Origin of the sequence: Acetobacter farinalis (assembly GCF_011516935.1) — a bacterium.
GTDB lineage: Bacteria > Pseudomonadota > Alphaproteobacteria > Acetobacterales > Acetobacteraceae > Acetobacter > Acetobacter farinalis.
Genome location: NZ_WOTF01000002.1, coordinates 115344 through 229433 on the forward strand (window position 1 = coordinate 115344; position 114090 = coordinate 229433).

A 114090-nucleotide genomic window follows, 5' to 3' on the forward strand; every position below is an offset into this window, starting at 1 on the left:
GTGCGGGCCACCGCAGCAGCCGCGCCTGCCCCCGGTGGGAGGCGGCCTGGTGCGGGCGGCCCGTGCAGCAGGCTGGCCGGTCGATACGGCATGGATTGACCAGCTTGCCCATGCTCTGGAAACACACCCCCAGCCCGGAGCCCCCTAGCCTCTCCCTGCACGGAGACCTGCCCCGGCCTCTGGCTTTTCCTCCCTTGCGTGAACAGGACCCCCTCCCATGACAGACCTTGACGGTCACCTTGTTCTCCCGGACCGGATCATGCCCGGCCGCCTTTCCTTTTCCGACAGGATTCACGCCGCGGAACCCCGCAGCGCGGTGCCGGAGCGCTATATTCTGCCCGGCTTTATCGACGGCCATGTGCACGGTGGAAACGGTGCGGACACCATGGATGGCGTGCAGGCCATTCACACGCTCTCCCGCTTCCATGCCCGGCATGGCACCACAACCCTTCTGCCCACCACCATCACGCGCCCATGGGCGGACGTGATGGAGGCCCTCCACGCCGTGGCCGAAGTTGTCCGCACACAGGTGCCGGAGGGGCCGATGATACCGGGCGCGCATCTGGAAGGCCCCTTTGTCAGCCCGCACAAGCTGGGCGCACAGCCGCCCTTTGCCATTCCCCCCACGGCAGACCGCGTTGCCGAAGCGCTGGAGACAGGCTGCGTGCGCGTTGTGACCCTCGCGCCGGAACTTCCCCACGCACAGACAGCCATCAAACAGTTTGCCGAGGCCGGGGTTCGCATCAGTCTGGGCCACACGGTTGCGGACTATGACACATCCTATGCCGCCATCTGCCAGATCTGCGCCGTTGGGGGTGTTGCGGGGGGTACGCATCTGTTCAACGCCATGCCGCCCATTACCGGCCGCAACCCCGGCCCCGTCACCGCCCTGATGTGCAGTGATGCCTATGCGGAAATGATTTTTGACACCCACCATGTTCACCCGGCCACCTTCCGGCTGGCGCACCGGATGATGGGCGGCAGGCTGGTGTTTGTAACCGATGCCATGCGCGCCACCGGCCTGCCGGAGGGCCTCAGCCAACTGGGCGGGCAGGATGTGATGGTGAAAGACGGCACGGCCCGCCTGCCTGATGGCACTCTGGCAGGCAGTGTGCTCACGCTGGATCAGGCCCTGCGCAACGCCCTGAACGCCGGAACGCCCCTGCTGGAGGCCGCAGCCCTGCTCAGCACCAATCCGGCCCGCTATCTGGGCCTCACGGACCGCGGCACTCTCGAGGCCGGCAAACGGGCTGACTGCGTGGTGCTGGATTCCGCCTTCATGGTTCAGGAAGTCTGGGTGGGTGGCACCCGCATTCATTAACGCATAAAAAAAGGAAGAGCGCCGGGACGGCCCGACGCTCTTCCTTTTTAAAAATTCATACCCTTCAAGCAGGTTTTAAAACCCTGCTGACCCTGTCAGGCTGGCAGGCGGGTGATGGCCGCAAGCCCTTCCGCACAGCCCAGAACAGCCGCTTTTTCTTTCGCGGTCAGTTGGCTTTCCAGCACAGTAATGCTGGACGCTTCCGCCACTTTCAGTAACCCGACCAGTTGATCCGCATTGATCGGGTCTCCCGGCTTGCGCGCGGGCGGGAGCATGGCAGCATGCGCCTGCAAGAGCCCGGCATCCGCCCGCAGGGCGCGCAGGGCGTCATGCGGAAGGGACGGTGTTTCATCCTCTTCCAGCGCACGCTCTGTTTTCAGCAGCACCTCTGGCGGGTTCGTTTCTTCCGGCACCAGAAGCAGACCGGCTTTTTTAAAAGCCTGCCCCCAGTCCCGGCTGCTGGTCAGCAGGACCAGCGGAATGGAAAACACCAGCCCCAGCAGAACAGGCGCCATCCAGAAAAACAGCGAGGACGAAACAACCCACGCGCCAGTCCCCAGAAGCAGCCCGAAAATGGTGAATCTGGCATATTGCTGCACCACGACGGAGAAGGGTACGCCCCCATCATCCCGCCGCTGCGTGTTCCAGCCGGAATCGTGCCCGGACAAAATGGAGAGCACACCGGAGGTTTGAATCAGCATGGCGATCGGGGCAATCAGCCCGCCGATCAATGTTTCCATCAGCACGGATGCCGCAGCGCGAAGCGCCCCACCGCACCCCTGCCGGACACTCTTGTCAAACAGCAATGCGATATAGGCCAGCAGCTTGGGGGCAAGCAGAATGGCCATGGTGCCGATAAACACATATTTCGCCTGCACCGGGTCCACATGCGGCCAGTGCGGGTAAAGAATTTTGGTATCCCCAAAATATTCGGGCCGCTCAAAATGCGCCTGAAGAGAAATCAGGATACCCGTCAGCAGAAACACCAGCCAGAGCGGGGAGGTGACATACGCACCAATCCCCACCACCATATGCATGCGGCTGATCCAGTGCAGTTTTTTGGTGGGCAGCACTTTCACATGCTGAAGGTTGCCCTGGCACCAGCGCCTGTCACGAATGGCCACATCCGTCAGAGAGGGGGGGCTTTCCTCATAGGAGCCAGCCAGCCCCGGCACCATGTGAATGGCCCAGCCGCCACGGCGCATCAATGCGGCTTCCACAAAGTCATGGCTCAGGATATGGCCGCCAAACGGTTTGCGCCCCGGTACATGCGGCAGGCCCGCCTGCCCGGCAAAGGCCTTTGTCCGGATAATGGCGTTATGCCCCCAGTAATTGCCTTCAGACCCGTGCCACCAGGCTATACCGTGAGCAATCACCGGCCCGTAAACCCGGCCAGCAAACTGCTGCATCCGGGCGAACAGGGTGGTGCCGCCCACAATCACCGGCAGGGTCTGGATCAGCCCCACACCGGGGTTGCGCTCCATGGCCCCCGCCATGCGGACCAGCGTATCCCCAGACATGATGGAGTCCGCATCCAGCGTGACCATCTGGTCATAGGCCGCGCCAAACCGGCGCACCCATTCCCCGACATTCCCGGCCTTGCGTTCCACATTGTTGTGCCTGCGGCGGTAGAAAATCCGGTTTTCTCCGCCTGTCTGCTCACGCAGGGCGAGAAAGGCCGCTTCCTCTTCCACCCACACATCCGGGTTGGTTGTGTCGGAGAGGATGAAAATATCGAAGGCGTCCACCTGCCCCGTTTCACACAGGCTGGTATAAATGGCTTTCAGGCCCGCCATCACCCTGTGGGGAGATTCGTTATAGGTCGGCAGCAGCAGGGCCGTGCGGGTGCGCAGGACAGGCAGCGGGCCGGTGCGCGTGATGCCCAGCCCCAGCCCCCCGCGCGTGACCAGCGAGACAAACCCCGCCAGCGCTGAGGTAAACGCCAGCGCAATCCAGAGAAACAGCGCCACAAACAGAACCAGCATGATCACCCCGAGGGTGGTCGTGCCGTTGGCATCCAGCACCTTATGCGTGCGCCATGCGCCAAACGCTGTCAGCGCCAGTGCCGAACCAATAACCAGAAAGCGCCGCAGGCCGATCGTGGCCGGAGATGTGGCGGGAATTCTGCCGCGCCCTTCCATATCCGGCAGGCCGTGCAGGTCCTGCACAGGCATGGCCAGAGGCGCTTCGGGGGGGAGGGCCTGAAACGGCAGGGACTGCTGGGCAGACTGCGTCATCATGGCGTCCAACGGTACACCCATTCTTCTGAAACCGGTCCGGTTTCCGTCGCCAGAACGCAGCGCAGCTCCACAACCTTTTCATCCCCGGGGACAAACTCGAAGGTTGTGCGCCAGCCATTGATGTTGGGGTTCGGCTCCACAACCACATTGCGGATCTTGCCCGCGGAGGCCTGCGGTTCCAGATGGAAGCGCGTATCCTTGGGCAGGCGCTCGAACGGCACACCCATGAAATCTATGGCGAAGAAGCGGGCTGTCTTGTCATCCACCACCGCGCCGACACGCGTTGCGCCAATGCGCGCCAGTGGCGTGGGGAAGGGGGCATCCCACCCCCAGTACATCCGGTAGGTGAAGCTGTATTCCTTTCCGGCAACCAGAGGGGCCTTGGGCCGCCAGAAGGAAACGATGTTGTCATTCACCTCATTCGGGGTCGGGATTTCAACCAGATCAACCCAGCCCTGCCCCCAGTCCCCAATCGGCTCGATCCAGAGGGACGGGCGCTTCTCGTAATTCAGAGAGAGGTCTTCAAAATCATGGAAGTTCCGGCGGCGCTGCATCAGGCCGAAGCCGCGCGGAGAATCATCTGAAAACGCCGAGAACTGCAAATCAAGCGGGTTACGCAGCGGGCGGAACAGTTCCTGCCCGGACCCGGCCCACATCTGCAGGGCTTCACTGTCATGCGCGGCGGGGCGCCAGTCATCAACATGGTTGCGGTCGTTGGCATCGAAATAGAACATGCCTGTCAGCGGAGCGATGCCGGACTGCTCGATTTTGGTGCGCGGGTAGAGGGTCGACTCGACGTCGAACACCGTTGCGTCCCCCGGCCGGATGGTGAAGCGGAACGCCCCGGCCACCGAGGGGCTATCCAGCAGCGCATGTACCACCACGGCCTGCACGCCCGGCTGTGGCTTTTCCAGCCAGAAGGCGCGGAACAGGGCGAATTCTTCTCCCTTCGGGTCACCCGTGCCATCGGCAAAGCCGCGCGCGGAGAGGCCATAATTCTGGCCCTTGGCAACCGCCCGGAAATAGGACGCCCCCAGAAACACGCAGAATTCCTCCATCACACCGGGAGTGTTGATGGGGGTGCGCAGGCGCAGGCCCGCAAAACCGAGATTATCCTCCACCTTCAGGGAAGGATCTCCATACGAGAACAGATCGGGAGAATAGGGAACGGGGGCGGATTTACCGTCCTTGACTTCAAAAATATCGATCCGGGGGCGGTAGAGGAACCCGCGCGGGAAAAAGGCGACATCAAAAGCCAGATTGTCTTCATGCCACAATGTCCGGTCATCCCGGTAGGCAATGCTGCGAAACTGGTCGAAATTCAGATTGTCCAGCACCTTGGGCAGGCTCTGGTCCGGCCCATGATACGGGGCATTGGCCAGACGCCGGGCGATCTGCCGGACCGTCATCTCATCAAACGTGCCGGTCGCACCGTCCAGCCCTTCAGCTCTGGCCTGGTGCGCAGCACCCCCTGCAAGAGAGGCCAGTGTAACCCCCGCGCCAATCCGAATTAAGTCTCGTCGCTGTACAGATGAAGACACTCCAGACTCCTGAATTCCCTGTCGATGGAAGGGATAAAAAATTCTTTAATGACAAAATTGTCTGTTGATGAGGCTTTTTAAGGGCGTTCCGCCTCGCGCGGTGTCAAGAGTTTTTCAAGCTCCGCAAGACTGGCGGCAGACGCTTCAGCCGCCTGCTTCTCAATATCACGATAGCACCGCACCACGGCAGCCCCCTCTGCAGTCAGAAACGCACCACCCCCACCGCCGGGCCGTGTGACCACCAGAGGCTCACGGAACAGGTGATTCAGGCTATCCACCAGCAGCCATGTGCGCCGGTAGGACATGCCCATGGCCCGCCCCGCCGCAGAAATGGACCCTGTTTCCGCCAGTTGCTCAAGCAGACGAATTTTCCCGTGCCCGAGTGCCGGCGCGGCATCCGCATCCACCCGCAAGGTCAGTCTCAGCCGCCCTGTTGTCATTTCCCTGCCCGCATTCGCCTTGCAGTCCTGCCCATGATACCACAAATTACCGTGTTTTGCTCACCAGAGGTCAGACCCCGGTAATGCTCTCATGACACATCTCGGCGCAGATATCATCTGGCGTGCCATGATGCCAGACGATCTTGCGGCAACCATCACGCTGGCCGCGCGCATCCACCCTGATTATCCGGAAGATGACGATGTCTTCAGGGAACGCCTGGCGCTGGCGCCCGAAGGCTGCTTTGTGCTGACCGATGGCCATAGGGTGCTGGGATATCTGATCAGCCACCCATGGGCCGGGCTGCTTTCCCCACCGCTGAACAGCCTTCTGGGCGCACTGCCCCCGCAGCCGGACCGGTGGTATCTGCATGATCTGGCGCTGGATGATGCTGTCCGGGGGATGGGGAAGGCAAAGGGTGCCATTGCTCTGGTGGAACAGGCCGCCCGCACGGCGCGCATGCCTGTCCTCAGCCTGACAGCCACAGGCCCGGCCAGATCGTTCTGGCTCGGGCAGGGCTTCACACCAGAGACTGTTTCACCGGCCGAACAGGCCGTGCTGGCTTCGTATGACCCCGAAGCCAGTCTTCTCTCCCGGCCTGTCATGGCCGGAGAGTAGGATTACTCTTCCTCGTCGTGTTCGGGTGCCACCATCATGGCATCCGCCACAACGCCGGAATGCTCACGCACCTTGCGTTCAATTTCCGCCGCCATCTCCGGGTGCTCACGCAGGAACTGCTTGGAGTTTTCACGCCCCTGACCAATCCGCTGGCTGTCGTAGGAGAACCATGCGCCGGATTTCTCCACCACACCGGCCTTCACGCCCAGATCAATCAGTTCGCCTACCTTGCTGATCCCTTCACCATACATGATGTCGAACTCAACCTGGCGGAACGGCGGGGCCATCTTGTTCTTCACCACCTTCACGCGGGTCTGGTTGCCCACCACTTCATCCTTGTCCTTGATGGACCCGATGCGGCGGATATCCATACGGACGGACGCATAGAACTTCAGCGCATTGCCGCCGGTGGTGGTTTCCGGGTTTCCGAACATCACCCCGATCTTCAGGCGGATCTGGTTGAGGAAGATCATCATGGTGTTGGAGCGTGCAACTGAGCCGGTCAGCTTGCGCAGCGCCTGGCTCATCAGACGGGCATGCAGGCCAACATGGCTGTCGCCCATATCCCCTTCCAGCTCCGCGCGCGGCACCAGAGCCGCCACACTATCCACCACCAGCACGTCAATCGCGCCGGAACGCACCAGTGTGTCAGCAATCTCCAGCGCCTGTTCCCCTGCATCAGGCTGGCTGATCAGCAGGTTATCCACATCCACGCCCAGCTTCTTGGCGTAGCCGGGGTCCAGCGCATGCTCGGCGTCAATAAACGCGCAGGTCCCGCCCCGCTTCTGGGCTTCCGCAATGGCGTGCAGCGCCAGTGTGGTTTTGCCCGAGCTTTCCGGCCCGTAAATTTCAATCACACGGCCACGTGGCAGCCCGCCAATGCCCAGAGCGATATCCAGCCCGAGGGAACCGCTGGAAATGACATCCGCCTGCTCCCGCGGGCGCTGCCCCAGCCGCATGACAGAACCTTTCCCAAAAGCCCGTTCAATCTGCCCGAGCGCGCCTTCAAGAGCTTTTGCCTTATCCATCATTCACCTTTCCTGTGGCCCGCAGTTGAGGCCGGGAGTGCCGTAATTTTCAAGACGTGCCACAAAAGCCGCGAGCCGGGCAATGACTGGCATCATGCCAGCCAACACGCCAATGTGCGTTAAGAAATCGATCTCTGTTTGTTCTTTTAGGAACAAAAGAAGAACAATGCAAGCCGGAAACAGGCGGCCCGAAGCCGCCTTGCCTCCCGCCATGCCGAGAGCGGAATTTTATTTGGTGTGGCTGGAAGAAACCGCAAGGCCGGACCCGCGCGGGTCTGTCCAGCCGAAGCACTGCCCGGAATCCCCCGGCAGCCCTGCCAGGCAGGACACGAAATTGGCGCGCCCCGCACCGTCCGTAACCTCCGGCCGCTGCCCGGCCACAGCCGCGCGCAGGGCCACTGCCGCCGTATCCGCCGCCACATTCTGCCCGGATGCCGTGGCAGCGGCACGGAACCGCGCCGCGCCCTGATGCGCAATAGCTGCCGTCAGCAGGGGCAGAGGGCGGCGCACCGGAGAAGCCCCCAGCATAATGCCGGTAGAGCCAGCCACACGCCCGGTTCCAAACAGGTTGTTCATGGTCAGCCCGCAGCTGACTGTCTCACCCTCCCGGTCGGTCACCACAAAGGAGGTGGAGGCAGGCAGAGGAGGCAGAGCGGAGCCGGATGGCATATGGCCGGACTCCAGCAGGGCTTGAGCGTCCGCACCGCTCATGGCGGCGTTCTTACCTGTCTGGCGGGCGCGCCAGCCGGCAACAACACTTTCGCCCCGCACGCTGGCATGCCCGTGGCCATCCATGGAGAGATACGCCGCCGCCGTGCCCAGACCGCCATCAGCCGGCGGGGGCAGGAAGCTGATATCCACCCCATCGGACCGGAGGGTGAGCGGCTGTTCCGCTGAAGCCAGGCTGCCGCGCATGTCTGCCGTTGTCAGCCCGCCGCCTGCCGCCTGAGCCGCCTGCGTGAAGCTTTGCGCCAGCGCACCCGTATACAGATCCCCCACACCGGCAATGCGCATCCGCTCCAGCGCACCGGCCAGACGGGTCTGCACCATCAGATCGTTCGCGGCCAGCACACGGCCGCTGCCGTTGCTGAAAATGCTGCGTGTTTTCTCATCCGCCAGAAGCGGGGCCTGCACAGCCGCCAGATCGGACGCCAGAAGGCCGCCCACCGGCACGCCATCCATCGCCAGATTACGGGCGGGGACAATCACATCGGCAAAATCAACGCTGCCGTAGCGCAGCTGCATCATATAGAGGCCACGCGCCAGCATGGGGACAGCCGCCGGGCGGTCCGCCTGCGCATCGGCCTGCCCCGCATGCGGCAGGAAGAGAAAGGCCTGACCCTGCGCATCGCCGGGCCGCCATGCCAGACAGGCCCCGCCAGCCCCGAGGGACGCGCGGGAAGGAAGGGTTACGGAAAGGGCCATCCCCAGCGCGGCTGCGGCATCCGCCGCGTTCCCGCCCTGAGCCAGCACATCCCGCGCCACCAGAGCGGCCTGCGGTTCATCCGCCACAACCTCACCCACAAAGCCTGTAACAACGGGGTGAACAGGCTGCTCCGGCCCCTTGCCACCGCAGGCGGCAAGAGAACAGGTCATAAGCAGACCCGCCATCCGGGCAGGACCAGAAAACAACGGCGCAAGCCGGGCTGAACGGGTCTTCGTGAAACGCTCGGGCACGCCTGGATGTCTCCACTTCTCTGCTCTGCCCGCGAACCGGGCATCTGATCTTCCTGAATTACCGCCGTTCCGGGCAGGCAGCAACACGCACACGCCATTTCCATCACAACAGTTCTGCTTTAGACATAAAGGCACCATGAAAAAGCTGATAACCTTTTCTTTCAGGCGCGCCGCTCTGACTGGAGCCGCCAGCCTCTTCCTGCTCTGTGGCGGGGCGGTTTCCGCTCATGCGGCGGAGGGGAGCTTCACCCCCGCGCAACGGGCTGAAATTGTGGAAATCATGCGCAATGCGCTGAAGACAGACCCCACCATCCTGTCCGACGCCGTGGCCTCCCTTCAGGCTCAGGCCTCCGCCAGAAAAGCCTCCTCCGCTCTGGAAACCGTGCGCCGCAACCGGGCACAGTTCGGCGGAAGCACGACCGACATCGTGCTGGGCAACAAGAACGGTACGCTGGACGTGGTGGAGTTTTATGACCCCCGATGCCAGTATTGCCGCAAGGTGCTGGGCGATGTGGAGCACCTGATCAGTTCTGAACCGAACCTGAGGCTGGTTGAAAAAGTGATCCCGGTGCTGGGGCCAAACAGCCTGATTGATGCGCAGGCTATTATGGCGGCAGGGCTTCAGGACGGCTATTTCCGCTTTCAGAAAGCCCTGATGACCGATTCCGCCACCCCTTCTCTGGACCGGATTCGCCGCATTGCCCAGAGTGTCGGGCTGGATGCGGACCGCCTACTGAAAGACATGAAAAGCCCGACTGTAACCGCTGCCCTGAGCAAGAATATTGAGTTGGCCAAGTCCATTGATCTGGAAGGCACGCCAACCTTCATTATCGGAGACCGGGAAATTATCCCCGGTGCCGCGTCTGAAGCTGACCTGAAAGCCGCTCTCGACCGGCTCCGCAAGGCCCGCTAAGGGCTTTGGCCTTCCCCGGGAAACCGGGAGGAAGGCCGGACGCCGTTTTCAGGCGGCGTTCTCGGTCTGGCGGGCAGGAGGCATCACGCCTTCCTGCCGCAGCAGGTGCGCCAGCGCCTGCACCATCTCATCCATCATCTCATCCGTATGGAACGGCCCCGGTGTCAACCGCAGGCGCTCCGTGCCCTGCGGCACGGTCGGGTAATTGATGGGGGTGGCATACTGCCCGTATTCCACCAGCAAACGGCGGCAGATACGCTTGCACAGTTCCGCATCGCCAATCGGAACCGGCACGATATGGCTGGGCGTCATGGTGAACGGAACGCCTGCCGCCCGCAACCGTGCGCGGAAGGCGTTCACACGCTCGAACATTTTCTCCCGCCGCCAGCCTTCCGCGCGCACCTTGCGCACACTGACCAGCGCCGCGCCGACCACGGACGGGGGCAGAGACGTGGTGAAAATGAAGCCGGACGCAGTAGAGCGCAGGAAATCCACAATCCCGGCGGACGCCGTGATGTAGCCCCCATGCACACCAAAGCCCTTGGCCAGCGTGCCTTCAATAATATCCACCTCATCGGCCACGCCATCGCGCTGGGCAATCCCGCCGCCTTCCTCTCCGTACAGGCCAACAGCATGCACTTCATCCAGATAGGTCAGGGCATTGTATTTGCGGGCCAGTGCGCAAATCCCGGCGATGTCGGACACATCGCCATCCATGGAATACACGCTTTCAAACGCGATCAGCTTGGGTGCCTCCGCCGGGGCCGCGGCCAGCTTCGCTTCAAGGTCCGCCAGATCATTATGGGCGAAAATAACCGTCTGCGCGCCGCGTGCGCCCTTGATGCCCGCAATCATGGAGGCATGGTTCAACTGGTCTGAAAAGCAGATCCAGCCGGGCATGGAGGTCAGGATGGCCTGAAGGCTGGCCTGATTGGACACATAGCCGGACACAAACAGAAGCCCGGCCTCTTTACCATGCAGGGCGGCAAGTTCCGCCTCCAGCGCCGTATGCAGCGGGCTGGTGCCGGCAATGTTGCGCGTGCCCCCGGCACCCACTCCGTGTTCACGGATCGCCGCAATGGCGGCCTCCTGCACTTCGGGCACCACGCCCATGCCCAGATAATCATTTGTGGACCAGACGACGACTTCCCGCCCTTCCGGCAGGGCCGGACCCTCTTCCTCATAAAGGGGAAAGCGGTCTGCAAGGCGGGCCAGTGGGGTGAATGTCCGGTAGCGCCCCTGCTGCCTGATCTCATTCAGGGCCGTATGACAGTGTTCATAAAACGGATGCCGGGCGTTTTTGATCGATGCCACGCTTGTACCTCTCCTCGCGTCGTCAGAAACGGTCGGGGCTCGGCACGGGGCCCGTCGGCCGTCTGGCCGGTCTTTACAGTAACCTGTCAGAATTATTTCACATACACCCGGACAACAGACTTCGTCACGGTCGAATCCGGCATAGCGGCCATTTCCACCTGCGCGGGAGAAGCCCCGGCCTTGATGATGGCCTGTGTCACAGCCTGACCATCCCCCTGCACAAGCTGCACAAGCGCCTGCTGGTCTGTCGCGGGGTCGGCACCCGGCGGCACCAGACACTTCACGACAAACAGAATATCCGGCTTGCGGGCCAGCGCCTTGTGCACCACCTGGCCCACCGGCGCGGTCCACTCGGCGGAGGGGGTGCCTGCCACCAGTTCAACCAGCGGCGGCACGGGCGGCGGTCCCGGCGGGGCCGGGGGAATATAGGGCACAGGGGGCTTGCCCGCCTGTGCGTTGAATGTCTTCTGGTCCACCAGCTTGCATCCGCTCAGGCACACGCTCAGGCACAGGGCAAAACCCGCCACGGGCATGGCCCGAAAGAACGGCCCCCTTTCTGTAAAACGGGAAACAGACAGCATGACGGGCAGATCTCCGGTGCAGACAGGATGACACAACTCTTCCCGTTCTCTTTCGCGCTCCTTGGCGGCAGACGCAAGGTAAAGCCATACGCGCTGGCCATAAAACCACAGTTTCCGCCCCCTGAAACCGCCCACGCCTGCGGCCTGCCTCCTCCGGACACCCCCTTGCTCCGGCCCACGCCCGCCTTTATTGAGCAGAAGCACGATGATGAAGACCTGTCGTGAGGACTGGGCCGTCACGTAAGGCACGCGAATGGCAGAAGCCCCTTCGGAAACACTTCTCTCCGCCCAGCAGAGTGCCGTGGCCAGAATGAGCCGCGCCGCACGGCTGCTGCTCAATGCCGAATCTCTTCCTCCGCACGCCCGCACGCTGCTGAACAGGATGTGCCTGCCGGTTACAGCCCTGTGGTGCCGTGTCCTGCGGTTTGACCCCAGCACGCCCAACTGGCCGGACCGGGACCGGTTTGTCGTGCCCTCCACCACCATGCAGCCCCTGCTGCGCGCCATGCTGCGCCTGACCGGCTCCGGCGCGGATGCCGACCTGCCGCTGGAATATGGCCTCCACCCCGCGGTGGAAGTGGCCCCGGGCCCAGCCGGGCAGGGGGTGGCCGCCGCCGTTGGCATGGCTTTTGCGGAACAGACTCTGGCGCGCCGCTTTGGCCGCTCTCTGGTCAATCACCGCACGTGGGTGCTGGCACAGGACACGGATCTGGCAACCGGCGTGGCGCTAGAAGCCGCCCAACTGGCCGGGCGCTTCGGGCTGGACCGGCTGGCCGTTCTCGTTACCCCTCCGGCAGAGCCGGATGCGGGAGATTTCGCCGATTCGCTCGCCCGCTTCGGTGCCTCCGGCTGGACCGTGCGCAAGGTGGATGCAGGCAGTGCCACGGCCATCAGCTCGGCTCTGGCCGCAACCCTCCGCGCCCGCAAACCCACGCTGATTGCCTGCCTGCCCGCCAGCACGGATGAAGACGTGCTGCCCGGCCCCTCTCTGCCGCCGGAAGAAGAACTGACCGGCCCATGGAGCCCCACCGCACGGCGTGGTGCGGCCACACGGCGCTCCTGGCTCCGCAGGTTTGCCCGCCACCGCCTGCGCGCCACCTTCGAGCGGGAAGTTCTGGCCGAGCGCCCCGCCCTGTTTGAGGAAGACTGGAACCGGGCCTGGCGTGGGCATCTGCGGGCTTCGGCCACCCGGTCCACACAGGATGCAGGTCTTGCGGGGCTACGCGCTCTTTCGGAAATCCTGCCGGAACTGGTGTGTCTCACGGCTTCTTCCGCCTACAGGCTTGACCGCTCCACTCCGGCTGCGCTGCCGGATGCGGCAGACTCCGCCCCCGCTGGTCCCGCGGTTGCGCCTGCCGGTATTCTTTCCGGGGTTCTCTCTGGCGAGCAGTCCTGCGGCATACAGGATCATGGCATGGCAGGCATGCTGAATGGTATTGCCTTGCATGGAGGCCTGCTGCCCTGCTGTGCAGCCAGCGTGATGACAGTGGACCGCATGCGCTCCGCCCTGCGCATGTCCGCCCTGATGCGCCGCAAGGTGCTCTATCTGCTGACAGGAGATGGGCTGGCGCTGGGGGATGGCGGCGGCGGCTGGCAGCCTGTGGAGCAGCTTGCCAGCCTGCGCGCCATGCCGCATCTGGCTGTTTTCCGCCCGTGTGACACGCATGAAACCCTCGCCTGCTGGGAGGCCGCCCTGGCCTGGCAGGGTGGCCCGGCCATGCTGCTTCTGTGCCCCTATGAAAACCAGCACGGCGCACTGCCCCCACCAGCCTTCGGTTCCCCCGCCCGGGGGGGATATCTCGTGAAGCAGGAAGAGGCCCCGCAGGTCACCCTGATTGCCTCCGGGCCGGAGGTTGCCATTGCGCTGAAAGCGTCGCACCATCTGGCCCGACAGAATATTCGGGCCGCCGTTGTTTCCATCCCCTGCTGGGAGCTGTTTGCCGAACAGCCCGCACGGTACAGGAAGACAGTGCTGGGCGTATCCGGCCTGCGCGTTGGGATTGAAGCCGCGTCCGGCTTTGGCTGGGAACGCTGGCTTGGCGAAGAAGGAGTTTTTGTTGGCATGGATGATTTCGGTACGTCCGCCCCGGCCAACGCTTTGTATGAACGCTTCGGCATTACTGCCGAGGCGATCTGTGAGACGGTGCATACGCATCTTCTTGCCTCAGGCGCAGCACGGGAGGTATCCCTGTCCGCGCCGGACCAGCCCCGAACCCGCGTTCGGGGACCGTGAACGACAAGACCATAGAAAATAATAAAATAACCGGAGTTTAAAAAACATGGCAGTCAAGATTGCAATCAACGGGTTCGGACGTATTGGCCGGCTTGTCCTGCGCGGTATTATTGAAAGCGGGCGGACGGACGTTGTTCCTGTCGCCATTAACGATCTGGGCAGCGTTGCGGCCAACGCCCACCTGCTGAGCTATGACAGTGTCCACGGTCGCCTCCCGGCTGAAGTGAAGGTGGATGGCAACAAGCTCATCATCACCGCGCATGGCCGCACATGGGACCCGATTATCGTTTCCGCGGAGCGTGACCCCTCCAAGGTGCCTTTCCAGGGCGTGGATGTGGCCATGGAATGCACGGGCCTGTTCACCTCCAAGGAAAAAGCCGCCCCGCTGCTGGCTGCCGGCGCACGCAAGGTCATTATCTCCGCACCGGCCACGGATGTGGATGCCACCATCGTTTATGGCGTGAACCAGAACGTGCTGACACCGGACATGACGGTGATCTCCAACGCCTCCTGCACCACCAACTGTCTGGCTCCGGTCGCTCAGGTGCTGGAAAACACGTTCGGCATTGAATGCGGTTACATGGTAACTATCCATTCCTACACGGGTGACCAGCGCACGGTGGATACCCTGCATTCAGACCTGCGCCGCGCTCGCGCCGCCGCTCTGAACATGATCCCGACCTCCACGGGTGCCGCCCGCGCTGTGGGTCTGGTTCTGCCGCAGCTTAAAGGCAAGCTGGATGGCACCGCCATTCGCGTGCCGACAGCCAACGTCTCCCTCGTCTCGCTCGATTTCATCCCGAAAAAAGTCCCTGCTTCCGTGGAAGACGTGAACAATGCCCTCAAGGCCGCGGCCTCCGCAGGCCCACTGAAAGGCATTCTGGACTATTCCGACGCGCCGCTGGTCAGCTCTGACTTCAACCACGCGCTGGCCTCTTCCACCTTTGATGCAACCCAGACCACTCTGGTCGATGGTGGCAAGCTGGTGCGCATCTGCGCCTGGTATGACAATGAATGGGGCTTCTCCAACCGCATGTCTGACACAGCGGCTCTGTTCGGAGCACTCTGATGGCCATTCTTCCCTTCAACACGCTGGATAAGCTTGACCCGAAGGGCAAGCGTATCCTGCTCCGGGCGGATCTCAATGTTCCCATGCAGGATGGGAAGATTACGGATCTGACGCGTATCGAGCGTATTGTGCCCACCATCCGGGAACTGGCGGACAAGGGCGGGCGCGTGATCGTGCTCAGCCATTTTGACCGGCCCAAGGGCAAGGTTGTGCCCGGCATGTCCCTGGAGCCCATGGCGCAGGCTCTTGCCATGGCGCTGGGGCAGCCTGTCAGCTTCGCGCATGACTGCATTGGCCCGCAGGCGGAAGCCGCCGCAGTCGCCCTGAAAGACGGGGAAGTGCTGCTGCTGGAAAACACCCGCTTCTACCCCGGTGAGGAAACCAACGCACCGGATCTGGCTGCCGATCTTGCAAAACTGGGCGATGTATACGTGAACGATGCGTTCTCCGCAGCGCACCGGGCCCATGCCTCCACCGCCGGTGTGGCGCAGCATCTGCCGTCCTATGCCGGCCGGCTGATGGAAGCGGAACTCTCCGCGCTGGATGCAGCACTTGAAAACCCCACCCACCCTGTAGGCGCGATTGTTGGGGGAGCCAAAGTCTCCACCAAACTCGCCCTTCTGGAAAACATGCTGGAACGCGTTGATGTTCTGATTGTGGGCGGGGCCATGGCCAACACCTTCCTGGCTGCCAAAGGGCTGAATGTTGGCAAGTCGCTCAAGGAAGAGGACATGCTGGACACCGCCCGGCAGATCATGGCCAAGGCACAGGAAAAAAACTGTGATCTGGTTCTGCCGGTTGATGTTGTGCTTGCAGAAGATTTCATGGCCGGAGCGCCCACGCTGGTCGCACCCGTAACTGAAATTCCCGATGGCTGGATGGCGCTGGATGTCGGGCCGGAAACCGTCAAGTTGCTGAAAGGCAAGCTGGCGGGGCTGAAAACGCTGGTCTGGAACGGCCCTCTGGGTGTGTTCGAGCTGCCGCCGTTTGATGAAGGCACCAATGCCGTCGCGCAGGAAGCCGCCCGCCTGACAAAGGCCGGTGCCCTGAAAACCATTGCCGGAGGGGGGGACACCGTTGCCGCCCTGCGTCACGCCGGTGTGCTGCACGACATGACCTATGTCTCCACAGCAGGCGGTGCGTTTCTGGAATGGCTGGAAGGCAAGGTCCTGCCGGGCCTGACAGCCATCAGCACCACACTGGAGCGGACAATTCCGGTCTGAAAACCCCTGCGGGTTTCAGGACATTTGTCTGATTGCAAAATTGCGCCGGGGCCCTCAGGCCTCCGGCGTTTTTTGTATCACCACACTATCTCTGCCTGACACGCCCGCGTGTGTTCATCAGCCCCACACCTGCGATAATAATCGCACCCCCCACCAGAGTCAGCAGGCTGGGAATTTCCGCTGTGATCAGAAACGCCAGAAGCAAGGTCGTGGGGGAGAGCAGGTAGAGAAGGCCGGAAGACCGGGCAACGCCAATCCTGCCCACAACATAGGCCCACGCCCCATACCCCAGAATGGCTGGAAACACCGCCAGTTGCGCCACCAGACCCCATCCTGAAACCGGACCGGCCCGCAAATCCTGCACGGCCTGCCCGAGCCAGGGTGTAAGCAAAACAGCCCCGACCATCAGAACATAAGCCGTTGTTGTCAAAGCCCCATATACAACAACAAGTTTTTTCTGAACGGAGTTATAGACAGCCGCCGCAAACGCCGCAGCCAGAACATCCGCAGCGCCTGAACCGAATGTCAGCCCGCCCGGCTGCCCCTGCGCCACCAGCACAACGCCACAGAAACTGACCAGTGAGCCAACCCAGCCCCACACGGACAAGCGCTCTCCCATGGCCACAACCGCAATAATGGCTGCAATCAATGGTGAAAAGCTGATGAGCAGCCCCGCCGCTCCGGCAGAGACCGTCTGCTCACCCACATTGAACAGGATATTATAAAGGGCAATCCCGACAGCCCCGCACACGATAAAACGCGGCAGATCCCGCATACGTGGCAGCATGGGCCGGGTGTAGACACACCACACCAGCACAATGATCGCCGCCAGCGCGTACCGGGCCGCGGCAAGCGGTATGGGGGGAAGCACATGCAGGGCCATTTTCACAACTGGGTAGGCACTGGCCCAGGACAGGATTGCCAAAACCGCTGCAAAAACCGGCAGATGAGGGGCGGATGCGGTGGAAGAACAAACCGGCGGGGCCGGAGCAGGCCGTGCATCCATTACGTTACTCTCTTCGCAAAACCTGATCAGTCATGAAAGAAGCAAGTTTGCCTGCTACAAAGTCGCGCTTGAGGGCGGCTTCATCATACTCATCGCGCACCCAGTCCAGAAAAGGAAGGCGCCCTTCGGCATCGGCCTGAAACCGCAGGAAAAACGCATCCAGAATGCCTGTGCGGGACTGCCGGAAATGCCCGTAACGCCAGGATAGTTCCTTCAGGGCCTGCTCCGCAGTGCCCCCCTCAAACAGGATTACCAGACCAGACGCCAGCCCTGCCCGGTCCGCCCCGGATTTGCAATGCATGAGCATGGGAAACGCAATCTGCTGATACAGCCCGGCAAAACGCAAAATCCGGTCACGGTGCGGAGCCCCCCGGCTTTCAAACGCCATATCAACATGCGCAAGCCCGAGCCGCGCCGCCGCATTGCGGGAGAGCGCGTCCGACCCGCATTGGCGATGCCCGCGCAGATTGACAAGGGTTTTGAGCCCGAACCGCCGCATGGCCCATTTCAGGCGCGCAGGTGTGGGGTGGTTGCAGCGGTACACCTTGCCCGGCACCACCGCATGAAAATTTGTCCAGACCAGCCGGAAAATAGCGTGGTCCACAAACAAACTGTCTGTCCATGCCCGCGTACGACCGGCAAGGGAGGAAAGATGGCCGTCAAACACGAACTACACTGCTCCGTTCTTCATGAAGAACTGGTGTCTCATTCTTGGGCCACCAGCGTCAATCTTTTCAACCGCCGCTTTTCAGCCGCAGCGCGCCTGAGAGCGTCTGCAGGAGCATCAGCCTGCGCGTCGGGCCGAGGGGCTCAGGGCAGGGGTACTGGCAAATCAGGAGACCAATCAGGATATTACTCAGCATCCCTGTCAGGCGTGGGCCGCGTATCAAGTGTGAGGCAGAAAAACACCAGATCCAGCCACTGGCCAAATTTGGTGCCCACCTCTTTCATCGCCCCGGTTTCTTCAAAGCCGAGCTGCCTGTGCAGGGCGGCGGACGCTGTATTGCCGGCATCAATTCCAGCAACCATCACATGCTTACCCTCCGCCCGCGCCCGCGCAATCAGAGCCCGCATCAGCGCCAGACCAATGCCCTGCCGGTGCGCCTCCGGGTGCACATACACGCAATGTTCCACCGTATGCCGGTATCCATCCCATACACGCCACGGGCCGAACGAGGCGTAACCGGCAACGTCTCCTGCTGCCGTAACCGCCACCAGAACCGGATTCCCGGCCTGCTGACGCTCCCGCACCCATGCGAGACGATTGGCCTCATCCACCACGGTCTCGTTCCAGATGGCTGTTGTGTGCTCTACGGCATGATTATAAATCGCCGTAATGCGGGGAATATCAGCGGGGCAGGCATCGCGCAGGTGAAGCATCCGCCTTTTATGCAGGAGGAGCGACCTGAAAAGCAAACAGGCCACGCTCTCCATTCCGACCTTACATCCCGGGGGGAGACACCTGTACCCCCGTTTCTGTTGGTTCCCGAAGTTTATAGAGAGCCAGAGAAAACTTGTTTGGTTTGTTCCTGTGTCTGTGCCGGACATTGGCGGCATAAACCAGGGTATAGTGCTCCTGCAGCCACTGGCAGACCGGAGCTTCCACCTGATGCGTCTCACAGCCCACATAGGGTGTCACCACATACGGCGGGTTCTGCTGAAGGTCCTGCATATACCGCTTCCAGGCATTCTCCCTGAAGAGGATATCGATATGGTTTGCAAACAGGTAGACGTCAAAAGGCTTTAGATCAGACAGGTAAAAGACAGCGTGATAGGTTCTGATATCCAGAACACGCGCACGCCCTACCATCCGGGCTATCCCTGCATAGTCCACACGCCGCGTATAGGACGCGACATTGATGTTGTCGTGCAGCCTCACGCCTATGAAAAACAGGGTGGTCACACATAACGGCAACATGGCCAGACAAGAAGGCGAGGCGCCGTCACGCAGCAAAATAGCCAGCATGATCACCGCTGGCGCAAAGCACAGTATGAAATAATGCTCATACGGATGCCCGGATATCAAAGTGGCCGGAAAGGACGAGACACACCATGCAGGCAGAATCAGATTTCTGCGCCCGTCACGCTGCCGCAAACGAACAGGAAACCGTCTGACCCACCCGACAAGAACAGGCACCATCAGCAGCAGGTAAAACACCATCCAGAACGCGCAGAGCAAACGCTGTGAGAGCGTTCCGCTATACTGGTGCAAAAAGCTTCTCTGCATGGAGAAATAGGCCTGCAAGGCCCCATGCCCGGCAATCAGATAAGGGGAGAACAAAACCCCAAGCCCGCTGCACAGCCCAAGAAAGGCCAGCAGAACCCGGGAAACCCTGAACCAGCCGGGGGAGAAAAGCAGCAAAGCCGCAGGGGCCAGCAGGCAGACCACCGCCAGATAATTCACATTGATAACCAGGGCGGCGCAAAACCCCGCGAGAAAAAACAGAAGGGTTTTTCCTGTTTCCACACCCCTGAGCATCAGTGCCAGAATCAAGGCCTCGCCGGTGACGAGAACAAGCTCGGTATTCCCGGCCAGAACATTGAAAACGGCCCCAAAGACCACCAGACCTGCAAAGGCATGAACGCGGTTGAAGCGGCCGAAGGCACGGCAGAGCATGCAGAACGCCCCGCACAGCAGAAGAGACAGAACCGTGAATTTTCCCGGATAAACGGGAAAAAGTCGGTCCCATACCCCGTAGAACAGGTAAACCCCAAAGGGCTTGTGATCAAAGGCATAGCTGTAGGGCAGACTATGCTCCCGGAGCAGCCCGCGCCCCAGAATCACGTAATAGGCCGGATCTCCATCCGAAAACGGAATCACGCAATAGCTGAGGACATAAAGAAGTATGAGCCCTATAAAGCCATAGTGTACAAAGCGCGAGGATAAGAAAGAACGCGTCCACGGCAGGCACATTGAAAAAAACTTTTCCGCCTTATTCTCCTGCACAGGCACTCCTGAATTCTCTATACAATACGTGAATTCATATCAAGAAAGAAATAATACTCTCTCCGGCATGAAAGCATTTGTATAGTCTCTATACCATCCCGCCTTTACCAGTCACCATTCTTATTCTCTTGACCCGCATGAGAGCGCATAAAAAAACCTGATGCGTCTGTCACAACGCATCAGGTTTCCCAGTTTTTTCAGGACTGGCCGTAAAAACCCCGGCCAGCCTTAATACCTCATCCCTCAGAAGCCCTGCGGTTCCTCAGGCTTTGCGCTCAATCTGCAGCTCTTTGATGCGGCCAATCGCCTTGGCCGGATTCAGCCCTTTCGGGCAGGTCTGCGTGCAGTTCATGATGGTACGGCAGGCATAGAGCTTGAAGGTATCCTCCAACTCATCCAGCCGGTCCCCTGTATGCTCATCACGACTGTCGGCAATCCAGCGATATGCGGCCAGAAGGACGGCAGGGCCGAGATACCGGTCCCCATTCCACCAGTAAGACGGGCAGGATGTTGTGCAGCAGAAGCACAGGATACATTCCCACATGCCATCAAGCTTGGCGCGTTCTTCAATGCTCTGCCTGCGTTCGGCATCCGGCGGCGGTGCGGTGTCTGCCTGCATCCACGGGCTGATGGAGCGCAACTGCGCATAGGCCCCTTCAAGATTGGGCACCAGATCCTTGACAACCGGCATGTGCGGCAGCGGATAGATGCGCACATCCCCCTTGATGTCCTTGATGGGCTTTAAGCACGCAAGCGTGTTTTCCCCATCAATATTCATGGCGCAGGAACCGCAGATCCCTTCACGGCAGGACCTGCGGAATGTCAGGGTGGGATCTACCTCGTTCTTGATATGGATAATGGCGTCCAGCACCATCGGCCCGATGGTATCCAGATCCAGTTCATAGGAATCCACCACCGGATTTTTATCATCATCCGGCGTCCAGCGATAAATCCGGAATGTCTTGACATTTTTGGCCCCGGCTGGCGCGGGGTAGGTTTTTCCTACCCCGATCTCGCTGTTGCGCGGCAGTCTGAGTTCGACCATGTTCGCCTCCCTTCTTCGCCCGTTCTTCCCGTCGGCTCAGTAAACGCGCTCTTTGGGTGGGAAGACCTGAACATCATCTGTCAGGGTCTTCATATGTACCGGACGGTAGGTCAGCTTCACGCCGCCTTTCTCATCCAACCAGGAAACGGAGTGCTTCATCCACTCCTTGTCATCACGCTTGGTGAAGTCATCCCGCGCATGTGCGCCACGGCTTTCATGCCGGGCCAGACCGCTTTCCAGAGTAACCGTTGCATTCGCCAGAAGATTTTCAAATTCCAGCGCTTCCATCAGGTCACTGTTCCAGACCAGAGAGGTATCGGACACGGAAATATCTCCAAGCCCGGCCCAGATCTGGCGGATTTTATCAACACCTTCCTGAAGGCTTTCCTCTGTGCGGAACACAGCGGCATGGGCCTGCATGTCACGCTGGAGGCGATCCCGCATGACGGAAACCTTCGTGTTGCCCTTGGCGTAACGCAGCCTGTCCAGACGGTCGAGCGCGGCCTCTCCCGCACCAACGGGAAGCGGCTTGATGAAATCGGTCGGTTTGACAATTTCCGCTGCACGACGCGCCGCAGCGCGGCCAAACACAATCAGATCCAGCAGGGAGTTCGTGCCAAGGCGGTTTGCCCCATGCACGGACACACAGGCCGCTTCACCCACAGCCATCAGGCCGGGCACCACGGCGTCCGGATTATCGGAGGTCGGGCGAATGACTTCCCCATGAATATTGGTGGGGATGCCACCCATATTGTAATGAACTGTCGGCAGAACCGGCACGGGTTCCTTCGTTACATCCACACCGGCAAAAATCCGCGCCGTTTCCAGAATGCCCGGCAGGCGCTGGTGCAGAAGGTCCGCACCCAGATGCTCCAGATGCATCATGATGTGGTCTTTTTTCGGCCCGCAGCCCCGGCCTTCCTTGATCTCGATTGTCATGGCGCGGGACACCACATCACGCGAGGCAAGATCTTTCGCCGTGGGAGCATAACGCTCCATGAAGCGCTCACCTTCGGAGTTGGTCAGATACCCTCCTTCACCACGGCAGCCTTCCGTAAGCAGGCAGCCAGCCGGATAAATTCCTGTCGGGTGGAACTGCACGAATTCCATATCCTGCGTGGGCAGGCCGGCGCGCATGGCCATGCCGTTTCCATCCCCTGTGCAGGTATGGGCCGAGGTGCAGGACTGGTAGGCACGGCCATAACCGCCCGTGGCCAGCACCACCATTTTGGCATTGAAGCGATGAATGGTGCCGTCATCCAGACACCAGGCCATCACGCCACGGCACACTCCGTCTTCATCCATGATCAGGTCGATGGCGAAGTATTCAATAAAGAATTCAACGTTATGCTTCAGGCACTGCTGATACAGCGTATGCAGGATGGCATGCCCGGTCCGGTCCGCGGCGGCGCAGGCGCGCGGCACCGGGGCCTTGCCATAATCACTCATATGGCCGCCAAAGGGGCGCTGGTAGATCTTGCCATCTTCCGTGCGGGAGAAGGGCACGCCAAAATGTTCCAGTTCCTGCACGGCGGGCACAGCCTCGCGGCACATGAATTCAATGGCGTCCTGATCGCCCAGCCAGTCTGACCCCTTTACGGTGTCATACATATGCCAGCGCCAGTTATCCTCAGCCATGTTGCCCAAGGAGGCCCCGATGCCACCCTGAGCGGCCACCGTGTGGCTTCTGGTCGGGAAAACCTTGGTCACGCAGGCAGTCTTGAGGCCCGCGGCCCCCATGCCCAGCGTTGCGCGCAGGCCGGAACCGCCTGCTCCTACAACCACGACATCATAAGCGTGATCGACAATCCGGTAAGCTCCCCGGGACGGAGAGGTATTGGCATTCATCGTGACGGCGCTCCCATGTGCGTTCGGCCTGTCATGTCTTCAGGTTTCGTGCCGCCCCGACATGTGGCGCAAACAGGCGGCACAGGATTCAGATCTGGTCTGCTCAGGACCGCCGGCTGCCGGCGACCACAAGCTTCACCACGGCAAACACGCCAAGAAGCCCGAGCAGCGAGGTGACGAATTTGACCAGAATGCGGGTCGGCAGGTGCGCCTTGCCGTGCACATAGTCATCCACAATCACCTGCAGACCGAGCTGGGCGTGATAAAAGGTGGCAATGATCAGGGCGGTCAGCATGGTGGCATTCACCGGCTTGCCGCCCCATTTCACAACATCCGCATGGTCAGCCCCGCCAAGGCGGAACATCTGGACAACAAACCATGTTGAAAGCGGCAGGAGAGACGCCGCCGTCACACGCTCGGCCCACCAGTGCTCCGTGCCGGACCCACCGGCTCCCAGCCCGCGTGCGCGGCCAAGCTGTGAGCGCATGACCTCAATGTGAGGAACAGAAGCATTCATGTCAGGAAGCCTTCCCTGCTTTGGCAAGGGCACGCGCCCGTTTGGCCGCAACGCCCAGAAGGCCCACAGCCAGCACCGCGCTGACACCCGCTGTCACGCCGACAGCCACCGGACCATCCTTGTTCAGCTCTTCTTTGTCGTACCGCTTGCCGGAATCCCAGATAAGGTGCCGGATGCCGCCCACCGTGTGATACACAACGGATGCAAGCCACCCCACCAGCAGGAGCTGGCCCGCGGGGTTGCCTGTCACTTTGCGGGCTGTGGCAAACGCTTTTGGCCCTTTGGCCGCGGCCGCAAGCCAGAACACGCCCAGAGCCGCGCCGCCGGTTGCGACAACACCCGTCAGGCGGTTCGAAATTGAAAGAACCATGGACAGGCGATAGCGATAAATTTGCAGATGCGGCGACATCGGCCGCTGAATGAGTCTGCCGTCACTTCGGGTCCCTACATAGAGGGCCTTGCGGATATCCTGCATTGTCAGCCTCGTATCCTGTCCGTCTATTCCTTACACCGGCTCAGACCGGCGTTTCTGCATCGGAATTTTTCCTACGCCCCCCCCGCAGACCGGTCAATTCAGCCAGCCAACACGAGGCCGCGAGGCGGGGCGACCTCACTCAGCCGTGTCTGGGCAGGAGGTCCAGGGCAACCATGGTTTCAGCAATCTGTACGGCGTTCAAAGCCGCGCCTTTCCGCAGATTATCGGACACGCACCAGAAAGCGAGACCGTTTGGAACAGTCGGGTCGACACGAAGACGTGAGACATAGCTCGCATCTTCACCAACGCACTCGATTGGAGTCACATACCCGCCATCTTCACGCTCATCACGCAGGATCACGCCCTCGGCCTCACGCAGGGCTTCACGCGCACGGTTCAGGTCAACCGGTTCCGCAAACTCCGCCACAACCGCTTCAGAATGACCGATAAACACCGGCACACGGACGCAGGTTGCAATCACGGAAACGTCAGGGTCGAGAATTTTTCTCGTCTCCACCGCCATTTTCCATTCTTCCTTGGTCGCGCCATCGTCCATGAAGCGGTCAATCTGGGGAATGCAGTTGAACGCTATCTGCTTCTGAAACTGTTCGATTTTCGGCGGGTCGTTCACAAAGCTGCCGCGTGACTGGGAGAAGAGTTCATCCATCCCGTCTTTCCCCGCGCCGGATACCGCCTGATAGGTCGACACCACAACACGCTTGAGCGTGAACAGGTCATGCAGGGGTTTGAGGGCCACCACCATCTGGATGGTTGAGCAGTTCGGGTTTGCAATAATATTGCGCTTCATGCGCTTGAGCGCATTCGGGTTGACTTCCGGCACCACCAGCGGCACGTCCGGGTCCATACGGAAATGTGATGTGTTATCAATCACCACGCAGCCCGCTTTGGCGGCAATCGGTGCATATTTAGCCGAAACCTCACCACCGGGAGAGAACAGGCCAATATCCCAGCCCGTGAAATCAAAAGTTTCCAGATTCTGGACTTTCAGAACCCGGTTCCCGAACGAAACCTCGCGCCCGGCAGAGCGCGGTGACGCCAGTGCAACAATATCGTCAACGGGGAACTCCCGCTCCGCCAGTGTCTTTAAAATTTCGCGCCCCACAGCCCCGGTGGCGCCTGCAACTGCAACCCGATACCCCATAACTCTTCCCTTACCATTCCTGCCAAAGCCTGACCGGGCAGGGAATTTAGACCAAATCGGGCAAAAATGGAATTGCGGCATACGTTTTCCAGCCACGTCAAAAGGACACCAATCATGACATCTGCCCCCGTTATCGCACCGGCAGCCACCCACCCGGCACCGGCTGGAACACTGGTTATTCTTGGTGCCGCGGGAGACCTGACACACCGGCTGCTGGTGCCTGCCCTCTATGATCTGGCATGCAACGGATTTCTGCCTGATGATTTTCGCATCATCGGCGTCAGTCTTGAAAAGAACACCACCGAAGGCTGGATACGCTCCCTGCGTGAGAGGCTGGAAAGCTTCACGAAAGACCAGCATGCGGAATTCTATACTGTCAGCCTTAACGAGCAGGTCTGGAACTGGCTGGCCGAGCGGATGACGTACCGCTCACTCGACTTCACATCTGTCGAGGCCCTGCGCACCCTGAAGCCCGATGTCGGCACCGGCAATGCGGTGTTCTACCTTGCCTGCCCCCCGCGCTTTTTCGGGCCTGCGGCGGAAAGCCTGAGCCGCGCCGGCCTGATGGAAGAAGCACCGGGCAGCTTCCGGCGGCTGGTTATAGAAAAACCTTTCGGGACAGACCTTCTCTCCGCTCAGGCGCTCAATGCGCATCTGCTCTCCTTCCTGCGGGAAAGCCAGATTTACCGGGTGGACCACTTCCTCGGCAAAGAGACCGTGCAGAATCTGCTGGCGCTCCGCTTCAGCAACCTGCTGTTCGACCCGCTCTGGCGGCGTGACTATATTGACCATATCCAGATCACCGCAGCCGAAACTCTTTCTGTTGAAGGGCGCGGCGTGTTCTATGATGCCACGGGGGCGCTGCGGGATATGGTGCCCAACCACCTGTTCCAGTTACTGGCGCTGGTCGCCATGGAACCGCCTTCCTCCCTGAATGCCGAAGCCATCCGCAATGCCAAACAGCAGGTGTTTGATGCCATTCGCGCCATCTCGCCGGAAAATGCCGTGCGCGGCCAGTATACCGCCGGTGCCGTGGCCGGGCGCACAGTTGCCGCCTATCACGACAGCCCCGGCGTAAACCCGCAGAGCATGACGGAAACCTATGCCGCCCTGAAAATAGAAATTGATACCTGGCGCTGGGCCGGCGTGCCGTTTTACCTGCGCACCGGAAAAGCCCTGAATTCCAACGTGACCGAAATTGTGGTGCAGTTCAAGGAAACACCATACCCCTTGTTCCACATGGCGGATGGCCGCCCACAGATGCCTAACCGGTTTGTCTATAATATCCGCCCTGAAAAGGGGATGGACCTGCATTTCAATGCCAAACACCCCGGACCGGAAACCGTTGTGGATGAAGTTGTCTCCCAGTTTCGCTATCAGGACGCCTTTGGGGCCATTCCCAATGTGGGATATGAAACCCTGCTGTATGATTGCCTTCAGGGCAACGCCACCCTCTTCCAGCGCGCGGATAATATTGAAGCCGCATGGCGGGTGGTAGACCCTGTGCTGAAAGCCTGGAGCAGCGCCGTCACCCCCCCGGACTTCTATGAAGCTGGCAGCACCGGCCCCGCCGCGGCCGATGCCCTTCTGGCCCGTGACGGGCGGAGCTGGGCTCCCTTCGGCCAGCTTAAGAAAGATGCCTGAAAATCCTGGCTGAAATAGCTGCTTTGCGGACTATGTCGTGGCGGACCCCAACTCTGTGGCCCGCCTGCCCAAAGGGGTGGGCCGGAGGGCGGTGCATTATGGTGTCGCCATGGGCTGAATATCGTCGCGGTTGATAGTGATGATGAAAAACTTGTCCTCGCCCGGAAACTCGGCGCGGCCCGTGCCGTTAACACAAGCAGAAAGTAACCCGGCGACTTTTATATAGAACGACATTGGTGGCGTTCATGGCGGCCTGATTACTACAGTCTCCACCAAAGCTTTTGCACAGGCCATGGGCTATGTCCGGTCTGGAGGGATGCTTGCTCTGAATGGTCTGCCGCCGGGTGGTGTCCCTGTTTCGCTCTTCGGTATGGTGATGAAGGGTACGACCATTCGCAGTATTTTTGAACGCCTCGAAGACGGCAAGGTGGAAGACGTAGTGTGATCGACTTCCGGGCCTGAGTTTTCCGAGGGAATTGGAAAGGCTCTTGAAATGGCATACAAACCTGAAAAAAACCACCATGAAACTGGGCTGCCGTGAACAGGACGCCATTGATCTGGTCAATGACTCTCCTTACGGTCTGGGCGGTTCCGTCCTCACGCAGGATACGAAACGCGGTTTTGAGGTCGCAAAGCAGATTTCTCACAGACAAGAAAATTCCTCTTTAAATCATCTTATTTCCTTGAAACTATCCTTTTCTGAAACTCCGGCCCGGCAGATAATCTTGAGGTTTTAACGAGCCTCTTTACCCGCTCACAAAACATCCTGTGAATGGTATTTCCATTGGAATGCGTTCTGCGCTTTCTGACAATTTTTGAGTATTCAGATATCCATACCGTAAAAATTACATCAAAAAATTATATAATGCTCTCTAAAGACAGAAATTCTATTGTAATTCCCGCAAGACTTCCCCACTTCATTAAGAATTATTTATTTTAGAAAGGATCTGTCATGCCCAGCCTGTTTGAGCCGATTGAAATGGGAAGCATTTACGCCAAAAACAGAGTTTTCATGTCCCCGATGACGCGTGCCAAAGCCACCCCTGAGCATGTTCCGACCCCCATCATGGTCGAGTATTATACGCAACGTGCCACAGCAGGTCTGATTATCTCTGAAGCAACCGGCATCAGCCGGGAAGGTCTTGGGTGCCCCTATGCGCCGGGCCTGTGGACACAGGAGCAGGTGGAAGCCTGGAAGCCGGTTACTGCGGCAGTGCACGCAAAAGGCGGAAAGATCGTGGCCCAGCTCTGGCACATGGGCCGCGTGATGCATTCCAGTGTGACGGGCATGCAGCCGGTATCCTCCTCGGCAACAAAAGCGCCGGAGCCGCTTCATACGTACAACGGCAAGCAGGACCCCGAAGTCGCCCGCCCCCTGACCAAGGAGGACATCGCCCGTATCGTGAACGATTACGGAAACGCTGCCCGCAACGCCCTGGAAGCCGGCTTTGACGGAGTCCAGATTCATGCCGCCAACGGATATCTGATCGATCAATTCCTGCGGGACAGCGCCAACCATCGTTCCGATGACTATGGTGGCTCTCCTGAAAACCGCATCCGCATCCTGCGTGAAGTCACGGAAGCGGTGATTGCCGCGATTGGCGCGGACAAGACATCCGTACGGCTTTCCCCCAACGGCGATTCACAAGGGTGCATCGACAGCCACCCCGAGCAGGTTTTCATACCCGCAGCAAAGCTTCTGAACGATCTCAAGATTGCTTTTCTCGAACTGCGCGAGCTTGGTCCCGACGGCACATTTGGCAAGAGCGACCAGCCGAAACTGCATGGGCCGATCCGCAAAGTCTTCACGAAACCACTGGTTCTGAATCAGGATTACACGCGGGAAGAAGCGATTGAAACAGTCGCGACCGGTGTGGCGGACGCCATTGCTTTCGGGCGGCCTTTCATTGCCAACCCCGATCTGGTGCATCGTCTGGAAGACAATCTTCCCCTGAATAAGGATAATATCCAGACCTGGTATTCGCGGGGACCAGAAGGCTATATCGATTATCCATTTGCTCGGTAAAACCAATCTATTTTCAGAAAGCTCTTTCCCTCGGGAAGGAGCTTTCGTTTTTCTTCAAAGCCCTTTTTAGGCCAAGCCGGGGGCCGATCCATCAGGCACGAACGCCCATGTGCCAGAATGGAAAGAAACTGCTCTAGCAGCCTGTCGGGTTGGGCATTTTACGGCTGATAACGCCAAGGCTGACACGGCTTATACTGCCTGAAGCCGGGCCATTCTTTTGCAGTTATATGCGAGTGCGACGAGTGTCCATTCGGTCGTGACTTTTGCAAGGCCGCGCAGACTGAATCTTCTGAAACCCATGACGCTTTTGATAATGCCAAAGACCGGCTCCACGGTCTGTTTTCTCAGTCTGTAAAGATCTCCCGCTTCTGTGGTTTCCAGCCTCTCCTTCATGGCGAGCCGCCAGGGTTCGGTTATCCGGCGCGGCTCCCTGTCTTCAGGAGGAGGCCGGAAGTCGTAAGGCCTGCGGGCGCAGGGCCGTCCGATGGCGACCAGAGGATCAATGCCTTTTTTCCGCAGATCCCGGACCGCCTGTCCACTGGCGTAACCGGTGTCGGCGAGAACGGTTTTCGGGAGCCCGATCATGTCTTCCATCGACAGCACGGTGCTGGCAAAGGACGGCGCGTCCGCTGACGTGGCGACAACGTCAGTTGTCACGATCAGCTGACTGCCTTCGGCGCAGACCACGGCCTGCGCATTGTAAGCCTGCCGGAACTCGTGGGCGTCCGAACGCCGCATGAGGCGGCTGTCGGGATCGGTCAGGCTGATCTGCCTCTCCGGTGGTGGTTCATCATCCGGCGGTTTCGGCGCCCGGCCGCGACGTCCTGTCTTCGCATCACAGGCGGCTTTTTTCTGCTCGTATGCGGGGCGTGCCGCCTCGGCCTGCGCCTTCGCGTCCGCTTCCAGCCGGGCACAGGCTTCATCCAGCTTCGCTTTCAGCGTCTCCCGCCGGGCGAGTTCTTCGGGCAATGCCTGCGGATCACTGTCTGTGGCGTCCGCGTGCTCCGCCTGTTCCATCAGTTGTACGATATCCACCGCCAGTTGTTCGCGCAGGGCCTTGATCCGGTCGTAGCGAACCGAACGGTATTTCGAGGCATCGGCATCGATTTTCGTGCCATCAATCGACACCACACCCAGACGCAGCAGGCCCATCTCGCGCGCCAGAAGCAGGACCTGCGCAAAGGCAGCTTCGATGGCCGTCCGGTTTGTCCGGCGGAAAGTGGCAATCGTGTCGTGATCCGGATGCAGGTTCGCCGCAACGAAGCGCACCCCGATGTCGCGATATGTCGCCCGTTCGATCCGGCGTGAGGAAAACAGCCCGTTCGCGTAACTGAAGATCAGAAGGGACAGCATCAGGCGCGGATGATACTGCGCCTTGCCCCCCGTGCGTACCGGCACGCAAAATGCAGTCATCGGAACCCGCTCAACAGCGGCGACAATGAAATGCGCCATATCGTCAGCCGGAAGCCACGCCTTCAGGTCAGGCGGCAGAAGATATGGCTGGGATCGGTCAAACGGGATGAAACGGCTCATCCCATCACCCTACAGCCTCGCCACTTCAAAGGGTACCCCAACCCGACAGGCTGCTAGGGCGTTTTCTTTTCAGTCTGGTTCATATCCAGCTGCGGTGAAGAAGTTTGCGCATTCTGTGGGAGTGATCTGATCGATCAGTGCGCCGATCCTGTCCCACAGGGCATCGCGTGTCCGTTCCGCGGCCTTGCGGAGATGGGCCTTGAGTTTGGAGAAAGCCTTTTCGATGGGATTGAAGTCGGGACTGTAGGGAGGCAGATAACGCACGGTCGCGCCTGCCGCTTCGATCGCAGCCTGAACGCCGGGGCCTTTGTGCGAACCGAGATTGTCCATGATGACGATGTCGCCAGGCCGCAGATCAGGCACCAGCACGCGATCGATATAGGTTTGGAAGCTGCGACCATTGATCGGACCATCCAGCACCATGGGCGCCACGATACCGCTCACTCGCAACCCGGCGACGAATGTCGTTGTTTTCCAATGACCATGCGGCACGGCGGAACGCAGCCTCTGGCCGCGCAGACACCGCCCGTAGCGGCGCGCCATATTGGTGGAGGCCCAGGTCTCATCAATGAAGACCAGCCGCCCCGGATCGAGATCGGGCTGGGTATCGAACCACTCCTGTCGTCGCGTCAGGATGTCGGGGCGATCCTGCTCCGCCGCGTGAGCGGTCTTTTTTTCCATGTGATCCTGTGGCGCGCGAAGAAGCGCCATAGCGTGCCGATCGCAAAATGATGCCCGTCATCAGCCAGCCGGGCCCGGATTTCAGCCAATGTAAGATCGTCCTTCCCGGCGATCAGGGCATGGATGCGCTCTGCCTGTGCTTCAATCCTGTGGGACAGGCGGTCCCCGCCACGTGGCCTGGCAGCAGCACTGCCGGTCGCAGCGGCAAGGGCGCACCAGCGGATCGCACTCGCCGGACTGACGCCAAACCGTTCAGCCGCCTGACGACGCGATAGACCATTCGAAACGGCCGCAACAACACGTTCGCGGAGATCCAGAGACAGCGTGCGTGATGACATCCAGAGCCGGCCTCCATTCCGGCTGTCATCTTGAATCAGATCACGCCATATTTGGGAATCCCTCATGATTCAATCAGTGCGGAAAATGCTCTAGCGCTCACCGTGTTTCAGAACATGTTCGACAAGTTTCAGCCCGGTTTCAACCAGCTTTTCGGTCAGGGCGGCTCCGGTTTTGGCAGAACACAGGCGCGGATCACCACGCCCGATGCCGCGGGAAGCCGTTGCATCCCCTTCCAGAGGCACTGAAATCTGGGCGCCATCCAGATCAAGCGTGCCGAAATCAGAAACGTTCAAACCCCAGGCTGTTTTTTCTTCATGCACTGTCGGGAGAAGATCCTCCCTGACCAGATCAGGCAGAAGATGCATGCCAATGCTTGTCAACGGGTTTGCCCCATGCCCGCCGGACTGTGCGGCCTGTTCCGCCCCCACAACACCCGGCAGAAAGCCCGCAGCAACTCGCCATAAATAAAAGCTCGGGATCATGATGCCGTCCCGCAGCCAGATGGTGCGGGTGACATCATGAATCATGGTGCAGTTTCCACCATGACCATTCAGAATAATCAGGCGGGTTATGCCGTGCCGCAGCAGGCTTTCCAGCATATCCCGCAAGACCGCCTGAAGTGTGGTTTGAGAAAGTGCAATGCCACCCGGCATATATCCAAAATAATCCGCACCCCCAAACGGCAGGACAGGGGCAACATAAACCTCATGCCCCGCAGCCGCGGCCTTTCTGGCAATCTGCCCGGCCACGACATCCGCCAGAAGATAGTCCCCCATGGGCATATGCGGCCCCTGATCTTCAAAACTACCCAAAGGCAGAAGAACAACGGGAGACCGCGCGACAGCATCCCGCATTTCAGATGCTGTGAGATGCGCCATATGGAATTTGGTTTGCGTCATGCTGCCTCCCTTATCCTGCTGCCATTAGCCCTACCGCCGTAAAACGCCTTACTGTTTCACAACAGGCAGCAGGACAGACGTGGCCTCCGCACCGCCAAAATGAATGCTCTGCGTGGCTGACGTATAATCTGCCGGTTTCGCATCAAAAATATTTGGCACAAACTTCTGGGGGTTCCGGTCATAAAGCGGGAACCAGGAAGACTGGATCTGCACCATAATCCGGTGCCCTTTTGCAAACACATGGTTCACGGCAGGCAGCGTGAAATGATAATGCAGGGTGGCATTCGGCTGAAGCGCTTCGGGCTTGGCAAAATCCTTCCGGTACCGGCCCCGGAAAATATCCATGGAAACCGCCAGTTCATACCCGCCCATAGCCGGGTTATCCGGTGTCATGCCGGGCTGCACATCTATCAGCTTTACAACCCAGTCTGAATCAGACCCGGTGGTGGCGGCAAACAGATCCGCCACCGGCACGCCGCTCACCCGCACAGGTTCATCCAGAACCTCCGTTTCATAGGTCAGCACATCCGGGCGGGATTCCGCCTCCCGCTGGTCCTGCACCAGCCAGGGCTTCCACCGGTATCCCTGCGCAAAGGCAAAGGGGCGGGAGATGAAGGGAACAGGGTGGGCCGGGTCAGACAGATAGCTGTCCGCGCCATCCGTTGCCGGATGTGTAAAGCTCAGCCCATGGCCGCCTGTGAGATACAGCGGTGTCAGGCTACCGGTGCAGTTGTTTTCACAAACAGAGGGCCAGGAGCGGTAATAATCCCATTTCTGGTCTCCGGTATTGTAAATCACCGCGTCCGGCAGATGCACGGAAGGGCTGCCCGGCTTCAGATACTGGTCAAAGAACGGCCGGAACACATCACGCCGGTACTGGTGCGCGGTGTCTCCCTCAAAATCCAGCGGGCCGAGAGAGGAGCCATTATAGTTCACACCACTATGCCGCCATGGCCCCATGACAAGCGTATTCGGTGCCTTGACGTCCGCATCCTTCAGCGCGTGCCAGGCATGAATGGCGCCCCACATGTCTTCCTGATCCCACAGCCCCTGTTCCCACAGCATGGGAACAGTCGGTTTGCGCTGAGCCAGCAGTTTATCCAGCGCCTGCCCCCGCCAGAACGCATCATACGCCGGGTGCGCATGCATCCGCTGCCAGAAGGGATACTGGTCCAGACCCGCCTGCGTGGCAAAGCTTCCGGCGGAACCGGCTTTCAGAAAATTCGTGTAATCATCAGCATCCTTCCTCGGAATACTGTCACCCGAACCACGAACGGTCATCTGATCGGTAAAATAGTCAAATGAGCCCTGACGGAAGGCACCGTAATGGAACCAGTCATCCCCCATCCAGCCATCCACCATCGGGCTTTCCGGTGCGGCCACTTTCAGGGCCGGATGCGGCTCAAGCAGAGCCATCACAACGGTAAACCCTTCATAGGAAGAGCCCGTCATGCCAACGCGACCGTTGGACTCCGGCACATTGTGCACCAGCCAGTCCACCGTATCCCATGCATCGGTTGTTTCATCCGTTTTTGTCGGATTCAGGGGACCACGGGGCGGACGTGTCATGACGTAATCCCCCTGTGAACCATATTTCCCGCGGATATCCTGAAAAACGCGGATGTAGCCGCCCTCCACAAACACATCATCCCCTTGCGGCAGAATTTCCCGCATGGTCAGGCCATTGGGCACACGGTCAACGCGCTTTTTGGCGTTGTAGGGGGTACGTGTCAGAAGTATGGGGGCATTCCGTGCGTTTTTCGGAATGACAATCACGGTATACAGCTTTACGCCGTCCCGCATGGGCACCATGACTTCACGTTTTACATAATCCCGCAGTTGGTCTGTGGGCAGATGCACGCTGGCAGGAATATCGTTTCCGGTCTGCACGCTCAGCGGGTCATGTGCAGAGGCCGCCTCAGCCGGGGATGACGCCGCCTGAGCCGCCAGCGGCGTGGTTGCCAGAAGCAGGCCGGAGAGCGCCCCTCCGGCCCACAGCCCCCTTTTTTTCAGAGAGGTTTTCTGTTGTGCGATGGTAATTTTTTTCACCATGATCCTGCGCTTTTATCTGGTCCGTGCTTTTCAAGCTGGTGACCAGACGATGCGTTGGATCGGGCGGTTCGTCCACCTGTTTTTCGGCGTATCCTGCTCAGGCCGGGCAGGATACCGGTGTGATCTGTGCGAAGGCCCAGTCCAGCCAGGGGAGAAGGGCGCGCACGTCAGACGCTTCCACCGTCGCCCCACCCCAGATGCGCAGGCCCAGCGGGGCATCCCGATAGCTGGCGATATCAAACGCAATGCCTTCCCTGTCCAGCAGGGAGGTCATCTGTTTGACAGCCTTTTCCTGTTCGGCCCGTTCCAGCGCCAGAAACCACGGGGCCACAATACGCAGGCAGATGGATGTAGAGGACCGTTCTTCCTCATTCCGCGCAAGAAACTCCACCCAGTCGGACTGTGCTTCCCATGCCGTGATTTCTGCCAGATTGGCCTGACTGCGAGCCTTAAGCCCGGCCAGCCCCCCCACGGATTCAGCCCATTTCAGGCTGTCCAGCGCATCTTCCACACACAGCATGGAGGGCGTGTTGATGGTATCCCCCCGGAAAATGCCTTCTATCAGCTTGCCTTTTCCCACCAGACGGAAAATCTTGGGGAGTGCCCGTGGCGCTTCAAAACTTTCCAGCCGGGCCACCGCACGCGGAGAGAGTGCGAGCATCCCGTGCGCAGCCTCACCCCCCAGCGCTTTCTGCCAGGACCATGTCACCACATCCAGCCGGTCCCACGGCAGATCCATGGCAAAGGCCGCAGAGGTTGCATCACAGATCACCAGCCCCTCATGAGTGGCCGGAATAGACTCTACGGAAGGCAGGCGCACACCGGAGGTGGTGCCGTTCCACGCCAGCACGACATCATGCGCCCAGTTGACCTGCGAAAGATCGGGGAGCTGACCATACTCCGCTTTCAGAACGCGGGCCTGCTCCAGCTTGAGCTGAGAGACGATATCCTGCGCCCAGAGGGAGGAGAAACTCTCAAACGCCAGCACATCCACAGGCCGCGCCCCCAGAAGGGACCACAGGGCCATTTCCACCGCACCTGTATCCGAGGCGGGCACAATGCCCACGCGCCAGCCTTCGGGCACACCCAGTATGGCGGCGGAACGGTCAATCACGTCCGCCAGTCTGGCGCGGCCTTCCGCGGAGCGATGGGAGCGGCCCGTCAGTGCGCCTGCAAGAGCGGAAACGCTCCATCCCGGGCGCTTGGCGCAAGGGCCGGACGAAAAGCACGGATTGACGGGACGGCAAGCCGGACGGGAAGAATGTGTGGAATATGAAGAGGTCATCACCCTGTCCGGTCAAAGGAAGTGAGACAAATTATGGTGCGAGAGAGGGGACTCGAACCCCTATGCCTTGCGGCGGTCGATTTTGAGCCGACTACGTCTACCGATTCCGTCACTCTCGCGGCGCACCCCTCCTACCAGCAAAAAGGCCGGTAGAAAAGGCAGGGCATGCAGGCCGCCGGTAGATTACCGGCAGACGCGGGGCGTGCCATCTGCGGCGATATAGGTTCCCGTCTGCGGATTGAAGCAGGCATTCTGGACACAGCTGTTCCCGCTGGAGAGCGGCTGTGGGTAATTCTGCACCGCCATGGCCTGACTTTCCCGCGCCGCCATGCCGCACAGGGGGGTGTCAGCCGGAGCGGAGGGATCATTCGTCAGCTGGCTTTCATCCGCCGGAGCGCCTTGCTGGATGGCCATATTCGGCGGAAAGCCCTGCACCGGGCGTCTGGCCTGCACAGCAGGCTGAGGCTGGGCGGCACACCCCGCCAGCAGCGCCAGAGCAAGGCAGCACCCGAGCGGACGGAAAAAACCAGTGGACATGCGGACATTCCCCTAAAAGCAGGATGGGCCTCACAGCCCCTGTTGATTTGTGTGCGATCTGCACTGGCTGACACAATAGACAGGATCAGAATTCAAGCTCAACCGGCCTTATAAATCCAAAGCGGTCTGTTCCGCCTTTACGGCCTTTTTCCGGGCGATAACGGCGTCACGCTGGCCATCACCAAATGTCAGCACCACATCCTCCCCCACTTTCAGCGCGCGGGCTGACGTCACGGGCTGCCCGCCTGCGGTCACCAGCGCATAGCCTCGCGCCAGCACCGCCTGTGGAGAGACAGCATCCAGTTGGCCGCCCATACCGGCCAGCGCCGTCCGCCGTTCCCGCACCAGAGCCGCCAGCGGGGCCGGGGACATCCGCAGCCGCCCCAGCCGGGCCTCACGCCGCTGCACATCCTGCCGTATGCCCGCCTGCAAGGCGCTGCCCAGCAGGGCCACACGGGTGCGGCGGGCTGAGAGAAGTGTCTCCACCGCAGGCATATGCCGCTCCACCGCCACCAGCGCCACGCGCCGCCCCTGCACAAAGCCGGGCAGGGCGACATCCAGCCTGTGGCCACGGTCATCCAGCTGCATGCGGGCTGTGCCCAGCAGGCCGGGCAGGTCCGGCAGGGCCGCCGCCGCACGGTCCAGCCGCAGGCGTGCTGTCTGCATCATGCGGGAGAGAGCCCCCAGCGCCCGCGCCCCCCGATGCTCCAGCTCCGCCAGAAGTTCCGTCCGCACCGGCACGGCCAGTTCCGCCGCGGCTGTTGGCGTGGGGGCGCGGCGGTCCGAGGCAAAATCGATCAGCGTGGTATCCGTCTCGTGCCCCACGGCGGAAATCAGCGGGATACTGCACGCGGCGGCGGCGCGCACAACGCCTTCATCATTAAAGGCCATCAGGTCTTCCAGAGACCCGCCACCACGCGCCACAATCACCACATCCGGCCGGGGCACGCCGCCGCTACCATCCAGCGCGGAAAAACCGTTGATGGCGGCGGTAATCTGCGCTGCGGCACCTTCCCCCTGCACCGCCACCGGCCACACCAGCACGGGGCGAGGGAAACGGCGGCTGAGCGTTGTGCAGATATCATGCAGCACGGCCCCCTGGGCGGACGTCACCACACCAATCACACGCGGCAGCAGGGGCAGGGGGCGTTTGCGCACCGCATCAAACAGGCCTTCTTCCGCCAGCTTCAGCCGCAGGCGCTCGATACGGGCCAGCAGGGCGCCTTCCCCCGCATACTCCATCCGCTCCACGACAAGCTGATAGCCCGAACGCTCGCCGTAGGCGGAAACCTTGCCGGTTGCGACAATTTCCAGCCCGTTTTCCGGCACCAGCCCAAGGCGGGAGACAGAGCCGCGCCAGACCACGCCGGAAATCTTGCCACGCTCATCTTTCAGTGAAAAATAAAGATGGCCGGAAGGATAGCGCTTGAATTCGGTAATCTCTCCGCGCACCCGTACACGGCCAAAGGTGCTCTCAAGCGTCTGCCTGATAGCGCCTGATATTTCCGAGACACTGTATTCCGGCACATTCCCGCCGGGGGGTGCCCCTGTCGCAAGCCCTTCGATCATTTGCCTAACCTATGCTACAGACGCTCGCCCTGAAAGAGCAGAGCTTACAGATTGAGAGAGAAAAGAATGCGGGTACTTCTGGTTGGATCAGGCGGTCGTGAACATGCACTGGCCGCAACACTTGCACGTTCCCCCAAACTGACAGCCCTGTTCATTGCCCCCGGAAACCCCGGCACGGCTGGGCTGGGCACCAATGTGGCCATTGGCGCGAGCGATATTCCCGCCCTGATCACGTTCGCAAAAGAACAGCAGATTGATCTGGTTGTACCCGGCCCTGAAGCCCCGCTGGTGGTGGGCCTGGCGGATGCCTGCGCCGCCGCAGGGCTGGCATGTGCCGGCCCCACGCAGGCCGCCGCACGCCTTGAAGGCAGCAAGAGCTTCAGCAAGGATGTCTGCTACGCTGCGGGTGTTCCCACCGCCAGAGGCGAACGCTTCACGGATGTTGAGGCCGCCATCACCTATATTGCGGAACGTGGTGCCCCCATTGTGGTGAAAGCCGATGGTCTGGCGGCAGGCAAGGGCGTGGTGGTTGCCCAGACGGTGGCAGAAGCGCAGGACGCCGTGCGGGAGATGATGACGCACGGCACAATGGGCGATGCAGGCCGCAGTGTGGTGATTGAAGATTGTCTGGTGGGGGAGGAAGTCTCTCTCTTCGCGTTCTGCTCGGGTGAAACCGCCATGCTGATCGGGGCGGCGCAGGACCACAAACGCATTGGTGATAACGATACCGGCCCCAACACCGGCGGCATGGGCGCGGTCTCCCCCCCGCGCGGGTTTGACCGGGCCGCGCAGGAGGCGGCGCTGGACGTACTTGTACGCCCGATGCTGAAGGAAATGGTCCGCCGGGGCACGCCGTTCCGTGGTGTGATTTTCGCAGGGCTGATGCTGACAGAAACCGGGCCGCAACTGATTGAATACAATGTCCGCTTCGGAGACCCGGAAGCCCAGGCTCTGCTGCTGCGCCTGACCTCCGACCTTCTGCCCGCACTGGCAGCCCTTGCCGAAGGGACACTGGATACCACTCCTGTCACCTTCTCTGATCAGGCCGCCATCAGCATTGTCATGGCCGCACGCGGCTATCCGGCAGCGCCGGAGATGGGTGCCGTGATTTCCGGAATTGCCGATGCGGAAGCGCTTGAGGGCGTTTGCGTCTTTCAGGCTGGCACCAAGGAAAACGCGGCACGGGAACTGGTGGTGGCCGGGGGGCGTGTTTTGTCCGTCTGCGCGCTGGGGGATACCGTGCAGCAGGCACGGGACCGTGCCTATGCCGGTGTCAGAGCCATTTCATGGGATGGCGCGGCCTGGCGCACGGACATCGGAGCACGCGCGCTCTGAAGAGCCACACGCCCTGACGCACCATCAGGCGCGTATCCTGATAGCCCGCCCGGCTTTTTTACAAGCGGGGCGGGCTACCCGCTGCATCTTTCCTGCCGCGCGTGAACCTTCCGGTTCCGCTCACACATCCCACGAGCGCATCAGCACCAGAGCGTCCGAACCATCGGGGTAATAGGCGCGGCGTTTTCCGGCCTGCACAAATCCGGCCCCCGCATACAGCGCCTGTGCGACCTTGTTTCGGACAGACACCTCAAGAAACATATGGTCCGCGTCACGCTCCTGCGCTTCCATGAGGCTCCAGGCCAGAAGCTGTCTGGCAATGCCCCGCTGCCGAAAAGCCTGCGCCACACACACGGTCAGAATTTCCGCTTCATCCGCCACGCACCGCAGCATGAGGAACCCTGCGGGCTCCTCCCCCTGAAGGGCAAGCCCGGTTACAACACCGGCCATGGGTAAAAGCTGGGTTAAAGCGGCTTCATCCCACACATCCGCCGCAGAGAAGCTCTGGGCATGCAGCGCGGCCAGAACGGCACCATGCGCCTGTCCTGCTTCAATAATCCGCACCGCTGGCAAAAATGTCTGGCTCAAGCGTCTCTGGCTCAAACCGGGGCCGACCGTAACCCAGACATCGGCAGCTTTGCCTCTGGTGGGTCAACATACAGGGGCAGGGCATCACGCGGGGCAAGCTCCCCGTTCAGCCGCGCCACAGCGGCAGCGGCAATCTGGCAGGGCGTGGGTTGTGCAAGATCAGAAAAAACCGCCTCCGCCACAGGCAGCAGCGCTGCGGCCTCACCCGCCACCAGCCAGCGGCCCGGCAGGGGGGACCAGTCAGCAAGGGCCACAGCCTGCACACCTCCGGCGCGCTCCACAAACACCCGGCCCCGCCGGGCCGCCGTGACCAGAAGCCAGCCCTCCAGCCCTTCATGCCGGGCACAGTCTTCCTCAAGCGGCGGGCGCAGGGCCTCGCCGCGCGTAACGCCCACCAGAGGGCAGCCAGCCCCCAGCGCATATCCCGCCGCCATGGCGCAGGAGGCACGCAGGCCGGTAAAGGAGCCGGGGCCAGTCACCACCGCCACCAGATCCGGCTGTACAGGCTGACCAGCCCCCCAGCCCGCCTGATGCAGGGCCTGAGCCGCCAGAAGGCCGATCCCTTCCGCGGCCTGCTTCCCCTCGGCCCGGACATGGGCCAGAACCCTGTACTCGCCCCCTTCTGAGGGGATGAGACAGGCCGCCATGCCGGAGGCGGCCTCTCCAGCCGCGCTGCCATCCAGCACCAGAAGACGTTCAGGATTTCTCACAGCAGACGACACGCCTCATCAAAACCAAGGCGCGGGGCGCGGGGGGGCAACTGCTCAATATCCCCATAGCCCAGACACAGCAGGAAATTCGCCCGCCAGCCCTCTTCGGACAAAAAGGCCTCTTCCACCAGTGTCTGATCAAACCCGGAAATCGGCAGGGCATCCAGCCCCAGAGCGCGGGCCGCCATGATCATGTATGCCCCTTCCAGCGTGCCATTCCGGAAGGCGGTCTCTTCAGCCAGCCCGACATCCGCCGCAAACCACGAACGCAGTTCCTCATTGGGGGCCAGACGGGGCAATTCATCAAAAAACAGGGGGTCATGCGCCACAATGGCAATAACAGGCGCGCCCATAACCCGGTTCACATTCCCTGCGGAAAGAGCCGGACGCAAGCGCTCCCGCCCTTCAGACGCGGTGATAAACACAAACCGGGCAGGGCTACAGTTGCCCGAGGTCGGACCGAGGCTTGCCAGAGCATACAGGCGGCGCAGAACAGAAGGCTCAACCGGGCGCGCCATCCAGCGCCGTGGCGTGCGTGCCTTTTGGAAAAGAAGATCCAGCCCGCTATCATCCAGCATTTCTGTTCAGCCTCCGCTCCCCCGCCACTGCGGGGCATTCCTGTGTCTGCTCCCTCCTTTTAGGTCACAGACCCGGAGACGGAAAGATGCCGAAGCGGCACCTTACCCTTCAACCTGCTCCACAGAAACAACTTCCGGCACATAATGGCGGAGCATGTTTTCCACACCGTGCTTCAGCGTCGCGCGGGAGGACGGGCAACCGGAGCACGCACCCTGCATGGTCAGGCGCACAATGCCATCCCTGTAGCCACGGAACACGATATCCCCGCCATCACCCGCCACGGCGGGGCGCACGCGGGTATCCAGCAGTTCCTTGATCTGGGCCACAATTTCCTGATCTTCCGGGGCGATGGGCTCTTCCGTAACGCCAACGCCTTCGGCCACCACGGGCGTTCCGGCCACAAAATGATCCATCAGGGCCGTGAGCACCAGCGGGCGGAGTTCGGCCCAGTCTGCCTGATCCGCCTTGGTGACAGACACAAAATCATGCCCCATGAACACACGGGAGACACCCGGCAGCGCAAACAGCGCCTCTGCCAGCGGAGAACGGCCCGAAACGGCATCGGCATCAATAAAGTCAACCGTTCCGGCATCTCCCATCACGGCACGGCCGGGAAGAAATTTGAGCGTGGCGGGATTGGGGGTATCTTCAGTTTCAATAAACATGGCACTCGGTCCTGATCATCTGCGACATCTCTGTGTCACCAGTTGGCATCACAATGCGGACAGGACAAGTCCTGTATCGCAAGAAAACAGTCTTTCTCAGGGAAAGCCGGTACACTTTCCCGCCAAGGCCGCCCGCAGCAGCCTGTTCCGCAAGGCAGGATCACTCGCATAGAGGAACAGGCCACGCACGGCCCGTGTCATCAGAACCGAAATGGCGTTGAGCATGATGCGCTCCTTTGTGGCTTCAGGGTCTGAAAGCCCGTCGCGCCCGGTAAAGGCCGCGCCATCTTCATACCGGCTGGTTTCAAGGCAGATCCCGTCCGTTACCGGATCATACCGCACGGAGGGGCCTAAAATCAGCCCGACATAATTGAGGTCAAACCCTTGCACGGTATAGACCGACCCCACTTCATCAATCGTATCGGGTCTTTCCGCCCAGGGCAGTTTTTCATCCGGTCTGGAACGGTCCCACCGCAGGGTGAAGCGTCCTTCATGAATAAAATGATCCTCCCCATCCAGCCTGTAGGGGTAGTCATAGGTCGCGACCATGCGGGACAGCCCATATCGGGCGTTCTTCTTTTGAATGGCCTCGTAAAGCTCCTGCGCATCTTCAAAAAAGCGGAAATCAAACGCCTGCTTTTTCGGCATTGGCAGAATTTTTCTGGTGCAAAACCCCTCAATCCAGTCAAGCACGTCCTGACCGGCCTGCATACGGAACTGCTTGTGGAGGGTATATCTCTGGCACGGGAATTTTTTCACCAACGCGTCCAGAAGCTCCCTGCTCCAGCAGCTCTTGAACTTCAGAACCTGTTTTTCATCAAACACCAGCACCGTAATCCGGGCCAGTGCAATCAGTTCCTCAAGATGGTTATTCTGTTCAAATCTGTTGTATTTATCACTTCTTGTCAGAAGAAGATGCCCTTCATCCACAAAAAGAATATCCGCTTTCTCCCCCGCCTTGCGCATCCGGTTGACGAATGTTGTTGGCCGTTCAAAATCTTTCTTTTTCAGATTAGGATAGTGTTCGGAAATATTCCTGTAGAGCTTCATCATCTCGGGATGGTTCACGACAAGATAATTTCTTGTGCCCCAAAAAGGGCCTGCCGTGCCGGAAGAGCGTGAGAGAGACTGTATCTCGTTAAAAATGGAATTGAGAACAAGACTCTTCCCAACTCCCGCTTCTCCTTCAATCAGGAACACGGCATGCTCATCATGCCGGTGCGCAAGGCAGAAGGTCTTGATGGCGTCTTTCAGGTCTTTCTGTTCGGCGGAAAGCTGCCTTTCCGGAGATAGTCTCTCCGCCGCCGTATTATCATACGCGCTCTGCACAACAGCTTTCATGAGGACGCCATTCCCTTCTCATGCCGGCAGAGTGCCCTTAAGACACTCTGCCGGTTGTTCGGGACCAGTTTATTTTTTGGCGGCATCCCCTTTCGCACCCGCCTGATCCCCCAGCGGAGCAAGAAGTGTATCCAGAAGCTGCGTATCCCCCTCCAGATGCGGATAACGCAGCCCGCCATGATACGTGACAGACACCGTATGAAACCGGTCCCCATCTTTTAACAGCAACGCAATCGGGGCGGCATCCTTGTTTTTTGCAAGGGTGATCACATCCTGAAGGCCCTCGGCATCATAGGCTTCACCATTCACGGCCAGAAGTTCCTGATCCCGTGTGACACCTGCCTGCCAGGCCGGGCCGCCCCACAGCACTTCACTCACAGTCCCCTTCTTGCTCACACTCAGCCCCAGAGAGAACAGGAAGTCTGAAACATGCCGCAGATTGGAATAGGATTTCACATAGTCAGACGGTTTTTCCGTATAGACAACATGCGCGCCACCCCGTGTAATGCCATCCAGCGGTGCATGTGTGCTGGTGTGGTACAGGCGGTCACGCAGGAACGTCTCCCAGTCATAGGGTTGCACCGCGTTCAGTGTCTTCACAACATCCTCAAACGTATACGTGCTTGTGATGATGCTGCCGTTATTGGTGCCGAAAAATGCCTTGGCAAAATCGTTAAGGCTTTTCTTGTTATCAGACATTTTCCGGATCAGCGTATCCGCGTCCAGCCAGATGAGCTGCCCTTCTGAATAATAATCCTCACTCCGCTGCCAGCTTCTCCAGGACTGGGGGGAGCGCTGCGCGATAATCGGGTCATTGGTGGTGTCAATCAGCGGCCGCCACTGGCGCCCCTGCCGGTTATCATACACCGCGGCAACCTCTGCCAGGGCGTCCTTCACCTGTGCAGCGGTCATCAAGCCTGCACGGGCTGCCAGCACATAGCCCCAGTATTGAGTCTGCCCTTCATACACCCACAGGCCTGTGCCACGCTGGGGTGTGTTGAAATCCGGCGCCCACAGCCCATCCGGGCGACGATATTTGCCATCCCATGAATGTGTGAACTCATGAGCAAGCAGGTCACGCATACCGAAGGTTTTATCCCACTGCGTAAAATAGCCTCTGGGCCCACTGTTTTCACTGGATTGATGGTGCTCCAGCCCGATGCCACCCAGCTTGGTCGTCAGCGCCAGCAGGAAGTCATAATGGGCGTAATGGTGAGACCCGAAAAGCAGATTGGCCTGCTTTACCAGATTCCGGTGCGCCTCTATCTGCGCTTCAGTGGCCGCCAGATCTTCCGGGTGATCCGCCATGACATTCAGGGTGACTGAAACCTTGTCCGGCTGGGTCAAGTCAAACTTGCGGAAATACTTCCCTGCAAAAATGGGAGAATCCACCAGCGTATTAAAGGAAACCGGCTGGAAAGAGACCATGCTGCCCGCCCCCTTGCCATCAGAGCGCAAGGCTGTTCCGTAGGACCAGCCCGCAGGGAACTGCACGCTCGGATGCACCATGATCTGCCGGGTGAAATAGCCCGCAGGATAAAGCGATACGGCAGACCACTGCACGTTCACCATGGTATCTGTCATGACCACCCGGCCCACCTTGGGGGAAACGGGGGTAAGCAGCTGATAGGAGACATCCAGCTGCCGTGTGCCCTGCGGCACCTGAATATGAAATGCGCTGACTGTTACGGTATCCCGCAGCCATGGAATGATCTTGCCATCCGCCTTGACCGTAAGCCCGCCCAACTGGTCAATGGTGCCGCTTGGAGAGTGGTTCCCGGGGAGCCACATCGGATAGAGCAGAACAAAATCTCCCCCCTTTTCCGTATAACGGGCGGGGAGAGGAATGCTCTCCTTCATGGACAGCACATGTCGGGGGAGATCGGTGGCATCCACCGAGAGGGAAAGTGTGCCGCCAAACGGCACATCCTGCGGGGCAGGCACCGCAGGGGGGAGCGGCAGCGGCTCGGGCTGCGGCTGGGCTTCAGAGTGGCCATCAGATTGAGCGGCATGCCCTACCTGCGGCGCGCAGGCCAGCATCATTCCCAGAAGGGCAAGGCTGGGGGCTGTCAAACCTGCGCTGGACAAAAAACGGTTCCGTAACGACATAAGCAGATCTCCCGACACATGCCACACGGCCTGAAAGCCTTCCGGCATCAGGCCGCGCGCATTATTTCATTACGCTTATGAAGCACTCTGTCTGGCCCGTGTCGAGATCGTATCCGCATCAGGCCCCCTTCATATCCGCCGGGCCGGTTCCTCCCTCTGCACGGGCAACCGCCAGAAATTTCTCAATCACCGGATTTTTCGCGTGCTTTCGCCATACAAAATAAACATCGGTCGGGCCAACGCCTTCCAGCCTGAATGTCTTCAGCGCCTGCCCCCGCGCCCGAAGCTGCCGGATAACGCTTTCCGGCATGCAGGCGAGACCCTTTCTGGTGTTCAGGCACTGCGTGATCAGATCATAGGATTCCAGAGTCAGGATAGAGCGGGGTTGATACCCGTTCCTCTCCAGCCATTGTTCCGCACAGCGCCGGTAAAAGCAGTCCCTGTCAAACAGATACATGTCAGACTGCTCTATCAGCTCTGGCGTAATCGCACTGATGGTCTCCGGCACAACCAGATGCAGTGTTTCAGAAAAAGCGAAGATTCCTTCAAGCAGTGTATTTTCCACCGGGCCATCAGTCACCGCCAGATCAATTTCTTCTTCAACAAGCATTTTTTCAAGACTGAAACTCGGCTTTTGAAGAACGTTCAAATGAATTCCGGGATACTGCACCATGAAACGCGGAACACAGCGCGGAAGCAGGTTGAGAAACGCGACATCCAGCGCCCCCACATTCAGAATACCGCGCAACCGGGACTGTGCCCACAAAGCAGGCAGGCGGTCCGCACGGGAGACAATCTCTTTTGCTTCCTCGTAGAAAAGTCGGCCTGCCGGTGTAATCAGGAGTTTTTTGCGTTCTCTTAAAAAAAGCTCCTGCCCCAGATCAGCCTCCAGTTCCCTCAGCCGCATGGTCAGGTTGGAGGCCACGCAATGCATGTGCCGCGCCGCCGCCGCAATGGAGCCTGTCTCCACAATGGCGCAGAAAAACCGGAGGTGGGAAAGTTTGGGGGTATACATGATGTGCTCACTTTATGTGAGGATTTCACTCTTTTATAATCACTTTTCATTGCATCCTTTCCTGTGAAAAGGTGGGAACCATCACGAGAGCGGGTGGTTTACTCAGTATCCCTCCGAAAATGAGACACATGACGTGTCTGATGGTTTCTCCTGCCCTGAAAAGGTGATGTCAGATGTCTTCAGAAAAAACAGTTCCTCGTTATGATCTTTTCATTAATGGAATATGGGTTAAACCCCATGGTGGCGGCACTGTGGAAATTCACAATCCCGCAACGGGAGAGCGCATTGCCGCTGTTGCCAGTGGAACGGCGGATGATGTTAAAGCTGCCGTCAAAGCGGCTGGCGATGCCTTTCCTGCCTGGAGCCGTAAAACAGCCGAAGAACGGGCTGACGTACTCTACAGGTTCAAAGCACTGATCGAGCGCGATGCGGAGCGGCTCGCACACCTTGTCTCCAACGAGATGGGCAAGCCGTTAAAGGAAGCCCGTGAGGAAGTCAGCTTTGCGGCGGGCCTCATCCGTTTTGCAGCGGAAAATACCCGCAGGCTGGAAGGCGATATTATCCCGGGCAGCCGCCCTGGTGAAAAAATCCTGATTGAAAAAATTCCGCACGGTGTGATTGGCGCAATTTCCGCATGGAACTTCCCGCTGGCCCTGTTTGCCCGCAAGGTTGCGCCAGCTCTGGCCGCAGGCAACACCATTGTCATCAAACCGCATGAACTGGCCCCTCTGGCCGCGCTGGAAGCCACCCGTCTGGCAGAAGAGGCCGGGATTCCCGCAGGCGTTCTGAACGTTGTGACAGGCGATGGCAAGGATGTCGGCACACCTCTGGTTGAACACCCCGACGTGCGATTGATCACCATGACCGGCAGCACGGCTACCGGGAAAAAGATCATGGCCAACGCCGCCAGCACCCTGAAGGAAGTCAGGCTGGAACTGGGCGGAAAGGCACCGTTTATTGTCATGGAGGATGCGGATATTGAAAAAGCCGCAACGGCTGCTGTTGTGTCGCGCTTTACCAATGCCGGACAGATTTGCACAAGCAATGAGCGGACATATGTGCATGAAGCGGTTTATGACAAGTTTGCCGATCTTGTCAGGAAGAAAATTGAGGCCCTGAACGTCGGTAATCCGCTGGATGCCAAAACGGATATGGGGCCGAAAGTCAGCCTGCCAGAACTGGAAAAGGTTCATGCCATGGTTGAAAAAGCTGTCTCTCAGGGGGCCAGGCTGGAAATCGGCGGGAAACGCCTTGAAGGCGGGCTATATGACAAGGGCTTTTTCTATGCACCAACCTTGCTGACAAATGTCCGGGAGGGGATGGACATTGTTCGGGACGAAGTGTTCGGTCCTGTAATGCTGCTGATAAAAATCTCTGACTTTGATGATGCCCTGCGTCAGGCCAATGATTGTGTGTATGGCCTTTCTTCTTATCTGTTCACACAGGATCTGAAGAGGGTCATGCGTCTCAGCGCTGATCTGAATTTTGGTGAGGTCTACGTCAACCGTGAAGGAGGCGAGGCTCCTCAGGGCTTCCACCACGGCTACAAGGACAGCGGCCTTGGCGGGGAAGATGGCAAATACGGTCTGGAAGCCTATGTGCAGAACAAGACCATTTACCTGAACGCATAAGGACTGAACCGGGCCGGGGAAAAGGACAGCTCTCCTGCCCGTGCCCATAATAAAAAAGCCTTTCCTGTTTGTCAGGAAAGGCTTTTTTCATACCGGTTATACCGCAGCGCCGCGTATAAGGCTTAACGCAGGATTCCGGTATGCCCGATAGAATACCGGCCGGGCTGGGGCCACACGGTCAGGCCATGGGGTTCCGCACCCACCGGAATTTTCTTCATGGAGCCATCTTCCGTATTGATCTGATACACAACATCATCAAAACGGCCTGAGAGCCACAGGGTTTTTCCATCCGCACTGACATTCCCCATATCCGGGCTTCCACCCTCGGGAATGGGCCAGTTTGCCACAACCTTGTTGGTCGCAAAATCAATGACACTCACACCGCCATCCTTGCTGTGCGGCTTGCCATGAATTCTGTGAGACCCACGGTTGGCAACATACATCTTTGTACCATCACGGCTGGGGTACAGGCCGTGCGTGCCAACACCGGTCGGGATGAAGCCGATTTCCTTGAAGCTGTCACCATCCACCATGAAGACGCCATCCGCCATCATGTCGGCCACATAAAAAATCTTGCCGTTGGGGGACACAAGAATATCCTGCGGCATGCCCCCGCTGGAGAGCTTCAGGTACCCCAGAACCGTCTTGTTGACGACATCAATCTTCACCAGATGCCCACCAAATTCACAGGTGAAAATGGCATAGCGTCCATCAATGGAGAAATCCGCATGATTCACACCCTTACAGTCCGGTGTTTCCACTGACTGCTGGAGCACCATGGTATGCGGGTCACGGAAGTCCAGACGCTTGCGAGCCTCGGCCACCACAATGGCGGATTTGCCGTCCGGCGTGAAATACATGTTGTAGGGGTCATCCACCGCAATCGCGGTGCCGGGCTTGCCGGTGCGGGCATCAATGGGGGTCAGGCTGCCATTGGTGGTGCCTTCCGCATTGTTGGTCACCCACAAGGTGCGCAGATCCCAGGAGGGCACAACATGCTGGGGGCTTTTACCAACCGGGAAGCGGTCCACAACCTTTGAGGTCGCCGGGTCAATCACATACACATCGTTGGAGCGCAGGTTGGGCACATAAACACGTGCGGGATCCTGCGCCACCTCTGGAGCAATATGCTCGGGCGTGGTTTCACTATACAGGTTGGCCGGGTTGATAACCGGCGGCATACCCGGAATGGTCTGCACGGCAGGCGGCACGGCGGGAGCCGGGGCAGTAGCCACAGCAGGTGCAGGCACCGCCGGCTGAACCGGACCCCCCTCCACCACAGGCCCCTGCGCCGGGGCGGGCTGCGCGGCAGCAGACGGAGCGGGTGTCTGCACGGGGGATTGACTGGCTTCCTGCGCGGCAGCCAGACCGGCCCCCGCACCCAAAGCGACAAACACAGCCGTAGCGGCTGCCAGATGCCTTTTTACTATCATAATATTACAGCCCATCCCTTTCTTGTGCTGTCGTCCTTACGCGAAGAGGCTTTAGCATATGGCCGATTAAGCGTCTATTTTCAGCGTTCGGGACAACAGCATAGTTTTTAGTAAGACTTATTCTTAAGGCTTTGCTTATTGCCCGCGTGCGGAACGGATGGCCTGCACCGCCGCATCAATCTGCATGGCAAGGCCAGCCTGCCCCAGTGCGGCGGAAGCCCGGCGCGGGTCTCCTCCGTAAATGCCTTCCTGTGCGGACGGTGCCCCGGCGTGGCGCAACGCATCCTGCCTGACCATGGACGGATCAACCGCCAGCATCAGTGAGGTATCACTGATGTCCGCATGCTGCCCCACATCTTTCCCATAGCCCTGCTGCTTCAGCCAATCCGCATACTGGTGGGCAATAACTGTATAAAACCCGCTGACATAAAGCGCCTGCGCCCCGTTCCCGCGCCATGTCCGGTTCAGTTCGTCCGCCACCTTCTCCAGATATTTCTGATACCCGCCATGATCGCCCAGTAGGACAATCAGCCGGAAACCCTGCACCTGAAAACTCTCGCCTGCGGAAACAAGAAGTTTTTCAAAAACATCCGGTGGAACCGTAATTGTTCCCGGAAACCGCATATGGGAAGAGCGGGGCGCAGTTCCACCCTCCGGCACATAGGACACAACAGGCGCCACCAGTGTTTTCCCTGCCTTTTGCGCAATCTGTTCCGCCAGCCAGGCCGCACGCTCATTGTGCTTGCCAACGGCTATATACGGGCCGCTCTGCTCGGTCCCCCCAACCGGGATGATAATGGTTGTCACACCCGCCGCCACACCAGACTGGATTTCTGTCCATGTGTGTTTTTCAAACAGAACGGCATCAGCCGCGCGTGCGGTCTCTCCTGCCTCCTGCGCATGGGCCGGTGTGTGAAGCAGGCCCCCCAAAACTACGGCTGAAAAAACTGCTTGAAAAATTCTGTTTTTTTTCATTGTCCTGATCACAGACTTACGCTTTCTTTTTCTTTGTTTTGGCCGGAACAGGTTTCAGCAATGGGGCAAGGAAGCGCCCCGTGTAGCTTTCCGGGCAGGCCACAATGTCTTCCGGCGTGCCTTCCGCCACGATACGGCCACCGCCATCGCCCCCTTCCGGGCCGACATCCACAATCCAGTCCGCTGTTTTGATCACTTCCAGATTGTGTTCAATCACGATCACCGTATTTCCCTGATCAACCAACGCATGCAGAACTTCCAGAAGTTTTCTGACATCTTCCGTATGCAGGCCGGTGGTGGGTTCATCCAGAATATAGACCGTGCGTCCGGTTGCCCTGCGTGCCAGTTCCTTTGAAAGTTTCACGCGCTGCGCTTCACCGCCAGATAATGTGGTTGCCTGCTGGCCAAGTGCCACGTACCCCAGGCCAACCTTTTGCAGAATGGCCAGCCTGTCCCGGATGCGTGTCTGCGCCGAGAAATAGGGCAGGGCTTCATCCACACTCATGGCCAGCACATCCGCAATGGATTTGCCCCGGAACTTGATATCCAGCGTCTCACGATTATAGCGCGTGCCCTTGCAGGTATCGCAGGTAACAAATACATCCGGCAGGAAGTGCATCTCGATCTTGAGAACACCATCCCCCTGACAGGCCTCACAGCGCCCGCCTTTGACGTTGAAGGAGAACCGCCCGGGTTTGTATCCCCGCGCCTTGCTTTCCGGCAGTTCTGCAAACCAGTCCCGGATAGGCGCAAACAGGTCTGTATAGGTTGCCGGGTTGGAGCGGGGGGTACGCCCGATGGGAGACTGGTCGATATCAATAATTTTATCGAGCAGCTCTATCCCTTTTATACTCTTGCAGGGTTCGGGGGATTGTGAGGAGCCCATAAGCTGGCGGGAAAGGGCCTTGTAGAGCGTATCAATCACCAGTGTGGATTTGCCGCTTCCGGAAACCCCTGTCACACAGGTGAAGGTTCCAAGGGGGAAACGCGCCGTGACGTTTTTCAGGTTATGCCCGGTTGCGCCTTCCACTGTCAGGACTTTTTTCTTGTCAAACGGACGCCTGTTCTCCGGCACCGGAATATATTTCCGGCCAGACAGATACGCTCCGGTCAGGCTTTCCGGCACCTTTGCAACCTGTTCCGGTGTTCCAACAGCAATAACCTGCCCGCCATTCACCCCGGCACCCGGCCCCATGTCCACCAGCCAGTCCGCACTTTTTATGGCGTCTTCATCATGTTCAACAACAATCAGGGTATTGCCGAGCTTTTTCAGGCGCTCCAGCGTTCCGAGCAGGCGCTCGTTATCCCGCTGATGCAGACCGATGGAGGGCTCATCCAGCACATACAGAACCCCGGTCAGGCCGGAGCCTATCTGGCTGGCCAGCCGGATCCGCTGGCTTTCTCCGCCAGAGAGTGTGGCGGAACTGCGGGAGAGTGTCAGGTAATCCAGCCCGACATCATCCAGAAACGTCAGCCGATCCTGAATTTCCCTTAAAATACGCCGTGCAATCTCGGCTTTTTGCGGGGTGAGGGTGGGCATGACGGTATCAAACCATTCCAGTGCCTTGCCGATTGGCAGATCACAGGCCTGAGCAATGGTTTTTTCCGCAACCCGGACAGAGAGCGCCTCCGGCCGCAACCGCGCCCCGTGGCAGACATGGCACGGCTTTTCTGACTGATAGCGTGACAGTTCTTCCCGCACCCACATACTGTCCGTATTGGCCAGACGCCGGGCGAGGCTGGCCAGAACCCCTTCAAACGGTTTGCTGACCGTATAGCTCTTCCGCCCGTCCTGATAGGTAAATGAGATGTTCTCCTCAACACCATTCAGAATGCCGTCCTGCGCGGCCTCCGGCAGGTCTTTCCAGGGCGTGTCCATGCTGATGCCAAAATGCGCGGCCAGACTTTCCAGTGTCTGTTCCAGAAGCGGTGATTTTGCGTCTTTCCAGGGCGCAATGGCCCCTTTCTGCAAGGATTTTGAAATATCCGGCACAACCAGCGCCGGGTTGAAAAAGGTTTCCGCCCCGAGACCATCGCAGGACGGGCAAGCCCCCTGCGGTGCGTTGAACGAGAACAGGCGCGGTTCAATTTCTTCCAGCGTAAACCCGCTGACAGGGCAGGAAAAGCGGGAGGAAAACACCAGCCGTTCCGGCTCGGCATCCTTGTCCTTCAGCACTTCTTCCGTGTAGGCAATGCCGTCTGACAGGGCCAGTGCGGCTTCAAAACTCTCGGCCAGACGGGTTTCGATGCCGGCTTTCACCACCACACGGTCCACCACCACTTCCACCGTGTGGCGCAGCTTGCGGTTCAGGGTCGGGACATCTGCAATTTCATAGAGCTCCCCATCCACCTTGACGCGGGTAAAGCCCTTGCGCTGAAGCTCCGCCAGTTCCTTGCGGTATTCGCCCTTGCGGTCACGGATCACGGGGGCAAGCAGAAGCAGGCGCGTGCCCTCCGGCAGGGCCATCACACGATCAACCATCTGGCTGACAGTCTGGGCTTCAATCGGCAGCCCGGTCACGGGGGAGTAGGGAACGCCCGCCCGCGCCCAGAGCAGACGCATATAATCATAAACCTCCGTAACCGTTCCCACAGTGGAGCGCGGATTTTTGGAGGTGGTTTTCTGCTCGATGGAGATGGCGGGGGAAAGACCTTCTATCGAGTCCACATCCGGTTTGCCCATCAGTTCCAGAAACTGGCGGGCGTAGGCAGACAGGCTCTCCACATACCGGCGCTGGCCTTCGGCGTAGATGGTATCAAACGCTAGAGACGATTTGCCCGAGCCGGAAAGGCCCGTCACAACCGTCAGGCAATCCCGCGGGATATCGATATCAACGTTTTTGAGGTTGTGCGCCCGTGCCCCGCGCACACTCAGTTTCTGAGCACTGGGAAAAGATGGATTGTCCATAAAATACCGCTGCTGTTCCTGTTTTGTCCTGTATGCCGTCTTTGCTGCCCATCATGCAATCAGGGAATGCCCGCCCGACACATCTTCCGTGCAGATATGGGATATCTCTCGCCCATTCCCATTGCGCAGGCGCACATGATTGACCATTTAGTAAAGATAATGCGGTTTGTGCCGCCGGGTGGACCCCACGCCATCCACGATAGTCTTGAGCAAGGATGACACCAGATGGACCATATTATTGGCCAGCCAAACCCCTTGGCCCCCGATACCCTGACCCCCGCCGCTCTGGTGCCCGGCTCTGCGGCACAGGGGCAGCAGCCCTCCGCACCGCTCGTTACGGAGGGCACACAGGCCACCTTCATGCAGGATGTGATTGAGGCCAGCCGCTCTGTTCCCGTTCTGGTTGATTTCTGGGCAGACTGGTGTGGCCCGTGCAAGCAGCTTGCCCCGGTGCTGGAAAAGGTTGTCACCGCCGCGCGCGGCAAGGTGCGCCTTGTTAAAATTGATATTGAAGCCAACCGGGCTCTTGCCACCCAGTTGACTCAGGTCGGCCTGCCGCTTCAGTCCATCCCCATGGTGGCGGCTTTCTGGAAAGGCCAGATTCTGGACCTGTTTCAGGGAGCTCTGCCGGAAAGCGAGATCAAGAAATTTGTTGAAGGTGTGCTGAAAGCCGCCGGGGGCGGCACAATGCCCGCAACGGAACTGTTGCAGGAAGCCTCCGTGGCCATGGAAACCAGCCAGCCCGGGCACGCCGCGGAACTGTTTTCCGCCGTGATTGGCGAAGAGCCGGAAAACCCCAAGGCATGGGCGGGGCTGATCCGCGCCATGCTGGCTCTGGATGATGAAGAGGCGGCAGCCGCTGCCCTTGCCGATGTTCCTGAAAAAATAAAGGACTCCCCGGAAGTTACCGGTGCCCGCGCCGCGCTGGAGCTGAAACAGGAAGGCCGCAAGGCCGCACAGGAAATGGAAGAGGTGCATGCGCGCCTTGCCGCCAACCCGGATGACCATGCCGCCCGCTGCGAACTGGCAAACGCCCTGAACGTTGCCGGGAAACGCGAAGAAGCCGCTCATGAGCTTCTGCACGTGATCCGGGCGGACCGGAACTGGAACGATGGCGCTGCCAAACAGCAGCTTCTGCGTTTTTTTGAAGCCTGGGGGCAGGATGATCCGGCAACACTTGCTGCGCGCCGCCAGTTGTCTTCCCTGCTGTTTTCCTGATTCCTCCGGCCTTGGCGTCCTTCCTGCCTGACGAGGACATCCCTCGTCGCATCCCGAAACTTTCTGACCTCACCATGGCCGATATCCCTGTGGAAATCGGCCTTTTCCCCTTGAGCGGCATTTTGCTGCTGCCCCGGGGGAAGCTGCCACTGAATGTGTTTGAACCCCGGTATGTGGCTCTGGTGGAAGATGCCCTGGCCTCACACAGGCTGATCGGCATGATCCAGCCTTTCCGGCGGGGTGAAAACCGCGATACCGACCCGGAGGAGGATGCGGAGGATGTCCCTCCGCTCTACTCCATCGGGTGTCTGGGCCGCATTACCTCCTTTACGGAGCGGGAGGACGGAACATTTGCCGTAACCCTGAGTGGTGTGGCCCGCTTTCGCGTTCTGCGGGAGACAGGCCTGCGCAGGGGGTACCGGCAGGCGCGGATTGATGTTTCATCCTTTGTGGGGGACCTGAGCGAAATTCCCTCAGCACCGTTTGACCGCGAAAAACTGCTGGACTCCCTGCGCCGGTATTTTCGCCATAAGGGGCTGAGTGCACGCTGGTCTGCCATCGAACAGATGCGTGATGATGTCCTGCTTGTCACCCTCCCCATGATCTGTCCTTTTCCTCCGGCGGAAAAACAGGCATTGCTTGACGCAGGCAGCCTGACAGATCGTGTGCGTGTGCTGCAGATGCTGCTGGACCTGTCTGGTTCTGGAGAGGAAGGCCCGCCTTCCTGAAACATTTTTATGGGTAATGCTCATGTCTGGTGCTGAAATTTCTCCTCCGCTTGACGCACGTCTTCTGTCCGTTCTGGTCTGCCCGGTGACCAAAGGCCCGCTGACATACGATGCCACCACCAATGAACTGATCAGCCCTCAGGCACGTCTGGCCTTTCCTGTCCGTGATGGCATTCCTGTCATGCTGCCTGAAGAAGCCCGTCACCTCGAAGGCTGAGTTTTAAAGGCAGGAATACGCCCTTCTGTGAAACGCCGTACCCCTCTGCCCAGACACAGACACCACCCGCGCTCCATACTGGGAGCGCTGGTTCTGGCTGCGCCATTGCTGGCCGGGTGCCATGTTGAGATTGAGGGCGACAATATTGATATCCCGCCCGAGCGGCCCGGCCGCTTCATTCCGGAAGCGGCCCCGGCGGAAGCCCGTGCCGCGCAGGAGCAGGAACGGCGCGAGGATCTGGCCCGCCAGCGTGGCCAGAACCCTGATCAGAAACAACCTACAGACCGTTATGAAGCTCTGGCCCCCTCCGATGCGGCAACCGGCCCGCTGGACGCTGGTGACGGCCATAGCGTGATACCGGAAACACAGGCCATTTACGGCAAACGGGGCCAACCCCAGCAAGCAGCCCCGCAGCCCCGTTAGCCGGAATTAGCGCGGCACCAGTGGCACCGCCACCCGCACGCCGCCGCGCCATACGGCGGCAATCTGGTCGACTGCCGCGATATTTTCAGCCGGGTCGACTTCCAGCACGACAAAATCAGCCCGTTTCCCGGGCGCAATCACCCCGCGGTCTGAAAGATTCAGAAGGGCTGCCGCCTGACTGGTGGCGAGTGTGAGCGCCTGAAGCGGGGTCAACCCGGCGTCCACCAGAAGGCGAAGCTCCCTGTGCTCCGCAAAGCCGGGAATGCGCACCGGAGCCGCACCGGAATCCGTGCCAAACCCGATTTTCACACCAGCCTTGTAAAGCGTCAGCAGATTTTTCTGATTCATGACCACAGCCGCGTGAGAGGCTTTAGCCAGAGGGGAAGACGCTGTTTTCTGCCGCCATGCCGGGTCGGAAATCTGTTTCTGAAGGTCCGCATTCAGTCCGGCTTTCAGCACCGGGTCCTTCAGAATTTCCGGATGTTCAGCAAACAGGGTGGTTGCCTCATCCAGACTGAGTGTCGGGATATACCAGACCCCCTTCTCCTTCATCGCGGTGATGAAAGCCGTATCAACCGGCCTATCCCGCACACCATGCGCAATAATGTCGACTCCCGCCGCTACAAGCTGTTTACCGTAATCAAGATCATGAATATGCACGGCAACGCGCACATGATGAGCATGCGCTTCCGTAATCACCGCCTGCCAGATTTCGGGCTTCATGACCGGCAGCGGCTTCTGGGTAGCCACGCCATTGCGGAAATCATCCACCCAGAGTTTCACAAGATCGGTGTGTTCGCGCACCATCGTCTGCACCGCCTGCCGCGCGTCCTGCACGCTTGCAGGGCGGAAAATCTGGTCTTTCCCGACTTTGACCATTCCTTCCGGCGGCATGCCACCCTGCACACCAATCCCCTGATCAACACCGAACAGATCCGCACCCAAAGACCCGTCCGCATGCTGGGCCTGCCGGAGATCATCAAACAGGGGAGATTTTGTCAGGCCCAGCGCCGTTACCGTCGTGACGCCATACCGCTCATACTGCTCCAGCGCATCCCGAATGACGGGCACCGTAAAATTCTCGGCCCCCACGGAGGTGCCGGACACAACGCCAACATGACTATGGTCGGTAATCAGACCGGGAATAAGCGTCTTGCCAGTCAGATCAATCCGCTTCGCCCCCTCCGGCACTGTCAGATGACCACTCTGCCCAACAGCCACAATCCGTGGGCCCTGCACCAGAACGGCCATATCGTCCTGTTCCGGAGCTCCCGTGCCATCAAACAGGCGCACATGCTCCAGCAGAACGGCGGGGGCTGGGGAAGAGGGGTGGGCATACGCCATCTGGCCTCCAGACAGACCCAGCAGGGCACCTCCGGCCAGAAGCACCCGTGAAAACCCTCTTGCCCGCTTTTTTTCAACACGCCTGATCATAATCCGTCCTTTTCTGTCAGACGGTGCTTAATCCTCTTCCGCGCCAATTTCCGGGGCACGCCGCCGCATGAGGTCAGCACCCGCCATTCCGAGAATACCCACCATCATGGCAATGGCGGTTGGTCCTGCGCCGCCACCCGGCAGAATACCCACCAGAACACTACTGAGTGAACCAATTCCGAACTGCATGGTTCCCAGCAGAGCCGACGCACTGCCTGCATGCTGGCCATGATGATAGAAAGACATCACCGTTGCGTTCGGCCCGATAAAGCCCAGTGAGCCGGTAATGCTGGCAATCAGGACGCAGGTCAGCAGGGCATGATGCTCCCCCGCAATCCCGGCAAGAGCCAGCACAGTAAACAGCGCTCCGGCCAGCAGGGCCCACAGCAGGGCACTTTCCAGAAGAACCGGCATGGCAACCCGATGCACCAGCCTGCCGTTAATCTGCGTTCCCAGAATAAAGGCTGCGGCATTCACCCCGAAGAACACACCAAACTGCCCGGGTGTAAAATGCAGAACCTGCTCAAACAGAACCGGAGCACTCCCCAGATAGGCAAACATCACGAAGGTTGAGAACGTGGCTATCAGCGCATTTGCGATAAAAACCGGTTCCTTACTGATCATGAAATACCGCGCCAGAATCCTGCCAGGCGAAAGAGCAATGCGCCGTTCAGGCTGCAGGGTGTCCGGCATGAAGCACAGCAGCCCCAGAATGGCCGCCAGCGCATAGACTGTGCCAATCCAGAAAATCCACCGCCAGCTTCCAAACTGCAGAACCAGACTGCCGAGGCTAGGAGCCAGAACAGGCATGACACCAAAAACCAGTGTCAGCTGAGACATCAGCTTCGCGCCTTTTTTGCCTGTTGCCACATCCCGCACAATGGCGCGCGGAATTACGGCGCTGGCGGAACCGCCCACAGCCGCAATAAAACGACACAGACAAAACAGGTGAAAATCCTGCACAACGGCACAGCCGGCTGAAGCCACGCCAAACACCAGAAGCCCCAGCATAAGGGGTACCCGCCGCCCAAAGCGGTCAGACAAAGGCCCTTGGGAAAACTGCCCCAGCGCCAGCCCAAGAAACCAGGCGGCCAGCGTGAACTGGGCTGAGCCTTTCCCACCCCCAAGATCCCGCTCCAGTTCCGGAAAGGCCGGAAGATACATATCTGTTGCAACAGGCCCGATGGCCGTTACCAGGCCCAGCAGAATAATCAGCCAGGGGGTAAAGCCGCTCCCCGGTGTAAAGGGAGCGGGAGAGAAGCGGGACATACGTTTTTATAGTCCGAGAGAGTCTGCAAACATCCAGAAAGCCGCAATCAGCAAGGCACCAGCCAGCATTACGGGCAGAACAACACTCACCAGAAAGCTGCTTTTGGGCTCTACTGGTTCGGGTATTCCGGTTTCCTGAAAAATCTTGTCTGCCTGGGCATCTGCTTCTGCGTCGTCCGGGCCTTCTTCTGTCCAGTTATTGTCTGCCATGGTCCCATCCTGATGATATGGTTACCCTGTCCCCTGACTGAACAAACCGCTCCGGCAGGTGTTACGCCTGTGTTTCCGGCGAAAACAGGATCAAGAGTGCCCTGTTTACCGCAAAAGTATCAAAAATGGGAAATAACTCATCAGAAGCCACAGATTTCTGTCAGCTCTGAGGTCGCCATGCGCTACGTGAAAGAGATGACACAGGGTAAGCATCGGTCCGCTATGATACCCAGACAGCGACGGGAGATGGCCAAGCTCGAACGCGAATTATAAGCATAGTCCACCGGAACCCGCTTCACGATGGAGCCGGAAATGAAACAACCCTTATGCCGCTAAAAGTGTATCCCATTCATCTATTTTCGTTACTTCCACGGATGCTGGCCGCCGGATCATCCGAATACGGGGGTACGGTTGCCCGATATGGGCCTCAACAGGCATTAGAGAAACAACCGTTTTAGGATCTACGCTGAAATGCGGGAAACGACCCTGCAAGACAGTTACAACTACAAGACGCATCTGCTTATCAGCCCACTGCCCCACTGTCTGCTTGCCATTTTCCCAACGAGAATAGGTGGATGCATCCATGCTAAGCGCTTTAGCCATCTCAGCGGAGCGCATATCCAAAACATCTCGCAGGAAGCGTACCTCCTGTGGCAACAAGCCAACAGGGATCAACACTCGGGCCATAGCTACAGCCGCGGCCAGTCCTTCCATGTCCGGCACGGATATCCCGATTACTTCACCGGTTGTGTCATCAACCTCTTCTTCTGCGGCGTCAACCAGCGTCACCGCATAAGGCAGGCCGAGGCCGTCTTCCTCATAAGAGGGCAGTGTTCTGAACATGCTTTTTCCTTTCAGCCGAGGTCTATAACTGTGACCACGTAGATAATGCAGACGTCACCATGCAGAGAAACGACTATACCAATTCGGCGACCATCATTATCGCTTCCGACAACGCGCCATTTCTCCCGTCCATCCGGAGACGTCTCGACATCATCAACATACCCTCGGCGAAGCACACGCTCCGCTATCAGCTTAGTAATACGGCGCTCTTTCGAGCGTGTATTCGCATGGGTTGTCCATACAATTCTGGCTCCTTGCTGCAGGGCTCCCTGCAAGCTGCATCGTTCAGAATCGTACGGCACGCTTACCTCGTCTCTGGTCATAGGGTATTCAGAACTTGATGTAGCGTCAAGTCGTGCTTTTGGCTACCTAACCGCTAAAATTGACTGGAACAATTCCAAGCCTTTGTATCAGACCGCCCCTTAGCTTCAATATATGCACCAATTAGGCGCAATCCCTCCTTAACCTAACTCCAATTCCACCACCATTCTCTTCAATGAACTCAACGCCTGTAGTTTCTAGGACAGAGTTGGCAATCCCATACCCCTCAGGAAACGATCGATTATATCAACAGCATTTTCCGCGCTGTCGATGCCATTGGTCAAAGAGCCTCTGTGAGCAGTAGTAGCCGCACCTTAAACAACAGGAATGCAAGCGATCCACATGAAATGGCGCAGGCCTTTAAGTCTGCTCAGGATAATAGCTAGGGAAGATTGGCATGGCAGACTAATCTTGGTCTTACATGAGGGGGGGTATGGGGTATTAAGAGGGGTCCTAAAACCCAAAACTCTTAAAAAAACTAATCATTTCAAAGGATTAGGATTGGAAACTGGTGGAGCCAATCGGGATCGAACCGACGACCTCCTGAATGCCATTCAGGCGCTCTCCCAACTGAGCTATGGCCCCACACTGTTCCAGTCAGACCACGCTGGGTGGCCTGCTTGTGAACGCCTGATACAAGACGCTTCCAACCCTGACAAGCCCCTATTTTCAGGAAAAGAGCACCCCCAGTTCTCTCAGCCCTTCCAGCACCGGTAAAAGCGGCAGGCCCAGAATGGCGGTCTGATCCCCCTCCATCCGGGCAAACAGATGCAGCCCCGGCCCTTCAATGCGGTATGCCCCGACGGAATACAGGCATTCCTCCCCCTCCGCCGCCAGATACGCCTCCAGAAAAGCTTCGGAAAACAGGCGCATGGTGAGCACAGGCTGGGAGAGATGCCGCCACACAACCCTGCCGTTCCGGCAGATAACAACAGCGGTATGCAGACTATGCTCCTGTCCTCTTAACGCCAGAAGCTGCTGCCTAGCTGCCGCAAGATCAGCCGGCTTGTCATACCAGACCCCATGACAGGACAGCATCTGGTCCGCGCCAATAACGAAGGCATCCTCACACATGGCGGAAACGGAAAGCGCTTTTGCCTCTGCCAGACGGAGGGCCACCGTTTCCGGTGCAGCCCCTTCCTGCCGTCCGGCATGTTTGAAGCTGTCTTCCTCAACAGTGGGCGTGATGACAGAAACCGTCAGTCCCGCATTTTCAAGAAGGGTGCGGCGAATGGCGGAACCACTCGCAAGAACCAGTTTATGGCGCGAGTCCTGTATTGGAGTCGGCTTGAGTACTAAATCTGACACGAAAGCGAGTCCCTTTCAGGTACTGAGCGATAAGGAGCCTGTGAGTACTATCCTGAGTACCGGGGTACATGTGGATTGTACGGCGGTCATGACATGTCCGTACCGAGTACTGTGCACAACCTGCAAGACTCATGAACCGGTGAGTTGTACACAGCCTCATTCGGGTACATTCTGGATAACTCTGAAAACCTCAGTTTTTCCAAGGGTCTGTAATCTGTACACAGTGTGGGAAAGATGGGGTACATTTTTGGAATGGTGGGTACCCCGTCATCCACAGTACCCTTAAACCTCTCAATCCATTTCTATTCTTTTATTTTATATTTTAGGACCGTGGACAGGTCGGACAAAGACGTGCAGGACATCAGGCCATGATGAGCAACACAGACATTCCCCACTCCAAACGCCTGCTCAGAACATTGAACGGTGAAGCCGTCTGGCCGCCGCCAATGTGGCTGATGCGGCAGGCTGGTCGTTTCCTTCCCGAATTCCGGGCCATGCGCGCCAAAGCAGATTTTCTGACACGCTGCATGACACCGGATATTGCGACTGAGCTGACATTGCAGCCCATCCGTCGCTTCGGGATGGACGGCGCAATCATGTTCTCGGATATCCTCATTCTGCCTTGGGCTATGGGACAATCCCTCACATTTGCCGAAGGCGAAGGCCCAGTCCTTGGAGCCATTCGCAGTGAAGCGGATCTGGCAAAGCTTGACCCCGCCCGTATTGCCGAGGTGACAGCACCAGTTCTGGAAACACTGTCCCGGCTCAGAAGCATTCTGGATGGGCCTGACGATATCGGCGTGGCAAAAGGTGGCGCAACAACGCTGCTCGGCTTTACCGGCTCTCCCTTCACCGTGGCGTGCTACATGGTTGAAGGTGGTGGCTCCCGGGAGTTTGCCATCACCCGCAGCATGGCCTTTTCTGAACCGGCTCTTTTTGACAGGCTGATGGCGCTGCTGACAGAACAGACGGCAACCTATCTGTGCGCGCAGATAGAAGCGGGCGCCGAAGCTGTGATGCTGTTTGATTCCTGGGCGGGTCTGTTGCCCCCTTCAGAATTCCGCAAGCATGTCATTGCGCCCACGCGGCAGATTGTGCAGGCCATCAAGGCTCGGCACCCTTCCGTGCGGGTTATTGGCTTTCCGCGCCTTGGTGGTGTGATGGTTGCGGAATATGCCCGGGAAACCGGAGTGGACGTTCTGGCGCTGGACACCGGAGCGGATTTTGCCACGGTACGCAGCATGGTGCCCGAGCATGTCGCACTTCAGGGCAATCTGGACCCCATAGCGGTTCTGGCCGGGGGAGAAGCCATGCGGCGTGAAGCGCTGGCTGTGCGGGAGGCCGGGCGTGGCCGGGCTCATGTTTTCAATCTTGGCCATGGTGTTCTGCCACAAACGCCTGTTGAGCATGTTGCGGATCTGGTCAGGACAGTAAGAGAAACAGGATCATGACACAGGCTTTGGCGCTTTCTCCAAGCGGACATCTGAAACTTGTCATTTTTGACTGTGATGGTGTTCTGGTTGACAGCGAACAGACCTGTTGCCGGATCAGCGCGGAAGAAGCCCGCGCTGCCGGCCTTGCCATTCCTGATGAACGTTCCGTAGAGGAATTTTCAGGCATGGCTCTTCCGGAAATCCAGAAAGATATTGAGCAGAAAACCGGAAAATCTCTTGGTTCTGACTGGGCAGATCGGGTTCAGAAGCGTTTTGTAGACGCCATGAAGCTGGGTGTGGAACCAATTGAGGGTGTCCATGCCATGCTTGAAGGCGTAAAAAAATTGGGTTTGCCGGTTCGTGTTGGCTCCAATTCCTCTGAGGAGGAAATGGATGCCAAATTCATGGCAACGGATCTCACTCAGTATTTTACAAACCGCATTCATTCCGCGCGTGATATGGGAATTCCCAAACCGCGCCCGGATGTCTATCTGCACGCCGCACAGCAGGAAGGGGTTGACCCTGCCTGTTGTGTGGTTCTGGAAGACAGCAATACCGGAGCCCGCGCCGCGGTGGATGCCGGAATGATGTGTGTCCTGCTGCGGCCAGGCCCGGAACCGGTGCCGGACTGGCCCAATCTTGTCCGCATCCGCCATCTTTCAGAATTTGTGCCGCTTTTGCAAAAAGCATTACACAGTCAGGAATAATGGCATGACATTTGATGCTCTTCTCCCCTGGGTTCGCTGGATTCTGGCTTTTCACGTCATGTCGATCATAGCGTGGATGGCCGGGCTTTTTTATCTGCCTCGTCTGTTTGTCTATCACTGTCAGGTGCGGGTTGGATCAGAGGAGAGTGAACGGTTCAAGATTATGGAACGCAGGTTGCTGCGGGCCATTGTGAACCCGGCCATGATGGCCAGTTTGCTTTTTGGTGTTCTGCTGGTGCTGACACCCGGCATGGTGGACTGGCATGCTGGATGGTGGCACTGCAAACTGACCGCTCTATTCGGCATGTTTGCGTTTCACGGGTTTTGTGCCCGTTGGCGGCGTGAATTTGCGGAAGACCGCAACAGCCATTCTGAACGTTTCTACCGGATGGCGAATGAAGTGCCGACTGTTCTGATGATGATTATCGTCATCATGGTCATTGTCCGGCCATTTTAAAAAATCTATTTTTTAAAAACTGTTTATTGGAAGAGATAATTTTTTCTTCCAATAAACAGTGCTCTCTTTCAGATCAGACCCTGTGCCCGCAGCAGGCCAAAGGCTGAAAGCGTGACCATGCAGGTGATTTCGTTTTTACGGATCATCTCTTCAACATCGTCTAGCAAAAGAGTGTGGCAGGTCATATCCTGTTCGGAGTCTTCCCGCGCACAGGGGCCTTGTGTCAGACCGGTTGCCAGATAGACATGCCCTTTCTGGGTGGTGAACCCCGCACCCTGATACAGTATGCCGGCATGGTGCAGAGTTTTTGCAATCAGACCGGTTTCTTCCTGAAGTTCTCCTGCGGCCAGATCTTCCGGTGCGGCATCGGGCCGGTCTTCCCACATGCCCATGGGCAATTCCCACAACCGCTGGCCAATTGGATACCGATACTGGTTCACCAGCGTGACGGTGCGGCGTCCATCCTCTGTCTGGCCCAGAGGGAGAATAACAACAAATTGACCACGTTCGACCACACCATACAGGCCATCTTTCCCATCTGGCCGACGAATGATGTCTTCCCTTACACGGGTCCATGGGTTTTCATACGCAATTCGGGAAGAAAGCGTGACATATCCGCCGGCGTCAGGAAGAGGGTTTGTCATGGTAGAAGTCTTTCATCGTAAAAAGGGCCTGATGCGCGTTTATAGCATCATTGTTTGAGGACTGTCTGATGCTGGAGGAAGCTCCCTGTAAGACCTCTCCGACGCTTGTTATTCTGGTTGTCGTGGTTTTTACGCTGCTATGCTACATGGATATTGGCCTGCAAATGGCTGTTGTCCCGCTTTTTGTGCGTGAAAAACTTGGCTTCAGTTCCGCCATGGCCGGGTTTGCCGTGTCTGTGCAGTATCTGGCCACCTTTGCATCACGTATCGGGGCGGGCAGACGTATTGATACAGGTGGCCCCAAACGTGTGGTGGTAATGGGGCTGGGCACCGGAGTTCTCTCCGGGGCGCTGCTGGTGGCGGCCAGTCTGCTGGTTGCATGGCCTCTTGCCGCATTGCTGCTGGTGCTGTGCGGGCGTATCGCGCTGGGGGTTGCGGAAAGCTGGATCGCAACGGCGGTCATCATCTGGAATATCCAAAGGGCAGGGGTCAGCCGGACGGCACAGGTCATTTCCTGGAATGGTGTCTGTTCCTATGGCGGGATTGCACTGGGGGCACCTCTTGCCATGCTGGTGTACCATTCTGCGTTCCTGCCTGTTGGAAACGGGTTTACGGGGGTGGGTATCCTTGCAGCTGTGTTGATGGGAGTGGGGCTTCCCTGGGCGCTCCGGCAGCCCTCCGTGCAGCCGTTTGCCCATGGCCCACAGCCCTCCTTTCTCACGGTTCTGAGCCGTGTTCTGCCCTATGGGCTGGTTCTTGCGGCCGGATCTGTCGGTTTTGGGGCCATTTCTGCCCTGCTGGCCCTGTATTTTGCGGATCAGAACTGGAATGGTGCTGCTCTGGCGCTTGCAGCATTTGGTATAACCTTTGTGCTGACACGCTTCGCCTTTACCCGGCAGATTTTAAGGCGCGGTGGCCTTACGGTGGCGATTATCTCCCTGTGTGTGGAAGCTCTGGGCCTGTCTGTTCTGGCCGCGGGCCACAGCCCCTTCTGGGCCGAGGTCGGGGCGGCGCTGACGGGGGTTGGGTTCTCACTGGTTTTTCCGGCTCTGGGTGTGGGGGCCGTGGCGCAGACAGGGCCGGAAAGCAAAGGCGCGGCCATTGGGGCCTTCTCGGTTTGTCTGGATATTGCAATCGGCATTTCCGGGCCTCTGCTGGGCCTGATGATTCCCGTGTGGGGGTATGGCGCGGTGTTTCTGGTGGCTGCCCTGATCAGCCTGCTCGGGGTTGGCGGATGTGTGGTGATGAAGCGGCGGGAAGGCCGTTAGGAGCGTGGGTCTGTCAGGCCAGACCGCGCCCGGGCGGCCTGAGGCTGGCCCCTGAAGATTTCCTGGCCTGTATCAGGTATAAAAACACGGTATGCTGAAATACTCATCAGAAAGTAAGGAGAAGGATGACATGCCCTCTACCCTGAACGCCGTTGCCGTTTTCTGCGGATCTCGCTTCGGGAAAAATCCCTTGTACAAGCAGGCGGCACAGAGTGTTGGCCAGACGCTGGCAGGGGCCGGAATCCGTCTGGTGTATGGTGGCGGGGCGCATGGCCTGATGGGTGTTGTGGCAGATGCTACCCTGGCGGCGGGCGGCACTGTGACCGGTGTCATTCCGGATTTTCTGGAAAGCCGGGAAAAAATGCATGAAGGCGTGGCGGAGCTGATTGTAACGGAGTCCATGCACAGCCGGAAACAGATCATGTTTTCACGGGCTGATGCCTTCTGGATTCTACCCGGCGGGTTTGGCACGTTTGATGAAATGATGGAAATTCTGACCTGGAAGCAGCTTGGCCGGCACAGCAAACCGATTGTGCTGATCAATGTGGCAGGCTGGGCGAATACTCTTCTTGCCGCGTTGGATGATGCTGTGGAGCAGGGCTTTGCGAGTGCTTCGGCCCGCGCCATGCTGCAGGCCGTGCCGGATATTGAAACGGCATTGTCCTGCTCCCTGAAGGCTGAGGAAACCGGCAGGGTGGCTGTGGAACAGCTCTGAGCACAGCGGGGAATGATAATTCTCTGTGTTTCAGCTCTTGCTAAGATGGCGTGAGAGGGGTATAGCCCGCTCACGGTCATCGGAGTGTAGCTCAGCCTGGTAGAGCACTGTGTTCGGGACGCAGGGGCCGGAGGTTCGAATCCTCTCACTCCGACCAGATTTTTCCCCTGAAATAAAACCTGATCCTACAGACAATACGCCATTCAAAATGGTGTTCTCTGTCTGTGTCCTGCTGCGTCTGCTTTGCGTTTTCTGCAAGGCTGCGCGGTTTGTTTGCACACGATCAGTCATCAGATTGCCGTATGCGTACGGTATGATCTTCTCATAACAACGGGAAACGTCGTTCGTATGTCAGGAATGACATGTAAGGGGCGGCTCAGGATTTTTTATGGACTCCTGACAAACGGCTTTCCATGTCTTTGTCAGGAACAGATACGGGCCGGATATGATGGCTGACGTCAGTCTCATTCCCAGAGGCTCCGGCCACAATAAAAGAGGGCAGTCGATGGCACGCACTTCATGGCATTACCGGCGTCTGGCAGCGTGTCTGCTGCTTTCCTGTGCGCTGTCTGCCCCAGCTCTGGCGCATCCGGGCGGCGGTTTTGGCGGCGGCGGCTTTCATGGAGGCTTCGGTGGCGGGTTCCACGGCGGTTTTCATGGTGGCTACGGTGGTGGATTTCATGGCGGTTGGGGGGGCAGGCCCGGCGGCTTTTATCATGGTGGCTGGTACCACGGTGGGTGGGGCGGTCCTCGCTGGGGTGGCCGGTATTGGGGTGGGCCGCGGTGGGGCGGCTGGGGCTATCCCGGGTACAGGTGGGGTTACCCCGGCTATGGCTGGGGCTACGGCGTATGGGGCAGCCCTTACTGGGGTGGTGGCTGGGGGTGGGGCGCACCTTTTGCGTTCGGTTCGGTGCTGGGGCTGGCTGTAGGCGCGGCTGTCGCCTCGGAGAGTTATCAGGCTCCGGACTCCGTTTACGCCCCTCCGTCCTACTACGCACAGCCTGTGGAACCGCTTGTGGCGCAAGGGGGGACGCCTTCCGCTTACCCGGAACCACAGGACCCCGCGTCTTATGGGGAGGAGGCTCCTCAGGCTCCGGAACAGAAGTCTGACGTGGTGCATTGCAGCCCGGGGCGGTTCTTTAACGTCCGCACAGAAAGCTGCGATGTGCGGTGAGTAACGCCGCCTTGTGTTTGTAAAAAAGGCAGGTATGGCGTGACGGTTCCCCGAGCCGTTTCGGAGGAGAGGCCACAGCAGACAGTTCCGCTTTCATTCCGGGGTCAATCTGGTTACGGTATCAGACTGAAAAAATTATCTGTCTGAGAGGTTTGCTGTGGCAGTGTCTGGATATCCCGGAGTGGTGTGGCGGGATAAAAAAATCTGTGCTGTTCGCACAAAACGCGTGGCGGGGCTTGTGGTCTCGCTTCTGGCGTCCTGCGCTTTTTCTGCCGCACAGGCGGCCGAGCCTGACCCGCTCCAGATTTTCGCACCCCTGAATTTGCCACAGCCGATAAATGCCTATCATTCGGGGAGCGGCGCTCCGGGGCCGATGGCATGGAAAAATCGTGCGGATTACGACATCCATGTGCAGATTGCCCCCGCCACACAGACCCTGTCTGGCACGGAAACGCTGACATATACCAACAATAGCCCGGACAGCCTTTCCAGCCTCTGGGTCCAGCTTGACCAGAATATCTACAGGTCGGAGTCTCGTGCGGCCTATTCGTCTCCGCAACGCGTTCAGGGCCATACAGAGGGTATGGTGATTGAGGGCGTGGTCCTGAGCGAGGGCGGGAAAGAAACCCCGGTGACACCCCGTGTTTCAGATACCCGCATGCAGGTGCCTCTGGCGCAGCCGCTGCAGGGGAAAGGCGGGCATCTCACCCTGAAAATTTCCTGGCACTATACCATTCCCGGTGAGTGGGGCGGCCGCACCGCTTTCAGTCGGAATGCGGAGGGCGAGGTGTATGAAATCGCCCAGTTCTACCCGCGTATGGCTGTGTATGATGCGGAGCGCGGCTGGGATACCGCCCCGTATCTGGGGCAGGAATTCTATCTGGATTATGGGGATTTCACATACAGCGTGACTGTGCCCAAAGGCTTTCTGGTCGCGGGGAGTGGTGAACTGGCCAACCCGGAGGCCGTGCTGAGCGCGCAGGAAAGGGGCAGGCTGGCACAGGCGGCAAATAGTGAAACCCGGGTGCTGATCCGCACGCAGGAGGACGTTCAGACCATCCTTCATCACCCCACGACTGAAACACAAACCTGGCAGTTTCATATGGCCAATACGCGGGATGTTGCCTTTGTGGCCTCTCCCGCGCTGCTCTGGGATGCCGCGCGGCTGGATTCACCGCCGTTGGAAGGAGGGGCCGATGCCAAAAATTCGGCTCCGCGTCTGGCCATGTCTGTCTACCCGGCGGAAGCGGCTGGCCCTGCAAAATGGGACCGTTCCACAGAGTATGTGAAACACGCCATCGAATATTTCTCGGGCAAATGGTTCCCGTATCCCTGGCCGAACGCGGTGAATGTCGGGGGGCACGGGGCGGCTATGGAATATCCGGGCATTGTGTTTGACGGCAGGAAAGATGCCGGAGCAGAGCTGTTCTGGGTCACAACGCATGAACTTGGTCATGGCTGGTTTCCCATGATTGTAGGTTCCAACGAACGGCGCAATGCGTTCATGGATGAAGGCTTCAATACCTTCATAGATGTCTATGCATCAGACCATTTCAATCACGGGGAATTCGCTCCCAAGCGTGATGTGGAATTTGCGCCGCAAACAGGAAACCCGGCTGATGATATCATGCCTGTCCTGAAAGATCCGGCCGCACCGGTGCTCATGACTCCGGCGGATCTGATTTCTGAAAAATACCGGCACGGCGTGACCTATTTCAAGGGGGCCTATGGGCTGAAACTGCTGCGTGAGCAGATACTGGGGCCAGACCGGTTTGACCATGCCTTCCGGCATTACATCGCACTTTGGGCCTTTCGCCACCCGACGCCCTCCGATTTCTTCCGTGTGATGGAGAGTGAGGCGGGGGAGGATCTCTCATGGTTCTGGCGGGGCTGGTATTTTAATAACTGGGCGCCGGACTACGCCCTGAACGCTGTGTCCTATGTGAACGGAAAGCCGGAGCAGGGCGCGCTGGTTCAGGTGGAAAACAAGGGCTGGTTGCCACTCCCTGTGGTGCTGGCCATCACATGGGTGGACGGAAGTTCAACCCGCCTCACCATCCCCACGGAAACCTGGTATCTGCACACCACGACTACACTGCAGATTCCGGGCAAACAGGCCATTAAATCTGCCGTGCTGGACCCGGATCATGTGATTCCCGAGCTGGACCGTTCAAATAACAGCCTGCCTGTGAAGGCAGGCTCAGGGGCTCCGGGGGGCACCCCTGTGCGGCATGAGGTGCATAAAGCAGGGGCACCGTAAGTCAGTTCAGGCCTTGGAAGGGAGAGGTGCCCCTTCCAGGGTCAGAAGCCAGAGTTTGTCTTCCACGCCACCATCACCGGAATAGCCCCCCAGGCCATTCCGGGAAACAATGCGGTGGCAGGGAATGAGAATGGGAATAGGGTTCCTGCCCACAGCCTGCCCGATAGAGCGCGGGCTGCCACCCACTTCCTCCGCCAGAGCCTGATAGGTTTTAACCTCTCCTGCCGGTATGGCGCACAAGGCCTGCCACACACGTTTCTGGTAGTCCGTGCCAAACGGCTCAAGCGGAAACGGGAAGGGGCCTGCGGCTTTCGGGTCATCAAACCATGAGTCCAGCCAGTCCCGTGCGGCGCACAGCATGGGGGTTTCTGTCTGGTCACGCCCCCAGCCCCAGTCGAGCGAGATGATCTTGCCGTCTTCTTCCGTCAGGGTCAGGGGGCCAATGGGGGCGTGGAGGGAGAGTTGCGGCATGATCCTTGTCCATACGGTCTGGTGTAATAAGGCAAGCAGTATGCGCAGGCTCCCCAAAGCTTGTCATGTGAAGAAAGGCGCGGCTGCTTTTTAGCCTACGCCTGCGCGGCAATCTGTTTTAGAAAGCCCTGTTCCCGCTCTGATGGCTCTGGGCATGGCTAAAGGCTGCCATGCTATAACGGTGCATAAATCAGGCGGTTTCCAGACCAGAGAGACCCGGAGTTTCAGAGGCGTAGCGTCTGGGGGGATGATGCAGGAAGGAAAGAGCGCCGTGGCGTATCAGGGTGAAGAGACGATTTTTGCATTGTCCACAGGGCTGGGCCGTGCGGCCATTGCTGTGATGCGGGTGAGTGGTGCGGGGAGTGAAGCCCTGCTGCACCGGTTGATCGGTCCTCTTCCCGGCCCGCGCCGTGCGGCGTTGCGGCGTGTGTGGCAGGATGCCGCAACGCAGGAAAATCTGCTGGATGAAGCGCTGGTTCTCTGGTTTCCCGGCCCACACAGCTACACGGGGGAAGATGGGTTTGAACTCCATCTGCATGCTGGCCCCGCCGTGATCAAGGCTGTTGCGGAGGCTCTGGTGGAAGGCGGCGCGCGCCCGGCGGAAGCCGGGGAGTTTACGCGCCGCGCCTTCATGAACGGCCGGATGGATCTGGTTGAGGCAGAAGGGATTGCCGATCTGGTGGAGGCGGAAACCGAAAGCCAGCGCAAACTCGCTCTTGCGCAGACAGACGGTGCCTTGAGCCGCCTGTATCAGGACTGGGCAGAGCGGCTGAAGCGGGTTCTGGCGCATCAGGAAGCGCTGATTGACTTCCCGGATGAAGACCTCCCCCCGGAGGTTGAGCAGCAGCTTCTGGAAGATATTCACAGCCTGATAGCGGCCATGCAGGCCCATATTCAGGAGGGAGATCGGGGGGAGCGTATTCGCCGGGGGGTGGTGTTTGCCATTACGGGGCCACCCAATGCGGGGAAGTCCAGCCTTTTAAACTGGCTGGCAGACCGTGATGCCGCTATTGTTTCCCCCATAGCGGGCACAACGCGGGACGCCATAGAAGTTACAGGCAGTCTGGCTGGTGTGCGTGTGACGTTTGTTGATACGGCAGGCCTGCGCGAGACGGAGGATGCCATTGAGGCTGAAGGCGTAAAGCGGGCATTGTTTCACGTGAAACAGGCCGATTGTGTTTTGCAGATGTTTGCGGCTGGGGATCTGCCTCAGACGGTTTTTCCCGCCAGCGTGCTGATAGGGAACAAGCTGGATATCGGGCCTGTGCCGGAGGGCGTTCTGGGGCACCCGGTTATGGCCATCAGCCTCGAAACAGGACAGGGGCTGGAGCAGTTGAAAGCCGTGCTGGAGCAGAAGGTGGAAGCGCTGACAGCATCGGCCTCATCCGGCGCTCCGTTATTGACACGTGCGCGGCACAAGGCTGGCGTGAAGGAGGCCTGTGCATGTCTGGAGGCGGCCTTGCAGCAGGACTGGCCGGAAATGCGTGGGGAAGAATTGCGGCTTGCTATGCGGGCTTTGGGGCGGCTGACAGGGCATGTCGGGGTTGAAGACCTGCTGGATGCCGTGTTTGGCCAGTTTTGTATTGGAAAGTAAGGTAAGGGTAAGGCGGCAGGCTATGGACCGTTCGTATGATGTGATTGTGGTGGGGGGTGGCCATGCCGGGTGTGAGGCCGCTGCCGCTGCCGCCCGGTGTGGTGCCCGCACAGTGCTGTTGACGCACCGGAAAGACACGATCGGGGCAATGTCCTGCAATCCTGCGATTGGCGGGATTGGGAAAGGGCATCTGGTGCGCGAAATTGATGCGCTGGATGGGCTGATGGGCCGCGCGGCGGATCGGGCCGGGATTCACTTCAAGCTGCTGAACCGCTCCAAGGGCCCCGCGGTACAGGGGCCTCGGGCACAGGCGGACCGGTTTTTATACAAACAGGCGATCCAGGCGCTGCTGGCGGAAACACCGAACCTGATCTGTGCGGAAGGGGCCGTGGTAGATCTGGTGTGTTCGGATTCAGGCGAGGTACTGGGCCTGCGCTGTGAGGACGGCACGGAATGGTTTGCAAAAGCCGTTGTCCTGACAACAGGAACCTTTCTGGATGGTGTCATACATATTGGCCATGAAAGTCAACCTGCCGGGCGCGTGGGGGAGCAGCCTGCGGTCGCACTCGCCAAACGGTTGAAAAATCTGAATCTGGATATGGGGAGATTGAAAACAGGCACTCCCCCACGCCTGCTGAGAGAAAGCATCAACTGGGCCATTCTGGAGGAAGACAAGGGGGACGCAACGCCGGAACCCTTCAGCCGTCTGACCACGGGGATAACAAACCCGCAAATGGTCTGTGGCATTACCGCGACAAATGAAAAAACACATGCTCTGATAAGAGAGTCTCTGCATCTGTCTGCTGTTTATGGCGGGGCTATTTCAGGGCGCGGGCCGCGATACTGCCCGTCTATTGAAGACAAGGTCGTGCGGTTTGCTGAAAAAACCAGCCATCAGATTTTTCTGGAGCCGGAAGCACTGCCAGAGCATGAGGGCGGTCATCTGGTTTACCCCAACGGAATTTCCACCAGCCTTCCTGCCGATGTGCAGGACGCCATGATCCGCACCATGCCCGGTCTGGAAAATGCTGTTATCGTGCAGCCGGGCTATGCCGTGGAATATGATTATGTGGACCCGCGTGAACTGACAGCCTCTCTGGAACTGAAAAAATGCCCGGGCCTGTTTCTTGCCGGTCAGATCAACGGCACCACGGGGTATGAGGAGGCCGGGGCGCAGGGGCTTCTGGCTGGCGTGAACGCGGCCCGTAAAGCGGCAGGGAAGGCCCCTGTCAGCCTTGATCGCGGGAAAGCCTATATTGGTGTGATGGTGGATGATCTCACGACTCAAGGCGTCAGTGAGCCCTACAGAATGTTTACCTCCCGCGCGGAATATCGCCTGACATTGCGGGCCGACAATGCCGACATGCGCCTGACTGAACTGGGCATTGAATGGGGATGCGTGGGGGCTGAGCGGCAGGACGTTTTTCGAAAAGACTGTGAAGACATCAAGGCTATTACCGAACGCGCCGAGCAGGAAAGCTGGCCCCCACAAGCTCTGGCCGAAGCCGGGCTGAAAGTCGCGCAGGATGGGCGGCGCAGAACGCTGCTGGAAATTCTGGGCTATGGCGTGGAGGAAAGCGTGCTCGGGGCGCTGGCCCCGTGGTATCTGAACACGCCCGAACGCGCCCGCCATTACGTGACAACGCAAGCCCGCTATAAGGGGTATCTTGTCAGGCAGCAGCGCGAAATTCGTCAGCTTGAAGCTGAAGCGGAAATACGGTTTCCCAAAAATCTGGATTTTAATGGCATTGGAGGCCTCAGCTCTGAAATGAAGGAGCGGTTTGAGCGCGCAAAACCAGAAAATTTTGGGGCAGCGCAAAGAATTCCCGGTGTGACCCCTTCGGCTTTGATGGCCGTTCTGGCGCATGTCAAACAGCGGGCTTCTGTCCGATGAGAAGCCTGCCGGAAAGCCTGCATGTTTCACGTGAAACACAGGAGCGGCTGGAGGCATTTGTCGCCCTGCTGGAAAAATGGAACCCGCGCATCAATCTGGTTTCTTCACGGGATATGGCCAGCGTGTGGGAACGCCATGTTCTGGATAGCCTCCAGCTTGCCCCGCTGGTGGCAGGGCATGAGCGCTTTATTGATATGGGGTCGGGCGGGGGCTTTCCCGGCGTGATTGTTGCGGTGGCATCGGGTGTGCCGGGCGTGCTGATTGAGTCAGACCAGCGGAAGGCGGCCTTCCTGCGGGAAGCCGCACGCGCCACACAGGCACCGCTGACGGTGCTGGCAGAGCGGATTGAACAGGTGGAAACAAAACCCGCACCCGTTGTAACGGCGCGTGCTCTGGCCTCTTTGAACAAACTGCTGGAATGGACTGCCCCGCTGCTGGCGGAAGGCGGGAAAGCCTTTTTCCTCAAAGGGCAGCAGGCGGATGAAGAGTTGACCGAGGCCCGACGCTACTGGCACATGGATGTGCGTATCCACCGCAGTATAACCAGCCATGATGGTGTGATTCTTGAAGTGAGCAATCTTGACCGTGTCTAAGCCCAAAAAAAAATCAGGACCGTGCCGTATTCTGGCTGTTGCAAACCAGAAGGGCGGGGTTGGTAAAACAACCACGGCCATCAACGTTGCCGCCGCTCTGGCTGAAGAGGGTGCGCGTGTGGTGCTGCTTGATATGGACCCGCAGGGGAATGCCTCAACCGGCCTTGGCGTAGGGTATGATGCCAGACAGGGCGGGGCCTATGCCCTGCTGATGCACGAAAAACCCGCAACAGAGCTGCTCCAGCCCACCGAAATTGAAGGCCTGTCTGTTATCGCTGCCAATACCGAGCTGGTAGGGGCCGAAATTGAACTGGTGGATGCCGAAGAGCGCGAAACACGCCTGCGGGATGCTCTGGCGGTTCTGGCAGAGAGTTCGGATTATATCATTATCGATTGCCCGCCGAGCCTTGGGCTTCTAACCCTGAATGCTCTGGTTGCGGCTGATGGTGTGCTTGCTCCGTTGCAGTGTGAATTTTTTGCGCTGGAAGGGTTGGGGCATCTGGTGCGGACGATTGAACGGGTCAGGGCAAAACTGAATCCATCCCTTAAAATCACAGGGATTGTGCTGACCATGTATGACAGGCGGAATAACCTGTCTGAGCTTGTTGCTGCGGATGCCCGAAGCTTTTTTGGGGATGATGTGCTTGAAACCATCATTTCCAGAAATATCCGCATTTCTGAAGCACAGAGCCACGGTCAGCCCGTAATGGTGTATGACCCACGGGCCAGTGGCGCCGCGTCTTACCGGGCTTTGGCGGCGGAAATCAAGAGGAGAACATCCTAGGCATGTCCCAGCGTAAATCTGCCGCCCGCCCGAAACTGGGGCGGGGTCTCGCCGCCCTGTTAGGGGATGTCGCTCCCGCCGCTTCGGCTGTTCCCGTAGTGTCGCCATCCGGCTCAGGGCAGCCTGCGGGCGCAGGGAGTGTGCCAACTCCTGCCGCAAGCACGTTACCGGTGGATGTTCTGGTTCCCGGTCCGTTTCAGCCCCGGCAGGAGATGGAACCCGGCGCGCTGGAAGAACTGGCGGAGTCCATCCGTGCACGCGGGATACTGCAGCCTATTCTGGTAAGGCCCGATCCGGGGAAAAAAGGGCAATATCAGATTATTGCCGGGGAGCGGCGCTGGCGGGCTGCCCAGCTTGCCCAGTGCCATACGGTGCCGGTGCATGTGCGGGATCTGGATGAGGTTGATGCCATGGCCGCCGCCCTGGTGGAAAACCTTCAGCGTGCGGACCTGAATCCTATAGAAGAGGCTGACGGGTTCAGCCGTTTGATGGAAAATTACAGCCTGACGCAGGATGAACTGGCCAAAGCCATTGGCAAGTCTCGCCCGCATGTGGCGAACACCATGCGCCTGCTACGGCTGCCAGAAAGCGTCAGGAAGGCGGTGCGGGCAGGGGTGCTGTCTGCCGGGCATGCCCGGGCCCTTCTGACGCATCCAGACCCCGTTTCTGCGGCAAAAGAGGTGATTGAGAAGGGGCTTTCCGTAAGGCAGACGGAAAGCCTTGTGCAGAAAGCGCTGGACGCCAAGGGCAAGGCACCGCCGGCAGCACAGGTTAAAAAGACTCAGGACCCGGAAATCGAGGCTCTGGAGCGCGATCTGGGCTCCAGACTGGGCCTGAAAGTTCAGGTGCATTTTGATGGGCGGAAAGGTGGATCCTTGCAGATTCACTATAAAAGCCTCGATCAACTGGATGATGTGCTGGCCCGCCTGAAAAGCTGAATTTTCTGGCTTGTGTTAAGAGAAAGTGGGTGATAGAAAGCACCCACTTCAGTTTCAGAACTGTAAGGGCGCATAGCTCAGTTGGTAGAGCAGCTGACTCTTAATCAGCGGGTCCAAGGTTCGAGTCCTTGTGCGCCCACCAATCTTTCCAAAGATTCAGGTGGTTTTCAGGCTTCTCGGGGTTCAGTGCCTCGCGGGCTTCCAACTTTCATGAAACACGCCGTAAATCCTTGATTGGTCGGTGTTCTGTTCTCCGAAGAGATCTCAAAATTTCCGTGAAAGAGTCGGTGGCGATTAAACAGGCCGCTATAGTCTGATGCAGGGATACAGGCTTCGGAAGATATCTCCGTACTCTCTGGGCATGTTCTGTCACGTTGTCATCTTCCAAATCTGATGCTCAAAAGGACTTCCCTCAGGGGGGACAGAAACGACCACGCCGAAAGGGGCTGGACTGACAGGCCCGGATAAATTCATCATCAGACCCTCTCGTTCTGGCGGCAGATATTTTGCATGTTCAGATCAATAAAAATGTCTGAGGATTGAAGACATACGTGAGGAGAGCATGGTTTCTCAGGGTGATCTTTTCAAACAGGATGACAAGAAGGATCTGAGTTTTGTCCCATCAGACGTGTGGGAGAGGCTTTCGCATTCAAAATTTCGTAGAAAATTTCACCTGAATTCCTCGGATCGTCAGTATCTTCAGGAAAAAGGGCTTCCCGTCATTCTTGAGCACGGCGCAGACTTTATTGCAAAACGTCTTGCCCCGGCTCAGCCTGTTCGGGATGGCAGGCAAACACCGTGGAAAGGGCATCCGGTGTTTGTCGCGCAACATGCAACGGCAACATGCTGCCGTTCCTGCCTTGAAAAATGGCATCATTTTCCAAAAGGCCAGAGTCTGACGTCCGCACAGCAGACTTATGTTCTCTCTGTTCTTGCCGGATGGCTGGAGAAAGAGATGTCTTTTTCGGAAACAGGTGAGTGTAACGCTGGTTTTGAACCTAGTAGCGAAAAGGAAGATATCAAAAAGAAAGATGTCAAAAAGGCATAGTATTCAGGCATCGGAATTGAAAAACGAGCTTGATTCCGAGGGATCTTTTAAAAATTCTGGCCTGATGTGCATGCGGCGTGCCGTGCCAGAAGAGGGATCAGGCCAGAATTTCAGGGCCTGATCCTCAAAAAAACGCTGTCAATCTGAAGAGTATCAAAAACTACTGGTTCGCAGACATCAGGACGTCCTGACGTAATCGGTACGGCTGTTCCCGGATATCAAGAGGTTCTCGGGGGTGTAATAGGCCGATCCATAAGGAGGGCCGTCACGGCAGTTTTGAAGGGCGTGAAGGCATCGGCAACGCGCAGCCCGGCCTCGCGCAGATAGCGGAATGGAGCGCCGTCATGTGTGTAAAGCGTTGCAATCCCGTTGGTGCCCGCAAACAGGGGAGCAGTGATCATCCGGTGCTGCCGTTCAAACCGGCGCAGAGCGGAAGTCTCCCCCGCATCGCCTTTTTCTGAAAAGGCCTTGGCAACTTCTGTTGCCAGCGTTTCCTGCCCACGCAGACCGAGGTTGAAGCCGTGGGCGGTAATGGGGTGCATCCCTACGGCGGCATCTCCCACCAGCGCCAGACGCCGCGCGGTAAAGCGGTGGGCATACACACCCTTCAGCGGATAGGCATGACGGGTGCTGACAAGGCGCATCTGCCCCAGCCGGTTGCCAATGCGCTGCATGATCTCCTGATTGAAGGCATCCTGCGGCAGGTCCAGCAGGCGCTGGATGTCTTCGGGGGGGAGGGTCAGCACCAGAGAAGAGGCCATCCCGTTTACAGGCAGGAGAGCGACTGTCTGGCCTTCATCAAACCACTGGGTTGCAACGTTATGGTGCGGGGAGTCATGCGCCATGCGGCAGACCAGCATGGTGCGTTTGAAATCGTGAATAATCGCGCCAATCCCGGCCCGGCGCCGTGTGGGGGAAAAGCGTCCATCTGCCCCCACCACAAGCTGGGCCTCAAGCTGGCCATGTGTGTGGTGCACAACCGCCCGATCCGGATTCTGCCGGACGGTTTCGACGGCGGCCGAGTCCAGAAGCGTGATGCGTGGTCGCTCTGCGGCCTTGGCAAACAGGGCGCGCCGGATATGATTGTTGGAAACCAGCCAGCCCAGAGCATCCACACCGCGCCCGTTTGTATCAAACCGGAGCGGATGCGGAAATTTCCCGGTTTCAACACGAGCTTCCCGAAGCGGGCAGATCGCGGTTTCCGGAATATAGTCCCACGCACCATTCTGTTGCAGTGTGTGCACCGCATGGTGGGTCAGGGCAATTTCCCGCCCGTCAAAACCGGGTTCTGCCCAGACCGCACGCGGAGCGCGCTCCAGCACCGTAACAGACAGCCCCGCTTTTTCCAGAGAAAGCGCTGTGGCCAGACCAACAGGCCCGCCCCCGATAAGAGCAACATCTGTCTGTATGGGTGCGGTCATGTGCTTAGCTCCTGTCTGCGGCGAAGGTCACGGGCTTGCCGGTCCATGAGGCGGTAAAATCGGCCGGGTCGGGGCGCTTGGGGGCGGGAAGGTCACCTTCCGGTGTGCCAATAAACAGGAAGCCCGCCAGCCTGTGTGGCGCGGGGAAGCCAATTTCCTCAGCCAGAACCGGGTCTTCCGTGATATCCCCGGAGACCCATATTCCCCCAAAGCCTGTTGCATGCAGGGCATTCAACACGTTCATGGCCGCTGCGCCCACAGCTATTTCCTGTTCCCAAAGAGGGATTTTGTGGTTCGGGAGCAGGTGCATGCCCAACCCCAGAACAAGAGGCATGGTGGAAAAGCGTTTCCGGCGTTTTTCAATCTTGAATTCCGGTGCGTTCGCATCCAGCCGCAGCATGCTGGCAATAACCCGCTCGGCAAGGGCGGGGCGGGCTTCACCCCGGAAAACCACATAGCGCCAGGGGCGAAGTTTCCCATGGTCTGGTGCGCGCATGGCCGCGGCCAGAATTTCAGAAAGCTGCGCCTCAGACGGCGCAGGCTCCGCCAGAAGGTCTGTAGAGGCGCGAGTCAGAAGCATGTCCATGGGCGTCATGATCAAAGTCCTGTTTCAGGAAGCGAAAACATTCATGCTGTTCAGACAGGGAAGGGCGGCAAGGGCTGGCCACCAAGAAGATGCAGATGGAAATGCGGCACTTCCTGCCCGCTGTTTTCACCAGCATTGGTGATCACGCGGTAACCGCTTTCCTCCAGCCCCAGGTCCGAGGCAATCAGGCTCGCGGCCTTCATGACACCGGCAATCTCTGCCTCTGAAGCTGTTTTTGTGAAATCAATAAAGGAGACATAAGGATTTTTAGGGATCACAAGGACATGCACGGCCGCTTTGGGGGCGATGTCCTGAAAGGCGAGAACCCATTCATTTTCGAAAACCTTTTTGCAGGGAATATCTCCACGCAGGATTTTTGCGAAAATGTTTTCCGGGTTGTAAGCCCCTGTTCCTTTGACAGCCATGATGTAGTCCTTATTTCGGAAGCGTTTCCTTGGGGCGGGATGCTTTTTCGGCAATGCCACTGGTGCCTTCACGGCGGCGCAGTTCGGCCCATATTTCATCCGGCGTTACACCAGCATCCACCCACAGGACGATAAGGTGATATAGCACATCAGCGCTTTCCCCCACCAGAAGGTCTTTGCGGCCGGCAACGGCTTCAATCACGCACTCTACTGCTTCTTCCCCGAATTTCTGGGCAATTTTATACGTGCCACGAGAGAGAAGGCGGGAGGAATGGCTCAGGCTGGGGTCTGTGCCTTTGCGGCTCAGAACAACGTCATACAGCCGGTCCAGAACCGTCTCATCCGCAGAGTGGGAGAGGGCATCAATCGGAAGCTCTCTGGATTTCACGGCTTTTTTTGTGATGGCCTTTTTCGCAACAGCCTCTTTTTTTGCACGGCTTTTAGGTGCGGCCTTCGCGGCTGCCTTGGCGGGGGTCTTGGGTGTGGGTTTTGCGCTGGCTTTCTTGGTCATGTGCGTGACTTTGCCTGAAAAGGTGAAGGGGTGGGGCGTACGGGCAAACCGGCTTCGGCCAGCGCGGATTTGACCTGAGAGACAGTAAACTGGCCGAAATGGAAAACGCTGGCCGCCAGAAGTCCTGTGGCTCCAGCTTCAGCACCTTCCACAAAGTGTTTCAGTTCTCCCACGCCGCCAGAGGCGACAATCGGGAGCCTGACCGCCTGTGTCGCGGCTTTCAGCAAAGACAGATCAAAGCCCGAGCGTGTGCCGTCACGGTCCATGGAGGTCAGCAGGATTTCTCCTGCCCCACGCTCCGCGACTTCCTGGCACCAGTCAATCACGTCCCGCCCGGTCGGGGTGCGGCCGCCGTGGGTATAGACTTCCCATTTGCCCGTGGAGCTCTGGCGGGCATCCACCCCTACAACCACGCACTGGCTCCCGAATTTCCGGGCCGCTTCGTTAATCAGCTCCGGGCGGGAAACGGCAGCGGAATTCATGGCGCATTTATCCGCACCCGCCAGCAGCAGGCGGCGCATGTCATCCGTTGTGCGGACCCCGCCCCCCACCGTCAGCGGCAGGAAAATCCGCTCCGCCGTGCGGCTGACAACATCCAGAATGGTGTCACGGTTTTCATGGCTTGCGGTGATGTCCAGAAATGTCAGCTCATCCGCCCCGGCGGCATCATACAGGGCCGCCTGTTCCACCGGATCTCCGGCATCGCGCAGTTCAACAAAGTTCACGCCCTTTACAACGCGACCATTCTTGACATCCAGACAGGGGATGACGCGAAGCTTAAGCATCAGGCAAGCACCTTCAGCGCCTCGGCAGGGGAGACGCGGCCATCATACAGGGCGCGGCCGACAATAACGCCTTCAATCCCCGGTGTGTCGTCCGCTGCTTTCCGCAGGGCGGCAAGATGCTCCAGATTGCCAACCCCGCCACTGGCAATCACGGGGATGGAAACCGTGTTGGCAAGGGTGACGGTCTGCTCGATATCCAGCCCGTCCAGCATGCCATCACGGCTGATTTCCGTGAAGATAATGGCGGCCACTCCGGCTTCCTGCATCCGCAGGGCCAGTTCCGTGGCCTGCATGTCAGACACTTCGGCCCAGCCTTCTGTGGCCACATGGCCGGAGCGGGCGTCAATCCCGGCCACAATCCGGCCCGGGAAGGCCCGGCAGGCTTCCTTGACCAGAGCAGGGTTCTTGACCGCGACAGAGCCGAGGATAACCCGCGTGACGCCTGCTTCCAGCCAGAAGGAAATGGCTTTCATATCCCGCAGGCCGCCCCCAAGCTGCATGGGGACGGTGGTGGCTTTCAGAATGGCCTGCACAGCGGGCACATTGGCGGACTGGCCTGCAAATGCACCGTTCAGATCCACCGCGTGCAGCCATTTGAACCCGGCCTCACACCAGGCGCGGGCCTGTGCCGCGGGATCATCTGAATAAATGGTTGCGTCATCCATTTCCCCCCGGCGCAGGCGGACACAGGCTCCGTCCTTCAGGTCAATGGCCGGATAGAGTGTGAGCGGGCGGGAGGAGGAGGGGGAAGATGCTGGCATGTCCGGTGTTTCAACCTGAGGGGAGGAGGAAGGCTCCAGAGGAGGGGCGGAGCGCACGGTATCAAGAAGTTTGGTGAAGAACAGCCCGCCTACGGTCTGGTCACCCATTCGCGCAAAGTGCGGGTGTGTGCCCCAGTGCTGGAACCCGGCTTTCTGAAACAGGGAAATTGCGGGTGTCTGCGTTTCTGCCACATCCATGTTCATCACACGGAAACCCATACTGCGGGCCGCGTTTTCCACTTCATGCAGCAGGGCTGTGCCCAAGCCCTGATTGCGGGCATAGGGTGCCACGAACAGGTGCATCAGGGTCACGCACATGGCCTGACATTCATTATTGCGCGGGGCGCGCACAAGCTGCGCACAGCCCACGATTTCGCCCTTCAGGCGCACCGCGAACAGCATGCGTTCGGGCACCAGAAGCAGGCCCTTGAAGTAGCGCTCAAGAACCTGCCGCCCCTGCGGCTGAATCCAGCCAAACCCGCCGCCACCCAGAATGGCGGCATCCGCAGCCTCACACAGGGCCTGAAGATCATCCTCCGTCAGGGAGAGAATGCGCTGGACGGCTTTGCTTTTAGGCGTGGACATGGCAGGGCGTTTCCGGTGTCCAGGCAAGAAAGTTTGCGAGAATGCGCAGGCCAACGGTCTGGCTTTTCTCAACGTGAAACTGCGTGCCGGCCACATTGCCGTTGCAGACCATGGCAGGAACAGGCCCGCCGTAGTCTGTTGTGGCCAGCAGTGTTTCCGGCCTGGTGTTCCGCAGCGCGTAGGAATGCACGAAATACCCGTGCGGGGCGGTGCCCAGCCCTTCCGTGAGCGGGTGGGGGCGGGTGAAATTCAGCTCGTTCCAGCCCATTTGCGGCATGCGCAGGCCCGGGGCCTCCATGGGGGCAATCTCGCCGGAAATCCAGCCGAGCCCTTCCGTGGTGCCATGCTCAAGCCCGCGTTCGGCCATGAGCTGCATACCCACACAGATGCCCAGAAACGGTGTGCCTGCGCGGGTTGCGTCCAGAAGGGCGTCTTTCAGGCCGGGGGTGGCGCTCAGGCCGCGAGCGCAGTCTGCAAAGGCGCCTTGCCCGGGCAGGATAATCCGGTCTGCCGCCCTGACAGCGTCCGGGCGGTTTGTAATCGTGACATGCGCCGGAATGCCGGAAAGTTCCGCGGCGCGTGCCGCGGCGCGTGCGGCTGAGGCCAGATTGCCGCCTTCGTAATCAATAACGGCGATGGAGAGAGACTTGGTCATGGGACCTCGCACTTCTGGTTCGTATCAGGAACCGGTTTTCGCGGCTCCTGAGCAGAATGAGGTTCAGGGAAGAATGCTGAGCCGAAGACTTATAGCACACCCTTGGTGGAGGGAATGCTGCCCTGCGCCCGTGGGTCTGGCTCAACGGCCATACGGAGGGCGCGGGCCAGAGCCTTGAACGCCGCTTCGGCAATATGATGGCAGTTTTTACCTGCTTTTTGTGTCAGATGCAGGGTGAGCATGCCTGACATGGCGAAGGCGCGGAAAAACTCTTCCACCAGTTCCGTATCCAGCTCGCCAATGCGGTCCCGGTCGAAGCGGGCATCCCATGCCAGAAAGGGGCGGCCTGAAAGGTCCACCACGGCTTCACACAGGGCTTCATCCAGCGGAACCAGCGCATGGCCGAAACGGCGGACGCCGCGCTTGTCTCCCAGCGCCTGCCGCAGGGCCTGCCCCAGTGCGATGCCGGTATCTTCCACCGAATGGTGGCCATCAATATGCAGGTCACCTTTGACGATAATGGTCAGGTCCAGCAGGCCGTGTTTGGCCAGTGCTGTCAGCATATGGTCAAAAAAACCGATGCCCGTATCAATGTTGGCCTGTCCTGATCCATCCAGATCAAGAGTGACGGCAATATCGGTTTCGCTGGTAACGCGATGAAGGGTGGCTTGGCGTGCTGTGCTCATGATGAGACGCTTTATAAAGGAAGACGCGCCCGGATACCATCGGGCAGGTATCGGGCAGGTATCGGGCGGGCAGGCATCGGGGGCTGTGCGGATTATTTGCCGGGAGGAACATTGGCTTCCAGCTCTTTCAGCCACAGGGTGGCGCTTCCGTCAGAGGGGGCGCGCCAGTCCCCGCGCGGAGAAAGGCTGCCGCCAGCCATCACTTTCGGGCCATTGGGCATGGCGGACCGCTTGAACTGGCTTGTGCCGAAAAAGCGCCGCACGAATATCTGCAGCCAGTGGCGGATGGTGGCCAGATCGTACGCCTTGCGGTCCTGCTCCAGAAAGCCGGGGGGCCAGCTTCCGGCCTTGGCATCGCGCCAGGCATGTTCCGCCATGAACGCGATGCGTGAGGGCGTGAAGCCGTAGCGCAGCACATAAAAGAGTGTGAAATCATGCAAGGCATACGGGCCGATGATTTCTTCCGTGCTCTGCGGCCCGTGTTCCCCCGGCGGCACCAGTTCCGGCGAAATTTCCGTTGCCAGAATGGTTGAGAGCAGGGGGGTGACATCCGGCGAGAAATGGCCGGAGGCAATGGCCCAGCGGATCATGTGCTGGATCAGTGTTTTGGGCAGACCGGCATTCACATTGTAATGTGCCATCTGGTCTCCCACACCGTAGGTGCACCAGCCCAGAGCTAGTTCAGACAGATCTCCCGTGCCGATCACCAGCCCCTGATGCTGGTTGGCCAGACGGAACAGGAAGTCTGTCCGCAGGCCGGCCTGAACGTTTTCGTATGTGATGTCATGCACCGGCTCACCCTGTGCGGACGGGTGTTTGATCTCGCGCAGCATGAGGGTGGCGGCAGGGCGAATATCCAGAACCTCATTCCCCGTGCCAAGGGCGGCCATCAGGGCCTGTGCGCTGGCCAGGGTTTTTTCCGTCGTGCCAAAGCCGGGCATGGTGTAGCCCAGCACGGCGCTGCGGGGCCAGCCCAGTTCATCCGCGGCGCGCACAGCCACCAGCAGGGCCTGTGTGGAATCCAGTCCCCCGGAAATGCCCAGCACCATGCGCAGGGCGCCACTGGCGCGGAGCCGCTGCTTGAGCGCGGAAACCTGAATGGTAAAGGCTTCAAAGCAGTCCTGCGCCAGCCGCTCCGGGGCACTCGGCACAAAGGGAAAGCGGGAGAGCGGGCGGCGCAGGCCCAGATTTTCCATGGGCGGGCTGAGTGTGCAGCGGATGCGGCGCCATGCCGGGGCCTGTGCCTGCATGGCTTTGGCCGTGGCGGCGAATGTGCCCATGCGCAGGCGCTCCTGCCGGAGCAGGGTCAGGTCAATATCCGCCAGAACATGCTGCGCGCCGGAGGGAAAGCGCTCGCTCTGGGCCAGAAGTTCTCCATTTTCAAAAATGGAGATCTGCCCGTCCCATGCCACATCATTGGTCGATTCGCCTTCTCCGGCGGCGGCATAAAGGTACGCAGCCACACAGCGGGCAGACTGCGCCCGGCAGAGCAGGGAACGGGTTTCCGCTTTTCCGACCGTGATGTCACTTGCGGAGAGATTGGCCAGAACGGTCGCACCTGCCAGAGCGGCCAGTGTGCTCGGGGGCACCGGCACCCACAGATCTTCACAGATTTCAAGGCCGAGGCAGAACCCCGGGAGATCAACAGCCTCAAACAGCAGATCTGTTCCGAACGGGATATCCGCCCCGTTCAGCCGCAGGGTCTGGCCCTGTATGCCAACACCGGGGGTGAAGTGCCGGGCTTCATAGAATTCACGGTAATTGGGCAGGAAGCTTTTGGGGACAATGCCCAGGATCGCGCCGCGATGGATCACCAGAGCGCAGTTATAAAGAGCGTTGTCATGCCGCAGGGGGGCGCCCACCACCAGAACAGGCAGCAATTCGGTGGAGGCCGCTACCAGTTCTGCAATGCTGTGCTCAACGCCCTCCAGCAGGGCTTCCTGCTGGCGGAGGTCATCAATCGCGTAACCGGAAAGCCCCAGTTCGGGAAACACGCAGAGCACAGCTCCGTCCTGCCCGCAGGTCCGGGCGGCTTCCAGCGTGCGCTGTGCATTGGTGGCCGGGTCTGCCAGAGCCACGGGCACGGTGCAGGCGGCAACACGGGCAAACCCCTGATGATACAGCGCGTGAAATGCGGAAGCCGACAACGCGTTCCATCCTTGTTCCGATGGGAAAGACTGAAGGCGGCATGATTGCAGAGAAGTTGACCTGCGCCAACTCAGGGCTTTGTGTGGCCCTCTGCCCGGCTGCGGAGCGGGGGTGGGAGGCCATTCAAAATAAACGAAAAAAATACAAAAAACCCTCTTGCGCGTTTTTGCGAACCCCCTTAGAAGGAGGCCATCCAATGCGGGCGTAGCTCAGGGGTAGAGCACAACCTTGCCAAGGTTGGGGTCGTGGGTTCGAATCCCATCGCCCGCTCCAAGGTTTTAGCGGTTTTTCACCAACCGCTCATCTTGGACTGGAACGCAAATAGCACGCACAATTAAGTTTTCGCGGATCGAACGGGTTGCCGCCCGGTCGATTTCGCATGCGATATCGTCAATGGCCTGACGGGCCTGACTTAGATAATCCGGTGCATATTTCGCATATCTCCCTGTTGTTCTGATGTTGGGCATCACATGGCCCAAAAGGCCTGCGATTTCCAGTTCTGCTACACCACGGCTACGCAGTTCGGTAGCGATGGTATGCCGAATGGTTGTTGGCACAATGTCGTCACTCAGCCGTGCAGCTTTCCGGGCGTTACGCCAGCATGCGTTGATCTTCTGTAGCGGTTCGCCTCTGTAGGTGACGATATGGCCGGCTGGAATGGACTGTATCAACGGCCTGAGAAATTCAGGCATGGCTACAACAGGCCGCCGCTTTTTGGTCTGCTGGCGACCAGGTGGATTGAGGTCAATCAGCTTGCGGTTGAGGTCGCACTGCGGCCGGGTCAGTTCCAGCAGGGCTTCAGGCCGTGATGCGGTTCCGATCAGTAAAGCAAGGAAGGCTCGGAGATGATCGCTTTCGGCTGCATCCCATAGGCTGGCCATTTCCCTGATTGTCATGACTCTTTCGCGTGGCTGTCCGTCCTGGACGCTCAGGAAAGGGATGGGGGATTTTATAAGCCCGTTCTTCCAAGCCCAGTTCACAGCAGCCTTGGCTGCGCCCAGAACGCGCTTTGTCGTTCCGCTCTGGTAGCCATCAGCCTTCATCACGCGCACAAACTGTTGCTGCTTTTCCAACGTGAATTCCGCCACGCTGAACTCAGGAATGCGTTCGAGTAGAAGTTCCAGATTTCTGCGCTGCGTTCCTGAACCAACAATATCGCGTCCATGCTTCTCAAAATAGCGCATGCACACTGTTGCGAGAGGAACATCACGGGGTTCTTCCTGGCGTAATGTGACGTTCAGTGTGACCCATTCCGCAAGCCTGATCTTGGCCTCTTCAAGGCTTTCAGTGCCAAGTGATGCGCGGCGCGTCTGTCTAGCGTCCTTATCGAACCAGGTGCGGCACCATACTGGGCTGTTGTCACGTTTGCTAAGCCAGTATCCTCCGATTTCGTATCGTTCTGCCTGCATGGTTTGCGTTCCTGTGCGCTCAAATATTCTGCTATATGTTCGGCGGTAAAGCGGGGTCTGCCTCCGACTATGACAAAGCCTATCAGGCGTCTTCGTCGTAGGCGTCTGATGGTATCAACAGACACTCTCAACTCGCGGGCCAGTTCTCGGTCCGTGAGTAATTGCGGCACCATACTGGTCACGCTGCATCCTCCTGCATGGGATTATATCCTTCCTGTTCGCGAATTTCGTTCACGGTCAGGATTTTGTTCTGTATGGCGACACCGTAGGACTGCCACCGGGTAGCGTAGTCGCCACGCATGAGGCTGCTCATATCAATGACCAGCTCATACGGATTGGACGCACCGAACACGGACCGCTTGAATTCGGCCTCGATCTTGCGCACCCACGGCACCAACGTGTTCTGGGCAAACCAGAGGCTGGCCTGCGCCGCGTTGGTGAAGGTGTTGTTGCTGTAATCCTGCACAATCGGCGGTGGCACGCCGTAGATGCGGCACAGCTCCTGCACGCTGAACTTGCGGCTTTCCAGTGCTTCCGCATCTTCCGGGCTGATGCCTACCGCCTGCCATTTCAGGCCGTTGGGCAGGACAATTACGCGGCGAGCATTATTGGTGCCACCTGCCCGTTCCTGTAACTGCTGCTTCAGGTCCTTGGCCTGATCGTTGCTGAGTGCGCCGGTCTCACTTGAGACGATACCAGACGGCACCACCTGATTCTGCCACATGTTCAGGGAGTAATCCTGAAGGGCTGCGGCACCCGTGAAGACATCCCGCGCACGACTGAGCCGACTGCGGCCGACAAGGCCATCATCGGAACGGTCGCACAGATGGAATACTTCATCATCCAGCAATGTGCGGGTGACGCCCTGCCACGCCATGACGGTGTAACGCAGGCGACCAGACTTCAGCCGGTCCACCTGGACACACTGCCACGGAATGGGTGTCAGGGCGGTTGGACGGCCTGCGCCGTCATACTCCACCACCATCACGGCGTTGCCGGTCAGCAGGACGCTTGCCAGCGCCCATTCCATCAGATCAGGCCATGTCTGGGTGCGGTTGGGCTGTCTGATCAGCCGCGAAACAGGATGGTTCGGCGCTTCCGTTCTGGTATTACCCGCTGTGTTGTAAACGTAGGCATCCAGTGACGCTATGCCGCTGGAAATGGCGTTCACACACGCCAGCACGGTCGCCAGATTTTCAGGATTACCCGGACCACGCGGAAACCATAGATCTGGCAGAACGGGTTCTGCGGAGACAGCCGCCCGTTTTTCAGGGCGGCCAAAGAGACGGTCAAGGAAACTCATCTGATCGTCTCCAAGAAGCGGCGGCGCTGCGCCGGTGTCATGATGGTGCTGCGGCTCCGGGCGGAAATTGTTGTATCCGCATAGGCTGGAAACGCCTGCACCACGCTGATTTCCACCAGATCGACCGCACGCAGTTCACGCTGGTCTGATGCGGGCCATGCCTCATCCTTGACGCGGAACCCGAAAGACATACCGCCAAGGTCACGGCGTTCCGCAAGGGCAAGAACATCGCGGCCAAGCTGTGTGTCTGGTATCGCCAGTTCAAAATGAAGGCCGCGTGTATCTTCCGCCAGCTTGAGTGTGCCCGATGCCGTGCGGGCCAACAGTCTGGTTGGGTCATGATCGACCAGGGCGAGAATGTCCGGGTTTGCCGTGAGCGTGCTGGCAAACGCGCCGGAGCGGATGGTTTCGGAAAAGCTGCCGATGCGGGCAGATGCCCCAAACACAGCGGCATAGCCTTCAAGTTTGCGACCGGCGGCGCGGAATTCCACGCCACACGAACGCCTTTCCACGCTGCCAGTCGCGCCGGTCATGCCGTGATACCTGTCAGGGTCAGCAGGGTCTGAGGCCGCACGACAAGCACGTCAGCCCGCATCCACGCCACGAAGCCGATCTGTCCGTTTTCGGCGTACAGTTCGTTCAAGACGCTGATCTGAAGGCTGGTCCGCATACCAACATAGACCTGGCTGAAATCGCCCATGACGATGGTGCTGGCGTTCTTGTCCGTGCCCTGGTCAACAGGAACTGACGTGGTGGTCAGGCGCGGAATGGAGGAGACGTCAGCCGGGGCGGAAAGCGGGTTGCCGTTGGAATCCTTGAAACCGCGAATTGCCCGGTTGGTGCGCGGCGCCATGATCATGGCCGTCACCTTGCCCGCGTTCGCGTTTTCCAGATCAAGCACGCCATCAAGAACCGGGTCCCAGTTGGTCAGCTTGCCGGCCAGTGCGGTTTTCTGGATGCCGGGTGTGTTGACGATGCCAAGCGGACTGTTCGCAGAGCCATCACCGAACAAAACGGCCTGATCCAGCGCCAATGCACCCGAAGCGGCAAAAGCGGCGCGGATGATGCTATCCACGTTCTGCCCGTCTTCCAGCAGTTCCCGGCTGATCTTGCAACGAAGCGCCCATGACTTGGCGGTCATCTTCACCTGGTCAAACGTGCTTTCGTCTTCGACAATGGCGGCATTTTCGGCACGCCATGCACCAACTGGCGTTTTGGTCAGACGGCCAAAAGTCAGGGACTGGCTGGACATGGGCACCGTGCGGCACCCTGCACGGAAAGAGACGGTGGCGGCGCGCAGTTCATCAAGGATGCCTGCGGCAACAGGAACCGGCACCAACGCACCACCCGAACCGATGCTGCTTTCGGACATGACGCGGCGTTCAAGTTCCGTCTGCGGACCGCGATACAGCGCACGCAGGAAGCCGCCAAGTCCCAGTTCCTGAGCACGGTTTTCACTGGCAGGCAGGAAAGAAGCCAGAGAGTGACGGGCTTCCAGAACCGGAACCATCTGCCCTTCCTGAGTGCGCAGCATCAGGCCGTCAAAACTCTCCGGTATCTGTGCCGGTGCAGGAAAACCTGCAACGCGGATTTCCGGTTGTGCGGGTGCGCCACCGCCCACGCGATTGGCTGGGGCTGTGCGGTCCAGATCGTCAATCTGTGCCTGACGTGCCATGCGGTTTTCCAGCGTGTTCAGTTCGGTGGACAGTTCAGTCCACCGTGTTTCTGCCTCAGCCGGAAGCGCACCATCCGGGTGTGCTGTGTTCAAGGCGCGCATTTCGGTTGCGATTTCCGTTTTGCGGGCCTGCATTTCTCGTAGTGTCATGATTATTCAGCATCCTTTACTACGTCATATGCGTAGCTAGTTTCATCAGTAGTGCTTTTGCGCGAAACGGGAGCAATAACCCCTTCTTCGATAAGCTGCTGAAATACCATCCGAATATCCTCAAGGTGCCCTGAGACAGCTATAGAAATGGATGAACGAGCTAATTCATGATCGGGTATTGGCTTTTGTCCTTTGTAATCTACAAGATTACCGTTTTTATCTTCAAAAATACCAATCCCTGAAGGATATGAAAAATTGTGAGGAAACCGGACTTCTACAAGTTTGAATCCAGCAGGCACATCAGAACTGGCCCACATTCTCACGTTACAGGCCATTCTACCGGCCCAGTTATGGTTAAAGCCCACGTCACAGAGATGAAAGAATACTCGAAGACCAAGGATATCGAGTTCCTGGAAAATCCGACGGCTACCCGGCACAGTGGTGGGTGCGCAGTTATAGAGTTTTTTGGAAATCGCCTCGTTAATCGCAAGTTGCGTTGTTCTATTGATGGCTGCGGCCACTTTTGCTGGGACAGGCGGGATTGGTGGAAGTTTTTTAGACATTATGGAACACCTAGAAAGCTATAGTGATAAACCATAGCTTTCTCTCACAAACCAATGGAGTTTGTCCATAGCTTTTTAAGCCAATGCCGCGGATAGGCGGTGCAGGTCCGAAATAATTGATATTGCCAACTGCACCTCATCCGAAGTTTCTTCCATTACAAAAGCATCGCAATATTCAGGAAATTCTATGTTGGCTACTTCCGTTTTTGCTTTTAGGTCATGTAGGTTTTTTGCGGGAGTATGCGCCAGAAAGGCGATTGCAGCCCACATTGCTTCACATGCAGCAAGGCTCCGCTCGTTGTTGTCCTGATGGTGAGGGTGGCCTGGTGTTGCAGCGGGTTCGTCGCCAATGCGTTCTACATCGGCACGAGCAGAGAAATACTCGTCCCGGGCTTTGATAATCGGGCTTTTCCCTTCCGGCTTCGCGGTAGGCGCGGCGGTCAGGGTTTCGGGTTTGGCAAAACCGGCGGCGGCGATGCCTGCCAGCGCGGTGGCTCCTATGGCAGGGAAAATGTCACGGCGGGACAATGAGCGCATGTGTGCGGCTCCTCTAGCAAGATTGCCGGAAGCATACACTGTTCAAGGCGCATACTCCGGGGGTTGAACACCTGGCTAGAGACAGGCCGATAAGGCTTTGGAGGTTGCCCTCTTGGACATACCCTCATCGCCCCCGGAGCGAATTCTATTATGCGGATTTCTGCTCTCGTGCAGGGCCGCCCTAGCCTATATATGGAGTGTTCAAGCTCCGTTGCTATGACTGCCAATTTTAAATGTTAGTGTCAAGAAGGAATATTAAATGGTTAAAAAAGAAGAAGCGGAAAGAGCTTTCCAGAAAATGTTTGGGGATTGGGCTGCTGAATCTGGCATTCAGCAGCCCTACGGTAGCAATCTTATCAGCTACTATGACTTTAAGGCATGGGTCGATAGAAAGGGATACAGCCACTATTTCGAATTCAGAAGCACTGGTGGAGCTGATGCCTGTGTAGAGCGATGGTTTGACGCTTACTTTAAGCAGATATGGATGAACTAAAAATCCAGAACCGTGACCATCATGGCCTTGAGTGCTGGTGCCTGGGCAGCAGTGCCGACTGCAATCACGGCGGCGACCAGTGGGTCTATGCGGCCACGGGCGCGTTGTTTGGACAGTTTTCTGTTGCCCGCCGGGTCCACGTCCAAGGCAGCATTGGAGACAGCCCAGCGCAACAGTGGGTTGCCGCCGTGCCTGATGGTCGCCTGTAGGACGGAACCCTCAAAGGCCGTAATGGCAGGACTCTGGTCCTTGAAGCCCATGCCAATCGGCTTCATGGGCAGGGCGATGCCCTCGCGGTCACATACAGCCAGAAAATCCGTCAGGCACCAGCGGTCAGACGCGATGGACACAACGTCCAGTCCTTCGATCGCCTGGGCAATCCAAACGGCCAGCCATGCCCGGTCAATCGCTCGCCCTGGTATCAATTCGATTAACCCAGCCGAAACCCACTCGGCATACGGTGCGCGATCCTCCGCTTGCTTCGCCTGGATAAGTTCACTGGGCAGGAACGCCGTGACCTTCAGCTTTCCCGTCTCGGGCCAGTAGAAAGAGAAGGCCGTCAGATCACCCGCGCCGGATGCCAGATCAAGGCCACAGTAACACGGGCCTGATGCCTCAGCATTGCCTGCACAGGCGTCCCAGTCATCAGGGCGCAGGAAGCGCACGTCAGCCGCCACGGGCTGGTTGAGCGTGTAGGAGCGGAAGGCGGCTTCCTGACTGGGCACGCGCATGGCCTGCATTGCCTGAGAGCGGATATCTTCAAGGCTGCGGAATGTTCCCAGGGCCGGGTTTGCCATACGCCACGTTTCCTCCGACCATGGGTCTGCATCCATCGGTGCGGACCAGACGAAGGACTTGAAGGTGCGGTCAGGGAACGTGCCGTCCGCCACGCTGGCACCGTAGCGCAGCAGCTCTTCGAGCGGGTTGTCAGCATCGGGTGAGCGGGTGGAAATGCCCAGCAGCAGGCTTTCCCGGTGTGCGCCGCCACCCGTTTTCAGGGCGTCGAACAGATCCCGGTCACGCCACTGGGCAACCTCGTCTGCAATGGCGAATGTGGGTGACAGGCCGTGCGCCTTTCGGGCATCGGCGGACAGCGCCTTGTAGATTGAGCCTGTCACGGCATCTTCCACAGTTTTGTTGAAGGCACGAACCACCAGCCGCGCAGCAAGGTGAGGCTGTTCCAGGGCGAAGGCGACCATCTCATCAAACACGATAGACGCCTGCCCCCGGTCTGCTGCGGCGCTCAGCACCTGTCCACGCCTTACGGCTTCCGGCCCGCACAGATGGGCAAGCGCCAAGGCTGAGGCTAAACCTGTTTTGCCATTCTTGCGGCCCATACTGATCACGCCTGTGCGGACGAAGCGCAGGCCGTCCTCGTCGGTCTCATACAAGGCGCGGATGATATCTTTCTGCCAGCCATCCAGCCGCATGGGCTGGCCTGCCAGCGCCCCGCTGGTCACGGTGAGGCGTTCTATCCAGCAGATCAGGCGTTCCGCCCGTGTCTCGCCAGTTAAGGGCTGCTCTGCGGCAAACCCTGCTGGCGTGGTGCCGGGTGCATCGCCAAAGAGCGGCAATGGTGCCGGGGTCTTTGGCGATGACACTGGCTTTGCACCGGGTCCACGAAGGCCCATTTTTCAAAACCTCAATCTGAAACTAACTATTTTTGTGACCCCCGAACGGTCGCACCCCCGTAGCTCTGAGAGATTTTCAGGCCACATAATAGACGCGCCAAGGATCAAGGCCGGTCAGTTGATCGGTCCATCTGGTCAGGCCAAAGCTGGTTGATCCTACGCCTTCGCACGTGTCTTCCGTGATGGAGCGGTCACGGCCAGCCTGATGGTAGATGGCGGCGGCAATGTCCAGCACGGTGCGGGTGACTGTCTGCGGAACGGGTGACAGGGTGGTCAGGTCCTGCTGGCAATAGTCGGAGGCAATGCCCCATGCCTGGGTGAGAATGTCATTCAGTCGGTCATCCCTGCTATCGTCTGGCAGGTCCAGTTCGGTGCGCAGGGTGCTGATCAGGTTTGTGTTGGTCATTTTGAATTCCACCAGTGTGTTGGGTCATTGGGTTTGCCAGAAGCATCACAGCCCTTGAGCCATGGTTCATTGCCTTGGCGGCGCATGTTGTGGTGCTGGATGCACAGGCCGCGCAGGTTGGACAGGCTGTCCGCACCGCCTTTGCTTCTGGGTGTGATGTGATCGGCCACAACGGACCGCCGGGTGCATCCGGCAACCGTGCAGACTGGATCACGCTTGAGGCAGGCAGCGCGTAGTCTGCGCCATGCCTGGGTGCGGTAAAACGGTTCGCTCATGACCGCGCCTTCCGTGCCATGCGCCGTAAAGCCGCGACGATCTCAGACTTGTCCTGGTGAAACTTCTCTGGATCACGCCGGTCTATGGTCAGCCGCTGTACGGCATTGGCGAGGTCATCAAGCGGGGTTTGGTGACACGGTGACGCATGGTGACGCACTTTCTTATATAATGGTTTTCCGTGTGTGTGCGGGTGCGTGCGCGTATGGGGGTTATATAGGAGAAATGCGTCACCATGCGTCACCGCGTCACCACTTGGTTTCGTGCTCATGACTGTTTCTCCCAATATCTGACTCCACCGTGACCTCTGTTCCCTCGTCTCCAACCAAGCCGCTCCATGATCTTGGCAATCCGTCTTTGCTCAGCTACTCCGATCTTCTTGTTTTCAAAGGCCAAAGCGTCATAAGCCACGGCTTGGATTGTGACTTTCGGGCGAAGGTCTAGATACTTGGCAATCAGTCCTTCCCATTCATCGACTTCGAACCGCTCTTCCTGTTCGGGTCTGATGATGTGGCGTTCAAAGTCACCGTCCGGCCACCATTGTTCACCTTTGCGGAACGCATCCACGGCCTCAGCCAGAAGCTGGTCACGATCCTGCGCCAATAATTTCGTGTCTATCTTGCCGACCTTCACCGGCCAGTACCGGCGTCCGCCAGTCTCGTCGCTGAGATACACGGATTTATTGGTTGTTCCGATCAGGATGCACTGGCGTGGTTCGACCACTTCCATTCGGCCATAGGGCGGCCTGTAGCGTTCTGTTGTGCGGGTAAGAAAGGACTTGAGCAGTTCGTTCTCGGCCTTGCCCAATGCGGATAGTTCCGCAATTTCGATCACCCATTTGCCGCGTAGATGCACTGGCACATCCTTGCCGGTTTTCAGGTCTGGCAGACTGTCCGAATACCAGTCACCGCCAAGGATAGCGCAGGCAGTGGATTTTCTGGCTCCCTGCTGGCCTTCCAGCACAAGCATGTAATCCATCTTGCAGCCGGGCTTCATGATGCGGGCAATCAGGCCGATCAGGAACATGCGCCCGATGCCCTGGGTGTAATCCGTGAGATCGGCACCGATATAGTCAGTCAGCCACGTATCAAGGCGGGGTATGCCATCCCATTTCAGGCCGTTAAGGTGGGCACGAACTGGATGAAAGCGGCGCTCATAAGCAACCCGGCTGATGGCCTGAAAGGTCACATCCTTGGAAATCCGGCGCAGACCAGCAAGTTGCAACGCCTCTTGCACCACCGTCACATCTTCATCCGTTAGCGGTCGCGCCTTGAACGGCTCCGCCTGCGGACCGAGTTGCTTCATGAGGAACGGCATGCACTGCATTTCATCCAGTGCGAAGCTGCTGGAAAATTGTTCATCCGCCCGCAAGGCCAGCAGCACGTTCGCCACGTTGGGGATGGGCTGTCCACGGTCATCGACCTGACAGTCATCAAGCCATGCCGGTCTGAGGATGTGTTTCGGTTCCAAGGCTCCGGCATCATAGTCCGGCGCTGCCTGAACCACAGCTTCCAGATCGGCCACGGTCCTGCCTGCGGCCAGCCAGTCGAACACATCGCCCTTCTCCGGCAGATCAGGAAGGTTCACGACTCGGATGCGTGCTGCAACGCCCTGAATGGCCTTGGCGACCATCTTGGCATGTTTCTGCCCAGGCGAATCGTTGTCGGGCAGAATGACCGTATCCGCACCGCGCATGTATCTGGTGCAGTCTGGTTTCCACTTGCCTGCCCCGCCTGGGCTGCATGTCGCTGTCAGGCCAAGGCTGTGCAGCTTGTCCGCTGATTTCTCGCCTTCCACCACATAGATGGTCTGCTTCTGCTGTATGGCTTCAATCAGCCCCGGCAAACGATACGGGATGCGGGGCAAGCCTTTGGTTGACCAGGACCAGCCACCATCAGGCAGCGGCCTGCGCTGGCGAAAGTCTTTCGGGTCCATCCGACATATCTGGAACAGGAATTCACCATCTTCCGTATGGTAGTCGTAGCCTTGGACGATTCGCGGTTTGACGGCGGGTTTCTGTTCCGGGCGGTCTATATGGCCGTGTTCTTGCAGCCATTTGACCGCATCCGGCTTGGTCAGGCTGAGGTGACGCATGACCAGATCAATGGTCCCGCCGCCTTCACCAGCCTCGTTGTCATACCAGGTGCCCTTGGTCAGATCGACTGACAGGCTGCCCCGTGTCCCGAAGCGTAGTTCCGTCTTGCTTGACGCTGATGAATTCGGCTCGCCCAGAAGAGCAAGCGCCACGTCCTTCATGCACGCCTTGAACGCGCTGTTTATGGAGCCGCTCATGACGATACCTCGTTGTCATGGCGACTCGACTTTGGTAGAACGCTGATAGCACGCAACACCGTAGCGACTCCTTGGTGTTTCGTGCGTCTTTTGCATACCTTTGCTTTATTAAGTGATTGATTTCACTGTATAAAGCATCCCTTGCCAAGGTTGGGGTCGTGGGTTCGAATCCCATCGCCCGCTCCAGATTTTCCTTGAAAAATCTGGAGCTTAGAAGAATGAAAGTCTCATTCCTCTAGCCGCATTGCATATTTCCAAAGCAAATTGATAAAAAGTGCTGATAGGCCTTGTCGTTCTGACAAACCGAAAGTGCTTACAAAAATCTTCTGCGGCGAGACAGGCTTTTTTTAAGGTCTGCCCACTGGAGACAGGCGGTAGAAGCTCAGGCCCACGGCGCCTTTATTGACAGGCCTATTTCGCCGGTCGGTTTCCACTCGATCAACGCCAGAAGTGCTGCCAGAACATACCAACTATTTAATTCTGGGTGTCTCATTTCCATGGCATGGTCCTGCGCGTACAAGACATGAACGCGAAGAGGATATCTCTATGGTTGGCAGTGCATTCCCCGTCGGCAGAAAAGGCGGATGGGGTCCCCGTGTGGTGGCAGCCTTGCTTGCCTTGGCAACGGTCGCCGTACATGACGTGGCGCATGCCGCCGAAAGTGATGTAAAGCCCCAGTCTACTCAATCCCTGATCATTTCCTATCGCAGCACTCCTGCCGGACGACCGGCCCTGCTGCACACGCTGCGCACCCAGTTGGCACCACGCTTGCATGCGTTACAGGCCCAAGGGAGTCTGGCGCATTACCGCATCCTGTTCAGCCGCCTTGTTGATGCCAACACCTGGGATGCGTTGCTGATTCTTGATTTACGCAATGATGCACAACTCACCTCCTGGCGGGCGATCGATGCCAAAACCCCTGCCGGGTTGAGTGCAACGGACTTGGCGAATGTCACAGCCGTGGAAAGCACGCTCTCGGATCCGGTCGGCCATGGTGGCCCTGCCGATGACGGTCCGGACCCGGTCTACATGGTGGTTCCCTACGATTATTTCGTGCCGACGAAGGAATACACCGCCTATGTCCGGTCCTACGTCTTTCCGCAGACCGACGGGTGGATCGCGGCTGGCGCTCTCAATGCCTACCAGCTTTATACCGCCCGCTACAGTGCCGGCCGGAACTGGATGTCGATGCTGGTGCTGGCCTATCACGGTGATAATGGGCTGGACCAGCGTAACGATGTCGTCGCGGCTACCCGCAAGACCTTGAGTGTGAACCCCGTCTGGGCGGCAACGGCGAGTGGAAAAGGCCATATCCGCACAGAGAAAGCCGCCATGATCGCGGACCTGATCGCCGCTGGCTGAACACGATCATGGCGTGCGGCGTTTAGCTGGCGTTTACGACCAGAACGTGAAACGTGCCTGCAATCATGGTGCCGTGCGCTTGCCCGGGTGTGGGGGGCGTGAAGCGTGCGGCGGGCAGATACAGCGTGCCAGTCCGGGCGTCCAAGGCGCCGGTGCGTGCGCCCGTTTCGGTCGGAATGCGTTTCACGACCCCGGGTAAGCCGGGACCTGCCAGAGAAATCTGGTCCAGTTCCCCACTGGCGCCGCACGGGATATAGGCGCGCCGCCGCACGGCATCGAGGATGACGGCATCCGGTTTGCTACCGATGGTGACCAGACCTTCCAGCGTCTTCCGTCCAGCCGAGGCGATTGCGGCCGTGCCATTGGCGCAGGCCGCAATCAGCCGGTCTGAAGCCTCGTCATACGCCAGACCACTCGGCTTGGCGCACCCGCCCAGCGCGATGGCTGGCCCCGCCGCCATGGCGGTGGTGTTGACCGTTTCGATCTCGTTGGTGTCCTCGTTATTGACGTACAGCGTCCCATCATGGCCCAGCGCGGGGAATTCCAGCCCCGGCTTCAGCGTCACGGTGGTGGTCACTTTTCTGGATGCGAGGTCAATAACCGATACCGTACCGCCTTTGGCATTTATCACGAATGCCCGTCCGTGCCGTTCGTCGATGACGGCGCCATCCGGCTTGCGGCCGACGGCGATGCGGCCTGTTTCATGTCCGTCTGTCCTGTCGATGAAACGAACGGTATCGTCGTCACCGCTTGTCACCAGTAGATCTGTGCTCCCCTTCAAGGGCAGCACGGCATGGCCATGCTGGATATGCCCGATGCTGACAGCGGCTTTCCCGCTCTTCAGGTCGTAGTCCGTCACGGAGGTTGCCCGCGCGATGTACAGATGGCCTGTCCCTTGATCGAACGCCGCGTAGTCGTAATTGCCGTCCGGCCCCGGCAGGTCAGCCGCCCGGGCTGCCGGCATCGTGCAGGCGCATGCGGCGACCATGCCGACCACGAAGCCCCATCCGATCGATTTCAATCCATGCTTCATGTTATAGTCTCCAGATTTCCGAAGTCCTGTCTTACCGTCACGCGCCGCCCGGCGTGCCGGATCAGAAATGCCCGCGCACGCCGCCCCGCACAGTCTTGTAAGAGACCTCACGCTGGATGGATTGACTGTCGCTGGTTCTTTCGATGAACTTCCATGGCGTATTTCTTGACCGAGGCATAGAGCGCCACGCTTTGCGTGACGGAATAGAACGCCGCATGTCAATGCGCAGGCGGTCCGCTGTTCGGGGATCTGTGGCCTGTGAACCGCTGAGTGCGAACAGGTTGTGCAAGACAGAATTGACGCCAAAGCGGAGGCTGGGTCGTGTAAGCGGCCGTTTTTGTGTTTCAGGTCGCGTGATGCCCGGGCTGAGGGAGTCCGGGCACCGGGTTTACCGTTCAGGTGCGGTCTTTGGCTTCTTTCTGAACCAGTTTGATCCAGTCATGACGGTGTTCCACAAGCGCCACCACATGGCGCTTATGCGCGTCCTGTTCCGTGACGCTGCTTGTCATGGAGGTGCGGTGAACGCGGTATTCTGCAAGAATTTCAGGAACATGGGTGCCCTGTAAGCCAAGTTCAGCAAAAGAGCACCACAGGTCATAGTCTTCCCAGCCCATGGCGGAGCGGCTGACATAATAGCCTCCAGCCGCCGCCCAGGCCCATTTCGCAACGAGCGCCATGGCATCAATATAATTGCCCGCGACCAGACGCATGGGGTGGAAGGGTTTGTCGCCAAGCAGCTTGTGCTGTGTCGGGTCTCCAAACTGCTCCAGAATGGGGTAGGCGTAGGCCGTCATCTCGTTGGTGGCGGCCAGAAGGGAGGCGCAGGCTTCGGGTAACAGGCGGTTATCCGCGTCCAGCGGCAGGAAGAATGGTGTTTCCACATGGGCAACGCCACAGTTGCGCGCACCACCAAGCCCGGCATTCACGCTCGTTTTCAGTAGAACAAGGCGGTTGAAGCGTGCCGTATGGTGCGCCATCCAGCTTTTGATCAGGGCAACGGACTCGTCAGAAGAGCCATCATCCACCACAACCAGATCCAGTGTTTCCAGTGTCTGCGCCCTTACGGATTCCAGAGCTTCCAGAATAAAGGCGGCATAATTGTAAGAGGTGACAAGCACCGAGACAGCGGCCTCACCCAGGGCGTCATGATGGAACAGGACATCATGCGAAGGGATCTGCGGCAGCCCCTTGCCGCGATAGTCGCCCCGGGCAATCTGGATTTCAGCCGCCTGGGCAGCGGCCTGTTCTCCGCCCAGCCCCTCAAGAATGCTGTCAAACACCAGTGCCTGACGCTGCGGGCCGAAGAACCACAGGGAACTGTGATAGGCCGCGTCTGCCATGGTGTGGCGCAAAGCGGGATTATCAATCAGGGTGCGGAGGGCGCGGTCCCACTCTTCCGGGGTGTCGGCCAGAAACCCGCTGACACCGTCCACCACACACTGGCGGAATGGCGTGGTGGGGGAAACAATTGCGGGCACACCGGCCAGAGCGGCTTCAAAAAATTTCAGCTCGCTTTTTGCGTCACAGAACAGTGTTCCGGCTTCCAGCGGGGCAATGGCAATATCAAAGCGCGCCGTTTCTTCCGGAAGATCGGGCAGGGGCACCATATCCCGCCATTCGATCTGGCCTTCAACGCTCGCAAGTTCCGGAAATTCGTTCATCAGCAAGACCGGGCGATGATTGCCCGGTTCACGGAAAAGCACAAGCCGGACCTCGGGCCGCCCCCGCATCAGGGAGGCAAGAACTCCCGCAACACGGGCAAAATCACGCTGATGCGTGCGGGAACCCGTGGCATATCCTATGCGCACAAGGCCATCCGGCCCGATCTGCTGCTTTTTGCGCATTGCCATCCGGCTGCGGCGCAGGGTTTCGGGGTCAAAGGTATTGGGAACCGTATAGGTGAGCGGTTTATTGATCCGCATCAGCCCTGCAAGCGTGTCAGTCGGGGCAAAGCACAGATCAGAGCGCATCAAGGTGCGGCGCATTTCTGTAAAGACAGCTTCAATACGCTGCTCTGTTGCGCCAATACTCCGAATTCCGTCAATAATATCAAATCGCGCCATGTGCGGCAGGAACGTGATGTCATCCGTATCGAAAATGATATCAGCACCGTTTTCACGCGCCAGTTGCAGCAGGATATCCACATGGCCGCTGAATTCCACGCGCCACAGGATAACAGTATCCGCCCAGCCCAGATCCTCCGGGTTTACCTCGGCGCAGGGTTTCCAGCGTGCCTCATGGCCTGCCCGCACGCAGGCGGCCGCGTTACGGATGCAGCGATACTGAACGCCGGGAGATTCCGGCTCTCCCGCGACAAACAACACTTTTCTGCGTGGGGAGCGGGGTGTGACGGGTGCGGAAGGAGAGACCGCGCCCCGTGATGCATCGCCCCCCGGAGGCCGTTCCGGGAAAATAACATTCTGGTCGGCCGGCGGGGGGGCGGGGAGTGCCACCGGCTCTGGCGGGACAGGCGGGAGAAAGGTGGAGTCGGGCGCCGGCAGTTCAGCCTGCACAGGCGGTGTTGGCAGTTCCGGCACAAAAGGCGCCATGGACCCCCGAACCATCATGCGGGCGAGTGAGCGCAACAATCCGGCGGGGGTTGAGAGAAAATCACGCAGTGCGTTCAGCCCCTCTGCCCGTGTCAAAACATCCTGAGAGAAAGCTGCCCAGAGGCTGGCATTTTTATGAAAACGGGAGAGGGACTCGGAGAGGGTTGTATTGGTGGCCTGCACTGTGGTGGCAAAATTCTGCCACGAGAGAGCTTGGCTCAGCAGGGCGGCGTTGTCCTTCTCAAGCCGGGCGATGTTGCGCCGGGCGGATGCTGAACTGGCGTGAGCGGTTTCCTGGGTTTTCCGCAGTGTGCTTTTCAGCTCTGCGAGTTCGGTTTTTAGTAAAGCCTGACTGTGTTTGTATTCAATTAACGAAATACGGTCCAGGCGGAGCTTTTCCTGAAGCGCCTGGGTCTGTTTGTGGAGTGTGGCAAGTGCGGCCTTGTTTTCCCAGAATTCTCCAGACTGGCTGAAGCGGTTTCGGAACAGGGTCTTTTCCAGACGGGCCTCTTCTGAGAGGGCGGCATCTTTTGTTAGAATAAGATTGACGTCATCGATGTGCAGAGGGACTCGCGCCAGAACGCCCAGACCGTCCGCGTGAAAAAATCTGAATGAAGGCCAGTCCTTTTCAAATTCTCCCCAGATCGGGGCAGCTGCCGGGAGAGAGGTTCCTTCAAGCAGCACCAGACTGCCTTCAGGCAGAGAGGCCATCTCGGCTTTCAGGCGGTCTGGCATCTGCCATAAAGGATTGCCGTAATAATAAAGAGTGCAGCCTGCCTCTGAATGGCGCTGAAAAGAGGGTACCTCAAGAATCCGGGTTGGCAGAATCCGGGAGTGAACCGCGGTATTCACCGTGTCCCGCACAGAACGACTCGCCTGGATAAGCACGAGTGTTTCAGGCGCCATCCGGGAGAGCAACCAGACGATAAAAGGCAGATGGCCGCAGCCTGCGGTATCGTCATCAGCCAGCATAACCGGGGTAAAAAACGGGTCAGACTCAGTCCCGCAGAGTGCCGCGAGGGGAATGATGGGCTTGCGAGACGCTGAGACTGGTGAAGATGCTGGCATGAGGAGAAAAATAGTCCTGATTTCAAAGAGAAACCCCATTGTGCCGGGAACTGGGTATTTGGCAACGTGAAAGCGGAATTTCTCTATATTTATTACTAATTCATGGGCGTAGAGGCTAAAGAACGCTAAACAACAGGGAATGGTGTTGTGCTTGAGCGTCTCTTTTTGGAAGCTTTTGTAAAAAAAAACGTTAAACTCTGGAAATACTCAGAAGATGCTTGCATGATCGCATTGGCTTCCCCTAAAACGAAGCCTGACATTGTTGTGCCGCTCTGTGGGTGTGACCCGTCGTGCCTTATAAAGCGGGCGTAGAAAGGACGTGTAAATATGGCGATTATCACCGTTGTCGGTGCGTCAGGAGGGACCGTACAGGTCACTGTTGATGGTGCGCAGAACTCAGCGTTCGTTGGTCGTACGCAGGATCTTGCGGACCAGCTTGCCGACCAGCTTAATAAGCAGGGCATTCTGGATGCCCGGAACCTGACCACAGGTTCCAACAGCCGTGCACCGGGCGGCAACCAGTCCGGTTACGGTGTGATTACAGCTGCTGGCGCCTACCAGGTCTCCGGTGATTTCCGGTGGCTGACGGTTGGTTCCGATACCGCAGCACAGCCGGGCGCTCCCCTGAACGGCTGGGTCAACATTGACGCAAGCAAAGTCACCACCGACTATCTGAGCGTTATTGCGGGCACGACGCAGGGTGTGGCTTTCCACGCAGGCGCACAGAGCGGCCTGTTCGTTGGCGGCGCTGGCGATAACCTGTTCCAGGGCGACTATGTCGACAACCAGCCCGGTGGCTGGGACATCCGCACTGGCGATGGGAATGACACCATCAACGGTGGTAACGGGAACGACACCATCTATGCTGGTGCCGGGAACAACACCATCACGCTGGGCACGGGCGTGAACTATGTTCACTCTGAAGGTCAGGATACCATCACCGGTACGGCTGGCACCCAGAGCATCACCCTGAACGGTGGCGACTCCTTCGTTAACGTTGGTGAAAACTCTCTGGTGGTTGACGCTGCTGGTAACGAGCGGATCACTGTTGGCGGTGCCAGCACCGTGACCGGCGGTTCTGCCGACCTCATCAACATGGCTGGCGCAACCGGCACTGTTGAAGGTGGCCATAACAGCACCATTTCCGCAGCTCAGGGTGACCTGTACACTGCGCACACGGATACGGCGCTCATCAATGTCAGCGGCGCGCTCACCTTTGTTGGTGGCACGGGCGATACGACCATTACGGCAGGTCAGGCAACCATCTTCGGTTCCAACAACCTGTATGCCCGTCTTGACAGCACCAGCGCAGACTCCCTGTTCGTTGCGAACGACGGGAACGAAACGCTGGACGGTGCGTCTTCCGCATTCGGTATCCATGCCTTCGGTAACGTTGCTGGTACAACCGGAACCCAGACCTTCATCGGTGGTTCCGCTTCCGATACGCTGGTTGCCGGTGTTGGCGATGCAACGCTGACGGGTGGTTCCGGTGCAGCAAACGTGTTCGGCTTCCGCGATGGTGTTGCCGGCGCTGACTACACCGTGACGGACTTCGGAAGCGCTGCCGGGAACTCCGTGCTGCTGGTCGATTACGACTACACAGCATCTCAGTTCCAGCAGGACGTTCTGGACAAGGCGACACATGACGGAAACAACACCACGATCACGCTGTCTGATAACAGCAAGATCACGTTTGTTGACGTCTCCAGCCTGACGGCTGATCAGTTCTCTGGCCTGAAGTAAAATTCAGCCAGCAGATATGCTGAGAGTTAAGGAAACCGGGCCGAAAGGCCCGGTTTTCTTTTGTCTGGAAGTCTTGTAATTTTTGTGGTCCCCCAACTGTATCTGAGAGAATGCGGCCTGTGAGCAATTTGACTGAAGATTCAGAGAAAATCAGGCAGGCTCTTGAACAGGCGGAGGCTCTGGCAGCCAGCTATCGCGCCAGCGCCCGTATTCAGGGGATGCGGGTTGATGGTCTGGCCCATGAAGCCGCACATCTGAGGCACCATCTGGGGGCCTGGCAGCAGACCGTATCCTGGCGGGTGACAGCACCCTTGCGGGCGGTAAGACATCTGATGAACGGGCGGCTGCCAACAGGGCAGAAAATCCCGGCGGTTTATGCACGCCTCAGGGAGGTTTATCAGGATGAAGGGCTGCGGGGCGTTACGCAGCGTGTTCAGGCCCGGTTACCCGGAGCGGATTTTTCCCGGGTTGTTTCGCGGTATGCCTCAAAGGGGCGGGCGTCTTCCTCCCCGGCGGCGGCCACGAGCGTTACGCCCGATGTTCAGGATCGGGGCGTACAAGCGGAATTGCTTACTCCGGAGCAACGTCAGAAAAACCTTGAAACCTTCTATACGCAACCTTTGAGCGCAGAACGGCTGCGTGACCTGACACCGCGTATTCTGATTATCGCGGAGCTTTCTCTGCGGCAGTGCGCCAAATATCGTGTCTGGCAGAAAGAGGAACAGCTTCAGGCGCTGGGCTGGAGTGTGGAGGTGGTGGACTGGCGTGAGGCAGAGCAGGCCATGGCCGCTTTGCAGGTGTGCACGGAGGTGATTTTCTACCGTGTCCCGGCGTTTGAGTCTGTTGAAAATCTGCTGAAAGAGGCCAGACGGCTCGGGCTCTCTCCCTGGTGGGAAGTGGATGACCTGATTTTCTCAGCTGAACAGTATCAGGAAAATGGCAACCTCCAGACACTGGATAGCGCCGAGCGGAAGCAGGTGCTGTTTGGTGTCAGGCTGTTCAGAAAATGCCTGCTCTCCTGTGATCGCGCCATAGCATCCACCCGTGTGCTGGCACAGGCAATGCTGGATGCCGGGATCCCTGAAGCTGTTGTGATTGAAAATGCGCTGGACCAGCAGACCATTGATATTGCACAGGCGCTGGCTGAGCGCGGTGTGCCTGCGCATGATACAACGCGGGAAATCCGCATTGTTTATGGCTCAGGCACCAAAACACATGATGCTGATTTTCGTATCGCGGCGAACGGCATTCTTGCCGCCATGCAGGCAGACCCGCGCCTTACGCTGCATATTATTGGAGATCTGACAGTCCCTGAAAGCTTTCAGGAGGTAGAGGACCGGGTGCATGTTTTTGCTGGCCGGGATTACGCCGCTTATATGGGGCTTCTGGTGCAGGCGGATATCACCATTGCGCCACTTGAGGCGACTATTTTCAATGATGCCAAAAGTAATATCAAGTTTCTTGAAGCCGCTGTTCTGAAGATTCCCTCTGTCTGTTCTCCGCGTGATGCGTTTCTGCAAGTCATGCGGGATGGCGAGAACGGTCTTCTGGCGGAGCAGGATGCGCAGTGGCGCGACGCCATCCTGCGTCTGGCGTCAGACCCGGCCTTGAGAGTGCGGATCGGGCAGCGGGCGTATGACGATGTTCTGGCGCGGTATAGTCCGGCGCAGGTGGCGGAGCAGCAGGTGCTGCCGGTTTTCGGGCGGCCGGTTGAAAAAAGCCGGTCCGGGGCCGGGCTGCGGGTGTTGTGTGTGAATGTCTATTTCAGCCCTCGCTCCTTTGGCGGCGCGACATTTGTGGCTGAAGAGATGGTGCGCAGGTTACAGCAGATACCGGATGTAAGCGTAACAGTGTTTACGTCCCGCCCGGAACTGAACCACCGCGGGAGCGCCTCTATCCGTTATGCCGTGGGCGGCACGGACGTGCTGGGCGTGCGAGTACCCCCCGATCATGATCGGGTCGGCGGGCTGGATAATGAACGGGCGACAAGCCAGTTCAGAACCTGGCTTGCGGCGGTCAGGCCGGATGTTGTGCATTTTCATGCGACCCAGGGGCTGGGGCTGGGGCTGCTGCGGGCCTGTGTTGAAGCGGGGGTGCCGTATGTGGTGACAGTGCATGACGCCTGGTGGCTGTGTGAGCGCCAGTTTATGGTGAAAGCAGACGGGCACTACTGTTTTCAGGAAAAGATCAACCAGAAGGTCTGCCAGATGTGTGTGCCGGAGGCCCGGCATCTGGCAGAACGGGCGGTGATGATGCGGGCCGCCATGGAAAGTGCGGCCATGCTGCTCTCCCCCAGTGAGACGCATCGGCAACTCTTTCTGGCAAATGGTATTTCTCCTGAGAGGATCAGGGTGAACCGTAACGGCTTTATCCGCCCGGCACGGCCGCGCACACCACGCAGGCCGGGGAGTCCGGTCCGGTTTGGCTATGTGGGGGGCACGGAAGATATCAAAGGCTATTCCCTTGTGCGCCGGGCATTTCAGGCATTGCCTGAAAAGAACTGGGAACTCCTGGTGGTTGATAACAAGCTGAATCTGGGAATTCGTTCAGTTTATACGGAGTCATGGAAAGTAAAGGGTACCGTGAAAACTATTCCTGCCTATACGCAGGAAAGTATGGATCCGTTTTTTGACGGGATTGATGTGCTGCTTTTCCCATCCCAGTGGAAAGAAAGCTATGGTCTGACCGTGCGTGAGGCTCTGGCGCGGGATGTCTGGGTTATTGCCACGGCGCCCGGTGGGCAGTCTGAAGAGATTGTGGATGGCGTGAATGGTACGCTGATTCCGATTGATGGTCGCGCGGAGACCTTGCAAAAAGCGGTGCAGGCCGTTTTGAAGACTGCTGAACGGCTGACAGGATACGTCAATCCGTTCAAGAGCACTCTGGCAACATTTGAAGGCCAGACGGCTGAACTGGAGCAGGTTCTGCGTGACGTGGTTGAGACCAGAACGGCTAGCGCTCGCTGCCTTGCCGAGGGCCTTTCTGCCATTTCAGGCGATCCAGCCGGTTCATGAATCCGTAAAGGGCACGCCCTTTCCTCGTGGGGTGAATGGAACGGGGCCGGGCCGGGTGCTGGCTGAGATAGGTTCTGATCCAGTCCGGGTTGAAACCGCTTTCTGCGGGAACAAGAGTTTGCCAGTCATTCAGGTGAGGAACCTGAAAAGGATTATCCCGGAGCAGTTCCTGTTTGAGGAAAGGTACTGTGCCTGTCTGCACCATCTCCCGCCAGCAGATATGCATGGGGTTGGCCGGGAAGAGGCGTGAGACTGGTTTATCAAGGTCACTCCACGCTGCGTGGAGCGGAATGCCTCCGGCTTTCAGGGCGACGGACAGGCCAAGCTCTCCGTGCCAGATAATTTCGTCCCGTGACATTTCCTGAAATGGCAGACTGAATACACGCTGTACGGGCGCGGTTCTGAAAGCACTCTGGGAGAGACCAATAAACCAGGATTGCAGATGGGGCGTTATGGCGCGTGAGGCAACCAACCCCCATGCCGGGCGTTGACTGGCCGAGAGCGCGTCAAGCACGGGGGGAAGCGGAGTAAAGGGGCCAAAGACACTGTCATTGGCAAAAAGAAGGTATGGGGCCTCTTCGGCGAGTCCTTTTTCGAGAAGAAATTGCCATGCTCCGAAATCCAGCCCACCATTTTCTCGATTCCAGACATGAATGCCAAGGTTATTACAAAAATTCAGAGTTCTGGGATGAATAGTGTCTGCACCGGATAGAACTACATGCAGAATAGTACCGCAGGTTAACAGGTTTTTCAGGTAAAAGCGCGTATGAACAGGGAGATCTCCGCTCGGGGCGTAGCTCGCAAAAAGACAGACCGACCCGGTCGGCAAGGGGGGGGGAGAAGCCCTTTCAACCTGTTTTTTTGTGATGCGTGCGGGGGAAATCGAAACTGATTGCATTTTTAATTTGGTTTTTCCGGTGAAATATGACTATCAAGCCGCAAGAGTTACTGGTTATGATAGCCAACTAATTGTTACTCACATAGTTCTGTCTGAAGGGGAGTTAAAGTCTCAATGAGCAAGGCCTTTATTGCTGCGGTGATCCAGGATTCGATCAATTGCACCGGCGTTGCCGCCAATCAGGCAGCAAATGATCTGCTGGATGCGATTGTAGAAGAATTGAAGCGTGAAGGGGGTTTTACTCTTCCGTCTTTCGGAACATTTACGGTTCGCAAGACAAAGGCGCGCAAGGCTTTGAACCCGCGTACGGGTGAGCCGGTCAAAGTGAAAGCCGGTAAAACGGTTCGCTTTAAAGCCAGCCCGAATCTCAAAAAAGCAGTCTAATATCTTTTTTGATATATGCGCTGATGGAATACAGCTCCAGAGGGTTCTCTGGAGCTGTTTTTTTATGGCTTCCTGAAAATTTCGAAGCGGGCTGTGTGCCCGTGATGCTGTCAGTCTGATTTGACGTCGTCCAGACGGTCCAGTTTGCGCAGGCCCGGGAAAAGAGCCATCCAGAGAGCGGTGATGATCAGTGTGCCAATGCCGCCCAAAACAACCGCCGGGACAGCACCCACCGCGCTGGCCAGCATGCCGCTTTCAAATTCCCCCAACTGATTGGAAGAACCGATGAACAGCATGTTCACGGCGGAAACGCGCCCGCGCATTTCATCCGGCGTGCCAAGCTGAACAAGCGCACTGCGCACCATAACGCTGATAACATCCGCGCCGCCCAGCACAGCCAGAGCGGCGATTGAAACTGGAATGGACCGGGAGACGCCGAAAACAATGGTGGCGACCCCGAAGATCATGACCGACACGAACATCCAGTATCCGGCATGACGGCCCAGAGGATAGCGGGCCAGAACAGCGGCAACCAGTAACGCCCCCACAGCAGGGGCCGCCCGCAGCAGTCCGAGGCCCAGAGGGCCGGCATGCAGGATATCCGTGGCAAACAGCGGCAGCATGGCCGTGGCCCCACCCAGCAGAACGGCAAACAGATCAAGGGAGATGGCTCCCAGCATGGCGGGTTTGCGGCGGAGGAAGGAAATGCCTCCAAAAACAGCGGCCAGAGTGGTGGGCTGGCGTGGGCGTGCCGGAAAGCGGAGAGTCATGCTGAACGTAGCCAGCGCGGCAATGCCAAAGCCTGTGGCACACAGTGCGTAACAGACACCGGCCCCCAGCCCGTAAAGCAGCCCGCCCAGAGAGGGCCCCGCAATGGAGGCAACCTGAAAGAGGGAGGAGGAAAGGGCGGAGGCACGTGGGAAAATGGCTGTTGGCACCAGAGAGGGCAGAAAGGTCTGCTGTGCGGGCATTTCAAAAGCCCGGCAGGCGCCAAACAGGGCAACCAGACCATAAATCATGACCGGCGCAAGAAAATGCGTGAAAGAGGCCAGAGCCATAAAGGCCGCTGCCAGCGCTTCTATGGCCTGACAGGTGATGACAATGCGACGGCGGTCATGCTGGTCCGCCGCGTGGCCTGCCGGAAAAATAAAAGCCACCATCGGCAGAAACTGGGCCAGCCCGACAAACCCGAGGGCAGCGGCGCTATGGGTCAGGGCATAAACCTGCCACCCGACGGCCACGGCCTGAATCTGTGAAGAAAAGGCCCCGAGCGTGCGGGACGTCAGCGCAGCGCGGAGGCCGGGGTGTGACAAAAGAGGTGTGGGCGCCACCGGAGTATCATTCATGAGGTCAATTCATAACAGGGCCAGTATGAAAAAACATATCTCTTTAACGGGAGGTGAGAACCAAAATGACTGGAAGCACACGAATCCCCCCGTTTCAGGCGGGTTTTTTCTGAGGGCGGGGGATGCGCCAAAAGCTGGAAATGCTGAAGAAAGCAAGCTGGGAAAGTGCCCAGGGGCGTGTCAGCAGGGGGCAGAGACATGTTTTGAAAGAGACATGCTTTGAACAGGTGCGGGGCGGAAAAACCGTCCAGACTGTGAGGGAGTTACCCTGAGGCACGGGCCATATACGACCGGCATGCTGCCCAGGGCGTGACCCGGAGCGGAGAGACTGAACAGAGAGGTCAAGGAAAAATGGCTGGGGCGGGAGGATTCGAACCTCCGCATGGCGGAATCAAAATCCGCTGCCTTACCGCTTGGCTACGCCCCAATACACATACGGGTAGCCCTTATTAAGGCCAACCGGTAGGGTTCGTAAAGAGAGAGAATACGCTGTTTTTCTCTCACAGAGGGTTTTCAGCCCCGTCGGGCGCAAAAGGCGCGTTCGGGTCTTCAAAATCCAGATCAGGCAGGCCGCCGCTGGTTGTGTCACTTTCGGCAGGGAAGAGACGGAAGCGGGCGGCCTGATTCAGAGCCTGATCAAGGGCTGCCATGGTGCTGCCCATGTCTTCGCTCTCATCTTTTTCCCAAGCGCGCAGGGTGTGCGTCCAGATAGCAACCACCATGTTGGTGCGAACCAGCCCGCCCAGCCCGGAGGAGCTGATTCCAGCGGCGTCTGCCATCCAGCGCATACTCTCCACGGTGGCTCCGCCCAGCAGCAGCGCCAGTGGCGGGTCAAACGGCAGGGCGCGCAGCACGGCGCGCAGGCCGGGGCGATACTGCTGGAAGACATCCAGGCGGCGCATCAGCAGGTCAAACAGCCGCTCACGCGGGGAGCCGAAGGCTGTGGTGTCGGCCAGAGCGGAGTCGTCCGCAATGCGGCCCAGCCGGAGCAGCAGAGAGGCCTTGCATGGAAAACGCTCCCGTGTGCGGGGGAAGGGCAGGCCCGCGTTCCGGGCGGCATCCAGCAGGGAGACGGACCCCCAGCCCCCTTGCTCCGCCTGTGTCATGGCGGCGGTCAGAAGGGCGGAGTCAAAGTCGTCATGGTCCATAAGAAAGAAGCCTGTCAGGAGTAGAATCGAGAGAGGAGCGGGGCCGGTGTGTCGGTTGAGCAAGAGACCCCGTTATGAAAGAGCGCCTGCTTATGAAGAGAGCTCTCTGGCGCGCCGGGCGGCGGCGGCCACCGCCCGTGGCACGATGGCGGGCCATGCATCCGGTGCCATGAAAACCTTCAGCGCCTCTGCTGTTGTGCCGCCGGGGCTGGTCACACGGCGGCGCAATTCTTCCGCATCAGCGGGGGACTGGTTGAGCAGGGCCCCTGCTCCGTAGAGCGTCTTGCGCGCCAGTGTGCGGGCGTTTTCAGCAGGCAGGCCCTGCTCCACGCCCGCTTTTTCAAGCAATTCGGCCAGCAGGAAGACATAGGCCGGGCCACTGCCGGAAATGGCAGTCACGGAATCAATCAGCTCTTCCCGCTCAACCCAGACAGTCTCCCCCACCGCAGCGAGCAGGGCCGCGCAGTGCGCCTTCTGTGTGTCTGTGGCCTGAGGGGGGGCATAAAGGCCGCTCATGCCAGCGCCAATGGCGCAGGGCGTGTTGGGCATGGCGCGGATCAGGACGGGGTTTGCCTTGGGGTTGGCCTGTGTGTAGCGCCGCGTCAGGCTTTCCACCGTGCGGCCGGCCATCACGGAAAGCAGAGTGGCCTGTGGGTAAAGCACGGCCAGCGTATCCAGCACCGGGTCTGCCTTCTGGGGTTTGACCGCCAGAACAATGACATCCGGCTGGAAGGGTGCGGGAATTTCGTCCAGCGTCGAGACCACGGTGTGTGGGGCCGGCACGGTGCGGCTGTGCCGGTCCAGCACCACGGAGGGTTTCAGCCCATGGGCCAGCCAGCCTTCCAGCATGGCTCCCCCCATCTGGCCGCAGCCTGCCAACAGGACGGAAGGAAGGGGGGATGGGTGTGCGGGCATCAGGCTTCCCCCTGACAGTCCAGCATGGCGACAGCCAGAGCATCTGCCGGGCTTTGGCCGCCCCACAGGAAAAACTGGAAAGCCGGATAGAAGCGTTCGCACTCTGTGAGGGCGATGTCGATCATGTCTTCAAACACTTCGACAGAGATATTGGTGCCGCGCAGCAGGAGCGCATGGCGGAACAGCAGGACACCATCTTCCTGATCCAGACTGAAATGGCCAATCCACATCCGCTCATTGGCCATGCCGATGAGTTCGTACACTGTCCGCTGTTGGGGCAGGGGGGCCTTGAGGTCAAACGCACAGGTGAAGTGCATGGCCCCCAGTTCTGCCGACCATGAGAAAAACATCCCGTAATCGCACCACTTGCCGGGGGCTTCCACGGCCATTTCGGTCGTGTTGCAGCGCTCGAAATTCCAGTCGTGGCTACAGATGACCTGTTCCATCAGGTCCAGCGGGTTCACGGGAGGAGAGAGGGTGTTTGTGCTTAGCGCGGGCATGGCTCACTCTCGGCTGCAAGGTGAAGCGGACAGAATACAGTCTGGCCAGACGGCGGGGCAGGACGCCCCGGCCGCTCCCGGAAAGGCGATGGGCTCAGGATGTATGCGTGTGGTGGTGGGTGTGGGTGCTGTTCTGTTCCAGCGCATCGACCCGGGCTTCCAGGGCGGCCAGACGGCGTTCAGCCTCTTCCTGCCCGATGCGGGCGCGGGCGGCGAGCTCACGCACCACTTCAAATTCTTCGCGACGGACAACCTGAAGGCTGGTCAGCACTTCATCCACGCGGCTGCGCACAATGGCGTTAAGTTCTTCTTTTGCGCCGGTCAGGGCAGACAAGGCCCCCCCGGCCACACCGGCAAGATCATCAAAAAAGCGCGGTTTGTCAGACATTGCCGGTTCTCCACTTCTCAATTTCCCGGCACGATGCAGGCAGACCGTGCGGGACAAATTCCTCTTCTCTTAGGCTTTATAGTCAGTCTGCGGGCAGGAGGCTATTGCTTCTTTGGAAATGTCTGGGCAGCGTTTGTTTGGAAGAGGTTTGGTTTCTCGCGTTCCTGTTGTCCATTGACCCCGCCACAGCGGGTTCCCATTATCAGGATCAATGATGTTGAAACCGTTATCAGGCTGCTTTGTGAACAGGGCTCCCTGCGAAACTGGAAAGGAGACATGGATTCTATGGACAACATGACGGCGGAGGCTTTTCTCAAACCCCGCCTTGCGGCGCTTGTCAGTGAGGCAGAGGCAGCCGGGTACAGCCAGGATGTGACCATTGCCCTGCTGATCAGCCTGCTGGATACAATGACGTTTCCCCTCACCCCGGATCAGCGTTCTGTTCAGGGAGGTGCGGCATGAGCATGCGTGATCCGTATGAGGTTCTGGGGGTTTCAAAAACCGCCTCGCAGGATGAGATCCGCAAGGCGTATCGCGCCCTTGCCAAGAAATATCACCCGGACATGAACCCCGGTGACAAGGTTGCCGAAGAGCAGTTCAAGGCGATTGGTCAGGCCAATGACCTTCTGTCCGACGCGGAAAAACGGGCCAGATTTGACCGGGGCGAGATTGATGCCGCCGGACAGGAGCGGCACCCCGGTTTTGACGGTGGCGGCTATCGTGATTACGGCCACGGCGCAGGCGGTTTCCGGTATGGCGGAGGGCAGGGCGGATCCTTTACCGAGGAAGATCTGGGCGACCTGTTCAGTGGCATGTTCACCGGCCGTGGGCGGCGTTCCGCCGGGCCGCGCAAGGGGGCGGACCGTTCCTATTCCCTGAAGATCAGCTTTCTGGATTCCGTAAACGGGGGAACCTCCCGCATCACGCTGCCCGAAGGGGCGACGCTGGATGTGCATATCCCGCCGGGGATTGAGGATGGCCAGACACTGCGCCTGCGCGGCAAAGGCGCGCCGGGTGTGCAGGGCGGTGCGGATGGTGATGCCCTGATTACCGTGAGCATCCTGCCGGACCCGACCTACACGCGGGAGGGGGATGATCTGTATGAAACCTTGCCAGTGGACCTGAAAACGGTCGTGCTGGGTGGCCCCATTACCGTTCCAACCCCGACAGGGGCTGTGAAGATGACGGTCCCGCCACACTCAGACAGCGGCACAAAGCTGCGGCTGCGGGGTAAGGGGGTGCAGGCGCACGGCAGGCGCGAGGCCGGAAACCTGTATGTGACGCTACAGATTAAAATCGGCAAACCCGATCAGGCTCTGGAAGACTTCCTGAAAACATGGACGCCGGGCAGCGCGGCCTGACCAGACTGGTCGCTTGGACCGCCGCCCACCGGACCGCCTGCGTGCTGCGGAACGGTGCGGGGAGGAGGCGGGTTCAGGCCCGGCG

At 58.8% G+C, this 114090-nt stretch carries 105 protein-coding genes, 6 tRNA genes and 2 pseudogenes (1 of these 113 cut by a window edge); 40 read left to right on the forward strand and 73 right to left on the reverse strand.

Going from position 1 to position 114090, the window contains the following annotated elements; translation table 11 throughout:
• A protein-coding gene (locus GOB82_RS03970) for a BadF/BadG/BcrA/BcrD ATPase family protein (RefSeq protein WP_166119980.1) crosses the window boundary here: on the forward strand, positions 1-148 show its 3' end. It extends 848 nt beyond the left edge of the window; only the last 148 of its 996 coding nucleotides appear in the window; its start codon lies beyond the left edge, outside the window; the stop codon is at positions 146-148.
• Positions 149-217: 69 nt separating this feature from the next.
• The gene (gene nagA, locus GOB82_RS03975; protein WP_166119983.1) at positions 218-1321 is read left to right on the forward strand and encodes an N-acetylglucosamine-6-phosphate deacetylase; all 1104 of its coding nucleotides are present in this window, start codon (positions 218-220) and stop codon (positions 1319-1321) included.
• Positions 1322-1416: 95 nt separating this feature from the next.
• Here nagA and mdoH read toward each other — a convergent pair whose 3' ends face one another.
• The 3 genes from mdoH to GOB82_RS03990 form a co-directional block, all read right to left on the reverse strand.
• Positions 1417-3582, reverse strand: coding sequence for a glucans biosynthesis glucosyltransferase MdoH (gene mdoH / locus GOB82_RS03980; protein WP_166119986.1), 2166 nt, complete (start codon positions 3580-3582; stop codon positions 1417-1419).
• Positions 3558-5102 carry a glucan biosynthesis protein gene (locus GOB82_RS03985; protein ID WP_166119989.1) on the reverse strand — a complete coding sequence of 515 codons (1545 nt, stop codon included), beginning with the start codon at positions 5100-5102 and terminating at the stop codon, positions 3558-3560. Before GOB82_RS03985 ends, mdoH begins: the two co-directional genes overlap by 25 nt.
• Before the next feature lie 77 nt (positions 5103-5179).
• Positions 5180-5542 carry a winged helix-turn-helix domain-containing protein gene (locus tag GOB82_RS03990; RefSeq protein ID WP_166119991.1) on the reverse strand — a complete coding sequence of 121 codons (363 nt, stop codon included), beginning with the start codon at positions 5540-5542 and terminating at the stop codon, positions 5180-5182.
• Between the two features lie 91 nt (positions 5543-5633).
• On the opposite strand from GOB82_RS03990, the gene GOB82_RS03995 reads away from it, so the two are divergent.
• Complete coding sequence (locus GOB82_RS03995) at positions 5634-6158, forward strand: GNAT family N-acetyltransferase (RefSeq protein WP_166119994.1); 525 nt, start codon at positions 5634-5636, stop codon at positions 6156-6158.
• Between the two features lie 2 nt (positions 6159-6160).
• On the opposite strand, the gene recA is transcribed toward GOB82_RS03995, so the two are convergent.
• Both recA and GOB82_RS04005 read right to left on the reverse strand, forming a co-directional pair.
• Positions 6161-7186 (reverse strand): recombinase RecA, encoded by a 1026-nt coding sequence (recA, locus tag GOB82_RS04000; RefSeq protein ID WP_242007199.1) that lies wholly within the window; start codon positions 7184-7186, stop codon positions 6161-6163.
• A 228-nt stretch (positions 7187-7414) separates the two neighbouring features.
• On the reverse strand, positions 7415-8782 hold the full coding sequence (locus GOB82_RS04005; protein ID WP_242007185.1) for a gamma-glutamyltransferase: 1368 nt from the start codon (positions 8780-8782) through the stop codon (positions 7415-7417).
• Positions 8783-8999: 217 nt separating this feature from the next.
• Between GOB82_RS04005 and GOB82_RS04010 the strand changes: the two genes are divergently transcribed.
• Positions 9000-9776 (forward strand): DsbA family protein, encoded by a 777-nt coding sequence (locus tag GOB82_RS04010; protein ID WP_166120002.1) that lies wholly within the window; start codon positions 9000-9002, stop codon positions 9774-9776.
• Positions 9777-9824: 48 nt separating this feature from the next.
• Here GOB82_RS04010 and hemA read toward each other — a convergent pair whose 3' ends face one another.
• Entirely contained in the window at positions 9825-11090 is a 1266-nt protein-coding gene (hemA, locus tag GOB82_RS04015; RefSeq protein WP_166120005.1) for a 5-aminolevulinate synthase, read from the reverse strand.
• Between the two features lie 92 nt (positions 11091-11182).
• Positions 11183-11920 carry a hypothetical protein gene (locus GOB82_RS04020; protein WP_265794226.1) on the reverse strand — a complete coding sequence of 246 codons (738 nt, stop codon included), beginning with the start codon at positions 11918-11920 and terminating at the stop codon, positions 11183-11185.
• A gap of 4 nt (positions 11921-11924) precedes the next feature.
• Between GOB82_RS04020 and GOB82_RS04025 the strand changes: the two genes are divergently transcribed.
• The 3 genes from GOB82_RS04025 to GOB82_RS04035 are packed head-to-tail and all read left to right on the forward strand — an operon-like array spanning position 11925 to position 16196.
• Complete coding sequence (locus GOB82_RS04025; RefSeq protein WP_166120007.1) at positions 11925-13904, forward strand: transketolase-like TK C-terminal-containing protein; 1980 nt, start codon at positions 11925-11927, stop codon at positions 13902-13904.
• A gap of 46 nt (positions 13905-13950) precedes the next feature.
• On the forward strand, positions 13951-14973 hold the full coding sequence (gap, locus tag GOB82_RS04030) for a type I glyceraldehyde-3-phosphate dehydrogenase (protein ID WP_166120010.1): 1023 nt from the start codon (positions 13951-13953) through the stop codon (positions 14971-14973).
• Positions 14973-16196, forward strand: a complete 1224-nt coding sequence (locus GOB82_RS04035; protein ID WP_166120013.1) for a phosphoglycerate kinase — start codon at positions 14973-14975, stop codon at positions 16194-16196. The genes gap and GOB82_RS04035 overlap by 1 nt, the downstream gene beginning before the upstream one ends.
• 85 nt (positions 16197-16281) lie before the next feature.
• On the opposite strand, the gene GOB82_RS04040 is transcribed toward GOB82_RS04035, so the two are convergent.
• The 9 genes from GOB82_RS04040 to GOB82_RS04080 form a co-directional block, all read right to left on the reverse strand.
• Positions 16282-17202, reverse strand: a complete 921-nt coding sequence (locus GOB82_RS04040) for a DMT family transporter (protein WP_166120015.1) — start codon at positions 17200-17202, stop codon at positions 16282-16284.
• Between the two features lie 4 nt (positions 17203-17206).
• The gene (locus GOB82_RS04045) at positions 17207-17869 is read right to left on the reverse strand and encodes a fused DSP-PTPase phosphatase/NAD kinase-like protein (protein WP_166120018.1); all 663 of its coding nucleotides are present in this window, start codon (positions 17867-17869) and stop codon (positions 17207-17209) included.
• A gap of 185 nt (positions 17870-18054) precedes the next feature.
• Positions 18055-18582, reverse strand: a complete 528-nt coding sequence (locus tag GOB82_RS04050; protein ID WP_166120021.1) for a GNAT family N-acetyltransferase — start codon at positions 18580-18582, stop codon at positions 18055-18057.
• 61 nt (positions 18583-18643) lie between these two features.
• Positions 18644-20023, reverse strand: coding sequence for a hypothetical protein (locus tag GOB82_RS04055; protein WP_166120023.1), 1380 nt, complete (start codon positions 20021-20023; stop codon positions 18644-18646).
• A gap of 388 nt (positions 20024-20411) precedes the next feature.
• A complete protein-coding gene (locus GOB82_RS04060) occupies positions 20412-21194 on the reverse strand; it encodes a succinate dehydrogenase iron-sulfur subunit (RefSeq protein WP_166120026.1) in 783 nt (260 codons plus the stop codon).
• Positions 21195-21230: 36 nt separating this feature from the next.
• Positions 21231-23042: a succinate dehydrogenase flavoprotein subunit gene (sdhA, locus tag GOB82_RS04065; protein ID WP_166120029.1), complete on the reverse strand. Its 1812-nt coding sequence runs from the start codon at positions 23040-23042 to the stop codon at positions 21231-21233.
• 103 nt (positions 23043-23145) lie between these two features.
• Complete coding sequence (gene sdhD, locus GOB82_RS04070; RefSeq protein ID WP_166120031.1) at positions 23146-23559, reverse strand: succinate dehydrogenase, hydrophobic membrane anchor protein; 414 nt, start codon at positions 23557-23559, stop codon at positions 23146-23148.
• Between the two features lies 1 nt (position 23560).
• Positions 23561-24034, reverse strand: coding sequence for a succinate dehydrogenase, cytochrome b556 subunit (sdhC, locus tag GOB82_RS04075; RefSeq protein WP_166120034.1), 474 nt, complete (start codon positions 24032-24034; stop codon positions 23561-23563).
• Between the two features lie 139 nt (positions 24035-24173).
• Entirely contained in the window at positions 24174-25196 is a 1023-nt protein-coding gene (locus GOB82_RS04080; RefSeq protein ID WP_166120037.1) for an aspartate-semialdehyde dehydrogenase, read from the reverse strand.
• 114 nt (positions 25197-25310) lie between these two features.
• Here GOB82_RS04080 and zwf point away from each other — a divergent pair, with 114 nt between their 5' ends.
• Entirely contained in the window at positions 25311-26840 is a 1530-nt protein-coding gene (gene zwf, locus GOB82_RS04085) for a glucose-6-phosphate dehydrogenase (RefSeq protein ID WP_166120039.1), read from the forward strand.
• Positions 26841-26936: 96 nt separating this feature from the next.
• Here zwf and GOB82_RS13630 read toward each other — a convergent pair whose 3' ends face one another.
• The gene (locus tag GOB82_RS13630) at positions 26937-27074 is read right to left on the reverse strand and encodes a hypothetical protein (protein WP_166120042.1); all 138 of its coding nucleotides are present in this window, start codon (positions 27072-27074) and stop codon (positions 26937-26939) included.
• An 82-nt stretch (positions 27075-27156) separates the two neighbouring features.
• On the opposite strand from GOB82_RS13630, the gene GOB82_RS13635 reads away from it, so the two are divergent.
• From GOB82_RS13635 to GOB82_RS04100, 3 genes and pseudogenes are all read left to right on the forward strand, one after another.
• Positions 27157-27285 carry a hypothetical protein gene (locus GOB82_RS13635; RefSeq protein ID WP_265794219.1) on the forward strand — a complete coding sequence of 43 codons (129 nt, stop codon included), beginning with the start codon at positions 27157-27159 and terminating at the stop codon, positions 27283-27285.
• Positions 27286-27379: 94 nt separating this feature from the next.
• Positions 27380-27481: pseudogene (locus GOB82_RS13370) on the forward strand (aldehyde dehydrogenase family protein); the annotation flags it as partial.
• 311 nt (positions 27482-27792) lie between these two features.
• Positions 27793-28866: an alkene reductase gene (locus GOB82_RS04100; RefSeq protein WP_166120045.1), complete on the forward strand. Its 1074-nt coding sequence runs from the start codon at positions 27793-27795 to the stop codon at positions 28864-28866.
• A 189-nt stretch (positions 28867-29055) separates the two neighbouring features.
• Here GOB82_RS04100 and GOB82_RS04105 read toward each other — a convergent pair whose 3' ends face one another.
• From GOB82_RS04105 to xseA, 8 genes are all read right to left on the reverse strand, one after another.
• Positions 29056-30399: an IS1182 family transposase gene (locus GOB82_RS04105; protein ID WP_166120048.1), complete on the reverse strand. Its 1344-nt coding sequence runs from the start codon at positions 30397-30399 to the stop codon at positions 29056-29058.
• A gap of 69 nt (positions 30400-30468) precedes the next feature.
• Positions 30469-31418, reverse strand: a protein-coding gene (locus tag GOB82_RS04110) for an IS630 family transposase (protein ID WP_198911950.1) whose coding sequence is annotated in 2 segments (ribosomal slippage) — positions 30469-31074 and positions 31077-31418 — 948 coding nt in all. Because the reading frame shifts where the segments join, the coding sequence is not laid out codon by codon here.
• Positions 31419-31508: 90 nt separating this feature from the next.
• Positions 31509-32318: a creatininase family protein gene (locus GOB82_RS04115; RefSeq protein ID WP_166120053.1), complete on the reverse strand. Its 810-nt coding sequence runs from the start codon at positions 32316-32318 to the stop codon at positions 31509-31511.
• Between the two features lie 48 nt (positions 32319-32366).
• A complete protein-coding gene (locus tag GOB82_RS04120) occupies positions 32367-34370 on the reverse strand; it encodes a CocE/NonD family hydrolase (RefSeq protein ID WP_166120056.1) in 2004 nt (667 codons plus the stop codon).
• Positions 34371-34467: 97 nt separating this feature from the next.
• Positions 34468-35655 carry a phosphoserine transaminase gene (locus GOB82_RS04125; RefSeq protein WP_166120059.1) on the reverse strand — a complete coding sequence of 396 codons (1188 nt, stop codon included), beginning with the start codon at positions 35653-35655 and terminating at the stop codon, positions 34468-34470.
• A 34-nt stretch (positions 35656-35689) separates the two neighbouring features.
• A tRNA-Leu gene (locus tag GOB82_RS04130) sits at positions 35690-35774 on the reverse strand.
• 64 nt (positions 35775-35838) lie between these two features.
• Positions 35839-36192: a hypothetical protein gene (locus GOB82_RS04135; protein WP_166120061.1), complete on the reverse strand. Its 354-nt coding sequence runs from the start codon at positions 36190-36192 to the stop codon at positions 35839-35841.
• 108 nt (positions 36193-36300) lie between these two features.
• Positions 36301-37761: an exodeoxyribonuclease VII large subunit gene (gene xseA / locus GOB82_RS04140; RefSeq protein WP_166120064.1), complete on the reverse strand. Its 1461-nt coding sequence runs from the start codon at positions 37759-37761 to the stop codon at positions 36301-36303.
• Between the two features lie 66 nt (positions 37762-37827).
• Here xseA and purD point away from each other — a divergent pair, with 66 nt between their 5' ends.
• Positions 37828-39096 (forward strand): phosphoribosylamine--glycine ligase, encoded by a 1269-nt coding sequence (gene purD / locus GOB82_RS04145; protein WP_166120067.1) that lies wholly within the window; start codon positions 37828-37830, stop codon positions 39094-39096.
• Between the two features lie 120 nt (positions 39097-39216).
• Here purD and rimI read toward each other — a convergent pair whose 3' ends face one another.
• From rimI to GOB82_RS04180, 7 genes are all read right to left on the reverse strand, one after another.
• Positions 39217-39684, reverse strand: coding sequence for a ribosomal protein S18-alanine N-acetyltransferase (rimI, locus tag GOB82_RS04150; RefSeq protein WP_242007187.1), 468 nt, complete (start codon positions 39682-39684; stop codon positions 39217-39219).
• 11 nt (positions 39685-39695) lie between these two features.
• Complete coding sequence (tsaB, locus tag GOB82_RS04155; protein WP_166120418.1) at positions 39696-40331, reverse strand: tRNA (adenosine(37)-N6)-threonylcarbamoyltransferase complex dimerization subunit type 1 TsaB; 636 nt, start codon at positions 40329-40331, stop codon at positions 39696-39698.
• A 59-nt stretch (positions 40332-40390) separates the two neighbouring features.
• Positions 40391-40972 carry a malonic semialdehyde reductase gene (locus tag GOB82_RS04160; protein WP_166120070.1) on the reverse strand — a complete coding sequence of 194 codons (582 nt, stop codon included), beginning with the start codon at positions 40970-40972 and terminating at the stop codon, positions 40391-40393.
• A gap of 102 nt (positions 40973-41074) precedes the next feature.
• Positions 41075-41638 carry a NifU family protein gene (locus GOB82_RS04165; RefSeq protein ID WP_166120072.1) on the reverse strand — a complete coding sequence of 188 codons (564 nt, stop codon included), beginning with the start codon at positions 41636-41638 and terminating at the stop codon, positions 41075-41077.
• Positions 41639-41734: 96 nt separating this feature from the next.
• Positions 41735-42979 (reverse strand): DUF2075 domain-containing protein, encoded by a 1245-nt coding sequence (locus GOB82_RS04170; protein ID WP_166120075.1) that lies wholly within the window; start codon positions 42977-42979, stop codon positions 41735-41737.
• Positions 42980-43048: 69 nt separating this feature from the next.
• Complete coding sequence (locus tag GOB82_RS04175; protein WP_166120421.1) at positions 43049-45022, reverse strand: M61 family metallopeptidase; 1974 nt, start codon at positions 45020-45022, stop codon at positions 43049-43051.
• Between the two features lie 184 nt (positions 45023-45206).
• Positions 45207-46103, reverse strand: coding sequence for a LysR family transcriptional regulator (locus GOB82_RS04180; protein ID WP_166120078.1), 897 nt, complete (start codon positions 46101-46103; stop codon positions 45207-45209).
• Between the two features lie 173 nt (positions 46104-46276).
• On the opposite strand from GOB82_RS04180, the gene aldA reads away from it, so the two are divergent.
• Positions 46277-47734: an aldehyde dehydrogenase gene (gene aldA / locus GOB82_RS04185; protein ID WP_166120081.1), complete on the forward strand. Its 1458-nt coding sequence runs from the start codon at positions 46277-46279 to the stop codon at positions 47732-47734.
• 122 nt (positions 47735-47856) lie between these two features.
• Here aldA and GOB82_RS04190 read toward each other — a convergent pair whose 3' ends face one another.
• The 3 genes from GOB82_RS04190 to uvrA all read right to left on the reverse strand — a co-directional run bounded on the left by GOB82_RS04190 (position 47857) and on the right by uvrA (position 53050).
• Positions 47857-49167 (reverse strand): YVTN family beta-propeller repeat protein, encoded by a 1311-nt coding sequence (locus GOB82_RS04190; RefSeq protein ID WP_194300359.1) that lies wholly within the window; start codon positions 49165-49167, stop codon positions 47857-47859.
• A gap of 135 nt (positions 49168-49302) precedes the next feature.
• On the reverse strand, positions 49303-50142 hold the full coding sequence (locus GOB82_RS04195; RefSeq protein WP_166120084.1) for a creatininase family protein: 840 nt from the start codon (positions 50140-50142) through the stop codon (positions 49303-49305).
• 16 nt (positions 50143-50158) lie between these two features.
• Positions 50159-53050, reverse strand: a complete 2892-nt coding sequence (gene uvrA / locus GOB82_RS04200) for an excinuclease ABC subunit UvrA (protein WP_166120086.1) — start codon at positions 53048-53050, stop codon at positions 50159-50161.
• 225 nt (positions 53051-53275) lie between these two features.
• Here uvrA and GOB82_RS04205 point away from each other — a divergent pair, with 225 nt between their 5' ends.
• The 4 genes from GOB82_RS04205 to GOB82_RS04220 all read left to right on the forward strand — a co-directional run bounded on the left by GOB82_RS04205 (position 53276) and on the right by GOB82_RS04220 (position 55636).
• On the forward strand, positions 53276-54268 hold the full coding sequence (locus tag GOB82_RS04205) for a tetratricopeptide repeat protein (RefSeq protein ID WP_166120089.1): 993 nt from the start codon (positions 53276-53278) through the stop codon (positions 54266-54268).
• A 74-nt stretch (positions 54269-54342) separates the two neighbouring features.
• Positions 54343-54996: an LON peptidase substrate-binding domain-containing protein gene (locus tag GOB82_RS04210; protein WP_166120092.1), complete on the forward strand. Its 654-nt coding sequence runs from the start codon at positions 54343-54345 to the stop codon at positions 54994-54996.
• Positions 54997-55018: 22 nt separating this feature from the next.
• Positions 55019-55213, forward strand: coding sequence for a Trm112 family protein (locus GOB82_RS04215; RefSeq protein WP_166120095.1), 195 nt, complete (start codon positions 55019-55021; stop codon positions 55211-55213).
• Positions 55214-55240: 27 nt separating this feature from the next.
• Positions 55241-55636: a hypothetical protein gene (locus GOB82_RS04220; RefSeq protein WP_265794204.1), complete on the forward strand. Its 396-nt coding sequence runs from the start codon at positions 55241-55243 to the stop codon at positions 55634-55636.
• Positions 55637-55642: 6 nt separating this feature from the next.
• On the opposite strand, the gene GOB82_RS04225 is transcribed toward GOB82_RS04220, so the two are convergent.
• The 7 genes from GOB82_RS04225 to GOB82_RS04255 all read right to left on the reverse strand — a co-directional run bounded on the left by GOB82_RS04225 (position 55643) and on the right by GOB82_RS04255 (position 61021).
• A complete protein-coding gene (locus GOB82_RS04225) occupies positions 55643-57070 on the reverse strand; it encodes an amidohydrolase family protein (RefSeq protein ID WP_166120097.1) in 1428 nt (475 codons plus the stop codon).
• A 27-nt stretch (positions 57071-57097) separates the two neighbouring features.
• Positions 57098-58339 (reverse strand): multidrug effflux MFS transporter, encoded by a 1242-nt coding sequence (locus tag GOB82_RS04230; protein WP_166120100.1) that lies wholly within the window; start codon positions 58337-58339, stop codon positions 57098-57100.
• 6 nt (positions 58340-58345) lie between these two features.
• Positions 58346-58549: a hypothetical protein gene (locus GOB82_RS04235; RefSeq protein WP_166120103.1), complete on the reverse strand. Its 204-nt coding sequence runs from the start codon at positions 58547-58549 to the stop codon at positions 58346-58348.
• 324 nt (positions 58550-58873) lie between these two features.
• A complete protein-coding gene (locus GOB82_RS04240; protein ID WP_166120105.1) occupies positions 58874-59392 on the reverse strand; it encodes a helix-turn-helix domain-containing protein in 519 nt (172 codons plus the stop codon).
• A gap of 11 nt (positions 59393-59403) precedes the next feature.
• Complete coding sequence (locus GOB82_RS13640; protein ID WP_377792265.1) at positions 59404-59715, reverse strand: DUF4258 domain-containing protein; 312 nt, start codon at positions 59713-59715, stop codon at positions 59404-59406.
• Between the two features lie 507 nt (positions 59716-60222).
• A tRNA-Ala gene (locus tag GOB82_RS04250) sits at positions 60223-60298 on the reverse strand.
• Between the two features lie 84 nt (positions 60299-60382).
• Positions 60383-61021, reverse strand: coding sequence for a Maf family protein (locus tag GOB82_RS04255; protein WP_166120111.1), 639 nt, complete (start codon positions 61019-61021; stop codon positions 60383-60385).
• A gap of 371 nt (positions 61022-61392) precedes the next feature.
• Between GOB82_RS04255 and hemE the strand changes: the two genes are divergently transcribed.
• From hemE to hemJ, 3 genes are read left to right on the forward strand one after another with little or no spacing between them, the layout of a single operon-like run.
• Positions 61393-62472 carry a uroporphyrinogen decarboxylase gene (gene hemE / locus GOB82_RS04260; RefSeq protein ID WP_194300369.1) on the forward strand — a complete coding sequence of 360 codons (1080 nt, stop codon included), beginning with the start codon at positions 61393-61395 and terminating at the stop codon, positions 62470-62472.
• A complete protein-coding gene (locus GOB82_RS04265; RefSeq protein ID WP_166120117.1) occupies positions 62469-63161 on the forward strand; it encodes an HAD family hydrolase in 693 nt (230 codons plus the stop codon). Before hemE ends, GOB82_RS04265 begins: the two co-directional genes overlap by 4 nt.
• 4 nt (positions 63162-63165) lie before the next feature.
• Positions 63166-63618 (forward strand): protoporphyrinogen oxidase HemJ, encoded by a 453-nt coding sequence (gene hemJ / locus GOB82_RS04270; protein WP_166120120.1) that lies wholly within the window; start codon positions 63166-63168, stop codon positions 63616-63618.
• Between the two features lie 68 nt (positions 63619-63686).
• Here hemJ and GOB82_RS04275 read toward each other — a convergent pair whose 3' ends face one another.
• Positions 63687-64262 (reverse strand): NUDIX domain-containing protein, encoded by a 576-nt coding sequence (locus GOB82_RS04275; protein ID WP_166120123.1) that lies wholly within the window; start codon positions 64260-64262, stop codon positions 63687-63689.
• 68 nt (positions 64263-64330) lie between these two features.
• On the opposite strand from GOB82_RS04275, the gene GOB82_RS04280 reads away from it, so the two are divergent.
• The 5 genes from GOB82_RS04280 to GOB82_RS04300 all read left to right on the forward strand — a co-directional run bounded on the left by GOB82_RS04280 (position 64331) and on the right by GOB82_RS04300 (position 69679).
• Positions 64331-65530, forward strand: coding sequence for an MFS transporter (locus GOB82_RS04280; protein ID WP_166120126.1), 1200 nt, complete (start codon positions 64331-64333; stop codon positions 65528-65530).
• 130 nt (positions 65531-65660) lie between these two features.
• Positions 65661-66245, forward strand: coding sequence for an LOG family protein (locus GOB82_RS04285; protein ID WP_166120129.1), 585 nt, complete (start codon positions 65661-65663; stop codon positions 66243-66245).
• An 80-nt stretch (positions 66246-66325) separates the two neighbouring features.
• Positions 66326-66402, forward strand: a tRNA-Pro gene (locus GOB82_RS04290).
• 348 nt (positions 66403-66750) lie between these two features.
• On the forward strand, positions 66751-67419 hold the full coding sequence (locus GOB82_RS04295; RefSeq protein ID WP_166120132.1) for a hypothetical protein: 669 nt from the start codon (positions 66751-66753) through the stop codon (positions 67417-67419).
• 238 nt (positions 67420-67657) lie between these two features.
• Positions 67658-69679 (forward strand): M1 family metallopeptidase, encoded by a 2022-nt coding sequence (locus GOB82_RS04300; protein WP_377792268.1) that lies wholly within the window; start codon positions 67658-67660, stop codon positions 69677-69679.
• 6 nt (positions 69680-69685) lie between these two features.
• Here GOB82_RS04300 and GOB82_RS04305 read toward each other — a convergent pair whose 3' ends face one another.
• Positions 69686-70150 carry a methylated-DNA--[protein]-cysteine S-methyltransferase gene (locus GOB82_RS04305; protein ID WP_166120135.1) on the reverse strand — a complete coding sequence of 155 codons (465 nt, stop codon included), beginning with the start codon at positions 70148-70150 and terminating at the stop codon, positions 69686-69688.
• 250 nt (positions 70151-70400) lie between these two features.
• Here GOB82_RS04305 and mnmE point away from each other — a divergent pair, with 250 nt between their 5' ends.
• The 7 genes from mnmE (at position 70401) to GOB82_RS04340 (ending at position 77001) form a co-directional block, all read left to right on the forward strand.
• Complete coding sequence (mnmE, locus tag GOB82_RS04310) at positions 70401-71744, forward strand: tRNA uridine-5-carboxymethylaminomethyl(34) synthesis GTPase MnmE (RefSeq protein ID WP_166120432.1); 1344 nt, start codon at positions 70401-70403, stop codon at positions 71742-71744.
• A gap of 22 nt (positions 71745-71766) precedes the next feature.
• Positions 71767-73638 carry a tRNA uridine-5-carboxymethylaminomethyl(34) synthesis enzyme MnmG gene (gene mnmG / locus GOB82_RS04315; protein WP_166120138.1) on the forward strand — a complete coding sequence of 624 codons (1872 nt, stop codon included), beginning with the start codon at positions 71767-71769 and terminating at the stop codon, positions 73636-73638.
• Entirely contained in the window at positions 73635-74231 is a 597-nt protein-coding gene (rsmG, locus tag GOB82_RS04320) for a 16S rRNA (guanine(527)-N(7))-methyltransferase RsmG (protein ID WP_166120140.1), read from the forward strand. The genes mnmG and rsmG overlap by 4 nt, the downstream gene beginning before the upstream one ends.
• Positions 74224-75015, forward strand: a complete 792-nt coding sequence (locus GOB82_RS04325) for an AAA family ATPase (protein WP_166120143.1) — start codon at positions 74224-74226, stop codon at positions 75013-75015. Before rsmG ends, GOB82_RS04325 begins: the two co-directional genes overlap by 8 nt.
• Positions 75009-75953, forward strand: a complete 945-nt coding sequence (locus GOB82_RS04330) for a ParB/RepB/Spo0J family partition protein (protein WP_265794304.1) — start codon at positions 75009-75011, stop codon at positions 75951-75953. Before GOB82_RS04325 ends, GOB82_RS04330 begins: the two co-directional genes overlap by 7 nt.
• Positions 75954-76019: 66 nt before the next feature.
• Positions 76020-76095, forward strand: a tRNA-Lys gene (locus tag GOB82_RS04335).
• 420 nt (positions 76096-76515) lie between these two features.
• On the forward strand, positions 76516-77001 hold the full coding sequence (locus GOB82_RS04340; RefSeq protein WP_166120149.1) for a DUF4186 domain-containing protein: 486 nt from the start codon (positions 76516-76518) through the stop codon (positions 76999-77001).
• Between the two features lie 218 nt (positions 77002-77219).
• Here GOB82_RS04340 and ubiM read toward each other — a convergent pair whose 3' ends face one another.
• The 9 genes from ubiM to GOB82_RS04385 form a co-directional block, all read right to left on the reverse strand.
• On the reverse strand, positions 77220-78422 hold the full coding sequence (gene ubiM / locus GOB82_RS04345; protein WP_166120151.1) for a 5-demethoxyubiquinol-8 5-hydroxylase UbiM: 1203 nt from the start codon (positions 78420-78422) through the stop codon (positions 77220-77222).
• Positions 78423-78426: 4 nt separating this feature from the next.
• The gene (locus GOB82_RS04350; protein ID WP_166120154.1) at positions 78427-79017 is read right to left on the reverse strand and encodes a nitroreductase family protein; all 591 of its coding nucleotides are present in this window, start codon (positions 79015-79017) and stop codon (positions 78427-78429) included.
• 41 nt (positions 79018-79058) lie between these two features.
• Positions 79059-79433: a histidine triad nucleotide-binding protein gene (locus GOB82_RS04355; protein ID WP_166120157.1), complete on the reverse strand. Its 375-nt coding sequence runs from the start codon at positions 79431-79433 to the stop codon at positions 79059-79061.
• 10 nt (positions 79434-79443) lie between these two features.
• Positions 79444-79944, reverse strand: a complete 501-nt coding sequence (locus tag GOB82_RS04360) for a phosphoribosyl-ATP diphosphatase (protein WP_166120159.1) — start codon at positions 79942-79944, stop codon at positions 79444-79446.
• Positions 79941-80729: an imidazole glycerol phosphate synthase subunit HisF gene (hisF, locus tag GOB82_RS04365; protein ID WP_166120162.1), complete on the reverse strand. Its 789-nt coding sequence runs from the start codon at positions 80727-80729 to the stop codon at positions 79941-79943. Before hisF ends, GOB82_RS04360 begins: the two co-directional genes overlap by 4 nt.
• A complete protein-coding gene (hisA, locus tag GOB82_RS04370; protein ID WP_166120165.1) occupies positions 80729-82075 on the reverse strand; it encodes a 1-(5-phosphoribosyl)-5-[(5-phosphoribosylamino)methylideneamino]imidazole-4-carboxamide isomerase in 1347 nt (448 codons plus the stop codon). The genes hisF and hisA overlap by 1 nt, the downstream gene beginning before the upstream one ends.
• Positions 82062-82730: an imidazole glycerol phosphate synthase subunit HisH gene (gene hisH / locus GOB82_RS04375; RefSeq protein ID WP_166120168.1), complete on the reverse strand. Its 669-nt coding sequence runs from the start codon at positions 82728-82730 to the stop codon at positions 82062-82064. The genes hisA and hisH overlap by 14 nt, the downstream gene beginning before the upstream one ends.
• A gap of 89 nt (positions 82731-82819) precedes the next feature.
• Positions 82820-83416, reverse strand: coding sequence for an imidazoleglycerol-phosphate dehydratase HisB (gene hisB, locus GOB82_RS04380; protein ID WP_166120171.1), 597 nt, complete (start codon positions 83414-83416; stop codon positions 82820-82822).
• Positions 83417-83508: 92 nt separating this feature from the next.
• The gene (locus tag GOB82_RS04385; RefSeq protein ID WP_166120175.1) at positions 83509-85563 is read right to left on the reverse strand and encodes an NAD(+) synthase; all 2055 of its coding nucleotides are present in this window, start codon (positions 85561-85563) and stop codon (positions 83509-83511) included.
• A gap of 199 nt (positions 85564-85762) precedes the next feature.
• On the opposite strand from GOB82_RS04385, the gene GOB82_RS04390 reads away from it, so the two are divergent.
• A tRNA-Gly gene (locus GOB82_RS04390) sits at positions 85763-85837 on the forward strand.
• A 5-nt stretch (positions 85838-85842) separates the two neighbouring features.
• Here the strand turns inward: GOB82_RS04390 and GOB82_RS04395 are convergent.
• The 7 genes and pseudogenes from GOB82_RS04395 to GOB82_RS04425 form a co-directional block, all read right to left on the reverse strand.
• Positions 85843-86973 carry a tyrosine-type recombinase/integrase gene (locus tag GOB82_RS04395; protein ID WP_242007189.1) on the reverse strand — a complete coding sequence of 377 codons (1131 nt, stop codon included), beginning with the start codon at positions 86971-86973 and terminating at the stop codon, positions 85843-85845.
• 23 nt (positions 86974-86996) lie between these two features.
• Positions 86997-87146: pseudogene (locus tag GOB82_RS13645) on the reverse strand (helix-turn-helix domain-containing protein); the annotation flags it as partial.
• Positions 87147-87151: 5 nt separating this feature from the next.
• Positions 87152-88276, reverse strand: a complete 1125-nt coding sequence (locus GOB82_RS04405; RefSeq protein WP_166120183.1) for a phage portal protein — start codon at positions 88274-88276, stop codon at positions 87152-87154.
• A complete protein-coding gene (locus tag GOB82_RS04410; protein ID WP_166120186.1) occupies positions 88273-88809 on the reverse strand; it encodes an HK97 family phage prohead protease in 537 nt (178 codons plus the stop codon). Before GOB82_RS04410 ends, GOB82_RS04405 begins: the two co-directional genes overlap by 4 nt.
• On the reverse strand, positions 88806-90101 hold the full coding sequence (locus tag GOB82_RS04415) for a phage major capsid protein (RefSeq protein ID WP_166120188.1): 1296 nt from the start codon (positions 90099-90101) through the stop codon (positions 88806-88808). The genes GOB82_RS04410 and GOB82_RS04415 overlap by 4 nt, the downstream gene beginning before the upstream one ends.
• A 2-nt stretch (positions 90102-90103) precedes the next feature.
• On the reverse strand, positions 90104-90664 hold the full coding sequence (locus GOB82_RS04420) for a hypothetical protein (protein ID WP_166120191.1): 561 nt from the start codon (positions 90662-90664) through the stop codon (positions 90104-90106).
• 75 nt (positions 90665-90739) lie between these two features.
• Positions 90740-91201 (reverse strand): hypothetical protein, encoded by a 462-nt coding sequence (locus GOB82_RS04425; protein WP_166120193.1) that lies wholly within the window; start codon positions 91199-91201, stop codon positions 90740-90742.
• A 259-nt stretch (positions 91202-91460) separates the two neighbouring features.
• Between GOB82_RS04425 and GOB82_RS04430 the strand changes: the two genes are divergently transcribed.
• A complete protein-coding gene (locus tag GOB82_RS04430) occupies positions 91461-91694 on the forward strand; it encodes a hypothetical protein (protein WP_166120196.1) in 234 nt (77 codons plus the stop codon).
• On the opposite strand, the gene GOB82_RS04435 is transcribed toward GOB82_RS04430, so the two are convergent.
• From GOB82_RS04435 to GOB82_RS04450, 4 genes are all read right to left on the reverse strand, one after another.
• Complete coding sequence (locus tag GOB82_RS04435; RefSeq protein WP_198911947.1) at positions 91691-93295, reverse strand: terminase TerL endonuclease subunit; 1605 nt, start codon at positions 93293-93295, stop codon at positions 91691-91693. The two genes, GOB82_RS04430 and GOB82_RS04435, sit on opposite strands and share 4 nt — an antisense overlap.
• Positions 93296-93401: 106 nt before the next feature.
• Positions 93402-93731 carry a phage head-tail connector protein gene (locus GOB82_RS04440; protein WP_166120202.1) on the reverse strand — a complete coding sequence of 110 codons (330 nt, stop codon included), beginning with the start codon at positions 93729-93731 and terminating at the stop codon, positions 93402-93404.
• Positions 93728-94006, reverse strand: a complete 279-nt coding sequence (locus GOB82_RS04445; RefSeq protein ID WP_081939125.1) for an HNH endonuclease — start codon at positions 94004-94006, stop codon at positions 93728-93730. Before GOB82_RS04445 ends, GOB82_RS04440 begins: the two co-directional genes overlap by 4 nt.
• 265 nt (positions 94007-94271) lie before the next feature.
• Positions 94272-96296 (reverse strand): VapE domain-containing protein, encoded by a 2025-nt coding sequence (locus tag GOB82_RS04450; RefSeq protein WP_198911948.1) that lies wholly within the window; start codon positions 96294-96296, stop codon positions 94272-94274.
• A gap of 546 nt (positions 96297-96842) precedes the next feature.
• On the opposite strand from GOB82_RS04450, the gene GOB82_RS04455 reads away from it, so the two are divergent.
• Entirely contained in the window at positions 96843-97658 is an 816-nt protein-coding gene (locus GOB82_RS04455) for a hypothetical protein (protein ID WP_166120205.1), read from the forward strand.
• 22 nt (positions 97659-97680) lie between these two features.
• Here GOB82_RS04455 and GOB82_RS04460 read toward each other — a convergent pair whose 3' ends face one another.
• Positions 97681-98691, reverse strand: coding sequence for a YncE family protein (locus GOB82_RS04460; protein ID WP_198911949.1), 1011 nt, complete (start codon positions 98689-98691; stop codon positions 97681-97683).
• Positions 98692-99086: 395 nt separating this feature from the next.
• A complete protein-coding gene (locus tag GOB82_RS04465; protein ID WP_166120208.1) occupies positions 99087-102308 on the reverse strand; it encodes a glycosyltransferase in 3222 nt (1073 codons plus the stop codon).
• A 327-nt stretch (positions 102309-102635) separates the two neighbouring features.
• Here GOB82_RS04465 and GOB82_RS04470 point away from each other — a divergent pair, with 327 nt between their 5' ends.
• Both GOB82_RS04470 and GOB82_RS04475 read left to right on the forward strand, forming a co-directional pair.
• Positions 102636-104051, forward strand: a complete 1416-nt coding sequence (locus GOB82_RS04470) for a beta strand repeat-containing protein (RefSeq protein WP_166120210.1) — start codon at positions 102636-102638, stop codon at positions 104049-104051.
• A 110-nt stretch (positions 104052-104161) separates the two neighbouring features.
• Positions 104162-107065, forward strand: coding sequence for a glycosyltransferase (locus tag GOB82_RS04475; RefSeq protein WP_166120213.1), 2904 nt, complete (start codon positions 104162-104164; stop codon positions 107063-107065).
• Here the strand turns inward: GOB82_RS04475 and GOB82_RS04480 are convergent.
• A complete protein-coding gene (locus GOB82_RS04480) occupies positions 107004-107963 on the reverse strand; it encodes a rhamnan synthesis F family protein (protein ID WP_166120216.1) in 960 nt (319 codons plus the stop codon). The two genes, GOB82_RS04475 and GOB82_RS04480, sit on opposite strands and share 62 nt — an antisense overlap.
• A gap of 114 nt (positions 107964-108077) precedes the next feature.
• Between GOB82_RS04480 and GOB82_RS04485 the strand changes: the two genes are divergently transcribed.
• Positions 108078-108347 (forward strand): HU family DNA-binding protein, encoded by a 270-nt coding sequence (locus tag GOB82_RS04485; RefSeq protein WP_025826565.1) that lies wholly within the window; start codon positions 108078-108080, stop codon positions 108345-108347.
• Positions 108348-108457: 110 nt separating this feature from the next.
• Here GOB82_RS04485 and GOB82_RS04490 read toward each other — a convergent pair whose 3' ends face one another.
• The 6 genes from GOB82_RS04490 to GOB82_RS04515 all read right to left on the reverse strand — a co-directional run bounded on the left by GOB82_RS04490 (position 108458) and on the right by GOB82_RS04515 (position 112644).
• Positions 108458-109693, reverse strand: a complete 1236-nt coding sequence (locus GOB82_RS04490) for an MFS transporter (protein ID WP_166120218.1) — start codon at positions 109691-109693, stop codon at positions 108458-108460.
• A 352-nt stretch (positions 109694-110045) separates the two neighbouring features.
• A tRNA-Gln gene (locus GOB82_RS04495) sits at positions 110046-110120 on the reverse strand.
• A gap of 73 nt (positions 110121-110193) precedes the next feature.
• Positions 110194-110841 (reverse strand): TetR family transcriptional regulator, encoded by a 648-nt coding sequence (locus GOB82_RS04500; RefSeq protein ID WP_166120221.1) that lies wholly within the window; start codon positions 110839-110841, stop codon positions 110194-110196.
• 90 nt (positions 110842-110931) lie between these two features.
• Complete coding sequence (gene proC, locus GOB82_RS04505) at positions 110932-111756, reverse strand: pyrroline-5-carboxylate reductase (RefSeq protein ID WP_166120223.1); 825 nt, start codon at positions 111754-111756, stop codon at positions 110932-110934.
• The gene (locus GOB82_RS04510; RefSeq protein ID WP_166120225.1) at positions 111756-112256 is read right to left on the reverse strand and encodes a type III secretion system chaperone family protein; all 501 of its coding nucleotides are present in this window, start codon (positions 112254-112256) and stop codon (positions 111756-111758) included. Before GOB82_RS04510 ends, proC begins: the two co-directional genes overlap by 1 nt.
• Positions 112257-112350: 94 nt before the next feature.
• Complete coding sequence (locus tag GOB82_RS04515; protein WP_166120227.1) at positions 112351-112644, reverse strand: accessory factor UbiK family protein; 294 nt, start codon at positions 112642-112644, stop codon at positions 112351-112353.
• 276 nt (positions 112645-112920) lie between these two features.
• On the opposite strand from GOB82_RS04515, the gene GOB82_RS04520 reads away from it, so the two are divergent.
• Together GOB82_RS04520 and GOB82_RS04525 are read left to right on the forward strand one after the other, a co-directional pair.
• The gene (locus GOB82_RS04520) at positions 112921-113106 is read left to right on the forward strand and encodes a hypothetical protein (protein WP_166119749.1); all 186 of its coding nucleotides are present in this window, start codon (positions 112921-112923) and stop codon (positions 113104-113106) included.
• Positions 113103-114005: a DnaJ C-terminal domain-containing protein gene (locus GOB82_RS04525; protein ID WP_166120228.1), complete on the forward strand. Its 903-nt coding sequence runs from the start codon at positions 113103-113105 to the stop codon at positions 114003-114005. Before GOB82_RS04520 ends, GOB82_RS04525 begins: the two co-directional genes overlap by 4 nt.
• The last annotated feature ends 85 nt before the right edge of the window (positions 114006-114090 follow it).

Bases quoted from the DNA above. Each gene is read 5' to 3' on its own strand.
- GOB82_RS04170 (WP_166120075.1), bottom strand. From the start codon at position 42,979: ATGAAAGCTGTTGTGCAGAGCGCGTATGATAATACGGCGGCGGAGAGA.
- xseA (WP_166120064.1), bottom strand. From the start codon at position 37,761: ATGATCGAAGGGCTTGCGACAGGGGCACCCCCCGGCGGGAATGTGCCG.
- GOB82_RS04005 (WP_242007185.1), bottom strand. From the start codon at position 8,782: ATGACCTGTTCTCTTGCCGCCTGCGGTGGCAAGGGGCCGGAGCAGCCT.
- GOB82_RS04440 (WP_166120202.1), bottom strand. From the start codon at position 93,731: ATGACCAACACAAACCTGATCAGCACCCTGCGCACCGAACTGGACCTG.
- GOB82_RS04420 (WP_166120191.1), bottom strand. From the start codon at position 90,664: ATGTCTAAAAAACTTCCACCAATCCCGCCTGTCCCAGCAAAAGTGGCC.
- mdoH (WP_166119986.1), bottom strand. From the start codon at position 3,582: ATGGGTGTACCGTTGGACGCCATGATGACGCAGTCTGCCCAGCAGTCC.
- GOB82_RS04295 (WP_166120132.1), top strand. From the start codon at position 66,751: ATGGCACGCACTTCATGGCATTACCGGCGTCTGGCAGCGTGTCTGCTG.
- zwf (WP_166120039.1), top strand. From the start codon at position 25,311: ATGACATCTGCCCCCGTTATCGCACCGGCAGCCACCCACCCGGCACCG.
- GOB82_RS04395 (WP_242007189.1), bottom strand. From the start codon at position 86,973: ATGCAGGCAGAACGATACGAAATCGGAGGATACTGGCTTAGCAAACGT.
- GOB82_RS04180 (WP_166120078.1), bottom strand. From the start codon at position 46,103: ATGTATACCCCCAAACTTTCCCACCTCCGGTTTTTCTGCGCCATTGTG.
- GOB82_RS04355 (WP_166120157.1), bottom strand. From the start codon at position 79,433: ATGGCTGTCAAAGGAACAGGGGCTTACAACCCGGAAAACATTTTCGCA.
- purD (WP_166120067.1), top strand. From the start codon at position 37,828: ATGCGGGTACTTCTGGTTGGATCAGGCGGTCGTGAACATGCACTGGCC.
- GOB82_RS04115 (WP_166120053.1), bottom strand. From the start codon at position 32,318: ATGACGCAAACCAAATTCCATATGGCGCATCTCACAGCATCTGAAATG.
- GOB82_RS04010 (WP_166120002.1), top strand. From the start codon at position 9,000: ATGAAAAAGCTGATAACCTTTTCTTTCAGGCGCGCCGCTCTGACTGGA.
- GOB82_RS04450 (WP_198911948.1), bottom strand. From the start codon at position 96,296: ATGAGCGGCTCCATAAACAGCGCGTTCAAGGCGTGCATGAAGGACGTG.
- GOB82_RS03990 (WP_166119991.1), bottom strand. From the start codon at position 5,542: ATGACAACAGGGCGGCTGAGACTGACCTTGCGGGTGGATGCGGATGCC.
- GOB82_RS04035 (WP_166120013.1), top strand. From the start codon at position 14,973: ATGGCCATTCTTCCCTTCAACACGCTGGATAAGCTTGACCCGAAGGGC.
- GOB82_RS04480 (WP_166120216.1), bottom strand. From the start codon at position 107,963: ATGCAATCAGTTTCGATTTCCCCCGCACGCATCACAAAAAAACAGGTT.
- GOB82_RS04465 (WP_166120208.1), bottom strand. From the start codon at position 102,308: ATGCCAGCATCTTCACCAGTCTCAGCGTCTCGCAAGCCCATCATTCCC.
- GOB82_RS04235 (WP_166120103.1), bottom strand. From the start codon at position 58,549: ATGGCAGACAATAACTGGACAGAAGAAGGCCCGGACGACGCAGAAGCA.
- GOB82_RS04360 (WP_166120159.1), bottom strand. From the start codon at position 79,944: ATGACCAAGAAAGCCAGCGCAAAACCCACACCCAAGACCCCCGCCAAG.
- proC (WP_166120223.1), bottom strand. From the start codon at position 111,756: ATGCCCGCACACCCATCCCCCCTTCCTTCCGTCCTGTTGGCAGGCTGC.
- GOB82_RS04125 (WP_166120059.1), bottom strand. From the start codon at position 35,655: ATGACCTCTTCATATTCCACACATTCTTCCCGTCCGGCTTGCCGTCCC.
- GOB82_RS04460 (WP_198911949.1), bottom strand. From the start codon at position 98,691: ATGAAGCATGGATTGAAATCGATCGGATGGGGCTTCGTGGTCGGCATG.
- hemJ (WP_166120120.1), top strand. From the start codon at position 63,166: ATGACATTTGATGCTCTTCTCCCCTGGGTTCGCTGGATTCTGGCTTTT.
- GOB82_RS13640 (WP_377792265.1), bottom strand. From the start codon at position 59,715: ATGACCAGAGACGAGGTAAGCGTGCCGTACGATTCTGAACGATGCAGC.
- GOB82_RS04340 (WP_166120149.1), top strand. From the start codon at position 76,516: ATGGTTTCTCAGGGTGATCTTTTCAAACAGGATGACAAGAAGGATCTG.
- GOB82_RS04350 (WP_166120154.1), bottom strand. From the start codon at position 79,017: ATGACGCCCATGGACATGCTTCTGACTCGCGCCTCTACAGACCTTCTG.
- GOB82_RS04520 (WP_166119749.1), top strand. From the start codon at position 112,921: ATGGATTCTATGGACAACATGACGGCGGAGGCTTTTCTCAAACCCCGC.
- GOB82_RS04280 (WP_166120126.1), top strand. From the start codon at position 64,331: ATGCTGGAGGAAGCTCCCTGTAAGACCTCTCCGACGCTTGTTATTCTG.
- GOB82_RS03995 (WP_166119994.1), top strand. From the start codon at position 5,634: ATGACACATCTCGGCGCAGATATCATCTGGCGTGCCATGATGCCAGAC.
- GOB82_RS04165 (WP_166120072.1), bottom strand. From the start codon at position 41,638: ATGTTTATTGAAACTGAAGATACCCCCAATCCCGCCACGCTCAAATTT.
- hisA (WP_166120165.1), bottom strand. From the start codon at position 82,075: ATGTCCACGCCTAAAAGCAAAGCCGTCCAGCGCATTCTCTCCCTGACG.
- aldA (WP_166120081.1), top strand. From the start codon at position 46,277: ATGTCTTCAGAAAAAACAGTTCCTCGTTATGATCTTTTCATTAATGGA.
- GOB82_RS04120 (WP_166120056.1), bottom strand. From the start codon at position 34,370: ATGGTGAAAAAAATTACCATCGCACAACAGAAAACCTCTCTGAAAAAA.
- GOB82_RS04425 (WP_166120193.1), bottom strand. From the start codon at position 91,201: ATGCGCTCATTGTCCCGCCGTGACATTTTCCCTGCCATAGGAGCCACC.
- GOB82_RS04265 (WP_166120117.1), top strand. From the start codon at position 62,469: ATGACACAGGCTTTGGCGCTTTCTCCAAGCGGACATCTGAAACTTGTC.
- GOB82_RS04415 (WP_166120188.1), bottom strand. From the start codon at position 90,101: ATGACACTACGAGAAATGCAGGCCCGCAAAACGGAAATCGCAACCGAA.
- GOB82_RS04240 (WP_166120105.1), bottom strand. From the start codon at position 59,392: ATGTTCAGAACACTGCCCTCTTATGAGGAAGACGGCCTCGGCCTGCCT.
- ubiM (WP_166120151.1), bottom strand. From the start codon at position 78,422: ATGACCGCACCCATACAGACAGATGTTGCTCTTATCGGGGGCGGGCCT.
- GOB82_RS04210 (WP_166120092.1), top strand. From the start codon at position 54,343: ATGGCCGATATCCCTGTGGAAATCGGCCTTTTCCCCTTGAGCGGCATT.
- hisF (WP_166120162.1), bottom strand. From the start codon at position 80,729: ATGCTTAAGCTTCGCGTCATCCCCTGTCTGGATGTCAAGAATGGTCGC.
- hemE (WP_194300369.1), top strand. From the start codon at position 61,393: ATGAGCAACACAGACATTCCCCACTCCAAACGCCTGCTCAGAACATTG.
- GOB82_RS04195 (WP_166120084.1), bottom strand. From the start codon at position 50,142: ATGAAAAAAAACAGAATTTTTCAAGCAGTTTTTTCAGCCGTAGTTTTG.
- GOB82_RS04100 (WP_166120045.1), top strand. From the start codon at position 27,793: ATGCCCAGCCTGTTTGAGCCGATTGAAATGGGAAGCATTTACGCCAAA.
- GOB82_RS04215 (WP_166120095.1), top strand. From the start codon at position 55,019: ATGTCTGGTGCTGAAATTTCTCCTCCGCTTGACGCACGTCTTCTGTCC.
- GOB82_RS04515 (WP_166120227.1), bottom strand. From the start codon at position 112,644: ATGTCTGACAAACCGCGCTTTTTTGATGATCTTGCCGGTGTGGCCGGG.
- GOB82_RS04050 (WP_166120021.1), bottom strand. From the start codon at position 18,582: ATGCTTCACCTGCGCGATGCCTGCCCCGCTGATATTCCCCGCATTACG.
- GOB82_RS04285 (WP_166120129.1), top strand. From the start codon at position 65,661: ATGCCCTCTACCCTGAACGCCGTTGCCGTTTTCTGCGGATCTCGCTTC.
- hisB (WP_166120171.1), bottom strand. From the start codon at position 83,416: ATGAGCACAGCACGCCAAGCCACCCTTCATCGCGTTACCAGCGAAACC.
- GOB82_RS04060 (WP_166120026.1), bottom strand. From the start codon at position 21,194: ATGGTCGAACTCAGACTGCCGCGCAACAGCGAGATCGGGGTAGGAAAA.
- GOB82_RS04410 (WP_166120186.1), bottom strand. From the start codon at position 88,809: ATGACCGGCGCGACTGGCAGCGTGGAAAGGCGTTCGTGTGGCGTGGAA.
- tsaB (WP_166120418.1), bottom strand. From the start codon at position 40,331: ATGGCGGCCTGTCTCATCCCCTCAGAAGGGGGCGAGTACAGGGTTCTG.
- GOB82_RS04470 (WP_166120210.1), top strand. From the start codon at position 102,636: ATGGCGATTATCACCGTTGTCGGTGCGTCAGGAGGGACCGTACAGGTC.
- sdhC (WP_166120034.1), bottom strand. From the start codon at position 24,034: ATGCAGGATATCCGCAAGGCCCTCTATGTAGGGACCCGAAGTGACGGC.
- mnmE (WP_166120432.1), top strand. From the start codon at position 70,401: ATGCAGGAAGGAAAGAGCGCCGTGGCGTATCAGGGTGAAGAGACGATT.
- GOB82_RS04500 (WP_166120221.1), bottom strand. From the start codon at position 110,841: ATGGACCATGACGACTTTGACTCCGCCCTTCTGACCGCCGCCATGACA.
- GOB82_RS04305 (WP_166120135.1), bottom strand. From the start codon at position 70,150: ATGCCGCAACTCTCCCTCCACGCCCCCATTGGCCCCCTGACCCTGACG.
- GOB82_RS04205 (WP_166120089.1), top strand. From the start codon at position 53,276: ATGGACCATATTATTGGCCAGCCAAACCCCTTGGCCCCCGATACCCTG.
- GOB82_RS04040 (WP_166120015.1), bottom strand. From the start codon at position 17,202: ATGGATGCACGGCCTGCTCCGGCCCCGCCGGTTTGTTCTTCCACCGCA.
- GOB82_RS04230 (WP_166120100.1), bottom strand. From the start codon at position 58,339: ATGTCCCGCTTCTCTCCCGCTCCCTTTACACCGGGGAGCGGCTTTACC.
- GOB82_RS04175 (WP_166120421.1), bottom strand. From the start codon at position 45,022: ATGATGCTGGCCTGCGCGCCGCAGGTAGGGCATGCCGCTCAATCTGAT.
- GOB82_RS04225 (WP_166120097.1), bottom strand. From the start codon at position 57,070: ATGATCAGGCGTGTTGAAAAAAAGCGGGCAAGAGGGTTTTCACGGGTG.
- GOB82_RS13630 (WP_166120042.1), bottom strand. From the start codon at position 27,074: ATGTCGTTCTATATAAAAGTCGCCGGGTTACTTTCTGCTTGTGTTAAC.
- GOB82_RS04490 (WP_166120218.1), bottom strand. From the start codon at position 109,693: ATGAATGATACTCCGGTGGCGCCCACACCTCTTTTGTCACACCCCGGC.
- sdhD (WP_166120031.1), bottom strand. From the start codon at position 23,559: ATGAATGCTTCTGTTCCTCACATTGAGGTCATGCGCTCACAGCTTGGC.
- GOB82_RS13635 (WP_265794219.1), top strand. From the start codon at position 27,157: ATGCTTGCTCTGAATGGTCTGCCGCCGGGTGGTGTCCCTGTTTCGCTC.
- gap (WP_166120010.1), top strand. From the start codon at position 13,951: ATGGCAGTCAAGATTGCAATCAACGGGTTCGGACGTATTGGCCGGCTT.
- GOB82_RS04190 (WP_194300359.1), bottom strand. From the start codon at position 49,167: ATGATAGTAAAAAGGCATCTGGCAGCCGCTACGGCTGTGTTTGTCGCT.
- hisH (WP_166120168.1), bottom strand. From the start codon at position 82,730: ATGACCAAGTCTCTCTCCATCGCCGTTATTGATTACGAAGGCGGCAAT.
- GOB82_RS04475 (WP_166120213.1), top strand. From the start codon at position 104,162: ATGCGGCCTGTGAGCAATTTGACTGAAGATTCAGAGAAAATCAGGCAG.
- recA (WP_242007199.1), bottom strand. From the start codon at position 7,186: ATGGATAAGGCAAAAGCTCTTGAAGGCGCGCTCGGGCAGATTGAACGG.
- GOB82_RS04445 (WP_081939125.1), bottom strand. From the start codon at position 94,006: ATGAGCGAACCGTTTTACCGCACCCAGGCATGGCGCAGACTACGCGCT.
- nagA (WP_166119983.1), top strand. From the start codon at position 218: ATGACAGACCTTGACGGTCACCTTGTTCTCCCGGACCGGATCATGCCC.
- rsmG (WP_166120140.1), top strand. From the start codon at position 73,635: ATGAGAAGCCTGCCGGAAAGCCTGCATGTTTCACGTGAAACACAGGAG.
- GOB82_RS04025 (WP_166120007.1), top strand. From the start codon at position 11,925: ATGGCAGAAGCCCCTTCGGAAACACTTCTCTCCGCCCAGCAGAGTGCC.
- GOB82_RS04485 (WP_025826565.1), top strand. From the start codon at position 108,078: ATGAGCAAGGCCTTTATTGCTGCGGTGATCCAGGATTCGATCAATTGC.
- uvrA (WP_166120086.1), bottom strand. From the start codon at position 53,050: ATGGACAATCCATCTTTTCCCAGTGCTCAGAAACTGAGTGTGCGCGGG.
- GOB82_RS04135 (WP_166120061.1), bottom strand. From the start codon at position 36,192: ATGTCCACTGGTTTTTTCCGTCCGCTCGGGTGCTGCCTTGCTCTGGCG.
- GOB82_RS04455 (WP_166120205.1), top strand. From the start codon at position 96,843: ATGGTTGGCAGTGCATTCCCCGTCGGCAGAAAAGGCGGATGGGGTCCC.
- mnmG (WP_166120138.1), top strand. From the start codon at position 71,767: ATGGACCGTTCGTATGATGTGATTGTGGTGGGGGGTGGCCATGCCGGG.
- GOB82_RS04430 (WP_166120196.1), top strand. From the start codon at position 91,461: ATGGTTAAAAAAGAAGAAGCGGAAAGAGCTTTCCAGAAAATGTTTGGG.
- GOB82_RS04510 (WP_166120225.1), bottom strand. From the start codon at position 112,256: ATGCCCGCGCTAAGCACAAACACCCTCTCTCCTCCCGTGAACCCGCTG.
- GOB82_RS04525 (WP_166120228.1), top strand. From the start codon at position 113,103: ATGAGCATGCGTGATCCGTATGAGGTTCTGGGGGTTTCAAAAACCGCC.
- GOB82_RS04275 (WP_166120123.1), bottom strand. From the start codon at position 64,262: ATGACAAACCCTCTTCCTGACGCCGGCGGATATGTCACGCTTTCTTCC.
- GOB82_RS04160 (WP_166120070.1), bottom strand. From the start codon at position 40,972: ATGCTGGATGATAGCGGGCTGGATCTTCTTTTCCAAAAGGCACGCACG.
- GOB82_RS04080 (WP_166120037.1), bottom strand. From the start codon at position 25,196: ATGGGGTATCGGGTTGCAGTTGCAGGCGCCACCGGGGCTGTGGGGCGC.
- sdhA (WP_166120029.1), bottom strand. From the start codon at position 23,042: ATGAATGCCAATACCTCTCCGTCCCGGGGAGCTTACCGGATTGTCGAT.
- GOB82_RS04405 (WP_166120183.1), bottom strand. From the start codon at position 88,276: ATGAGTTTCCTTGACCGTCTCTTTGGCCGCCCTGAAAAACGGGCGGCT.
- GOB82_RS04105 (WP_166120048.1), bottom strand. From the start codon at position 30,399: ATGAGCCGTTTCATCCCGTTTGACCGATCCCAGCCATATCTTCTGCCG.